The sequence below is a fragment of the Nonomuraea sp. NPDC050383 genome (assembly GCF_044459125.1).
Lineage (GTDB): Bacteria > Actinomycetota > Actinomycetes > Streptosporangiales > Streptosporangiaceae > Nonomuraea.
Genome location: NZ_JBITIP010000006.1, coordinates 245,155 through 358,633, shown reverse-complemented (window position 1 = coordinate 358,633; position 113,479 = coordinate 245,155). Strand labels below are relative to the sequence as shown.

The following is a 113,479-nucleotide window of genomic DNA, read 5'->3' as shown; positions in this document are numbered from 1 at the left end:
GAGGACGCGGCCGTCGGCCAGCACCACCTCCAGGCCCAGCGCGGAGTCGCGCGTCACGCCGTACTTGACGCAGCGCAGCCCGCCCGCGTTGGTCGCCAGGTTCCCGCCGATCGTGGAGATCTCGTACGACGACGGGTCCGGCGCGTACATGAGCCCGTGCTCCCGGGCCGCCCTGTCCAGGTCGGCGGTGATCACGCCGGGCTCCACGACGGCGATCTCGTCGGCGGGGGACAGCTCCCTGATGGCCGTCATGCGCGCCAGCGACAGGACGAGCGCGCCCTCGGTGGCCGTGGCAGCCCCGGCCAGGCCCGAGCCGGCGCCGCGCGGGACGACCGGGACGCGGTGCTCGCCGGCCCAGCGCAGCGTCGGGCCGCCCGCGGGGCGGGGGGGGGGGGGCCCCCCCCCCCCCCGGGGTGGCGGGGCCCCCGCGCGGGCGGCGCGGGCGGGGGGGGCGGGGGGCGGGGGGCGCGGGGGGCCCCAGGGCCCGCTCCTCCCGGCGGGGGCGCGGGGGCCCCCCCCCCCCCACGCCGACGGGCTTGCCGGGCTCGACGAACGTGCGGTCACGGGCGTAGGAGGCGGCCACGTCGGGATCGGTCACGACTCGGCCGGCGGGCAGCGCGTTCACCAAGGCGTCTATGGGTCTCACATGAAGAACCTTACGGTTTGCGTGGATCGAGGCTTGAGGCCAGACTGCCCGGGTGGAAGTGACGTGTCCGGTGTGTTCCCAGGTTGACCAGGTCATCGCAGTCCCGGGAGCGGTGGCGGCGGGGACCACGTACCGGATCGGGCGCGTCCGCCTTCCCGGGGAGCGCGAGATCGCCGACCTGCCGGCCGCCGTGTCGCTGGGCGCCACGAAGCACCTGATGAGCCGTACGCAGCTCGCGGTGTGGATGTCGTTCCCCAGCCGCCAGTACGCGCCCTGGGTGCGCAACCAGGGCTACATCCTGCTCGGCGTGGCCGCCCTCGTGCACCTGGTGGTGTCGCTGGTGATCGCGATGGGCAAGGACTCGAACTGGGGCGAGGTGCTGCTCGCCCCGTTCTGCCTGACCGGCCTGTTCTGGGGGTTCGGCCTGCTCCAGGTGCTCGGCTCGTACGGGGCCCGCAGGCGGGACGAGGCCGAGGCGCCCGCCCGCGAGCAGGCGCTGCAGGTGTGGGAGCGCCTGCGTTACTGCTCCCGCGACAACGTGGTCTTCGAGCCCGGCGTCGGCGTCTCGGTGCACCCGAGCGAGACCCGCGACTACATCTTCGGCTTCAGGCGCGGCGGTCGCGCCTGAAGCCCGCCGGCCGGGCGGACCCGGGGGTCAGGCGCCGTGCTCGTCGGCGACGAGCCGCGCGCACACCGCGAGGCCGGTGATGGCCTGCTCCAGCTCGTCCAGTCCCGGGAAGGTGGGCGCGATGCGGATCACGCGGTCGTCGGGGTCCTGGCCGTACGGGTGGGTGGCGCCGGCCGGGGTGAGCGCGATGCCCGCCGCCTTGGCCTTGGCCACCACCTCGGCGGCGTGCGGCACCTCCAGGCTGACGAAGTAGCCGCCGGTCGGGCTGGTCCAGGTGGCCAGGCCGCCCAGCTCCTTGGTCAGCACCCGGTCGACCAGCTCGAACTTCGGCCACACCAGCTCGGCGTGGCGCCGCATGTGCGCGGCCACGCCCTCGGCGTCGCGCAGGAACTCGACGTGACGCAGCTGGTTGAGCTTGTCGGGGCCGATGGACTGCTTGCCGGTGTTGTGCAGGAACCACTCGACGTTCGCCGGGGAGGAGCCGAAGAACGACACGCCGCTGCCCGCCAGCGTCACCTTGGAGGTGGAGGCGTAGACGAAGACCCGGTCGGCGTTGCCGTGCTCGGCGGCCAGCGCCAGCAGGTCCGCCAGCTCCGCCGGGGTGTCGGTGAGGTGGTGCACCGCGTAGGCGTTGTCCCAGAAGATCCGGAAGTCGGGCGCGGCGGCCGGCATGGCGGCCAGCCTGCGCACCGTCTCGTCGCTGTAGGTGGCGCCGGACGGGTTGCTGTACTTCGGCACGCACCACATGCCCTTGACGCTCGCGTCGGTGGCCACCAGGCGCTCGACCACGTCCATGTCGGGGCCGTCGGCGTTCATCGGGACGGGCACCATCGTGATCCCGAACCGCTCGGTGATCGTGAAGTGCCGGTCGTATCCGGGCACGGGGCACAGGAACGTGACCTTCGGCTCCTCCACCCAGCGGCGCGTGGCGCCCGGCACCGCGTCGAGCAGCGCGAACGCGACCGTGTCGTGCATCAGGGCGAGGCTGGAGTTGCCCCCGACGACGAGCTGGCCGGCGGGCACCTGGACCAGCGGCGCGAACAGCTGGCGCAGCTCGGGCAGGCCCTGGAGGCCGCCGTAGTTGCGGCCGTCGGTCCCGTCGGCCGCGCGGTAGGACGTCGGCAGGCGGAGCATGTCGTTGGAGAGATCCAGCTGGCGCGGGGACGGCTTGCCGCGGGTGAGGTCGAGCGAGAGGCCACGCTGGACGAGTTCGGCGTAGTCGCGCTGAGCGTTCACGAGATCTTCTCCTCCGGATGGGTCGGATACGAAGGATAGAAGACGCGGTTCCGGGAGCAGGAATCGGTTTCGGCATGTGGACGGCCCGCCAGCGACGAATCAGCGCGAACGGCTTCACGCGGAGCGATCGGTGGCGTGCAATGGAGGGGCATCGGGGGGCACCGGGGGACCGGCAAGGCAGGGCACCACTCCGCACAGGAGGGAGCAGTCGTGACGACTGTTCGCGAGACCTCGATCGCCCAGGTCAGGCGGCGCCGTACCGGCACCGTGATCGTCTCCTGGCTGACCACGACCGACCACAAGGTCATCGGCTACCTCTACCTGATCACGTCGTTCGCCTTCTTCCTGGTGGCCGGGGTCATGGCCATGGTGATCAGGGCAGAGCTGGCCCAGCCGGGCATGCAGCTCGTCAGCCAGCACCAGTACAACCAGCTCTTCACGATGCACGGCACCGCGATGCTGCTCATGTTCGCCACGCCGCTGTTCGCCGGGTTCGCCAACGTGGTGATGCCCTTGCAGATCGGCGCGCCGGACGTGGCGTTCCCGCGGCTGAACGCGGTGGCGTACTGGCTGTTCCTGTTCGGCAGCCTCATCGCCGTGGCCGGATTCTTCACGCCGGGCGGCGCGGCCGACTTCGGGTGGTTCGCCTACACGCCGCTGTCCACGGCGACGTACTCGCCGACCATGGGCGGCGACCTGTGGATCATGGGGCTCGCGCTGTCGGGCCTGGGCACGATCCTCGGGTCGGTCAACTTCATCACCACGATCATCGGGATGCGCGCTCCGGGCATGACGATGTTCCGGATGCCGATCTTCACCTGGAACGTCCTGCTGACCAGCATGCTCGTGCTCATGGCGTTCCCCGTGCTGGCCGCCGCGCTGCTCGTGCTGGAGTCGGACCGCAAGCTCGGCACACACGTGTTCGACGGGGCGAACGGCGGCCCCATGATCTGGCAGCACCTGTTCTGGTTCTTCGGCCATCCCGAGGTCTACATCATCGCGCTGCCGTTCTTCGGCATCGTCACCGAGGTCATCCCCGTCTTCAGCCGCAAGCCGCTGTTCGGCTACATGGGCCTGGTGGGGGCGACGATCGCCATCGCGGGCCTGTCGATGACCGTGTGGGCGCACCACATGTTCCCCACCGGCCAGGTGCTGCTGCCGTTCTTCTCGTTCATGACCTTCCTCATCGCCGTGCCGACCGGCGTGAAGTTCTTCAACTGGATCGGCACCATGTGGCGCGGCCACATCAGTTTCCAGACGCCGATGCTGTTCGCGATCGGCTTCCTCGTCACGTTCCTGCTCGGCGGGCTGACCGGCGTCATCCTGGCCTCGCCGCCGCTGGACTTCCACATCAGTGACACCTACTTCGTGGTCGCGCACTTCCACTACGTGGTGTTCGGCACCGTGGTGTTCGCGATGTTCGCCGGCTTCTACTTCTGGTGGCCCAAGATGACCGGCCGCATGCTGAACGACCGGCTCGGCAAGGTGCACTTCTGGACCCTGTTCGTCGGCTTCCACACGACCTTCCTCGTCCAGCACTGGCTGGGCGTGCTCGGCATGCCCCGCCGCTACGCCGACTACGGCGCCGCCGACGGCTTCACCACGCTGAACCAGATCTCGTCACTCGGCGCGTTCCTGCTGGGGCTGTCCACGCTGCCGTTCCTCCACAACGTCTGGAAGACCGCCCGCACCGCGCCGCGCGTGACCGTGGACGACCCGTGGGGCTTCGGCAACTCGCTCGAATGGGCCACCTCGTGCCCGCCGCCGCGGCACAACTTCACCTCCATGCCGCCGATCCGGTCGGAGCGTCCCGCCTTCGACCTGCACTACCCGCACAGGTCTCCTCAGGGAGAGCAGGGCTAGGGCGGTCACGGACCCTTATTCTGAATTGTCCTAAATACATCACATTTCAACAACGCCCTTTACGTCCGCTTTACTCACCCTCTAACGTCCGGCATTGCACACCCCAAGGCCATGCGCCCGGCGATCCCGGGCAGAGAGGGTTCCTGGTGCCCAGCACGAAGCGCCTGTTAACAGCCATGCCGGCGGCGGCCCTGCTCGCTGCCGCGCTCACAGTCCCCGCGGCAACCTCCCAGGCCGCAGCGTCGGCGGCCGTGTACGAGCCGACCGCGGCCGACTACTACATCAACTACGCGCCGCCGCGCGACGAGCCCGAGCCGGGCGACCCGCCGTCCCCGAACAGCAGGCGCGCCCGCGCCCAGTCGCCGGCGCAGAAGGCCGACCGGAAGTACATCGAGGGCAATCCCGCCGCCGCCCGCGTCCTCGCGGCGCGCGAGCAGCAGGCCATCAAGACGGGCCGAAACCCCGCTGAATTCATCTTCAAGAACGCGAAGCAGTCAAAGACCGCCAAGCTCCTCACGCTGCTCGTCGAGTTCAACGAGAACGCCAACGACGACTTCTCCGGCTTCAACCGGCTGGCCACCCCGGACAGCGCCCCCGACGACTGCGTGGTCGAGCCGCCCGGCACCCTGAAGAACGGCCCGCTGCACAACAAGATCCCGGACCCGGCCACGCTGCCGCACCAGGACAACAACTCGTTCTGGGTCAAGGACTTCAGCACCGAGCACTTCAACAAGATGCTCTACACCGACAAGGGCATCACCGAGCGCGTCCGCCCCGACCTGAAGGACCCGCGCGACGGCAAGCCCGGCATCGACATCTCCGGCTTCACGATGAAGAAGATGTACGAGGAGATGTCCAAGGGCGCCTACTCCGTCACCGGCTCCGCCGTCGGCTGGATCAAGGCGCCGCACTCCGAGGCGTGGTACGGCGCGGCGGCCTGCGGCGGCGCGCCCCAGGACATGTCCGGCCACCCCGACAACCCGACCGGGGCCGGCCAGCTCGCCATCGACGCGGTCAACGTCCTCTCCCAGACCCAGCCGAGCTTCCCCTGGGCCGACTACGACGTCGAGGACGTCTCCGACGCCGACGGCGACGGCAACTACGCCGAGCCCGACGGCGTGATCGACCACCTCGTGCTCGTCCACGCCGGCAAGGACAAGTCCTCCGACGGCGGCGCCGAGGGCACGTACGCCATCTGGGCGCACTCCAGCGCGGTCGCCGGCGGCTACCAGGTCCCCGGCACCGACAAGAAGATCTCCAACTACATCGTGCAGCCCGAGGACTCCGGCGTCGGCGTCTTCGCCCACGAGTACGGCCACGACCTCGGCCTGCCCGACCTGTACGACACCAGCGGCGCCGCCAGCTCGGCCGTGGACTTCTGGGACCTCATGTCCAGCGGCTCCCACTCCGGGCCGATCTTCCAGTCGATGCCCACCCACATGGGCCTCTGGGACAAGTGGGTGCTCGGCTGGGCCAACCCGAAGGTGTTCGAGCCGGGCGACGCCGCCAAGCTCGTGACCGTCGGCCAGTCGTCGCGCACGCCGAAGCTCACCGAGGACGGCGTCCGCGTCAACCTCGCCTCCACGCCGCTGAAGATGATCGACCCGCACAGCGGCGCCAACGCGTGGTGGTCCGGCATGGACCAGGAATGGGCCAACGTCCACCTCACCCGTGACGTGCCCGTCCCCGCCGGCACCGACGTCCGCTTCTGGATGTGGAACAACTACGAGATCGAGGAGGACTGGGACTTCGGCTTCGTCGAGGTGTCCACCGACGGCGGCCAGACCTGGGCGCAGCAGAAGGTGTACGACGAGGCGGGCAACGAGGTCACCACCGCCGAGGACTACCCGGACCCGAACAAGAACCTCAAGACGTTCGGCAACAAGAAGTACGGCCTCACCGGCAACACCAACGGCTGGCGGCACGACTACGTCAATCTGACGCCGTTCGCGGGCAAGAGCGTCAAGCTCCGCCTGACATACAACAGCGACGCGGCCTTCACCCCGCGCGGCTGGCACGCCGACGACTTCCAGCTCACCAACGGCGGCACCGCCGTGTGGAGCGACGACGTCGAGAACGGCGACAACGGGTGGAAGGCCACCGGCGGCACCTTCACCAACACCAGCGGCCAGGGCTGGACCATCAACAACGGCTCCCGCGAGGTCTCCCGCTTCTACCTCGCCGAGTGGCGCAACTTCGACGGGTTCGACAAGGGCCTGCAGTTCGCCTACGACAGCACGTACTCGCGTGACGGCGCGTGGAAGGTCCAGAAGGTCAAGTACAACGCGCCCGGCCTGCTGATCTGGTACCGCGACTCCACGTTCACCAACAACTCGATCGCCAACAACCTGGAGCTGTCGCCGAGCATCGGCTCCAAGGGCAGCCTCCTCGTGGTCGACTCCCACTACGACCCGCTGCGCCGCACCGGCACGGCGGCGGCCAAGGACCCGACCCGGCACAAGAACATGGAGGGCCGCTCGCAGTCGTCCAACGCCGCCTTCTCCTTCGGCAAGACGTACCCGTTCAAGGAGTGCCTGGAGGCCGCGGGCGAGCCGTTCAGCGAGTACTGCACGGACGTCCCCGCGCTGAAGGGCGTGCCGGCCTTCACCGACGCCAAGACCTGGTACCCGGGCTTCGAGGTGCAGAACGGCAGCCTGTACTACCGCGACTTCGACGCCTCCACGGTGGTGCCGTCCAAGGGCGACCAGCAGTACAGCACCCGCGTCGTGCACCTCGACGGCACCCCCGCCACCGAGCTGTACGGCACGGACCTCGGCAACGGCCACAAGCTCGGCACCGGCAACCCCGGCGACGAGGGCAAGGCCCTGGGCGTCCAGTTCAAGCTGGTCTCCCCGCTGCCGGGCAACCTGGGCGCCGTCGTCCAGGTGATCCCGCCGAAGAAGTGATTCCCGGCCTGTCCCTGTAGGCCGGATCTGCAGGCCCTGTCCGTAGGGCCGCCGGGGCGACCGGCGGCCCTACGATGGGACACCATGAGCGAACTGCGCACCAAGGCCGAGCACACCGAGGCGATCCGCAAGGACCGTCGCGTTGCGGTGGTGATCAACACTCGCTCGCGCCGTGGCCGGCGCCACTACGTCGAGGTGATCGAGCAGCTCCACGACCTCGGGTTCGAGCCGCTGGCCGAGATCGGCGTCTACAACCCCAAGCGGCTGCGCGAGCTGCTCGACACCGCGCTCGCCACCCGCCCCGACCTGCTCATCGTCGGCGGCGGCGACGGCACGCTCTCCTCCGCCGTCCGCCACGTCGCCCACCGCGACGTCGCCCTCGGCGTACTGCCGCTCGGCACCACCAACAACTTCGCCCGCAGCCTCGGCCTGCCGCTCGACCTGCAGGGCGCGATCCGGGTGTTCGACACGGGCAAGGTCGCCGACATCGACCTGGGCATGGCCGACGACCGGCCGTTCGCCAACCTGGCCAGCTTCGGGGTGTCGGTCGAGGTGGCCGGCAAGGTCAAGCCGTGGCTCAAGCGCATCCTCGGCCGCCCCGCCTACCCGCTCACGGCCCTCACGGTCCTGCCGGGGCACCGGCCCTTCCGGGCCTACATCACGGTCGACGACCAGCGGCACGAGCTGCTCACCCACCAGCTCAACATCGCCAACGGCCGCTTCCACGGCGGCTGGCAGGTCGCCAAGGACATCAGCATCGACAACGGCATGCTCGTGGCCTACCAGCTCGGGTCCGGCAAGAAGCTGCGGCTGCTCGGCGAGACGCTGGCCCGCGCCACGACGGGCCGCTGGCGCAGCCTCGCCGGCGGTCCCTTCGTCGTGGGCCGCGAGATGCTGCTGGAGACCGACCCGCCGATGGCGGCGGACGTGGACGGGGAGGTACGGCTGCGCACCCCGATCCGCCTCCGCGTGGTCCCCAACGGCGTCCGCGTCATGGTCCCCGCCTCCTTCGAGGACCGCTGACCCGCGCGGGGCCGGGCCGGTAAGGCGGCTGGCTCACCGTTCCAGGTGGAGCCGGGACCGTTCTCGGCCGGCTCCTCGAACGTCACTCCTGTTCGGTGCCGAGGTAGGCGAGGGCGGCGACCACCGCGGCCTGGACGCCGGTGTCCAGGGTGGGCTGGATGACGGGTGCGAAGGCGGCGCTGTGGTTGACCGGGATGTCGGTGGCCAGGGTGCCCCTGCGGGCCGCGGCCTCGTAGGCGGCCGGATCCACGCAGCCGATGCCCCAGTAGGTGAACGGCACGCCGAACGCCTTCGGGATCTCGCTGAAGTCCTCGCTGGCCGTCTGCAGGTCCAGCGCCCCGGCCCGGTCCGCGAAGAAGCCGGAGAACGCGGTGGTGATCGTCTCGGTGGTCTTCTCGTCGTTGACGGTGGGCGGGAAGCTGCCGAAGCGGTCGATGCCGGGCGGCCTGGGGGAGTTCGAGGCGGCGGATTCGGCCTTGGCGATGCGGGTGATGGCGTCCGCGATCTGGTGGCGGACGTCGTCACCGTAGGTGCGGACGTTGAGCTGGATCTCGGCCGACTCCGGGATGTTGTTGGGGTTGGTGCCGGCGTGGATGCTGCCCACGGTGAGCACCGCCGGGCTGAGCGGGGCCACCTCGCGGGAGACGACCGTCTGCAGCCGGACCACGAGCATCGAGGCCATCACCACCGGATCGACGCCCTTGTCCGGGGCCGAGCCGTGGGCCGAGCGCCCGTACACGGTGACCCGGTAGTTGTCGGCGGCCGACAGCGTCGGCCCGGGCCGGGTCAGCACCCGCCCGGCGGGATAGGGCAGGACGTGCTGGGCCAGGCACACGTCCGGACGGGGGACACGGTCGGTCAGCCCGTCGGCGATCATGCGGTCGGCGCCGTCACCGGGTTCCTCGGCGGGCTGGAACAGCGCGATGAACGTGCCGCTCCAGGCGTCCTTGACCTGGGCCAGCAGCCGCGCCGCGCCGAGCAGGCAGGTGACGTGCATGTCGTGGCCGCAGGCGTGCATGACCGGCCGGCCGTCGCCGTCGGTGGCCGTGCTCGCGTACGGCAGGCCGGTCCGCTCCTTGATCGGCAGGGCGTCCATGTCGGCGCGGAACAGCACCCCCGGGCCGGTGCCGTTGACCAGCACGCCGACCACGCCCGTGCCGCCGACGTGCTCGTGCACCTCGTACCCGCACGCCCGGAGCCGCCCGGCCACCTTGGCGGAGGTGCGCCTCTCCTGGTGTCCGAGCTCGGGATGGGCGTGCACGTCGCGGTAGCAGTCCTCCAGGTCCGCCCGGATCGTGTCCAGCTCGGCCAGCACCCGGCTCGCGCTCGTCTTCCCGCCTGACATCGGCTGCTCCCCATCCACGCCGTGGGTGACGCTCAGGGATGTTTCCGCCGTGGCCGCTCGATCAGGTCAGGGACCGGCAATGGCTTCGGCAAGGCCGTAGGCGGCCCTGCCGTCCGCGCCGGCCGTGCTCTCTACGCTCCTGCCTGTGCGGATCGAAACGATCACGACCGTGCTGGACCTGATCGGGGTGTTCATCAACGCGTTGCTCGGTGGGTCGGTGGCGCGCAGGCGCGAGCTGGACCTGTTCGGGTACGTGGTGATCGGGACGGTGTCCGGGCTCGGTGGCGGCCTGATCCGCGATGTGCTCCTCCAGCACGGGCCGCCCCTTGCCCTGACCAACCCGCTCTACATCCCCATCGCTCTGGCCGGGGCCGTGGTGGCGTTCCTGCTGGCGTTCACCGAGGAGGACTGGAGCCGCTTCTTCTACGTGCTGGACGCGATCGCGCTGTGCGTGTGGGCCGCCGCGGGGGCGCAGCGCACCCTGGCGACCGGGCTCGCCTGGCTGCCGGCCGTCCTCCTGGGGACCGTCACCGCCGTCGGCGGCGGAGCCACCCGTGACCTGATGGTGCAGCGTGTCCCGGCGGTGTTCGGCGGCAACGGCCTGTACGCCTCGGTCGCCGTCCTGGTCGCCGCGATCCAGGTGGTGTGCTCTGCTCTGGGGGCGCCCACCGTGGTCGGCACCGTGCTGGGCGTCCTGACGGGGTTCGTCCTGCGGCTGATCGCCTACTGGCGGGGCTGGAACCTGCCCGGGGGCCTGGAGTGGCAGCCCCGCGACGTCATGGGCAGGATCGCCCACCCGCCGTTGCCCGGCCGGCGCCGCCGGAGGCAGAAGCCCGACCCCGGCGACCGGACCGATTGAACGCCGCCGTACCCAGAAGTGTCGGCACCGCTGGTTACTGTCCCCGCCATGGATCACTGGGACGAGATCAGGAAGCTGATCGAGAAGCGGCACGCCGACCGGCTCGCCGAGCGGGTCAAGGCACTGGACGACGTGGCCCGCGCGGACGTCGCGGCCCGATTACCGGCACTGCGCAAGGAGCTGCGGGGCTGGTTCGATCAGTGGGACGACGGCCTGGTCCACTACGCGCCAGTGCTGCGGGTGGCGGGCGCCGCCACCTTCGGCGGCGCGGCGGCCGTGGCGTCCTGGCTGTACCGGCGCGACTTCGCGCCGCAATGGGCCGGCCCCGACAACGACGTGGACCTCATCCTCACGGTGATCGCGGACCGGCCCGCCGCCTGGCGTGCCGACCTGGCCGAGCGGCTGGTGCTGCGCATCCGCGCCTCCGACGACCGCGGCATGGCGCTCGCCCTGGCCCTGCTCCGCGAGACCGGCGTCGAGCCGCCGCCGCACGACCCGCTGGTGGCCGGATGGGTGGAGCGCGGGCCGTCGCGACCGGGCGACGACCCGCTGCTCGACCACCTGCTCCCGCGGCTGTTCGAGGCCCAGGGCGTGGGGCGGGTGCTCCAGTGGGAGAAGGACCCTGAAGAGGGCTGGCTCGGCGCTCTGACGGAGCTGGCCGAGGCGGGCCGCGTGAAGCGCGAGGCACTGATCGAAGGCTGCGTGCGCCGCTTCCTGCTCGGTGGCACAGCACGAGACCTGCGGTTCTTCGTCCATCTGCACGAGGCTCTGAGCCCTTCTCCCACCGAGACGGCCTCCCGCGCCCGCGACTATCTGCGCCTGCTGCCCGCATCGCCCGGTCCGGTCGCCGAACTGGCCATGAAGCGCCTGCGCGCCTGCGACGGCCTCGGCGCCGACGATCTCGCCGAGGCGTGGGACTCGCTGCTGTTCCGCTCCGAGCGCAAGCTGGTGCGCGCCGGGCTGTCGTGGCTGGACCGCTCTGTCCGTCACACGCCCGCGCTGGCCGCCATGGTGGCCGCGCCGCTGGCCCGCGCGTTCGGGGCCGACTCCATCGAGCTCCAGGAGACGGCCGTCGGGCTGGCCCTCGCCCACGCGGAGGGCATGAGCGAGGAGGGGCGCGCCACCGTACGGGAGGCGATCGAGCTGCTCGCGCCCGAGCCCGGCCACCGGGCGGCCGCGGTCTTCGGGGGAAGCGTGGCCGAGGCCGAGCCCGCGTTCGTACCGTCGCCGCCCGGCCCGGCCGAACGCGTCCGCGGCGTCGAACCCCCGATCGAGACCGTCGAGGAGTTCGTCCGGTCGAGCGCGGAAGGGACGTACTCGTGGCAGGCGTGGGAGCGGCTGCTGGCCGGGTTCGTCACGCTCGCGTCCCGTGACCGGGCAGGCATGAAGGCGGCGCTACGGCCGCTGATGATCGACGCGTATACCGGGGCGTACCACGGGGAGAGCTGGGAACGGGCCGAGGAGTGGCTCCAGGGCGCGATGCACTCCCTCACCGCGACCGCGCCCGTCCGGGACGCCTGGCGGCGCTTCATGCCGAAGACCCGCCTGCCCGCGCCGCACCGGCTCCTGCTGCACCGCGTGGCCGAGATCCTCCGGGCCGTCGAGCAGGACACCCTCCCCCCGCTGCTGCTCGCCACGCCCACGCACAGCACGGGACACGTGGCGGCGGCCGAGTTGGTCCGGCGGCTGGAGGTCGTCGAGGCGGCCGGGGCCAAGCCGCCGGCCGCCGACCTTCAGCAGGCGCTGCTACGGCTGCCACGCGTCTCCGAGCCCGGGGTGGCGGAGCGGGCGGCTCGCCTGACCTCCGCCGCGGGCCGGATCGTCGCCGGGTGGACGTGCCCGGAGGTCGGGATCAAGCTGGGGTGGACCTGCGGCGACCACGGCGACGACCACGACTGGCACGACCGCGGTCATCACCACACCGCGCGTCCGGTGGTGGAGGCCGGCGTTGAGCCGACCGGCCTGCCGCTGGTGGACCTGATGCTCGGCGTCCCCCGCCACTCGTCCGGGGCACAGCACAGCGACTGGTGGGCCTCCACCCTGCCTTCGCACCGCGAGGTCGCCGCCGCCTACTTGATGCCGTACGTGCTCGCACGCCACTGGGGCGCTCCCTCCGTCGGACCGGAGCAGGCCCGTGCTCTCGTCCGGGCAGACGGGCCGGCCGGTGCGGCGTGCGCGGTGGTGCTCGCCCGCGTCCTGGGCGACCCGCGGATGCCCGAGTCGGTCGACGTCCTGCTGGAGGCCGCCGCGCGGGACGAGCTGCCCGCCTCCGAGATCGGCCGCCAGGCCGGGCTCCTCGTGGCGAGCGGAGAGGTCAGGATGGTCGACATGGTCGCCGCGCTCGACACCGCGGCCAGGCGGGGCGCCCACGCCTCCGTGTGGCGGATCGCCGCCGCGGCGCTGCCCGTGCTGCTGCCCGCTCCCGGCGGGCGCCCGCACAACGGCCTGGCCGAGTTCGTCAGGCTCGCCGTCGTGGCCGCCGAGTGGTGCGGCGCGCACGGCGAGATCCCCGAGGTACGCGACATGGCCGCCCGCAAGGGGAACAGCGGTGTGCTCCGCGAGATCCGCCGGTTGCACGACCGGCTCACCGGCGGCTCCGCCCAGGAAGGACGATCATGATGTCCCATCGCCACAACTGGCCCGCCCGGCCGGACGAGGGCCACCGCACGCGGATGGCGATCGGCGACCTGGCCCGCGCCGCCGCCCCGCCGGGCTGGTCGCGGCTCACCGTCCGCCGTACCCAGGTCGGCGCGCACGCGCTGACCACCCTGATCTGCGACGGCCGCGAGGTCGCCGCCGAGGGCGTCGACGAGCAGTTCCAGCGGCTGCGCGAGCTGTCCTACCGAGCCGATGCCGGCACCTGGTTCACCTGCGAGCTGGAGTTCACAGCCGGGAGCAGGGGCTACACCGGCCATGTCGACTCCTCCGCGCCGCCGTTCGCGGACGTGCCGGCGCGGGCGGCGCTGGCGGAGCTGACCCTGTTTCCCCACGAGGAACCCCCGGCTGGTTGCTCGCCGCGCTCCCCACCGCCGTGCCCATCGCGCTGCCCACCGCGTACGGCGACCGCCGCCACCGCCGGCACCACCACAGCGACCACGAGCCGCCGCCCCCGCCGCCTGCGCCGATCACCGGCGAGCTGGCCTACCGCCCGGCCACGGCCATGACCGCCCACCTCTTCGAGCATCACCAGGAGCCCGACCTGCACGACGTCTACCTGACGGGGGAGGCGGACGAGCCGGAGTGCCTCCTGGTGGGCTGCTCCGCGAACGCCCTCTGGGCGTCGCGCGGGGGCACGCGTGGCACCGGTGGGGGCATGCGCTCCATCACGCTAGACGGCGAGGTGCTCCGGCTGGAGCTGACCCCCGAGGCCGCCGACGCGCTGGAGACCGAGACCGCTTTCGAGGTGCGCCTCGACATGCCGCCCGGGATGACGGCCCGGCTGGCGGCCGTTCTGCCCGGCATGCTGCGGCGCGTCACCGGGGCGCCGGAGCTGATCGGCTTCTGAAGCCTGGTGCCGGGGAGGGAGCCTCGTCGCGCGCGACGCGCCGCGACGAGGTCCTGCGCGCCGGCCGGGCCGTGCTCACTTACGGCGTTCGCCGCGGGAGGGAGCGGTGTACACCTTGGCGGCCGGGGGCGGGGTGATGCGCACGCGGCTGCCCCATCCCGTGTAGCGGGTCTCGACGGCGATGCTGTCCTCTCCCGCCACGGCGGGGACGAGGAAAGCCGTGGCCGGGTACGACGTGACGAGCCGCTCGGGCAGGCCGCCGGATCCCAGCGTGAGCTTGTACTCCAGCGCGTCGTCGCCCTTCTCCTCCACCAGCACGGTGGTCCGGTACCAGGGGGAGATCTTCCACAGCCTGGCGAGGGTGATGTGGCCGGAGTAGGTGCGCCCCGCCCGCCTGCCGCCACTGATCAGCGCCTTGAGCGTCGCGGGCTCGGCGGGATTCACGACCTGGCCGTACCTCCCGCTCATGCCGTTGGTCACCTTCTTCCTGGGGACGAACCAGGTCTTGCCCTTGGGCAGGTCGCCGTAGATGGGAGCGGCGGTGTTGTAGCTCTTCCTGCCGACGGTGATCGTCCGTTCCGGCTCGGCGAGAGCCGTCAGGCCTCCTGGGACGCCGGGTGCTTCGAGGGGCTTCGCGGTGATGTCCGAAGCGACGATCCCGGTCCTGCCGAACTGCAGCGTGCCGGTGCGCCGGAGGTAGGGCGTCCTGCCGTCGAACGCCACGTAGGACGTGACGTCGGTGAACCGCACGCCCTTCCCGGCCACCATCTGACGCTGCAGAGCCTTGACGGGGTCGGCCGCCGCGGCGGCGTGCGCGGGAGGGGACGCGGCGCTGAGGAGGGTGGCGGTCATGGCCACGGTGCTCACGCCGGCGATGAGGTGCTTCACGGGGGGATTCCTCTGTCCGAATGATGATCATTCATTCTGGCGCATCACCGGGACGCGGACATGCGCGTGCGGACGGCCGGCCGCAGGCTTCGGCCGGTGGACATAAAAGAGCACGCACGGTCGTGCTAATATCTCGCCATCGGCCAATGGGACAGGGGAGTCGGCATGGGATCCAGTGTGGCGGTCGTCGGGACCGCGCTCAACGGTGTGTCCAGGGTCTCGGCCCGGCTGGCCGGGGCGGGGGCCTTCGCGCTGTTCCGGGCGCCGCTCGCGCGCGGCAGACTGCGGCCCGGCGAGCGGGAGATTGTCGCCGCCGCGCGCACCGGCTCGCTGGAGGTCAACGGCAAGACCGCCGTCACCTACCTCTGGGGCGACGGCACGCGGCCGGTCCTGTTCGCGCACGGCTGGCAGTCGCGGGGCAGCCGCTGCGCCGATCTCATCCCCGGCCTCCTGCGGCGCGGGCACAGCGTCGTCGCCTTCGACGCGCCCGGCCACGGGGAGGCCACCGGCCGGACCACCACCATCCTCGAATACCGCGACATCATCACCCGGCTGCACGACCGCTACGGCGACTTCGACGCCGTCGTCGCGCACTCCTTGGGCGTGCTGGCCTCGTTCTTCGCGCTGCGGCACGGGGTCCGGGCCGAGCGGGTGGTCGCCCTCGGCGGCGTCGTGGACTTCGCGTACCTCCTCGACGCGTTCTGCGCCAAGCTCGGGCTGTCCGAGCCGGTGAAGGAGGAGCTGCGCGGCCGGATCGAGCGGGACCTCTTCCCCGGTGAGCCGGCCATCTGGACCCGCTTCTCGGTGCTGGACCGCCCCGAGGAGCTGCGCGTCCCGATCCTGGTCCTCCACGACGAGGACGACGACATGGTCACGCCGACCGAGGCGAGCCGCGTCGTCGCCGCGTACGGGGAGCAGGCCCGGCTGATCACCACGCGGGGGCTCGGCCACCGCCGCATGCTCGGCGACCCCGAGGTGGTCCGGACGGTGCTGGACTTCGTGGCCCCCGAGAGGGATCGCCAGCCCGCCCGGTGAGCCCGCCCAGTCAGCCCGGCCAGTCAGCCCGCCCGGTCAGCCCGCCCGGTCAGCCCGCCCGGTGGGCTGGGCCGGAGTCGCTCGGGTCAGGGGGCGGCGGGCAGCGCGGAGGGGTCGGTGGCGACGGCGCGCAGCCGGCTCAGCACGGCCGTGGCGGCGCGGCGGTAGCAGGCCGGGTCGCCGTGCAGCAGCGACAGGCCGTTGGCCGCTTCGAGCAGGGCGATGACCTCGAAGGCGAGCTGGGGCACGTCGGTGTCGCGCTTCGCCTCGCCGAGGTCCAGTGCCTCGGTGATCGTCTGCTCGACGAAGCGGACCCAGTCGGCCTGGGCCCGCGCGATCGCGTCGCGCACCGCGCCCTCGCGCGCGTCGAACTCGGCGGCGACGGCGTAGAAGAAGCAGCCCCCCGGGAAGACGCGCTGCTCGGAGTAGGCCAGCCAGCTCTGGCACAGCCGCCACACCCTGCCCAGCCCGGCCGGCGCCCGCAGGGCCGGGCGGACGACGTGGTCGACGTACACCTCGGCGGCCGCGCGGACCGTCGCGAGCTGGAGCTCCTCCTTGGCGCCGAAGAGCGCGAAGACCCCGCTCTTGCTGAGGCCGAGCTCCCCGGCGAGCCGGCCGAGCGACAGGCCCTCCAGGCCCTCCACCGAAGCCACCTTCGCCGCATGGCCCAGGACCAGCCGGCGGCTCTCGTTGCCCCGCTCGACGCGCCTGTCGACGCGTGTGCCCGCCATCCCCGCTCCTCCCGATCGCCGTGCCCTGCACGTCGTCCCATAATAAGTGGACGATCGTACGGTTTGTGGACGGTCGTACGGTCAAGGCGGGGCATGATCATGGGCCGGTTGTACAGTGAACGTATGAACCCTCCCGGATCGTGGTGTGAGCGGCCCGAGCCGCAGGCTCCCTCGTGCGAGCTCCCGTCCCCGTGGAGCAAGCCGGAGCGTCCGGCCGACTGGTGCGACGTCCCCGAGTCGCCGATCAAGTCGCCGATCGTCTCCGTCATCGGCCACCTCCTGAAGGCCGCCGCCAGGCGCTGAGGGGCCGCTGAGCCGACGGGGCCGCCGTCACGCAGCCGCGGCCCCGTGATCCGCTGCGCCGCGCTCCAGGGCGTGGCCGAACGCCCGTGATAGAAGGGCGATCCGGTGGGTAGGCGCCTTCCTCGTCAGAGGAGGCGAGGACGTGAACGAGACCCACAAACTGGTCAATGATCTGTCCGAGCAGGTCACCCGGCTCGTCAAGGACGAGCTGCGGCTGGCGCGGCTGGAGCTGGCCGAGAAGGGCAGGCACGCCGGGTTCGGCGCGGGCCTGTTCGGTGCGGCGGGAATGCTCGCGTTCTTCGGCGGCGCCGCGCTGGTCGCCGCCGTCGCGCTGCTCCTGGCACTGGTCATGCCCGCGTGGGCGGCCACCGCGGTGGTGGCGGGCGCGCTGTTCGTCATCGCGGCCGTGGTGGGGCTGGTCGGCAAGAAGCAGGTGGAACGGGCCAAGCCTCCGATGCCGAGCGAGGCCATCGAGAGTGTGAAGGCCGACATCGACGTGGTCAAGGAGAAGGTGCGGCGATGAGCGAGACGGATCCCGGATACAGCAGCGGCCAGCACGCCGGGGACGTCGGCGCCCACAGGACGACCGTGGGCATGCCGACCGACGAGGAGTCGATCAACGTGCCCCAGACGCGGGCCGGCGCGGCGGAGAACGCCCTCAAGGCCGAGGAGGACCGGGCGGAGCACGAGACGTTCGACCCCGAGCCGCTGGTGCGTGACGAGCGCACGGACGCCATCGAGGGCCGCGAGGGGGAAGCCCGCTCCCAGGGCCCGCAGCAGGTGACACCGGAAGCCCGGCACGGCTCCGGTACGGGCACGGGCGCGAGCTCAGGGCAGGCGCGCGAGACGACGACGGGACGTCGCGGCCGGGACGGCCGGGACGGCGAGGACGACGACGAGGAGGGACGAGTGCGTAAGCGCATCGAGGAGACCCGCGGACAGCTGGGCCACACCGTGGCCGAGCTGGCGCACAAGGCGGACGTGAAGCACCGCGCCGGTGACGCGGCCGAGACCGCCAAGGCCAAGGCGGGCCAGATGGCGGGCACGGTCACCGGCAAGGCCGGTGAGGTGGCCGGGACGGTCACGGCCAAGGCCGGCGAGGTCGCGGGGACGGTCACGGCCAAGGCCGGTGAGGTCGCGGGGACGGTCACGGGGAAGGCCGGTGAGGTCGCGGGGACGGTCACGACCAAGGTCCGCGAGGTCACGCCCGACCAGGTGAAGGAGGCGGCCGACAAGGTCACCACGCAGGCCCGCAGGCGGCCCGCGCTGCTGGTGGTCGCGGCGGGCGCCATCGCCGTGTTCGTGCTGCGCCGCGTCATGAGGCGCGACCGGCACAGGTGAGCGCTCCCGAACGTCCCACCGACTTCCCGCGCAGAGCCTGGTGGAGCGTGCTGAAGCGCACGTTCATCGAGTTCAAGGACGACAACGTCCAGGACCTCGCCGCCGCGCTCACCTACTACGCGGTGCTGTCGATCTTCCCGGCGATGATCGTGCTGGTGTCGCTGTTCGGCCTGCTCGGCCGCGACGACACCGCGGTGATCGTGGGCAACCTGGCCGTGGTGGCGCCCGCCGAGGTGCGCGACCTGCTCACGCAGGGCGTGGCGGGCGTCCAGCGGGTCGGGTCGGCGAGCGTGTTCGCTCTCGTCGGCCTGGCCGTGGCCCTGTGGTCGGCCTCCGGCTACATCGCGGCCTTCATCCGGGCCTGCAACGCGATCTACGACATCGGGGAGGGCCGGCCGTTCTGGAAGACCACCCCGCTGCGGATCGGCCTCACCGTCCTGGTGACCGTGCTGCTCGCGGTCGGGGCGATCGCGGTCACCCTCACCGGCCGGCTCGCCGACCTGGCGGGGCGCGCGCTGGGACTGGGCGGGGCGGTGGTGACCACCTGGAACATCGTCAAGTGGCCGGTCCTCGCCCTGATCGCGGCCGGCCTCATCATGGTGCTCTACTGGGCGGCGCCCAACGTGCGCCAGCCGGGCGTGCGCTGGATCAGCCCCGGAGGGCTGCTCGCGGTCGTTCTCTGGGTGATGGTCTCGGCCGGGTTCGCGCTCTACGCGAGCCACTTCGGCTCCTACAACAAGACGTACGGCACGCTCGCGGCGGTCGTGGTGTTCCTCATCTGGCTGTGGCTGTCGAACATGGCGCTGCTGTTCGGCGCCGAGTTCGACGCCGAGCTGATCAGGGAGCGCGCCATCGCCGAGGGCAGCCCCGTGGAGCGGGAGCCGTACGCCGAGCCCCGGGACGCGCCCGAGCCCGATACGCTGCCTGAGTGAAGCGTCGGCCGGCCTCAGCCCTGCTCGTGGTGCTGACCGCCGCCGTCGTCGCGGGATGCGGCGGCGGCGCGGCGGTCAGCGACCTCGGCGTGATCTTCAAGGGCGCCAAGGGCGCGACCGTCCCGGTGGAGCTGCATTCGGGGCAGCGGTTCTCGCTGGCGGTGCCCGACGACCCGGCGGCGGGCGACAGCTGGACCCTGGAGGCAGTGCCCGACGCCCGGGTCGCCTCGTACATCAGCAAGGAGCGCCGGCGCGACGGCTCCCCGGGCACCGCCTACTTCGTGTTCAACACCAAACGGCCCGGCACGACGAGCGTCAGGCTGTACGACTGCTGGCGCTGCGGCGGCGCGACGTCGCCCCCCACCGAGGAGAGCCGTCTGCGCTCCGGCGAGGCGGTCTTCGACCTCACCGTCACCCCCCGCTGACCCGTCCGGGGGCGCCCGTGTCCTTGATCCGGAGGCGCGGGTCGGGGAGGCTGCGGGCATGGACAACGGCAGCGACTACGGCAGGGACTTCGTACGGGTGCGCGCCGCCGCGGACGGCGCCGAGACGATCTCCTGGTGGACCGGCGACGTGTACGGCTGGCGGCGCGACGACGGCCCGCACCACCTGTTCGGCTTCGAGGGCCTCAACGTGGCCCGCGCCGAACGCGGCGACGCCGGCTGGCGGCTGCTGACCCGCGAGGCCGCCGCCTACCTCGACCCTGTCACCCGGGACGCCCTGTCCACCTGGGACAACCCGTTCACCGGCGAGAGCGTCGAGGTGCGGCACGTCTTCAACGACCCCGTCAACCAGCCGCTCGGCGACCGCGCGGTGCCGTTCACCCGCGTCGGCGACCAGGTCGTCTACAACGTGGACGTGCGCCTGGCCTACCCGTCGCCGCTCCCGGTCGCCGACTTCCCCGAGCACTCGGCGGGCGACACCTACCGGGCGATGGAGCTGTTCCAGTTCTTCGCCCGCGCCGCCGACCTGGACTCGGGCGTGGCGGACGTCCCCTGCGTGTTCTCGTGGTGCCGGGTGTCGCCGTGGCTGCCGTGGATGGCGATGGGGCAGCGCGAGGGGGCGCTCGTCTACCACTGCCGGGGCGGCAAGGTCACCGAGGTGCCCGGACGGCTGGCCCGCTTCGCCGGCGAGCGCTTCCTGCGCGCCCCGGAGGCGTGGTCGGCGCCGAACATGACGAGCTGGACCGACTTCCGCGACCACCTGCGGGGCGCGGGCCGGCCCCGGCGGGACGCGGCCGGGACCGCCGAGGTGGCCGGCGGGTAGGGTCGGCCGGTGAGCACCGACCTGTTCTGCGAGATCGTCGCGGGGGAGCGGCCCGCGTTCGTCGTGCGCGCCGACGAGGTGGCCGTCTCCTTCCTCGACGCCAGGCCCCTGTTCAAGGGCCACGTGCTCGTGGTGCCCCGGCGGCACGCCGAGACGCTCGCCGACCTGCCGCTGCCCGACGTGGGGCCGTTCTTCGAGCGGGTCCAGGCCGTGGCCCGCGCCGTGGAGGAGGCCATGGAGGCCGCCGGCACGTTCGTCGCGATGAACAACCACGTCAGCCAGAGCGTCCCCCACCTGCACGTCCACGTGGTGCCGCGCAACCGCAAGGACGGCCTGCGCGGCTTCTTCTGGCCGCGCACCAGGTACGACTCCGACGAGGAGGCCCGCTCGTACGCCGACGCCGTCGCCAAGGCTCTCGCCCAGGGCCAGGGCGGGCCCTGGGGGTCTCCCGAGTAGGCTCGCGCGGTGTGGAGTACCTCGTCGCCGTCGCCGTGGCGGCGGCACTCGTGGGCGTGCCGGGGCTGGTCCTGTGGCGCGTCATGCGCGGCCGCCGGGAGCTCGGCACCAGCCCGGCCGAGCGGGCCACGTTCGAGACGCTGCACACCGCCTCCCTCGCCGGCCCGCCGCTGCGCGCCGGGCTGACCGCCGACGGCGCCGAGCGGGCCTCGCGGCACCTGCGCGCGCTGCTCGGCTCCTCCGCCGTGGCCGTCACCGACGGGGAGCGGCTGCTGGTGTACGACGGCGCGGGGGAGCACCACGCCGGGGAGGCGTTCGAGCACGCGCGGGCCACGCTCAAGGACGGCCGGACCCAGGTGCTGGCCGTCGACTGCGACCTGCTGGAGTGCCCGATCCGGCATGCCGTGGTCGTACCTCTCACCACCGACGACCGGGTCGTCGGCGCGCTGGCCGCCTACGGCCCCCAAGCCTCGGCGGGGCTGGTCAAGGCCGCCCAGGAGGTCGCGGGCTGGGTCGACTCGCAGCTGGAGCTGGCCGAGCTGGACCGCTCGCGCACGCTGCTCATGGAGGCCGAGGTGCGGGCGCTGCGCGCGCAGATCTCACCGCACTTCATCTACAACTCGCTCACCACCATCGCCTCGTTCGTCCGCACCGACCCCGAACGGGCCCGCGAGCTGCTGCTGGAGTTCGCCGACTTCACCCGCTACTCCTTCCGCCGGCACGGCGAGTTCACCACGCTGGCCGAGGAGCTGCGCTCGATCGACCGCTACCTCACCCTCGAACGCGCCCGCTTCGGCGACCAGCTCCAGGTGACCCTGCGCATCGCCCCCGAGGTGCTGCCCGTCGCCGTGCCGTTCCTGTGCCTGCAGCCGCTCGTCGAGAACGCCGTACGCCACGGCCTGGAGAGCCGCAACGGCGTCGGCCGCATCGCGATCATCGCCGAGGACGGCGGCGCGGAGTGCCGCATCAGCGTCGAGGACGACGGCCTCGGCATGGACCCCGAGCGGCTGCGCCGCATCCTGGCCGGCGAGGTCGCGCCGGCGGGCGGCGTCGGGCTGGCCAACGTGGACGAGCGGCTGCGCCAGGTGTACGGGGACGAGTACGGGCTCGTCGTCGAGACGGGGGCGGGCGCGGGCACGAAGGTCAACGTCAGGTTGCCGAAGTATCACCCCGGCGTCTCGGCCCGTTGACCGCGTCGGTAGTTGTCGGTTTTATCACTGTCTATGGCGCAACTCAGGGTTCTCGCGGTCGACGACGAGCTGCCCGCGCTGGAGGACCTGTCATACCTGCTGCGCGCCGACCCGCGCATCGGGGAGGTCGCGACCGCCCGTGACGGCGCCGCGGCCCTGCGCCTGCTGGACCGGGCCATCGCCGAGGGCCGGCCGATCGACGCGGTGTTCCTGGACATCAGGATGCGCGGCCTGGACGGCGTCGTGCTGGGCCGGCTGCTGTCGCGCTTCGCCAACCCGCCCCGCGTGGTGTTCGTCACCGCGTACGAGGAGCACGCCATCGAGGCGTTCGAGATCAAGGCGGAGGACTACCTGCTCAAACCGGTGCGCCCCGAGCGGCTGGCCGAGGCGATCCGGCGGGTCGCGGTCTCGGCGGACGTGCCCGCCGAGGGCGGCGAGTCCGACACCATCCCGGTCGAGCTGGGCGGGGTCACCCGGTTCGTCTCCAGCACCGACGTGGTCTACGTGGAGGCGCACGGCGACTACGCCCGCCTGCACACGTCCACCGGCAGCCACCTGGTGCGCATCCCGCTGGCCGTGCTGGAGGAGCGCTGGGCCTCGGCCGGGTTCGTCCGGGTGCACCGCAGCCACCTGGTGGCGGTCAAGCACATCGAGGAGCTGCACATCGACTCCGGGCGCTGCACGGTCAGGGTGGGGGACACGGAGATCCCGGTCAGCCGCCGCCACACCCGCGAGCTGCGCGACCTGCTCGTCCGCCGCGCCCGCAGGGGACGCGCCGAATGAGCCGCGACCCCGAGACCCCGCGCCCGCAGGGGGCCCGCCGGACGGGCCGCGACCCCGAGACCCCGCGCCCGGCCCGGCGCGGCGAGCAGCCGCGCCGGGTGGCCGTGACCAGCCCGCGGACCGCCGCCGCGCGCCGGCCCCGCTACCCGGCGACCCGGGAGATCGACGAGCAGACCCACCTCGGCGAGGTGTACATGCGCTCCCTGCTGCGCACCCAGTTCCGGCTGGCGCTGTTCGTCTGCACGGTCCTGGGCTGCGTGGTGTGCGGCCTGCCGCTGCTGTTCCTGCTCATCCCGCGGCTGCGCGAGGCGGAGCTGCTCGGCGTCCCGCTGCCCTGGGCGGTGCTCGCCGGCCTCATCTACCCGGCCTTCGTCATCGGGGCCTGGCTGTACGTGCGGCAGGCCGAACGCAACGAGCGCCACTTCGCGGACCTGGTCGAACGCCCGTGAGCCTCGCCGCCGTCCTCCTCGTCGTCGTGGCGGCCGTGCTCATCGGCGCGTTCGGCATCCGCGTCTCCCGCACCACCTCCGACTTCTATGTCGCCTCCCGCACGGTCAGCCCCCTCTGGAACGCCTCCGCCATCGGCGGCGAGTACCTGTCGGCCGCCTCGTTCCTGGGCGTGGCCGGGCTGATCCTGTCCTTCGGCGCCGACATGCTGTGGCTGCCGGTCGGCTGGACGGGCGGCTACCTGGTGCTGCTCGTGCTCGTGTCCGCGCCGCTGCGCCGCTCGGGGGCGTACACGCTGCCGGACTTCGCCGAGGCGCGGCTGGAGTCGATGGCCGTGCGCCGCGCCGCGAGCGTGCTCGTCGTCCTCATCGGCTGGCTGTACCTGATGCCGCAGTTCCAGAGCGCCGGCCTGGTGCTGCGGGAGATCACGGGGGCGCCGCGGTGGGCGGGCGGGCTGCTCGTGGCGGCGGTCGTCGCGGTGAACGTGCTGTCCGGCGGCATGCGGTCGATCACGTTCGTGCAGGCGTTCCAGTACTGGCTGAAGCTGACGGCGCTGGCCGTGCCGCTGGTGTTCCTGCTCATGGCGTGGCGGGCGGGCGGCGCGCCGCCGCTGAGCCCGCAGGACGCCGCCACCTGGCAGGTGCCGCTGGCCGGGGGCAAGGAGTACGCGCTGTACTCGACGTACTCGCTGATCCTGGCCACGTTCCTCGGCACCATGGGGCTGCCGCACGTGCTCGTGCGCTTCTACACCAACCCCGACGGGCGGGCCGCCCGCCGCACCACGCTCGTCGTGCTGTCGCTGCTCGGCGCCTTCTACCTGCTGCCCGCCCTGTACGGCTGGCTCGGCCGGCTGTACGCGCCCGACCTCGTCCGCACCGACGCCGTCGTCCTCACCCTGCCCGGCCGGATGGTCGGCGGCACGCTCGGCGAGCTGCTGACGGCGCTGGTCACGGCCGGGGCGTTCGCCGCGTTCCTGTCGACGTCCTCGGGCCTGACCGTGTCGGTGGCGGGGGTGATCGCGCAGGACCTGCTCAAGGGCGGGGTGCGCTCGTTCCGGATCGCGACGCTGATGGCGGTGGCCGTGCCGCTCGCGCTCGCGCTCCAGGCCAGGGCGCTGCCGGTGGCGGACGTGGTGGGGCTGGCGTTCGCGGTGGCCGCCTCCTCGTTCTGCCCGCTGCTGGTGCTCGGCATCTGGTGGCGGCGGCTCAGCACCACGGGCGCGCTGGCGGGCCTGTTCGTGGGCGGCGGGCTGGCCTGCGCGGCGGTGCTCGTCACGATCGTCGGCGGTCCGTACGAGGGGCCGGCGAACGCGCTGCTGGCCCAGCCGGCGGCGTGGACGGTGCCGATCGCGTTCGTGGTGATGGTGGCCGTCTCGTTCCTCACGCCGCACCGGGTGCCGCCGGGCGTGGCCAGGACCATGGTCCGCCTGCACACCCCCGAGGACCTCAACCTGGACCGCGGCGACTGGCGTCCCCGCTCGTCCTGACCCCTGTGCCGCTCACTCGATGGGGACGTCGGCGAAGTAGCCGACGCTGGGGATCTGCACGCCGATCCGGTCGGCGTCCTCGGGAACCCCGGTGAACAGCGAGTAGTAGGGCGCGGTGTCGCCGGGCCGCAGGGGGTTGCCGGTGGGACTGCAGGAGCAGGTGTCGCCCTCGGTCACCGGCCCGTACTTCCTGCCGGTCGCCGGGGCCACCAGCATCACCCCGGCGGTGCTGTTGTACTGCCACTTGCTGCCCGGCTCCGTGCCGAAGGCGGTCCACGGGTTCCAGGCCTTGTCGCCGGCGTTCCGCACCGACCACTGGAGGGTGACGGTACGGCCCTCACGGGTGAGCGAGGCGACCTCGATGTGCAGCTTGACCCCGTCCACCTGGAGATCGCGGCCCACCGTGGCTGCGCCGCCGCCGGGCCGTTCCCGGCCGCCGTACAGCGTGAGGGCCAGCACGGCCGCCGATACGGCCACGGCGGTCACCGCGACCAGCAGCGGCACCAGCCACCGGCGGGGCGGCCGGGCCGTCACGGGACGCGGGACGGGCACGCTCACGTCCCAGCCGGCGGACACCAGCCGGGTCGCGGCCTCCGCCGTCACCCTCTCGCGGCCGAGCAGCCGGTCGAGGAGCTGCTGGGCGGTGGGGCGGCGCGCCGGGTCCTTGTCCAGGGCCTGCTCGACCAGGGGGCGCAGCCGCTCGTCGAGGCCGTCCAGGCGGGGCACGTGGTGGGCGACCCGGTAGAGGATCTCGGCGTCACTCCGGCCGGGGAACGGCGGGCGACCCGTGGCGGCGTAGGTGACCACGCACCCCCACGCGAACACGTCCGCCGCCGCGGTCACCCGCTCGCCGCGGCCCTGCTCGGGCGACATGTACGGCAGTGTGCCGACCACCACGCCGGTGTCGCCCTGCCCGGCGAGGGTGTCGGCGAGCTGGGCGATGCCGAAGTCGATGACCCGCGGTCCCACGGGGCTGAGCAGGATGTTCGACGGCTTGAGGTCGCGGTGCACCACGCCCGCCCCGTGGATGGCCGACAACGCCGTGGCCACCCCGACGGCCAGGGCCTCCAGCGTGGACCCGCTCATCGGGCCCTGCGCCTCCACCACGGCTGACAGGTCGGGGCCGTCGATGTACTCGGTCGCGATGTACGCCTGCGCCCCGCCGGCGCCCGTGTCCAGGCCAACCGTGTTAGGGCCAACCGTGTCAGGGCCGCCCGTGTTAGGGCCGCCCGTGTTCGGGCCGACCGTGTCCAGGCCGACGTCCAGCACGGCCGCGGTGCAGAACCGGGCGACCTGCCGGGCGGCCTCCGCCTCCGCGCGGAAGCGCCGCTGGAACTCCTCGCGCGCGGCCAGCTCCGGCCGCATGACCTTGAGCGCCACGTGCCGCCCGGCGCCGTCGCGCGCCAGGTACACGATGCCCATGCCGCCCTCGCCGAGCCTGCGGTCCAGGACGTACGGGCCGATGGTGCGCCGCTGCGCGCTGGTCGCGTCGGGGGATAGATGCCCATTCATCGCGCCCTATCATGCCGTGCCGCATCTCTCCCCGCAGCCCGCCGCCTTACCCGGACCCCGAGCACGTGGCAGGCCGCGAACGGATCAGCTAGCGGGAGGGCGGGGGGAGCTCGCCGGAGCCGCGGGCGACCAGCTCGACCGGGACCTTGACGCGACGCGGCGTGTCCGAAGGGTCCAGGAGCAGGTCCACCGCGCTGCGCCCGAGCCGGGTCACGTCGTAGCGCACCACCGTCACCCCGGGGTTGAACACGTCCGCCAGCGCGAAGTCGTCGAAGCCCACGTACGCCGGATGTTCGGGCCGTTCGCGCAGCGCCTGGAGGATGCCGATCGCCGCCCGGTTGTTGGTGGCGAAGAAGGCCGTGGGCGGGTCGTCCAGGGACAGCAGCCGCGCCACCTCGTGCCCGGCCCGCCACGGGTCGAAGACGCCCCGCACCACCAGCGACTCGTCCACGGCCACGCCCGCTTCCCCCAGCGCCGCGCGGTAGCCGCAGGCGCGGTCGTGGACCGAGCTGAACGCCTCGTCGTCGGAGATCAGCCCGATGCGCCGGTGCCCGCGGGCCAGCAGGTGCTCCGTCGCCATCCGGCCGCCCCGGACGTCGTCCAGCAGCACCACGTCGGCCTGCTCCAGGCCGTGCGGGACCCGGTCCACGAACACCGTGGTCAGGCCGCCGTGCTCGGCGAGCCAGCCGTGGTCGGCGGCCGACGGCACGATGATCAGCGAGTCGACGCCCCGCGCGTACATCGACTCCACGAGCATCCGCTCCCGCTCCGGCCGTTCCTCGTACGAGCCGAAGACCACGAGCGCCGCGTGGTCGGCCGCCGCCGCCTCGACCGCCTTGGCCAGCCGGGAGTAGAACTCGTTGGAGATGTTCTCCATGATCAGCCCGATGGTCAGCATGGTGGCGCCGCGGGCCAGCCGGGCGGCCGCCTCGTTGCGGCGGAAGCCGAGCACCCCGATCGCCTCCTGCACCCTCCGCTGGAGGACGGGGCTGACGTGCGGTTCCTGGTTCACCACCCGCGACACGGTCTTGAGGCTGACACCCGCCTGACGGGCCACGTCGGCCATAGTGGGTTTGCGGCGCGCTGTCATACTGTGCCCCCATGGACGATGAATGGATCTGTGGCCGGCTGGGCGAGGACGAACCGTGGATGCTCGGCGCGGTCAACCCACCGGTGTTCGAGAACTCGGTGTTCACCTTCGCCACGGCCGGTGAGCTCGGCGAGGCGATCAGGAACGAGGACGAGCGGTACGTCTACTGGCGCGGCACGAACCCGACCGTGGACCTCGTCCAGCGCAAGCTGGCGGCGCTGGAGCGGGCCGAGCGGGCCAAGTGCTTCGCCTCCGGGATGGGCGCCATCTCGGCGACGATCTCGTCGCTGGTGTCGGCCGGCGACCACGTGCTGGTGCTGGGCGCGGTCTACGGGCCGACCACCCAGTTCCTGCGTTACCTCGAGAAGTTCGGCGTCACGCATACGCACGTCGACGATCTCGTCAGCTGTGACAGCGCTATCAGGGAGAGCACGCGTCTACTGTACTTCGAGTCGCCCTCCTACATGCGGTATGAGGTCTTCGACATCCCCGCCGTCACGGCGTGGGCCGCGGAGCGCGGCCTGGTGACGGTCATGGACAACACCTGGTCCACCCCGCTCTTCCAGAAGCCGCTCACCATGGGCGTCGACCTGGTGGTCCACTCGCTGTCGAAGTACGTGGGCGGGCACAGCGACCTGGTCGGCGGCGTGGTGGCCGGCCCGTCGCGGCTGATCCGGCCGCTCGCGCTGACCGAGTACCAGCTCTACGGCGCCGCCATGTCGCCGCACGACGCGGCCAAGGTGATCAAGGGGCTGCGCACGCTGCCCGTGCGGATGGCGGCCCACCAGGAGCGCGGCCTGGCGGTGGCGCAGTTCCTGGACGAGCACCCGGCCGTCCGGCGCGTCAACCATCCGGGGCTGCTCTCCCACTCGGGCCACGCGCTGGCCGCGGGCCAGATGTCCGGCTTCTCCAGCCTGTTCAGCCTGGAGCTCGACACGGAGTCGCGGGAGGAGGTGGCGGGCTTCATCGACCTGCTGCGGCACTTCCGCGTCGGGGTGTCGTGGGGCGGCTTCGAGAGCCTGGTCAACGCCCCCGCCCTGTCCACCGAGGAGAGCGTGCGGGCCACCATGGGCATCCCCGTCGGCCTCGTCAGGCTGTCGGTGGGGCTGGAGCCGGCCGACACGTTGATCAAGGACCTGGGTCTGGCGCTGGAGGGGGTCGGTCGCCTAGCGTGACTGACAGCGCTGTCTGCCGTGTCATCCGGTAGTGCGGCCGGCGGTCCCCGCCGCCGGCCCGACGGCGGACTCCCAGTGCTGTCTTACTCGTGCGGAGGCACCTATGCGAACCCCCCTTCTGTCGGCCTCAGCAGCAGCGATGGCCGCGACGCTCGTCCTCGCCGGCTGCGGCTCCGGCTCGTCCTCGGGTGAGGTCAAGCTACGCATGATCGAGAGCCTGACCAGCCCCGAACGGACCAAGCTGCTCAAGACCCTGATCGAGGGCTTCGAGAAGGCGAACCCGGGCGTGGAGGTGGAGCTCGTCTCGCCCCCGCTGGACAGCGCCGACCAGAAGATCACCCAGATCCTGCAGACGAAGAAGGACCTGGACGTGCTGGAGGTCCGCGACCACACGGCCAAGTCCTTCTCCAACAACGGCTGGCTGGCCGAGCTGCCCACCACCCAGTGGGCCGGCTGGTCCGACCTGACCGAGCTGGCCCAGAAGAAGGCCGTCGAGATCGGCGGCAAGGCGTACCTCATCCCGTACGGCTTCTACCAGCGCACGCTGTTCTACCGCACCGACTGGGGCCTGACACAGCCGCCGAAGACCTGGCAGGAGCTGTACGAGGCGGGCAAGAAGATGACCTCCGGCGACCGGTTCGGCTACTCCTTCCGGGGCGGCAAGGGCGGCGCCGACTACGCGGTCCAGATGATCAGCGCGTACAACGGCGAGGCCCTCGATCCGCAGAAGTCCTTCTACCTCAAGGACAAGCGGACGATCTTCTCGACGCCCGAGGCCGCGCAGGCCCTCGACCTGTACGTGAAGATCTTCAAGGAGGCGTCGCCGCCCGACTCGGTCTCCTGGGGCTACCCGGAGATGGTGCAGGGCTTCACCTCCGGCGTCACCGGCATGCTCATCCAGGACCCCGAGGTCATCAAGACCGTCGAGGAGAGCGGGGTCAAGGCGTGGTCGACGGCCCCGATCCCGAAGGGCCCGTCCGGCTACGCCTTCCAGCCGGTCGGCTACGCGGGCTGGGGCGTCACCTCCTTCAGCGAGCACCAGAAGGAGGCGGTCAAGCTCGTGCAGTACCTGTCGGAGGCCAAGCAGAGCATAGCCTTCGCCAAGGGCAACTCGCTCATCCCGATCTCCCGGCAGGCGCAGAACGACCCGCAGTTCTCGCAGGGCGCGTGGAAGGCGTACCTGGAGGCGCAGCAGGACCCGAAGCAGGTCATCACGGTCCGGCCGGTCGACTACCCGGGCTGGAGCCAGTTCATCGCCGACTCCGACCGTGACGTGCAGGCGCTGATCACCGGCAAGAAGACCGTCGCCGAGGTGCTGACGTCCTGGGACGCGTTCTGGGCGGACCAGGCGAAGAAGGTCTCGTGAGCCAGGTCGCCCGTCCCGCGTTCACGGGGCGCAGGGCCAGGTTCGTCGCGCTGTGCCTGCTGCCCGGCGTGGTGTTCGTGCTGGTGTTCACGTACTACCCGATGATCCGCGGCGCGGTCATCGCCTTCCAGCGCTACAACCTGTTCGACCTGACCTCGACGCCGTTCGTCGGGCTGGAGAACTTCCGGGCGGTGCTGGCGGAGGACCGGTTCTGGACCGCGCTGCGCAACACCGGCACGTGGGTGGCGGTGTCGCTGTTCTTCCAGTTCTTCCTCGGGTTCGGGCTGGCGCTGCTGCTGCGCCGGCACTTCCGGGGCCGCGGCCTCTACCAGGCGTGGGTGTTCTTCCCGTGGGCCATGTCGGGCTTCCTCATCGGGCTGCTGTGGCGGTGGATGTTCAACGGGCAGTTCGGCGTGGTCAACGACCTGCTGCTGAAGGCCGGGATCATCGACGGGCGGATCGGGTTCCTGGCCTCGCCGGGCTGGGCGATGACCTCGGTGATCGTGGCCAACGTCTGGTACGGCGTGACGTTCTTCGCCATCATGATCATGGCGGCGCTCCAGTCGGTGCCGGCGGAGCTGTACGAGGCGGCGTCGGTGGACGGCGCCTCCCGGCTGCGGCAGTTCTGGCACGTGACGCTGCCGCACATCCGCCCGACGCTGGCCCTGATCGTGCTGCTGCGGATCATCTGGATCCTCAACTTCCCCGACCTCATCTACGCCATGACCGGCGGCGGGCCGGCGGGGAGCACCGACATCATCACGACGTTCCTCATCCAGCAGGTCATCGGCGGCGACTACGGCCGGGCCGGCGCGGTCGGGATGCTCATCCTGGGCCTGCTGCTCGCCTTCAGCGTCTTCTACCTGAACGCCACCCGATTCGAGAGGTCCCGATGAGACGCCTGGCCAAGGGGACCGTGCTCGCGGTCTGGCTGGTGATCACGCTGTTCCCGCTGTACTGGATCGCCGTCACCTCGCTCAAGCCCAAGGCGGAGATCTTCTCGATGCCGCTGAGGTACTGGCCGGGCGAGGTGACCTTCGAGCACTACGCGGACCTGTTCTCCTTCGCCGACTTCGGCGCGTACCTGCTCAACAGCCTGCTCGTCTCGCTGGTCGCGGCGGCGGCCGTCACCGTGATCGGGGTGCTCGGCGGCTACACGCTGGCGCGCTTCTCCTTCCCCGGCAGGGGCGCGCTGATGCTGGCGTTCCTGGTCACGCAGATGATCCCGCTGTTCATCGCGCTCGGGCCGCTGTACCTGCTGATGTCCGACCTCGACCTGCTCAACCATCTCGCCGGGCTCATGCTCGTGTACGTGGCGATGCTGGTGCCGTTCTCCACGATCATCATGCGGGGGTTCTACGAGCGGATCCCGGTGGCGCTGGAGGAGGCGGCGCAGGTGGACGGGGCCTCCCGGCTCGCGGCGATGATCCGCGTGGTGATCCCGGTGATGCTGCCGGGCATCGCGGCGACGTTCATCTTCGCGTTCGTGCAGTGCTGGAACGAGCTGTTCCTGGCGATCACGTTCATCGACAGCGAGGACGCCAAGACGATCCCGGTGGCGATGAACTCCTTCATCACCCAGTACGACATCGACTGGGGCTCCATGGCCGCGGCCACCGTGGTGTCGGTGATCCCGACCCTGGTGCTCTTCGCCGCCATCAGGCGCTACATCGTGGAGGGGCTCACCGCGGGCGCAGTCAAGGGGTGAGGGGGGCTTGACAGAGGCAGACATCGGATGGATCTTCTCATTCATCAGCGGTCTCGCCCCCCAATTCCCGCGCTGGAGCCTTTCATGTCCGAAAATTCGCCCTTAACGCCGGAAGTCCTCGGAGGTATGGCCTCACGCCGAGCCGTCATCGGCTCCGCGGGCGGCCTCGCCCTCGCCCTGCTCACCACCGCCGCCACCGCCGGCCCCGCCCGGGCGGGCACGTCCGCCACCGGAGCGTCCGCCGGCGGGGCGGCCGCTCCCGCCTGGCGGCTCCAGCAGCGGATCACCTGGCAGGACTTCATGAAGGACCAGGACCTGCGGTGGGGCCGGATGCCCAAGGCCTGGCACGAGGGCCCGTTCCTCGGGGACGGGCTGCTGGGCAGCATGATCTATCAGGAGCCCGGCCAGAACAAGATCCGCTTCACCGTCCAGCACGGCCGCGTTCAGGACCACCGGCCCGAGTTCGGCAGCGGCTGGGGCACCTGCCGGCTGCCCGTCGGCCACCTCACCCTCGACCCCGTCGGCGCGATCACCGCGGTGGACTGGCGGCTCGACCTCTGGAACGCCGAGTTCACCGGCACCGTCACCACCGACAAGGGCACGCTGACCTGCTCGGCGTTCATCCGGGACGAGATCCTCGTGGCCAAGGCCGCGGCCGCCGGCGGCGAGCAGGTGCGCTGGACCTTCCACCCAGAGGAGGCCGCCAGCCCCCGCGGCGCCAGTGAGGCGCCGCCGTCCGGCTACACCCCCAACCCCGCCTGGACCACGGCGTCCTCCGGCGGCATCGCGCAGGTGATCCAGCCGCTGACCGGCGGCGGCCAGACCGCGACCGCCTACCGGGTGCGCGGCGACACGCTCATGCTGACCGTCGCCCACAGCTTCCCCGCCGCCGACGCCCAGGCCACCGCCGTGGCCCGGATCAAGGGCGCCGAGCCGTACGGCATGCTCCGGCAGCGGCACCGCGACTGGTGGCACGACTTCTACGGCAAGAGCTTCATCTCCCTGCCCGACGAGCGGCTGCAGAGCTTCTACTGGATCCAGCTCTACAAGACGGCCTCGGCCAGCCGCGCCGGCGGGCCCGTCATGGCGACGACCGGCCCCTGGCTGGAGCCGACCCCGTGGCCCGCCGTGTGGTGGAACCTCAACGTGCAGCTGGAGTACTGGCTCATCCACGGCTCCAACCACCTGGAGCTGGACTCGCTCACCTCCACCCTGGACCGCAACCGGGACCAGCTCGTCGCCAACGTCCCCGCCGCCTACCGGTCCGACTCCGCGGGCGTGGGCCGCAGCTCCGACATGTTCGCCACCCGCGGCGTCGGCACTCCCGGCTCCGGCGCCGAGGTCGGCGACCTCACCTGGGCGTTGCACAACGTCTGGCTGTCCTACCGGCACACCATGGACGACGGGCTGCTGCGGGACACGGTCTTCCCGCTGCTGCGCCGGGCCGTCAACTACTACCTGCACTTCCTGGCCCCCGGCGCCGACGGGAAGCTGCACCTGCCGAGCACGCTGTCGCCGGAGTACCCCGTCACGCCGCCGCGCGACACCAACTACGACCTGGCGCTCATCCGCTGGGGGTGCCGGACGCTGCTCGACTCGGCCGCGCGCCTGCGCGTGGACGACCCGCTCAAGGCCCGCTGGCAGGAGGTGCTCGACACCCTGGTGGACTACCCGGCGGACGCCAACGGCTACATGATCGGCGCCGAGACCCCGTACGACCAGTCCCACCGCCACTACTCGCACCTGCTCATGGTGTACCCGCTGTACCAGGTCAACTGGGACCAGCCGGAGCATCGGGAGATCATCGAGAAGTCGGTCGTCCGCTGGCAGTCGCTCACCGGCGCGCACCGCGGCTACAGCTACACCGGCGCCGCCTCCCTGTACGCGATGATGGGCCGCGGCGACACCGCCCTGTCGTACCTGGACAAGTTCTTCGACCCGGCCAGCCGCTTCCCCTGCCGCGCCAACACCCACTACGCCGAGGGCGGCCCGGTCATCGAGACGCCGCTGTCGGCCGCCCAGTCGATCCACGACATGCTCTGCCAGAGCTGGGGCGGCGTCGTCCGGGTCTTCCCGGCCGTCCCGGCCGCCTGGCAGGACGTCACGCTGCACGACTTCCGCACCCAGGGCGCGTTCCTCGTCTCCGCCGTACGGCGGGCCGGCGTGACCCGCTTCATCCGGGTCAGGAGCCTGGCCGGCGAGCCGTTGCGGCTCAGGCACGGCCTGACCGGCAAGATCACCGCGGTGCTGGACGACGGCGCCGCGGCCACGGTCAAGGACCTGGGCGGCGGCGTCGTGGAGATCACCCTGCCCAAGGGCCGGGAGGTCCTGGTCCACACCGGTGCGCGGCCGGACGTGGTCGTCGCGCCCGTGGCGACGGCCAAGCCCGCCGACCCGTGGGGCCTGCCGCCGATCCCCCCGCCGGGACCGACCACCCCGGTGAGCCTGTCGGCGTACTTCGACAACGACGCGGTGTCCTCCCACGAGGCCATGACCGACGGCGACGCCGACGGCTCCGGCTACACCTACCCGGCCGAGGAGCTGCCGCCCGCCGGCCCGCTCGTCCACGAGGGCCTGACCTTCACCTTCCCCGCGTACGGCGACGGCGCCAGGAACAACGTGACCGGGCAGGGCCAGACCATCGCCGTGCCGGCCGGTAGGTACACCAGGGCGCGGCTGCTGGGCGCGGCCACCTCCGGGGCGCTCACGGGCACGCTGACCGCCACCTACGCCGACGGCTCCACCGCCCAGGTGCCGTTCACGATGCCCGACTGGGGCGGCGCGGGGAGCTCGCCGACCACCGAGGTGCTGCGCTGCACCCACCGGCACGGCCGTACCGGCTCCAACACGCTCAAGGTCGGCCTGTTCGAGACGCGGGCGGAGCTGGACCCGGCCAAGGAGCTGCGCTCGCTCACGCTGCCGGCGCTCACCCGCCCGCAGCTCCACCTGTTCGCCCTCTCGCTGGAAGCGCCGGCCCGATGAGCGCGCGCGTTCCGGAGGCGCGCGACGTGCCGGCCGCCGGCCGGGCCGCCCCCTGGGGACCGCCCTGACCGACGCCGGCGGGGCCTACCGTTCGTCGCGCGAATGGGACCTTTCATCGCAAGCGCCGCACGGTTGGCCTCAATGCCGTGGCGGCTCGCCGAACGACCCCCTGTGAGGCCTCCACTACGGATAGGTTGCGCTCCTACGTTGGGCGTGATCCGCATCACAGTGGAGGTCTCGTGACGACTCAAGAACATGACGCATCCGTTTATGAGCAGGTCCAGGAGAGCACCGAGTTCCAGGACCTGAAGCGGCGCTTCCGCCGCTGGACGTTCCCGATGACGGTCGCGTTCCTGACGTGGTACCTGCTCTACGTCATCCTGTCCGGCTTCGCCCGTGACTTCATGGGCATCAAGCTGTTCGGCAACGTGAACGTCGCCCTGGTCTTCGGCCTGCTCCAGTTCGTGTCGACGTTCTGGATCGCCTGGGCGTACGCGCGGCACGCCGAGAAGAAGCTCGACCCCATCGCCGACAAGCTCCGCAACGAGGTCGAGGAGAAGGCCCTGTGAGTTCGACGACCCTCGCGACCACGCTCTTCCTCCTCTTCGTCGCGCTGACGCTGGGGATCACGTTCTGGGCGAGCCGCCAGACGAAGACGGCCGCCGACTACTACGCCGGCGGCCGGTCCTTCAGCGGCGCCCAGAACGGAATGGCCATCGGCGGCGACTACATGTCGGCCGCCTCGTTCCTCGGCATCGCCGGCATCATCGCCCTGTCCGGCTACGACGGGTTCCTGTACTCCATCGGCTTCCTCGTGGCCTGGCTGGTCGCGCTGCTGCTCGTCGCCGAGCTGATGCGCAACTCCGGCAAGTTCACCATGGCCGACGTGCTGGCCTTCCGCATGAGCCCCCGCCCGGTCCGCACCGCCGCGGGCGTCTCCACGATCACGGTCAGCATCTTCTACCTGCTGGCCCAGATGGTCGGCGCGGGCGCCCTCGTCGGCCTGCTGCTCGGCATCACCTCGCCGTCCGGCAAGGCGTGGACGATCGTCGGCGTCGGCGCCCTCATGATCGTGTACGTCGTCTTCGGCGGCATGAAGGGCACCACCTGGGTGCAGATCGTCAAGGCCGTCCTGCTCATGACCGGCGCCGCCCTGATCACGATCCTCGTCCTCGCCCACTACGGCTTCAACCTGTCGTCGCTGCTCGGCGACGCCGCCACGCAGAGCGGCAAGGGCGACAGCTTCCTCATCCCCGGCCTGAAGTACGGCACCGAGGCGCAGGGCCTGGCCGGCAAGATCGACCTGATCAGCCTCGGCCTCGCGCTCGTCCTCGGCACGGCCGGTCTGCCGCACATCCTCATCCGCTTCTACACCGTGCCGACCGCCAAGGACGCCCGCAAGTCCGTGCTGTGGGGCATCGGCATCATCGGCGTGTTCTACCTGCTCACGCTCGTCCTCGGCTTCGGCGCCGCCGCCCTGGTCGGAGGCAAGGCCATCGCGGCCGCCGACAAGGCGGGCAACACGGCAGCGCCGCTGCTCGCCAAGGCCATCGGTGAGACGTTCCTCGGCGACGTGGGCGGCACCATCCTGCTGGCGCTCATCGGCGCCGTCGCCTTCGCCACGATCCTCGCCGTCGTCGCGGGCCTCACGCTCGCCTCGTCCTCCAGCTTCGCCCACGACCTGTACGCGCACGTCTTCAAGCGCGGCAACGTCACCGACCGGGAGGAGGTGCTGGTGGCCCGCATCTCCGCGTTCGTCATCGGCGCCGTCTCGATCGGCCTCGGCATCCTGGCGCAGGGGCAGAACGTGGCGTTCCTGGTGGCGCTGGCCTTCGCGGTCGCCGCCTCCGGCAACCTGCCGGCCATCCTCTACAGCCTGTTCTGGAAGAGGTTCAACACGGCCGGCGCGGTCAGCGCCATCTACGGCGGCCTGGTGTCCGCGCTCATCCTGGTGATCTTCTCGCCGGTGGTGTCCGGGTCGCCGACCGCGCTGTTCAAGGACGCCGACTTCGCCTGGTTCCCGCTCAGCAACCCCGGCATCGTCTCCATCCCGCTCGGCTTCCTGTGCGGATGGCTGGGCACCGTGCTCAGCAAGGAGCGCAACGAGGGCAAGTACGCCGAGATCGAGGTCCGCTCGCTCACCGGCGTCGGCGCCGAGAAGGCCAGCCAGCACTGACGCGCCTCCCGGCACGGCAGGAGGGCCCGGCCACCCGGCCGGGCCCTCCTCGCGTGTACGGGCGATGTTACGTGCTGACGGGCTCGGCGCGCAGCCGGGCCGAGTGCTTCACCAGCGTGATGAGCACCTCCCGGCTGGAGTCGCGCTTGCGCGCGTCGCACATCACGATCGGGATCGCCGGGTCGAGCTGCAACGCCATCCGCACCTCGTCCAGCTCGAACGTCGGTGACCCGTCGAAGCAGTTGACCGCCACCACGAACGGCGTGCCCCGCCGCTCGAAGTAGTCGACCGAGGGGAAGCAGTCGGCCAGGCGCCGGGTGTCGGCCAGGATCACCGCGCCCAGCGACCCCTCGGCCAGCTCGTCCCAGACGAACCAGAACCGCTCCTGACCGGGCGTGCCGAACAGGTACAGGACGTAGTCGTTGGACAGCGTGATGCGGCCGAAGTCCATGGCCACGGTCGTGGTCCGCTTGGCCTCCACCGAGGAGATGTCGTCGACGCCGACGCCCCGGTCGGTGAGGACCTCCTCGGTCCGCAGCGGCCTGGTCTCCGAGACCGCGCCGACCATCGTCGTCTTGCCGGCGCCGAAGCCCCCGGCGATCAGAATCTTGATCGCCGTGGGCAGGCGCGGGCGCTCAGAGCGACCGAAGTCCATCGAGCACCGCCCTGTACATCCTCATGTCACGCATGTCCACCTCGGATTGCGGTTCCTGGGCCGAGACGAGCTCCCTGTCGAACAGGTCGCCGAGCAGCACGCGGATCGTTCCCGCGGGCAGGTTGAGGTGAGCGGCGATCTCCGCCACCGATTTGGGTTCGCGGCAGAGCTGGAGGATCCGGAGATGCTCCGGGTCGAGTCCCGCGTCCGGGCCCGGCGGCGGGCCCACCGCCAGCGCCATCGAGATGAGGTCGAACCGGCCGTGCGCGGGCCGGGTGCGCCCTCGCGTGACGACGTAGGGACGGATGATCTCCGGGTCGACCCAGTGCTCCTCTCCCGGGTCCCCGGTCGGCATCACCGCTCGCTCCCGGCGACGGCCTCGCCGGTGCGGGCCGCCGAGGTCAGGTACTGGCCGACCCGCGCCACCAGCATCGCCATCTCGTACGCCACGAGGCCGATGTCGGCGTTCTGCGCGCACAGGACCGCCAGGCAGGCCCGCTCGCCCGCGTTGGTCACGATGAGGAACTGCGACTTCCACTCGACCACCGTCTGCCTGATCGGGCCGCCCTCCACCCGCTCGGAGACGCCCTTGGCCAGGCTCTGCAGCCCGGACGCCACCGCGGACAGATGCTCGCCGTCGGTCCGCTCCAGCCCCGCCGAGGAGGCCATCAGCAGCCCGTCGGAGGAGAGCACGATGGCGTGCCGGGCCTCGGGGATGCGCCCGATCAGATCGTCGAGAAGCCAGTTGAGATCCGTGCCGGAACTCGGTGTCACGCGTCGCCTCCCGGTCGCCGCTCGCCCATGAGCCGGGCCGCGTCGGTCCTGCCCAGCCGGGTGCCCGACTGCAGCGATCCCATCATCGCCCGGATCTCCTCCGGGGAGCGCTCGTCATCGTCTTCCTCGGCCGCCGCCCCCACGGGCGGCGGCTCCTCCTTCAGAGCGGGCGCCAGGCTGGCCTGGGGCACCCGCAGCGGCAGACCGCCGGGCGTGAACGCCGCCGCGGGCCGCTCCGCCGCCGAGGGCTCCGGCGCCGTCCCCGCCGGCTCTCTCTGGGCCGGCTCTCTGCGGGCCGGCTCTCTGTGCGGCTGCTCCATCTCCGGCCTCCGATGGCTCGGAACCCTGCGTGGACGGCCGAGATCGGCCGGCTCTCTCGGCTCGGGGAGGTCCGTCAGCTCGTCCGGCTCCAGCGCCAGCGCCCTGCGGTTCGAGGCCACCTTCAGCGTGCGGACGTTCTCCCCGTTCACCGGCCTCGGCGCGGTCGCCAGGCCCGTCTGCCTGCGCGGCAGCGACGTCGGCAGGTCCTCGTGCGGCTTCGGCGCGTCGTCCATCTGGACGAGCTCCTGCGGCAGCAGGACCACGACCGTCGTCCCGCCGTACGGGGACGCCTTGAGCACCACCTGGATGCCGTGACGCTCCGCGAGGCGGCTGACCACGTACAGGCCGAGCCGGGCGGTGCCGGTGATGCGGAACTCGGGCGGCTCGGCGATGCGCTCGTTGGCGGCGGCCAGGTCCTCCGGCTTCATGCCCAGGCCGCGGTCCTCGACCTCGATCACGTAACCGTTGGCCACGAGCTGCCCGCTGACCTGCACCGTCGTGTACGGCGGCGAGAACGACACCGCGTTCTCGATCACCTCGGCGAGCAGGTGGATGACGTCGCCGACGGCCCGGCCGACGAGCACCACGTCGCCCATCGGGGTGATGGTGACGCGGGTGTAGTCCTCGACCTCGGCCAGCGCGCCGCGGACCACGTCCACCATCGGCACCGAGCGCCGCCACGTGCGGGCGGGGGAGGAGCCGGACAGGACGATGAGGTTCTCGGCGTTGCGCCGCATGCGGATCGCCAGGTGGTCCAGCCGGAAGAGCTCCTTCAGCTCCTCCGGGTCGGCCTCGCGGCGCTCCATCACGTCGAGGACGGTGAGCTGCCGGTGGACCAGGCCCTGCGTGCGGCGCGCCAGGCTGAGCAGGATGTCGCGGATGCTGCGGCGCAGCTCGGCCTGCTCGGCGGCGACCCGCAGCGCGGTCTGCTGCACCGAGTTGAACGCCTGGCCCACCTGCCCGACCTCGTCGTCGCCGAACCGCAGGGCCGGGGCCTCGACGTCCACGTTGACGCTCTCGCCGCGGCCGATCCGGTCCACGACGGCGGGCAGCCGCTCGTCGGCCAGCTCGTGCGCCGCGTCGCGCAGCTTCTGCAGCTGGGCGAGGAGCTGCCGGGTGGTGGAGATCGACAGGGCGATCGACGCGATGACCGCGATGAGGCCCAGGCCGCCGGCCAGCGCCAGCCGGATGATGACGCCGATGCTGACGGGCGTGGTGCGCTCCACCAGCCGGTCGCCGGCGCCGACGACGAACGCGTTGAACTCGGCCAGCCCGCGCTCCGTGGCCGAGGCCCACTGGTCGGCGCCGAACGGGATGCCCTCGCGGCCCCCGCCGTACTCGGCGACCAGGGTCTCCAGGTTGTGCAGGCGGACGATGCCGTTGCTGATCGTGAGGGCCTCGTACGCGGGCCGCTCGTTGGCGGGCAGGTCGATGGCGGCCTGCTCGGTCATGATGTGCCAGGCGCCGACCGTCTCGGTGAACTTGGTCTTCTCCTCGACGGTCAGCCGGCCCTCGGCGATCGCGCCGGCCAGCAGCGCGTCCTCGCGGGAGAGCATCTCGCGGGCCTTGCTGAGGGTTCCCAGCGTGCGGATGTCCTTGGCGATCGTCTGGTCGTCCACGGTGCCGATGAGGCTGTGCATGCTGTAGAAGGAGTCGATGATCTCGTCGTACGTGGTGGCGGCCTGGGAGCGGGTGAGCTGACCGGCGTCCACGGTCTGGCGGATGGTGTCGAGACCCTCCAGGCGCTTGAACGTCTGGCTCAACCGGGTGCTGCCCTCGTCGTCCAGGGCCCAGTCGACGATCCACTCCTGGGCGGCGGCCGTGAAGGTGGTCCGCGCGCGGTCGGCCGCCTCGCGCTGGGCCTTGAGGTCCTGGCGGGTGCGCGGGGAGGGGTCGCCCAGCCGGATCATCGTCATCCGGCGCTCGCGCTGCAGCTCCACCAGCAGCGGCTGGCTCGGGTCGATGACGCTGGTGTCGATCTGCGACACCCAGAGCAGGTTGACCCCGTCACGCAGCGTGACCCAGGCCGCGAAGACCCACAGCGCCGTCAGGGAAAGGAGCAACGCCGTGACCTTGGTCCGCAGACGTGAATTGCGGGGGCGCATAGTACCTACCCTGCGAAGTCCATGTGAATGGCTGACGACCAGGACATGCCGTGGCATACCAGCGCTGACATCCTCGGGACCTTAGCAAGGGCCTGATCATGGCTCAAGTTACCAAGGTGATTTGAGCCAACATATCCGTTCTTGTCGCGACTTTTAGTCAATTATCCGTGCGAGGGCCGCGTTTCGCGGCCTCACCGGCACGGACCCGGGGCGTCCGCCGGGCTGCGCTCACGCGCCCCCGCCCATCGGCCACGTCCAGTCGTGCGCCGGCCCTCCGCCGATGGCGGGCAGCGGGACGGCCGCCGGCCAGGCGCCGTTCCGGGACTCCTCGTCCCGCCCGCCCGGGAGCAGCCGCAGCAGCGGCGCCTCCCTGGGCCGTACGACGGCTCCCGGAACGGGCGTGAAGCGCTGCGGGTTGGCCAGCTCCGGCTGGTACCTGCCGACCAGGGCGGCCACCACGAGCGCCGCCTGCAGGTGGAACAGGTCCTGCCCCGGGCACCCGTGCGACCCCGCGCCGAACGGGACGTAGGCGTAGGGGTGCCGCCGCTCGTGGCGCTCGGGCGCCCAGCGCTCCGGGTCGAACTCCGCCGGCCGCTTCCAGAACGCCTCCAGCCGGTGCGTCGTGTACGGGCTGACCAGCACCTGCGAGCCCTCCGCGATCGGGACGCCGCCGATCTCCGTGTCCCTCACCGCCTGCCGCGGGATGATCCACGCCGGCGGATGGACGCGCAGCAGCTCCTGGAGCACCATCCGGAGGTACGTCAGCTCCTGCACGTGGCCGGGCCGTACCGGGCCGTCGCCCACGACCCACTCGATCTCGTCACGCAGCCGCGCGTTCACCTCGGGATGGTCGTGCAGCAACGTCCACAGCCAGGTCAGCGCGGTCGCCGTGGTCTCGGCGGCGGCTCCGTAGACGCCGACCAGGTCGTCGCGCACCCGCCCGGGGAGGTCCGCGCCGCCCGCGCCGTCCTCGCTGATCCTGGCCCTGATGAGGCTCGCGACCGCCGCGTCCGGCCGTCCGGGGGCGTCGCCGCCCCGGTGCTCCGCCGCGCGGACCTCCTCGATCAGCGGGCGCACGACGTCGTCGATCCTGCGCGCGGCGTCCAGGAACGTGCTGTCGCCGGGCGCCCGCATCGCGTACGGCACGAACGGGAACGGCAGGCGGACCCCGGCGGTCGTGGCGCAGACGGCGAGATCCGCCAGCAGCCGCTCGCCCGCCTCCCGCTCGCCCGCCCGCGGCGGGACGTGTCCGCCGAACAGCACCCTGACGAGGACCTGGTCGGTGATCGTGGCCATCAGGTGAGCGGCGTCGACCAGCCGGCCGCCGCGCGCGTCCTCGTCCAGCGCGGTGACGCGCCCGGCGACGACGCCGGCGATGTCCTCGGCCGGCGACGCGACCCCGGAGGCGGTGAGCAGCGGCTGGAGGATCTCCCGGCCGGACGCCCAGCCGTCGCCGTCGCCGAGGACGCCCCGCCCGGCGCCGCCGGGCAGCGGGCGCCAGAACACGCCCTCGCGCGCGAAGCCGGCCGCCCGCGTCTCCAGCACCTGCCGGACGTGGTCAGGATGGGACACCAGGTACGGCCGGAACGGGCCGATGTCGAGCCGGACGACCCCGCCCTCGGCTTCCACGCCCATGCGGGTCAGCTCGGTGACGGGGTCCCTGAGAAGCCGCGGGACCACACGGTAGAACGGAAGGACTCGTGGCTTGGACACGGTGGGGTCCGTGGCAAGCGGCATGAGGGCGTTCCCTACGTCGGTCCTGATCTGCGGCTGCGTGCTCGAGCATCCTGCGCTGAGAAGCGCTGTCTCTGACTTCGGCAACGGGCGCGTCAAGTATCACATGATCATTGTTTTTGATCAAGATGAGATAACGACGGCGCCGCCGCCCGCCGGTTCGCGCATGGGCGCTCGGCGCGGCCGGGGTCGCCGGCTCAGGGACGGGAGGCCTCGTCCAGCACGCGCAGCTCGTCGGCGTCCAGCTTGAGCGCGGCGGCCTCCAGCAGCGGCCGGAGCTGCGCCACGTTGCGGGCGCTGGCGATCGGCGCCGCGACCGTGGGCTGCGCGGCGAGCCAGGCCAGCGCCACCGACGCGGGCTCGACGCCGCGCGCCGAGGCCACCCGGACGAGCGCCTCGACGGTGCGCGGCCCCCGCTCCGTGCTCAGGTACTCGCCGGCCCCCTTCGCCCTGGGGCTGTCGACGGTGACCCCGGGGCGGTACTTGCCGGTCAGGAAGCCGCGCGCCAGCGACGACCACGGCGTGCTGGACAGCCCCTCCCGGGCCACCACGTCACGCAGCTCGCCCTCGTAGTCGCGCTCCACCAGGTTGTACTGCTGCTGGAGCGCCACGTAACGGGTCAGGCCCTCGTCGTCGGACACCTTCAGCGCCGCGGCCAGCCGGTCGGCCTGGTAGTTGGAGGCGCCGACGTGCCGGACCTTGCCCTCGCGGACCAGCGCGTCGAACGCGCCGAGCGTCTCGGCGAGCGGCGTGTCCCTGTCGTCCACGTGCGCCCAGTAGAGGTCGATGTAGTCGGTGCGCAGCCGGCGCAGCGACCCCTCGACCGCGGTGCGGATGGTGTCCGGGGCCAGACCCTTGACGCCCTCCAGCATGCCGACCTTGGTCGCCAGCACGACGGACTCGCGGTTGCCGCGGGCCTCCAGCCACTCGCCGATCATGATCTCGGAGGTCGGCTCGCCGGTGGCCCAGTACGGGTAGACGTCGGCGGTGTCGATGAAGTTGCCGCCGCCCTCCACATAGGCGTCGAGGACCGCGAACGCGTCCTCCTTGCCGGCGGTCCAGCCGAAGACGTTGGTGCCCAGGGATATCGGGAAAACGGACAGATCCGTGTCGCCTATCACTCGCATCGCCCCAGTATCCCGTCCGCCTCCACGGCGGCCGGTGGCAGCCCCCCGCCGCCCCCGCCCCGGGTCAGTGGTGGTTTCTGGAGAGGTCGAGGCCGGAGGGGGTGAGGAGCCAGGCGGCCGCCGCCGCGACGATCATCAGCAGCGCCCCGGCCCCGCAGGTCACCGCCAGCGAAGCGGTGAACGCCGCCTTGGCCTGCGCCGCCAGCTCCGCACCCGCCGCGCCGAGCTCCCGCGCCACGTCCAGCGCCCCACCCAGCGACTCCCGCACGACCTCACCCGCCGTCTCGCCGGGCATCCCCTCCGGTACCGGGCCCGCGCTCTCGCCCGGTACCGGGTCCGCGCTCTCGCCCACGACCTCGCTGCCGGTGTCGCCCGGGACCTCGCCCGTGGTCCCGCCCATGGCCTCGGCCGGCAGCTCGGCACGGTACACCGCCGCCGCGACGCTACCCAGGACGGCCACCCCGAGCACCCCGCCCACCTCGTAGGACGTCTCCTCGATGGCCGCCGCGCTGCCCGACTTCTCCGCCGGCGCGCCGGCCATGACGACCGCCGAGGAGATCGCCAGCGCTCCTTGGCCGAAGCCGATCAGCAGCAGCGCCGCCGCGACCGCCGGATAGCCCAGCGGCTGCGGCGCCACGGACACCACCAGGAATCCCGCCCCCGACACGGCCAGCCCGCCCGCCAGCACCGCCCGCGCCCCCGCCACGACCGCCAGCCGGGGGGCCAGAGGCGCGGCGACCAGGGCCGCCAGGGCGGCGGGCAGCAGCCGCACCCCCGACTCCAGCGGCGAGTACCCCTGCACGAGCTGTAACCACTGCGCCAGGAGCAGCAGCGTCCCCGCCATCGCGATCGACGTGGCGAGCGCCGCCGCCACGCCCGCCGAGAACGCCCTGCCCCGGAACAGCCGGATCTCCAGCAGCGGCTCCGGCCGGCGCAGGCAGCGCGCGACGAACCAGCCCAGAGCCACCACCGCGAACCCCGCCGCCGTCAGCGTCGCACCGCCAAGCCCGCCAAGCCCGCCGAGCTCGCCAAGCCCGCCGAGCTCGCCAAGCCCGCCGACCCCGCCCACTCCGCCGGCCCCGCCGGGGCCGCCGCCGTCCGCGCCGGCGTGCCTGACGGCCTGCTTGACGGCGTAGACGAGCGCCACCATGCCGGTGGTCGACAGGACCGCGCCGAGCAGGTCCCAGCGGCCCGGCGCGGGGTTGCGCGACTCGGGCAGCACGAACCACCCGGCGACGACCGCCACGACCATGACCGGCACGTTCACCAGGAACGCCGACCGCCAGCTCAACTGCTCCAGCAGCAGCCCGCCGAGCACCGGGCCCAGCGCGCCGCCCACGGCCGCCATGGCCGTCCAGACGCCGAGCGCGGTGGCGCGCTCGCGCGGGTCGGGGAACAGGTGGCGGATCATGGACAGGGTGGACGGCATGACCATCGCGCCGCCCACGCCCAGCAGCGCCCGAACCGCGATCACCGCCTCCGGGCCGTCAGCGGTGAGCACGGCGGCGGACGCCGCCCCGAAGACGGCGAACCCGCTCAGCAGCAGCCGCTTGCGTCCCCACCGGTCGCCCAGGGCCCCCAGCGTGACCAGCAGACCCGCCAGCACGAGCGCGTAGACGTCCACGATCCACAGCACCTGGATCGCGTCCGGCCGCAGATCCTCGGTCATGGCGGGAAGGGCCACGTTGAGGACGGTCATGTCCATGACGACGACGAGCACGCTGACGGACAGCACCACCAGCCCGGCCCACCGCCGCCGCCCCGAGCCCGGGTGGGCGTCGGACGTCATCGCCCCGCCCGCCGCACGCGCCCGCCGTCACCGTTCCCGAAGGCGGGCCCGCCGTCCGGGTCCCCGCACGTGTCCACGTCCGGGTCCCCGGGGGCGTGCCCGGCGGTGGGGGCGTCGGTGGGAGGGGGATCTTCGGTGGGGCGGGCGGCGGTGCCGTCGAGGAACGTGCCGAGGAGCAGGCGTGGCACCTCACGGCGCGCGATGTCGCCGCGCCTCAGGCTCTCCCGCGCGGCCACCAGCAGGCCGAACACCGCGCTGCTCAGCCAGCGCGCCGGCAGGTCCGCGCGCAGCAGCCCCGCCCGCTGGGCGGCGGTGTAGAGCGCGACCTCGCGCTCTTCCAGCTCCTCGAAACGGCGCAGCAGCTCGGGATGGGTGACCAGGGCGTGGTCGGCGAGGCCGAACCCGTACTCGTCGGCGATGCCGACCAGGGCGGTGAGCAGGGCGTGGAGGGCGCGTTCCAGTCGTGCCGGTTCGCCGGAGGCCACCGCCTCGGTGACGCCGGCGGCCGTCTGGGCGTCGGCCCAGCGCTCCCGCGCCCGGTGGCCGAGCGAGACCATCAGGTCCTCGCGGCTGCTGAAGTGCCTGTGCAGCGTGGCCCGGCTCACCCCGGCGGCCTCGGCGATCTGCGCCATGGAGGCGGCCGGGTCCGCGTTCAGGTGCCGGATGGCCGCGCTCATGATCTGGTCCCGGCTCATGGATCCTCACAACGGATGAGACATCATTGTCGCAAACGATACATGCTTGTCTTACGACAAGGGTCTCCCTCCGGCGGGATGGCGGGGCGAGCGGGCGGGGGCTTAAGGTGCGGCTGTGGTGAGCGGTGACGCGCGCAAGCGCATCCTGGACGCGGCGGAGGAGCTGTTCGCCGGCGGCGGCTACGAGGCCACCCCGACCTCCGTCATCGCCCGGCTGGCCCAGGTGCCGAAGGGACTGGTCTTCCATTACTTCCCGCGCAAGATCGACGTGCTGGTCGCGCTGGTGGACGAGCGGACGATCGTCGAGGAGGGGCGCGACGTCGACGCGGTCCCCGGCGACCCGGCCGGCACGCTGTCCCGGCTGGCGCGCGGGCTGCCGCTGCTGGCCTCACCGGCGATGCGGCGCATCCTGTTCCGCGAGGCCGACACCCACGGCTCCGTACGGGAGCGGCTCGGCCGCCTGAACGGGGAGCTGATCCGGCGCGCCAGGTTCGCGCTGGAGCTGGCGCTGCCGGGCGCGCGCGGCGACGCGGCGCGGCTGGAGGTGGCGGCGGCCACGTTCGCCGCCGTCCTGCTCTACCAGGAGACGCTCTGCCAGCTCACCGGCCACCAGCTCGACCCGGACGCCGTGGCCGAGCTGATCGCCCATTCGCTGGCCTGACCCGGCCCTGGCCCGGCCCCGGCCTGGCCCGGTGCGGGGGCGGGGTGCCGGGTCGCGGTGCGGTGCCGGGCCGTGGGGTCACTCGGCGTCGAGCGCCAGCAGCTCGTCGAGCGCCGCGCGCAGGTGGTCGAGCATGCCCCATACGTCGTCCGCGCGCTCCGGGCAGGCGACGACGCCGAAGTCCAGCATGCCGTCGTACGAGAAGCACGTGATGTTGAGGCCGCCGCTCACGTCGGACACCACCGACAGCGGGTAGTACGACAGCACCCGCCCCCCGCACAGGTACAGCGGGAACTGCGGGCCGGGCACGTTGCTGATGATGATGTTGATGGGCGGGAACGCCACCGACGCCAGCCGGAAGAGCGCCGGCGTCGCCAGGCTCGTGAGCGGGGCGGGCAGCAGCGAGCACAGGTCCGCCGGCCAGGAGGCCGGCGCCTCGGCGAACCGGCGCTTGGCCGCCCGCATCGCGGCCCCCGTCTCGCGCAGCCGGTCGCGGGCGCCGGCGACGTGCGTGGGGAGGGGGGCGACCATCGCCGAGATCTGGTTGCCGACGAGCTGCCGGGCGCCCCCCGTACGGACCGCGACGGGGACGGCGGCGACCAGCGGCTCCGCGGGCAGCGCGTCCCGCTCCACCAGCCACGCGCGCAGCGCCGAGGCGCACAGGGTCATGACGACGTCGTTGACGCTGATGCCGTTGGCCTTGGCGACGCTCTTGACGTCCTTGAGCGGGACCGAGCCGAACGACACGCGCCGCTCGGCGCCGACCGGGCCGTTGAACGGGGTGCGCGGGGCCACCAGACGGGGGACCTCCGGCCGGTGGTGCCGGTCCCGTGCCACGAGCCTGGCCGCCCTGGCGATCAGCCCGGCGCCCGGGACACTGGAGACCAGGGGGATCGCGTCGAGGTCGCCGGCCGCGCGGACGGCGGCCCGCACGGCGCGAACGGGTTGCGTGGCGGAGCGCACGGCGGCGGCGGCGAGCATCCGCGCCAGGCCGGGCTCCTCCCCGCCTTCCTGACCGGCGTTCGACGCTGTGGGGAGGGGGCCCGGGGCCGGGGCGGGCGTCTCGCCGGGCGGAGCGAGGCAGGTCTCCTCGGAGCCGGTCACGGGGACGACGGTGGGGACGGCCCGCAGCGTCGCACCCGACGACGCCGCCCGCGACGCGCCGCCGCTCGCCCGCGCCCCGGTCGTGGCGGACCGTGCCGTACCCCCGGACGAGGCCGTCCGCGACGCGCCGGAAGGCGGGGCGGCGGGGCGGCGGCCGCCTGGGGCGAGGTCGAGGAGGGCGGCGAGCGTCTCCGCGCCCGAGACGCCGTCGATGGCCGCGTGGTGCACCTTCGTGTACACCGCGACCAGCCCACCCGCCAGCCTGTGGATGAGGTGCATCTCCCACAGCGGGTGGGCCCGGTCGAGCCGCCGGGCGTGGATGCGCGCCACCTCGTCGGCGAGCTGCCGCTGGTCGCCCGGATCCGGCAGCGCGGTCTCGAACAGGTGGTTGCCGAGGTCGAACCCGGGATCCGCCGCCCAGTACGGATGGTCGAGGCCGAACGGCACCGGCGCGATCCGGAGGCTGAGGGCGGGGGACAGGTGGACGCGTTCGAGGAGCAGCTCGGCCAGGGCGTCGCGGTTGACCGCGCCGTCCGCCGGATCGAGGATGGCCAGCCCCGCCACGTGCGCGGCGGTGGTCGCGGACTCGACGTTGAGGAACTGGGCGTCGAGTGCGGTCAACTGGCGCATCGTGGCTCCTTATGGTCTCGTGTGGTCAGCGTCACACGGACCGATTTCGGATGGGTTTCCGCGCGAGTCTTTCAGATGAATTCACCGTACCCGGGCAGACCATTCGGGAATGCGCAGCTCAGCATGGATCGGTGACATTTTCCTATCTGCTGACAACATGAATCGGGTGTTGCACGACGGCGTCGAAGTGATAGCCGAAGGGGTGACGCGGAGTGACCAGCGGCTGTGTCGCGCCGGTCTCGTCGGTGGCGCGCGCCATGAGGACGTGCCGCCCGGGGGTACGGGGCGCCCACTGGACGTGCCACGGCAGCCAGGCGCTGACCAGGCGGCGGCCGTGATGCTGGGCCGGGCACCAGCTGCCGCCCCCGTCGAGGCTCACCTCCACGCGGGTGATCCGGCCGCGCCCCGACCATGACCGCCCGTGCAGGGTGTGCGGGACGCCGAGGGGGAGCACGGCGTCCCAGGGGAGTTCGAAAGCGCTCTTGACCGGCTGCGTGGTGATATCGCGGTAGAACAGGGTGTTCCAGGGGGTGAAGATCTCCTCGGTGGCGACCTCCAGATCGCCGAGCCATTTGATGGACGCAATTCCCGCCCATCCCGGGACCACCAGCCGCGCCGGAAATCCGTGATCGGGCGGAAGCGGTTCGCCGTTCATTTCGTAGGCGACTATCACGTCGTCCATGGCCTTGCCGGCGGGCAGCGGCCTGCGTACCCGGCCGTGGTCCTCGAACGGCGCGTCCAGCCCCCGCGCCACCACGTCCACGGCCTCGGGCCGCAGGCCGGCCTCCCGCAGGAGGTACGACAGGGGCACGCCGCGCCAGCGCGCCACCCCGATCGCGCCGAGCCCCCACTGCGCCCCGGGGGCCGGCTCGCGCTGCTGGGTGTCGTAGAGGCTGCGGCCGTTCCCGGCGCACTCGATCGCGGTGTCGATGGTCCGCGAGGGCATGGCGAGCAGTTGCGGATAGGTGTACGAGCCGGGACATCGCACGCCGGGGCCGTGCAGGCGCAGCCGCCACGTGGAGGCGTCGATCAGCGGGGTGACGGTGTGGTTGCGCACGAAGAACCGGTCGGTCGGCGTGTGGTAGCCCGCGCCGGCCATGGCTTCCCAGCGCATCTCCGCGTTGCCGTCGTGCAGCCGGAACAGGTGGTCCGGCAAGGGCTTGACGATCGTTGTCACGGCCTGCTTCACGGGGCCACCACCTCCGTTAATCTTTATTTCCTACTGGAAAACCATGTAATCATATCGACCGGTTCTGATCCACTGGCCGCCCCGTAACGGCTCGGTCGTGGCGAGGGCCGTCAGCGGGCCCTCTCCGGCGGGTCCTCCGTCTGGGATATACCCGTCATGGCGAGGGACAGCAGGCGCCGCGCCAGCTCCGGCCGCCCCGGCGACTGCTCGCCCGCCCACGCCATGCCGGCCGCGATCGCCAGCAGCTCCTCCGTGGTGACGTCGTGCCGTACGCCGCCCCGCGTCTGGGCGCGTTCCAGCAGCTGGGAGCCGGCCGCCCGCATCGCCGCGCACGAGGCGTGCAGCTCCGACTCCTCGTCGCGCAACGCCGCCATGACCGACTCCGGCAGGCCCCGGTACGTCGCCGATCCGGCCGCCACCTCCGCGAGCCAGGTGGCGAGGGCGTCGCGCGGCGACGGCTCGGCGAGCAGGTCGGCGGCCCGCCGGGCCAGACCGTCGAAGCGGTCGCGCATGAGCGCCTGGAGCAGCGCCTCGCGCGTCGGGAAGTGCCGGTAGAGGGTGCCGATCCCCACGCCGGCGCGCCGGGCGATGTCGCGCAGCGACGCCTCCGTGCCGTGCTCGGCGAAGGCCGCGCGGGCGGCGGTCAGGAGCTGGTCGTGGTTGTGGCGGGCGTCCGCGCGAAGCGCCTCGGGCACGGCGGGGGTCTCCTTCGGTGTTGACAACCGGAGCAGTGCTCCGTATGTTCCGGAGCATCGCTCCGCATAATCTACCAAGGAGACACCATGACCGGACGGACCGTGCTCGTCACCGGCGCGACGGGCCAGCAGGGCGGCGCCACCGCACGTGCCCTGCTGGCGAAGGGCTGGCACGTCAGAGCCCTGGTACGCGACCCGGGCGCCCCGGCGGCCCGGCTGCTGGCGAAGGCCGGCGCCGAGCTCGTGCCCGGCGACATGGGCGACCGCGAGTCGCTGGCGGAGGCGGTGCGCGGCGCCTACGGGGTGTTCAGCGTGCAACCGGCCGCCGGCCCGCCGCACGGCGTCGCCGAGGAGGTACGGCTCGGCGTCAACGTGGCCGACGCCGCGCACGAGGCCGGTGTGCGGCACCTCGTCTACACCTCCGTCGGCAGCGCCGACCGGGACACCGGCATCGCCACCTGGAACACCAAGTGGGAGATCGAGCAGCACATCAGGGCGCTCGGCCTGCCGGCCACGATCCTGCGCCCCGTCATGTTCATGGAGAACCACACCCGGCCGGGCTTCGGCGTGACCGGTGAGACCGCGCTCATGCGGATCATCCCGCCCAAGGCGAGGGTCCAGCTCATCGCCGTCGCCGACATCGGCGCGTTCGCCGCGCTGGCCTTCACCGACCCGGACCGCTACCTGGGTGAGGCGCTGGAGCTGGCCGGCGACGAGCTGACCCGCGACGACCTGGCGGCCGCCATCACCCGCGCCACCGGCCATCCCGTCAACACCGACCCCATCCCCGAGGAACGGCGCGCGGCACTCGGGCTCGGGGCGTCCCACCTGGAGACGGAGTCGTTCGGGGCCTGGGCCGCGGACATCCCGGCGCTGCGGGCCCTGCACCCGGGGCTGATGAGCTTCGAGACGTGGCTGGACCGCGAGGGCAAGGCGCTGTTCGCCGCCCTGCTCGCCGGCTCCTGACCCTCGTACGGCCGGACCGGGCTTCCCGCCGGGAGCAGGCGGGACGGCGGTGGCCGAGGGCGGCGGCGGGCGCCGGGCCGGGCCCCTCGCGTGGGCTACGACGGATGGCCGAGGGCGCGGCGGGCGGCGCGGGTCAGGGCGGGCAGGGTCGGGCCGGTGAGGACGGCGGCGATGTGGGCGTCCGGACGGATCAGCCACGCCTCGCCCGGCCTCGCCCCCAGCGCCTCACGCACGTCGCCGCCCGGGTCGATCTCGTCCAGGGCCAGCACCGTGACCGGCGCCCGGACCGCGCGGACCACCGCCGTGCCGAGCGCCTCACGGTCGAGCCCCTCGGCGAGCAGCACGAGCAACCCGTCACGGCACACCTGCCGCAACCTGGTCACCTCCGGCCGTCCCCGGACGGACACGGGCGCGTCGGGCACGATCCCGCCGGGGACCGGCGAGGCGGACTCGCCCCTCGCCGGCCGTCCGGTGAACGTCCGCCCGGGAGCGGGCGTCGTCAGCGGCGAGTCGAGATACCAGAACGGCTCCGCGAACCGTCCCGAGTCCACCGCCGAGACCCTCTCCGGGGAGCGGGCCGAGGCGGCACGATCGAGGATCTCGCGGCGGCGTGCCCACCCGGCCTCGGTGCGCGGCGCGAGGAAGCGCATCGTCGCCGCCGTCACCTCCAGGTTCTCCAGCGCCGCCGCACGCCGCTCCGTCTCGTACGTCCCCAGCAGCTCCTCCGGCGCCCACCCGTGCCGTACGAAGGCGATCTTCCACGCGGCGTTCTCCGCGTCCGGCACCCCGGAGTTCAGCCCGCGTGCGCCGAACGGCGCCACCAGGTGAGCGCAGTCGCCCGCCAGCAGCACCCGCCCCGCCCGCATCCGGTCCGCCACCCGCGAGTGGAACCGGTACACGGTCCGCCACACCAGCTCGTACGGCCGCTCGCCCACGACCTGCCTGATCCGCCGGTCCAGCCCGCCCGACGCCTCCTCGGCCGCGAGATCGAAGTCCGGCGGCACCTGCCAGTCGATGCGGTACGTCGATCCCGGGCACGGATGGACGAGGACCTGGCGGCCGGGGTTCCAGGCGGGGTCGAAGTGGAAGCGGCGCTCCCGCTCCCAGCCGGGCAGCTCGGCGCGGACGTCGCAGATGAGGAACCGCTCGTCGAACGTCTCCCCGTCGAACGACACCCCCAGCGCGGCCCGTACGAGCCCGCCGTGGGCTCCGGCGCAGGCGACCGCGTGCGAGCCCCGCACCTCGGCGCCGTTCGCGCACCGCGCGGTCACCCCGTCCGCGTCGGGCGGGAAGGCGACCACCTCGTGCCCCCATCGCACGTCGATCAGCGGCGTGGCGGCGATCCGCTCGTCCAGCAGCTCCTCGGTGCGGGCCTGTGAGATGTTCACGAACGGCGGCAGCGGCGAGCGGCCCGGGTCGAAACTCCAGGCGAACAGCTCCCGGCCCTGGTAGTAGGTGCGCGCGGTGGTCCAGGTCAGCCCCTCGGCGGTGATGGCGCCGCAGTCGGCCGCCTCCCACACGTCGAGCACGTCCCGCTGCTGGCAGATCGACCTCGACCCGGCCGGATCGCGGCCGGGACGCCGGTCCAGGACGACGACGGGCAGCCCCCAGCGGGCCAGCAGCAGCGCCGCCGTCTGCCCCACCGGCCCTGCCCCGATCACGACCACGGGAAGCGGCCCGGCCGGCGGCGGGGGGCCGGGGAACGGGTCCGGCGGCATCGTCGCTCAGCCCTGGAGGAGGGCCCAGACCTCGCGGTCGCGGGCCGCCGTCCAGACGCGCGGGCGCTCGACGCCGGACAGCTCGTCCCACAGCCGCGACACGTCGAACGGCAGGCAGTGCTCGAAGATCGGCCACCCGCCGAACCGGGGCGCGAGCCGCTCGCGCACCGCCTCGAACGCCTGCCTGAGCGTCCCGCCCGCGTCGCGCACGGCGCCCACCTCGCGGATCATGACCTCCAGGAACATCCGGGTCTGCGCGATGGCCGCGTCCACCGCCTCCCGGCCCCAGGCCACCGCGCCGCGCCCGCCGACCAGCGTCTCGGCGCCCAGCCCGGCGATCCGGTCGAGCGTGCCGGTGGCCCAGTCGCGGTGGAAGGCGTCGCCGGTGTAGAGGGCGGCCTGGGCCTCCACCAGGTCGCCGGCGAACAGGATGCGCCGCTCGGGCAGCCAGGCCACCAGGTCGCCCTCGGTGTGGCCGCGCCCGCAGTGCCACAGCACCAGGTCGCCCCGCCCGCCGCCGAGGTCGATCGTGAGCCGGTCGGAGAAGGTCAGCGTCGGCCACGTCAGCCCGGGGATGCTGTCAGGCTCCTTGAACAGGCGCGGCATCCGCCCGAGCTCTGACTCCCAGTCCTCCTTGCCGCGCTCGGCGACCAGCTCCCGCGTCTTGTCGTGCGCCACGACGACGTCGGCGCCGAACGCGCTCGCGCCCAGCACCCGCACGGCGTGGTAGTGCGACAGCACGAGGTAGCGCACCGGCTTGTCGGTGTGCTCGCGCAGCCGGGTCAGCCACTCACGCGCCGCCACGGGTGTCGCCAGCGCCTCGAAGCAGACGAGGAAGTCCTCGCCCTCGATCGCGCCGGCGTTGGGGTCGCCCTCGGCGGTGAACGCGTACACGCCGTCCGCGAGCACGTCCAGGGTCTGCCGCTGGTCGGCCAGGTCGGCCGACGAGGCGAACGCCTTCGCCGTCATGAGCCCCCCACACGCCGCGAGGACAGGGTCGTTCCCACCTTACGCCGGGAGCCCCGGGAAACCCGGGAAGGCGTCAGGGCCGCAGGAAGGCCCGGAGCCGCTCCAGCGGCCAGGTGTTGATGACGTCGTCGGTGGTGAGCCAGGCCCGCTGCGCGATGCCGACGCCGAACCGCTGGTGGGCCAGGTGCGGGATGGCGTGGGAGTCGCTGTCGATGGAGAACTTCACCCCGTGGTGCTTGGCCAGCCGCACCAGGTCGGACGGAAGGTCGGAGCGGTCGGGGTAGGAGTCGATCTCCATGGCCGTGCCCGTGCGGGCGGCGGCGCGGAAGATCGCGTCCCAGTCGGCGTCGACCGGGTCACGCTTGCCGATCTTGCGGGTGGTGGGGTGGCCGATGATGTCGACGTACGGGTTCTCGCAGGCGGCGATGAAGCGGCGGGTCATCTCGTCGCGCGGCATGCCGAAGTGGGAGTGCACGGAGGCCACGCACACGTCGAACTCCCGCAGCACCTCGGCGGGCCAGTCGACCGAGCCGTCGGGCGCGATGTTGAGCTCGCTGCCGTGCAGCAGCCGCATGCCCGGGTGCCGCTCCTGCAGCTTGGCCAGCCGCTCGCGCTGCTCCAGCGCCTTGTCGAGCGTCATGCGCTGCATGGCCAGGTCGGGCGCGTGGTCGGTGACCGCGTAGTAGGAGTAGCCGCGCGCCTCGGCGGCGGCCACCATGTCCTCCAGCGAGGCGATGCCGTCGGTCAGGTCGGTGTGGGTGTGCAGGTCGCCGCGCAGGTCCGCCAGCCGCACCAGCTCGGGCAGCTCGCCGCGCAGCGCCGCCCGCACCTCGCCGCCGTCCTCGCGCATGGGCGGCGGGACGTACTGCATGCCGAGCGCGGCGTAGATGTCCTCCTCGGACTCGGCGGCGATCACCCGCTCGCCCTCGAACAGGCCGTACTCCGACAGCTTCCAGCCCTTCTTGACCGCCATCTCGCGGATCGCGACGTTGTGCTCCTTGGAGCCGGTGAAGTACTGCAGGGCGGCGCCCCACGAGGCCGCGGGCACCACCCGCAGGTCGACCTGCACGCCGGAGGTGGTGCGGATCGACGTCTTCTTGTCGCCGGCCGCGATCACCTCCGCGACGTACGGCTGCGCCCGGAACTCCTCCATGATCGATTCGGGTGCCACGGCGAGGATGTCGATGTCGCCGATCGTGTCCTTCATGCGGCGCAGCGATCCGGCGTAGGCGACGCGCTCGGCCGTCAGGGAGGCCATCACCTGCTCGGCCAGCGACATGGCGACGCCGATGTGGACCCGGCGGCCCGCCTGCTCGATCTGCTCGACGCCCTTGGCGAGGTTGGCCAGGGTCTTGGCGCCGAGGCCCTTGACGCCGTCGAGCCGGCCCGCCGCGATCGCCTCGCCCAGCGCGGCGGGGGAGTCGATGCCGTAGTCCTCGAACAGCATGATCGCGGTCTTCGGTCCCAGCGACGGCACCCGCGTCAGCCGCCGGACCCCTTCGGGCACCCGCCCGCGCAGGTCGTCGAGCTGCCGGAAGCTCCCGCGCAGCAGGAACTCCTCCATCTTCTTCGCGATCGCCTCGCCGACGCCCGGGACGCCGCGCACGTCGGTCGCCGAGATGTCCTCGGGGAAGCCGGCGATGGCCTTGGCGGCCTTCTGGTAGCTGCGCACCCGGAAGGCGTCACCGCCGGTCAGCGCGAACAGCTCGGCGTACTCCTGCAGCGCCGCCGCCGCTTCCTCGTTAGCACGTGCCATGGCCAAAGCTTAGAAGCCGCCACCGACACTTCCGGCCCCGCCCGGCCGCTCCCGGCGGACGCCGCCAGGAGCGGGTGACGACCGTCAGAAGCGGACCACGCGCGGCCGGTACGGCTCGGTGAGGAAGGTGAGCTCCTCCTCCGTCAGCCGGACGTCCACCGCGGCGACCGCGTCGTCCACGTGCCGCTCCTTGGTGGCGCCCACGATCGGGGCCGTCACCGCCGGCTGCTGGAGCACCCAGGCGAGCGCGACCTGCGCGGGAGGCAGGTCCCGCTCCTTGGCGATCCGCGCCACCCGGTCGATGACGATCTGGTCGTCGTCCGGCTCGTACAGGGAGCCGATGCGCGGGTCGGAGCCGGCCCGCGCGGTGGCGGCGTCCTGGCCGGCACGGGCGAGCACGCCGCGCGCCAGCGGGCTCCACGGGATGACGCCCACGCCCTGGTCGGCGCAGAGCGGCAGCATCTCGCGCTCCTCCTCGCGGTAGAGGAGGTTGTAGTGCGGCTGCATCGACACGAACCGGGTCCACCCGTTGACCTCGGCGACGTGCTGCGCCTTGGCGAACTGCCACGCCCACATCGTGGAGGCGCCGATGTAGCGGGCCTTGCCGGCCTTGACCACGTCGTGCAGCGCCTCCATCGTCTCCTCGATGGGCGTCTCGTCGTCCCAGCGGTGGATCTGGTAGAGGTCCACGTGATCGGTGCCGAGCCGCCGCAGGGAGTCGTCGATCGAGGCGTGGATGTGCTTGCGCGACAGGCCGCGGTCGTTGCGCCCCTCGCCCATGGGGAAGTAGACCTTGGTCGCCAGCACGTAGTCCTCCCGCCGGGGGAAGATCTTGCGCAGCAGGTTGCCGGTGACGACCTCGCTCTCGCCGGCGCTGTAGACGTCCGCCGTGTCGAAGAACGTCACACCGGCGTCGGCCGCGCGGCGCACCAGCGGCTCCGCCTGCTCCTCGGTGAGGGTCCACTCCATCTTGGCGGGGTCGCCGTAGCTCATCATGCCCAGGCAGATACGGGAGACTTTCAGGCCAGTGGTGCCGAGTCGCGTGTATTCCATGGGGTCAACCCTATGACTGGCATGTTTGCCCCGGCTTACGGCCTGAAGGTGTCCGAACCAGGCCATCCGCTTTACAGGCGTCGGCCGATCGGGTCGATTAGAGGGAGGCGTGGACCGGGCGGCAGGCGGGGGGCGGGTGTACTGCACGGGGAACGGGTTCGCGGCCCGCTTGCGCTCGGTGGTCGTCACCCCCATGTCCCCGTTGTGGCTCGGCCGGGTCGCCGTGACGGCCGGACTGGCGGCTCTGACGGTCCCCGTCCAGGCCGCTCTGACGGTCCCCGCCGGGTCCGCTCTGACGGTCCCTGTCGGGGCGGTGGTGCTGATGGCGCTGCTGGCCGTGCACGCGCGGTTCGTCCTGGGGGTGCTGGCGCGCCGGGAGGGCGGCTGGTGGCTGGTCGGGGCGCAGGCGTGGCTGACGTACCTGCCGATGCCGTGGTTCGGGGCGGCGTGGACGCCGGTGTGCGGGCTGCTGTCGGGCGCGCTGCTCGTGACCGCGTACCGCGTCCGGTCGGCGGTGCTGGTGGCCCTCGCCGCGGCCTGCGGCCCGGTGCTGCTGTGGGCGCCGCCGGGCGCGCTGGCCCACACGGGCTGGGCGGTGGGCGCGCCGGTGCTGGGGCTGGCGGAGTACGCCGTGGTGACGCTCGCGGGGCGGGCGCACTGGCTGGCGGCCGCCCGTAACGACGTCATCGGCCGGGCCGTCGCCCTGGAGCGCCGGCGCTTCACCCGCGACCTGCACGACCTGGTGGGGCACCGGCTGACCGCCCTGGTGCTGAAGGCGCAGCTCGTCGAGCGGCTGGTCCGCGAGGGCGACCCCAAGGCGGAGTTCGAGGTGGGGGAGACCCTGGTGCTGCTGCGCGCCCTCGCCTCCGACGTGCGCTCCGTCGCCCACGGCGGGAGCCACGCGTCGCTGGAGAGCGAGGTGGCGTCGGCGCGCGCCCTGCTGGAGTCGGTGGGGGTGCGCTGCGACGTACGGGTGTCGTGCCGTGACTTCCCGGGGGAGGTGGCCGAGGCGCTGGTCCACGTCCTGCGTGAGGGCGTGACCAACATCCTGCGGCACGCCGCCGCGCGGAGGTGCGTGATCCGGCTGGACGAGCAGGACCGGCTGATAACCCTGTCGATCAGGAACGACGGCGCCCGCCCGGTGCGGCGTCACGGGAGCGGGCACCACCTCGGGCCGCACGGGGGCGGTCCTCACGGTGAAGGTCCTCACACCGGCGGGTCTCACAGCGGCGGGTCTCACAGCGGCGGGTCTCACACCGGCGGGTCTCACAGCGGCGGGTCTCACACCGGCGGGTCTCACAGCGGCGGGTCTCACGGCGGCGGGCACGGGCTCGGGAACATGACGGAGCGGCTCGCGGGGCTCGGCGGCTGGCTGGAGACGGACGCTCGCGGGGGCGAATTCGCCTTCTCGGCCTTCATTCCCCGGGCCAATGGTGACCGTATAACCGGCCAATGATGAAAAACGCACAAATGCAATTATATTTGTACCAATTTAGCGGTGCCGTGTGTTACTAGCCGCAAACCCACCCGGAACGTCAGTCTTACTCCAGACCGCACCGGGAGGGAGCGCCGGATGGACCAGTACGAGCTGTACTGCCTGGCGGACAGCCGTTTCTACGACACCCTCGGCCACACCGACGCCGAGGAGGCCGGCTTCTCCCTGCTGCGCAGGCCGCTCCCCGAGGGCTGGGTCCACATGGTCACCGGAACCTGGTGCTACTACGCCGCCACCGGTCAGCCTCCACTGCCCCGGCAGGGCTGGAAGATCCACGTCTCCGCCCGCCTCGACGACGCCGAGCGCGCCATCGCCGCCGTATGGGATTACTGCGTTCCCCGCGGAATGGCGTTCAAATTCCTGCGCGGCCCGGCCGTGCACGTGATGGTCAATTCCAAGGCCGCCTCCCGCGCCTCCAGCGGGAAACTCGTGACCATCTACCCGCGTGACGAGGCGCAACTCGAACTCGCCCTCAAGGAGCTGCACGAACTGCTGCGCGGCGTCCGGGGTCCGTACGTCCTCAGCGACCTCAGGTACGGCGAGGGCCCGCTCTACGTGCGCTACGGCGGGTTCGCCGAGCGGCACTGCCTGTCCGGCGGCGGCGAGCGGGTGCCGGCGGTCGAGGACGGCGACGGCCGGCTCGTGCCGGACGTGCGCGGGGCCACGTTCACCGTGCCGCTGTGGACGACCCTGCCCGCCTTCCTGGAGCCCCACCTGGCCGCCCGCAACGCGGTCACCACGACCGGCCTGCCGTACGAGATCGAGCAGGTCCTGCACTTCTCCAACGGCGGCGGCGTCTACCTGGCCCGCCACCGCCCCACCGGCGAGCGGCTGGTGCTGAAGGAGGCGCGCCCGCACGCCGGCCTCGACGCCGCCGGGCGCGACGCCGTCACCCGGCTCGCGCACGAGCGCGACATGCTCGAACGCCTGTCGGGCCTCGACGCGGCGCCCGCGCTGCGCGACCACTTCACGCTCGGCGAGCACCACTTCATCGCGATGGAGTTCGTCGACGGCACGCCGCTCCAGCGCCGCCTCGTCCACCGCTACCCGCTCACCCGCGCCACCTGCCGGGCCGAGGACGTCGCCGAGTACACCCGCTGGGCGCTCGCCACGCTGGACCGGGTCGAGGCCGCCATCGAGGCGCTGCACGCCCGCGGCGTCGTCTTCGGAGACCTGCACCCGGACAACGTGCTGCTCACGGAGGACGGGCGCGTGGTGCTGATCGACTACGAGGTCGCCACGCTCGCCGACGACGGCGCGCGGGCCGCGCTGGCCCACCCCGCGTTCGCCGCGCCGCCGGACCGGCAGGGCGTGGACGTCGACAGGTACGCGATGGCGTGCCTCAGGTTCGCCCTGTTCGCCCCGCAGTGCACCATCATGCTGCCGCTGCACCGGCCGAAGATCCTCCAGGTCGCGGAGATGGTCGCGGAGAGCTTCCCGGGGACGGCGGACATGGTCGGCGCCGCCGCGGCCACCATCCTCGGCGACACCCCGCCCGTCTCCCGCGACGCCGCGCCCGCCGCTCCTGGGCCGGACCGCACGCCCATGCCGGGACGCGCGCCCTGGCCCGAGCTGCGCGACGCGATGTGCCGGGCCATCACCGCCTCCGCCACCCCGGAGAGGGACGACCGGCTGTTCCCCGGCGACGTGGCCCAGTTCCGCCCCGGCGGCGGCCTCAACCTCGCCCACGGCGCCGCAGGCGTCCTGTACGCGCTCGCGGCGACCGGCGCCGGCCGGTACCCCGCCTACGAGGAGTGGCTGCGCGAGCGCGCGCTGCGGCCCGCCCAGGGTTCGGGGCTCGGCCTGTACGACGGCCTGCACGGCGTCGCGTACGCCCTCGACCGGCTCGGCCGCCGCCAGGACGCCCTCGACCTGGCCGGCGTCTGCTTACGCGAGAAGTGGGACGACCTCGAATCCGCCCTCTCCTCCGGCCTTTCCGGTATCGGGCTGAACCTCCTCCACCTCGGACGCCGCCATGACGAGCCCGAACTGACCCGGGCCGCCCTGCGCGCCGTCGACATCTGCGCCGACCGGCTCGGCGGCCCGGGCGACGTCCCCGAGACCAGCGGCGGCGACCACCCGAGAGCCGGCCTCATGCACGGCTCCAGCGGCCCCGCCCTGCTGTTCCTGCACGCCTACGAGCACACCGGCGACACGGCGCTGCTCGACCTGGCCGACACCGCGCTCCGGCAGGACCTCCGCCGCTGCGCCACCTCCCAGGACGGCTCGCTCCAGGTGAACCAGGGCTGGCGGCTCCTGCCGTACCTCGACGAGGGGTCGGCCGGCATCGCCCTCGTACTCGCCCGCCACCTCGGCCACCGTGACGACCCCGGCCTCGCCGACGCGCTGTCCCGCCTGCGGGCCGCCGGCCGCGCCGGCTACTACGTCCAGCCGGGGCTGTTCACCGGCCGGGCCGGGATCATCGCCGCGCTCCCGGACCGCGACCCGTTCGCCGGCCGGCTGGTCGAGGGGCTGCGGTGGCACGCGCTGCCGTTCGCCGGCGGCCTCGCCTTCCCCGGCGACCGGCTGCTGCGGCTCTCGATGGACTTCGCGACGGGCACCGCCGGTGTCCTGTTCGCGCTCGGTTCGGTGCTGGGCGAGCAGCCCGTGCACCTGCCCTTCCTGGAGCCGGCCCCGCAGGGGCGGCCCCGTCACCCCGACCCCTGGAAGGAGGTGTAAACCATGGTTCTCCTCGACCTGCAGGGCCTCGAGTCCCCGGCGAGCAGCGACGTCGCCAGCGGCGGCTCCACGCTCACCGTGCTGGGCTGCCACTCCCACGCGCCCAGCAACCTGAGTGTCGCGGTCTGCCACTGACCGGCGGCAATCCGAGATCCCCGCGCCGCCGTCTCGTCGGCGTGGGGATTCACCTGTGCATGACCTGTGAGACCGCATGACTTGTGAGACCGCATGACCTGTGAGAAGCGGAGGTAGGGGTGCGGGCCGGAGACCGGCTGGTGATGGACGCGGTACGGCGCGGCGGGCCCTGGCCCGTGGTGCTGGCCGTCACGGCCGTCGCCGGAGCGGCCGGGGAGCTGGCCCTGCCGTACGCGGCGGGCAGGACCGTCGACGCCTTCACCGCCTCCCTCACCGGCGGCGGCCGGCAGCCGTTCACCTCGGGCGCCGGCGGCTGGCTCGCCGCCTGCGCCGCGCTCGCCGCCTGCGCCGCGCTCGTCGCCTGCGTCATGCTCTGCGAGAGCATCGGCGTGTGGGCGCGCGGTGCGAGCGGCGCCCGCGCCGCGGCCGGGCTCCGCCTCCAGATCCTGCGCCACGTGCTGGGCGCCGGGCCCGTCGCGACCCGCCGCTTCCCGGAGGGGGAGCTGGTCACCCGCGCCGGACTCAACGCCGAGGAGGCGGGCCGCGCCCCCGAGACGATCACCGGCGCGCTCGCGCTGCTCGTGCCGACGGCGGGCGCCCTCGTGGCGCTCACGCTCATCCATCCCGTCCTGACCGCCGCCCTGGCCGCCGGGATCGTCCTCGTCCTGCTGGTGTTACGCGCGTTCCTCCGTACGACCACGGCTCTCGCGGGCGGCTACCAGGAGGCGCAGGGCGAGATCGCCGCCCGGCTCGTCGGCGCGCTGGACGGCGCCCGCACCATCGCGGCGGCCGGCACCGCCGACCGTGAGGCCGCCCGTGTCCTCGCCCCGCTGGAGGCGCTGCGCCGGCACGGCCTGGCCCTGTGGCGCGCCAACGCCTCGGCCGGGGTGCGCGCCGGACTCGTCGTGCCGCTGGCGGAGGTGGCGGTGCTGGCGGCGGGCGGCCTGCTGCTCGCATCGGGAGAGCTGACCGTGGGCGAGCTGTACGCGGCGGCGAGGTACGCGGTGCTGGGCTCGGCGCTGAGCACGGGGCTGGGGCTGATCGGCGCCCTGGCCAGGGCTCGATCGGCGGGCGCCCGCCTGGCCGCCCTGCTCACCGTCCCCCGCCCCGCCCACGGCACCCGCGCGCTGCCCGCCACCGGCCATGGACCCCGCACCGGCGCTCGCCTGCTTCCCGCCGACGGCCTCGGGCCCCGCACCGGCGCTCGCCTGCTTCCCGCCGACGGCCTCGGACCCCGCACCCGAGCTCGCCCGCTTCCCGCCGACGGCGTCGGCGCCCCGGAGGGCACGCTGGAGTTCCGTGGCGTGGCCGCGGACGGGCTGACCGTGGGCGACCTCGTCGTGCCCGGCGGCTCCGTGACGGCCGTCGTGGGCCGCTCGGGATCGGGCAAGTCGCTCCTCGCCGCCCTCGCGGCCCGCCTGACCGACCCGGAACGCGGGACGATCCTGCTGGACGGCGTGCCGCTGCCCGAGCTGACCCGCGACGAGCTGCGGCGCGCGATCGGCTGCGCCTTCGACCGCCCCGTCCTGGTCGGCGACACGATGGGGGACGCGATCGCCCTCGGCCTCCCCGCCGCCTCCCCGGAACGCCCCGCGTCGGGCGCCGTCGTCGCGGCGGCCGTGGCGGCCAGGGCCGACGGCTTCGTCAGGCGGCTGCCCCAGGGGTACGCCACCCCGCTCCCCGAGGCGCCCCTGTCCGGCGGCGAGCGGCAGCGGATCGGCCTGGCCCGCGCCTTCGCCCAGGCCGGGCGCGTGCTCGTCCTGGACGACGCCACCAGCAGCCTCGACACCGTCACCGAGCGGCAGGTCGGCCGGGCCCTCACCGGCGACCCCGCCGGCCGTACCCGGCTCGTCGCCGCCCACCGGCTCGCCACCGCCGCCGGCGCCGACCAGGTCGTCTGGCTGGAGGGCGGCGCCGTGCGCGCCGTGGGAACCCACGCCGGTCTCTGGCAGGACCCCGCCTACCGCGCCGTCTTCCAGGAGGCCGCCCCATGACACCGCGCACGGCCGGCCGCGAGGGGACGGCGGGGTGGCTGCTCCGGCGGGCGCTGCGGCGGGAGCCGTACCAGCTGGCGCGCATCGGCGGCTGGTCGGTGCTGGAGGCCGCGCCCGCGTTCCTCATCGGGCACGCCATCGCCCGCGCCATCGAGGACGGCTTCGCGGCGGGCCGCCCCGGCACCGGTTTCCTGTGGCTCGCCGCGCTCGGGGTGGCGTGGCTGGTCGCCGCCGTGGCCGCGCGCCAGATCGTGCTTGCCGTCGCCGCCGTCGCCGAGCCGTTCCGCGACGACCTGCTGGCCCGCGTCGTCCACGGCGCGGTACGGCGGGCCGCCGCCACCGCGGGGGCGCGGCGGGACAGCGCCGCGGTCACCCGGGCCGGACTCCAGGTGGAGCTGGCCAGGGACGCGTTCGCCGCGGTGGTGACGACCGTGCGGGGGTTCGCGTTCACCGTGCTCAGCGTCGTGCTCGGGTTGCTCACGCTGGCGCCGGGCGCGGCGGCGCTGGTGCTGCCGCCGTTCGGGGCGGGGCTGGGGCTGTTCCTGGTGTCGTTGCCGGCGCTGGCCCGCAGGCAGCGGGCGTTCCTGGTCGCCGACGAGCGGCTGGCCGAGGCGATGACGGCGACGATGGGCGGGCTGCGCGACATCACCGCCTGCGGAGCGGAGGAGCGGGAGGGCGACCGGCTGGCGGTGCGCGTCGCGGAGCAGGCCGGCGCCGCCCGCGCCCTGGCCCGCGTCACCGCCGTCCGCACGGCCGCGCTGGCGGTCGGCGGCTGGCTGCCCGTCCTGCTGGTCCTCGCCGGCACGCCGTGGCTGCTGCGCGACGGGGCCGGCGCGGGCGTCGTCGTGGGGGCGCTGGCGTACGTGACCCAGTCGCTCGCGCCCGCCCTCGGCGGGCTCGTGCAGGGCCTCGGCGTGAGCGGCGTGCGGCTGGCGGCGACGCTGGAGCGCATCGCCGGCGCCGCCCCGGCCGAGCGGCCCGCCGCCCCGCTCCTGCGGCCCGCGAGTGCCGAGGTCCGGCTGCGCGGCGTCACCTTCGCGTACGGCCCGCACTCGGCGCCCGTCGTGGCCGGCCTCGACCTGCGCGTGCCGGAGGGGGAGCACCTGGCGGTCGTCGGGCCCAGTGGGGCGGGCAAGTCCACGCTGGCGGCCCTGATCAGCGGCCTGCTGCGGCCGGACGAGGGGGAGGCGCTGGTCGGCGGGGTGCCGGCCGTGTCCCTGGACCCGTCCGCCCGGGTCCTGATCCCCCAGGAGGCGTACGTCTTCCGCGGCACCCTGCGCGAGAACCTCACGTACCTCCGTCCCGGCGCCGCAGCGGACGGGCTGGACGAGGCCGTGGCGGCGCTCGGGGCGGAGGACCTCGTCCGGGCGGCCGGCGGGTACGACGCCCCGCTCGACCCCGCCGCCCTGTCCGCCGGCGGGCGCCAGCTCGTCGCCCTGGTACGCGCCTACCTGTCGCCCGCCCGCCTCGTCGTCCTGGACGAGGCCACGGCGCACCTGGACCCCGCCGCCGAGGCGCGGGTGGAGCGGGCGTTCGCCCGGCGCGGCGGCACGCTCGTCGTCGTCGCGCACCGCATCACCTCCGCGCGGCGCGCCCGCCGCGTCCTGCTCATGGACGGGCCGGACGTGCGCTCCGGCTCCCACGACGAGCTCGTCCGCACCGCCCCCCTGTACGCCGACCTGGTCGGCCACTGGCAACCGGAGCCCGTGTCATGAAATACCCGCAAGCACGGCGTCTGTCCCTCGTCGACCACCTCCACGGCCACCCCGTCCCCGACCCGTACCGCTGGCTGGAGGACCCCGCCGCCCCCGAGACCCGCGCGTGGCAGCAGGCCCAGGACCGGCTGTGGCGCGAGCACGCCGCCACGCTGCCGCTGCGCGACCGGTTCGAGGCGCGCCTGGTGGAGCTGAGCGCCGTCGGCATGGTGACGCCGCCGCTGTGGCGCGGCGAGCGCCGCTTCCACCTGTCGCAGTCCGCCGGCCAGGAGCACCCGGTGCTGCACCTCGACGACAGGCCGGTGCTCGACCCCGCCCGCCTGGACCCGTCCGGGCTCACCACGCTCGACGGCTGGCAGCCGGACCACGACGGCCGCCTGGTGGCGTACCAGCTCTCGCGGCGCGGCGACGAGCGCGCGGAGCTGTACGTCCTCGACCTGGCCACCGGCGAGCCGGTGGACGGGCCGATCGGCGGCTGCCGCTACTCGCCCGTCGCCTGGCTCCCCGGCGGCGCCGGCTTCTACTACGTCCGCTTCCGGCAGGGCGTCTACCTGCACCGCCTCGGCGACCCGGCCGACGTGGAGGTGTTCAGCCGCGGCCCCGTCGCGTACGGCCTGCAGGCCAGCGGCGACGGCCGGTGGCTGACGATCACCGCGGGCACCCGGGCCGGCAACGGCGCCTGGCTGGCCGACCTGTCCGCCGGCGACCCGGCGCGGCTCGGCCCGCGCGCCGTCCACGAGGAAGGCCGCGAACGGGACGCCCGTACGGAGGCGGCCGTCGGCCCCGACGGCCGCCTGTACGTCCTCACCGACCAGGACGCCCCGCGCCGCAGGCTGTGCGTCGCCGGCACGGAGGAGCCGTCCGCCTGGAAGGAGCTCGTCCCGGAGGACGGCGGGGCGGTCCTCGGCGCGTTCACCGTCCTGGACGGCGGCCGGCTGCTCGTCGCGCGCACCCGCCACGCCGTCGGCGAGATCGGCGTCCACGACGCCGCCACGGGGGAGTGGCTGGCGGAGGTGCCCCTGCCCGGCAGCGGCACGGTCACGGCGTTGACGTCCCGGCCGGACGGCGGGCACGAGGCGTGGTTCGGCTACACCGACGCCGTCACGCCCGGCGAGGTCTGGCGTTACGACGCCCGCGACGGCGTGGTGACCCGCTGGGCGACCGCGCCGGGGCACGTGCCGTTCACGGAGGTGGAGAGCCACCACGTCGAGTACGCATCCGCCGACGGCACGCGCGTGCGCATGGTCGTCTCCGCCCTGCCCGGACGTGCCGGGCCACGGCCGGCGATCCTGACGGGGTACGGGGGGTTCGGCGTGCCGCTGACGCCGGCGTACGCCGCCGACTCGCGCGCCTGGGTGGAGGCGGGCGGGGTCCTCGCCGTCGCGCACCTGCGCGGCGGCGGCGAGGAGGGGGAGTCCTGGCACCGCGACGGGATGCTCGACCGCAAACCGAACGTCTTCGCCGACTTCGAGGCCGCCGCCGGCAAGCTCGTCGCCGACGGCTGGACGGAGCCGGGCCGCCTGGCGGCCTGGGGCGAGTCGAACGGCGGCCTGCTCGTCGGCGCGGTCCTGACGCGCCGCCCCGATCTGTTCGCCGCCGTGGTGTGCTCGGCGGGCCTGCTCGACATGGTCCGCTACGAACGCTCCGGCCTCGGGCCCTCCTGGGCGCCGGAGTACGGCTCGGCCGCCGACCCGGAGCAGCTCGCCTGGCTGCTCGGCTACTCGCCCTACCACCACGTACGCGAAGGGACGGCGTACCCCGCGACGCTGTTCACCGTCTCGGGCGGCGACTCGCGGGTGGACCCGATGCACGCCCGCAAGATGTGCGCCGCGCTGCAGAGGGCGACCTCGGCGGAGGGGCCGGTGCTGCTGCGCCACGAGCCGGACGTCGGCCACGGCGCCCGCGCGGTGAGCCGCTCCATCACCCTGGCCGCGGACGTCCTCGCCTTCGCCGCCGCCCACACCGGCCTGACGGGACCCTGATCCCCGGCCGCCCGGGGATCGGACCGCCGGGAGGCGAGAGCCGCTCGCGGCTGCGTCGAGCTGGACGCGCTAGAAGCGGTTGAGCCGCCAGATCCTGGGCGCGATCGCCGAGTTCACCTGGAACAGGACGATCAGCACGATGCTCACGTACGTATTGATCACCGAGAGCACCGCGGCCACCGCGTACAGCCCCTGGTAGATGACGATCCGGCGCCGGTGCGCCAGCCGCATGTCGTGGTCGACGTCCGCCTTCAGCAGGCCGGCCCGGTGCCCGTACGTGACGCTGGCCAGCAGCATCGCACCGAGCAGCAGCAGGTTCACCCAGTAGACGGCCACGGCGAGCCGGAAGCCGATGTACTCGCCGAGCACCGCCGTGGAGAACGGCATGAGCGAGACCGAGGCCAGGAACGCCAGGTGGATCCACGTCAGATGGCGGTTGGCCCGCTCGAACTGGTTGAGCTGCGTCTGCTGCCCCACCCAGAAGATGCCGAGCGTCAGGAAGCTCATGAAGTAGGTGAGCAGCTTCGGCGCGAGCAGCACCAGCGCGTGCCACAGCCCCTGCTCGGAGTCGAGGGCGCCGCTCTCCCAGAGGGGGCGCTGGTGGTGCACGGCCTCCAGCACCGGCGCGTGCAGCTCCAGGACCAGCAGGGTCATGGCGATGGCGAACACGCCGTCGCTCAGTGCGGCGAGCCTGCCGATGTTGCTGCCGGAGAAGCGGGAGTAGAGAGCGGGCATCAGGTGGGCTGGCCGGTCGGGCGTACGACGACCGTGTTCACGTCCACGCCCGCGGGCTGGGCCAGCGCCCAGGCGATGGCGTCGGCGATGTTCTGCGCGCTGAGCAGCGGCCCGGCGGGGCGGCCGTCCGGCCAGAACGCGGTGTCCACGCGGCCGGGCGCGATCAGCGTCACGCCGACGCCGTCGCCGGTCACGAGCATGCGGGTGTTCTCGGCGAGCGCGGTCACCGCCCACTTCGTCACCGAGTACATGTTGCCCGGCGAGTGGATGAACCCGGCCACGCTGCCGACCAGCACGATCCGGCCACGGGTCTCGCGCAGCGCGGGCAACGCGGCCTTCACCAGCAGGGCGGGGCCGAGCACGTTGGTGAGGACCATGTCGCGCAGCCGGTCCGGTTCGGTCTCGGTGAGCGGGCCGTGGGTGGAGAATCCGGCGTTGGCGACGACGTGGTCGAGTCTGCCGTACTCCTTGACGGTCGCCGCCACGGCGTCCTGTACGGCGTCGTAGTCGGTGGCGTCGCCGGGCAGGCGTAACACGCCGGGCACCTGGGCGAGCTTCGTCTCGTCCCGGCCGGTGACGGCGACCGCCTGCCCGTCGGCGACCAGCCGCTTCGCCAGCGCGAGCCCGATGCCACTGGCTCCGCCTGTGATCAACGTTGTCTTCACGGGGTCACACAGTACGGGTGCGGCCCATCAGCGACCAATAAATTCGTCTATGGCTGGTCATACGGAAGCTGATCAGTGACCGGGCGCTCAGCCGATGGGGGTCGCCTTCTCGGCCGTCCTGCGGAACTTGGCGCCGTTCCACGTGTAGGTCTGGCTGACGATCAGATCGGGGCAGCAGTTGGGGGCCCGGCCGCTGACCACCTTGCCGCGCAGCTGCACCCGCCCGTCGCGGATCGTGACCTTCAGGGACTTGAAGGAGCGGTTCGCGCCGAGCCTCGCGAGGAGGTGGGGGGCCGCCGGGCGCTTGGAGGCCCCGTCGTAGACGAAGGCGAACAGGGGGTTGCTCGACGTCGGGCTCGGGCACGACGACACGACGACGGTCTCGCGCTTCCCGTCGCGCGTGAGGTCGCCGACGGCCGCGACGCGGGCGCGTATGACGTACCAGGTGGCGTTCGGCTCCGGCTGGAGGCAGTGCAGCGCCGGCTCCACCACGGCAGCCCAGTCCACCCCGTCGGCGGCCTGGCCGCCGTTCCGCCCGGTGGCCGCCTGGGCGGCGCCCGCGTCCAGGATCGTCACCAGTGAGGCGGCGAGGGCGGCGGTGCCCATCCAGACGCGGAATCGGCGGGGCCTCGGGCTGCTCGTGTGCTCGGTACGTGCGTTCATGAGCGATTGGACGCGCCGTGGCCCGGATATGTTGCGAGATCGCGGGGCGGCTTCAGGTGCCGGGCAGGCGTAACAGGTCAAGGAGGCGGCGCATGTGGTCCGGCGTGTTGACCAGGCGGGCGCGGCCGTCGCGGCACAGGCCGGTCAGCAGGCGTGTCCCGCCGACGTCGGCGAAGCCGAGTTTCTCGACGTCGATGAGCAGCACGTCGGCGTCGCGGCCGGCGCGGCGGGCGCGCCGCAGCGTTTCGATCACGACAGAGGTGTTGACCGCGTCGAGTTCACCGATCAGGCGGACGACGGCGGGGCCCGGGTGGGAGCTGCGGACGACGCGGAGCTGACCGTCGAGGTACAGCACGGCATCGACGCCGGCGGCGGGGGAGGCCGTGCCGACGGAGGTGGATTCGTGGCCGGTCACGGCGCGCGCCTGCATGATGGGCGTCGTCACGCGCGGTGATGGACGGTGCGCCGCTGTCGCGCACGATGCCGGCCGGGGCTCTGGTACCGATGACGGATGGTGAGCATGTGACCCCCTTGACGCGGCATTGCCGTACATAGTGGATATAAGACGCTATAGGAGAATCTACTTACCCGAAAGATGATTCGTCTATCATGGGGCGGTGCTTCTGTGTCAAACCCGCGAACACCGGGCCCGGAGCCGGGCCCGAGAGATGCGAAGTGCCTCGTGAGCAGTTCCGATGAGCGTTCGTCGTGGACCTTCCTGACCCATCACGCCCGGGTCCTGCTGGAGATCGCCCGCGATCCGCGGGTACGACTGCGCGACATCGCCGCCAGCATCGGCATCACCGAACGCGCCGTCCAGGGGATCGTCTCCGACCTGCACCAGGCCGGCTATGTGACCCGCGACAGGATAGGCCGCCGCAACCACTACGCGATCGACCCCCAGCGGCACTTCCGGTATCCGACCGAGGCCGACCTGCCCATCGGCCTGCTGATCGACATGTTCACCCGGCACGACCTGCCGCGCGCCGAGGCCGGCCTTGAGCAGCCGCCGCCGGCGTTCGGGGAGCCGCGGACGGCCGCCGGCGCGCCGGATGCTCCCGCCGCCGACCACGGCACGCTGTCCATGGCCTGAGGCCGCCGTCCGGCCGGCGGTCAGATCCAGCCGGACTCGCGGGCGATGCGGATGGCGTCGATGCGGCTGCGGGCGCCCAGCTTGGCGGTGGTGCGGTGCAGGTAGTTGCGGACCGTTCCCTCCGAGAGGAACAGCGACGCGGCGATCTCCGACACCGGCGCACCCTCGGCCGCCGCGCCGATGACGTCGAGCTCCCGGGGCGTCAGCGGCGCGTCGGGAGGGGACATGGCGGCGATGGCGATCTCCGAGTCGATGACCCGCTCGCCGGCGGCGACCCGGCGGATGGCGTCGGCGAGCTGGTGGGGCGGCGCGTCCTTGGCCATGAAACCGCGCACGTGCACGTCCAGCGCCCGCCGCAGCAGGCCGGGCGTGCCGACGCCGGTGAGGATGAGGACGCCGCAGTGCGGCAGCTCCTCGTGCAGCTCCCCGGCCGCCTCCAGGCCGTCCTTGCCGGGCAGCGAGACGTCGATGACGGCCACGTCGGCCTCGGAGGCACGGGCGGCTTTGACGATCCGGTCTCCCCGGTCCACCTCGGCGACGATCTCGATGTCCTCCTCGTAGGCCAGCAAGGCCACGATCGCGCCACGTACCAGATGCATGTCCTCAGCCAGCAACGTTCGGATCACTGTTGTCCTCGCGGTCGGCCAGCAAGACCTTTCCGGTTCTGAAGGCAGCCGTGACTGCTCCCGGGGGGAGGGGCCAGAGCGCCGTCACCGGGAGTCTCTGCCCAGTTACGGCGGAAGCATGCTAGAGGGCCGCAAATTACGGGAATCTGGCTTCCGAGGTGGGCGGGGAGAGGGCCCCCGCCGAGAGGGGCTCCTCCCCGGGGCGTCCGTGAGCGATGCTGGCGGTCATGGAACCTCGCGTGCACCCCCTCCCGCCCGAGCAGTGGGACGACTTCCAGCGGGACCACCCCCAGAACGTCTTCACCACGCTCGGCCGCCACCCCGAGCTCTACCGGGCATGGCTCCGGTTCGGCAGCGCCCTGCTGTACGGCACGCTGCCCGCCCGCGACCGCGAGCTGGCCATCTTGCGCACCGCCCACCACCACGGCAGCGCCTACGAGTGGGCCCACCACGCGCGCATCGGCCGCGAAGCCGGTCTGACGGCCGAGGAGATCGACGCCGTACGGCGGGACGGCCCGGCCGAGCCCGCGGACTGGGCGCCCACGGACCTGCTGGTGCTGCGGGCGGCGGACGAGCTCCACGCGGACGGCGACCTCAGTGACGCCACGTGGGCCGCCCTGTGCGAGCGTTACGACGAGGCCCGGCGGATCGAGCTGGTGATGCTCGTCACCCACTACGGCATGCTGGCCGTCGTGCTCAGGACGCTGCGGGTTCCCCTGGAGGACGGCTGACCTCCCGGCCGGTCGTCAGCTCCCCGGGACGATCATCGTCACGCCCGGCACCGACCCGATCGAGGCCAGCGCCTTGCCCGCGTCGGCGAGCCCGATGGTGCGGGTGACGAGCTGATCCGGGTGCAGGAGCCCGGCCCTGATCATCTCCAGCATGGGCGGGTAGGCGTGCGCCGCCATGCCGTGGCTGCCCAGCAGTCGCAGCTCCTGTCCGACGACCCGGCTCATCGGCACCGGCGTCGTCTCGTCCGGCAGCAGGCCCACCTGCACGTGCCGGCCGCGGCGGCGCAGGCTCTCGATCGAGGCGGCGCAGGTGCGCGGGCTGCCCAGCGCGTCGATCGACACGTGCGCGCCGCCTCGCGTCAGCTCCCGCACCTGGGCGCCCGCGTCGCCGGCCGACCCGTCGACGAAGTGGGTCGCGCCCGCCCGCTCGGCCAGGTGCAGGGCGTCGGAGCTGATGTCGACGGCCACCACCCGCGCCCCTGCCGCCGAGGCGATCATGACCGCGGACAGTCCCACGCCGCCGCAGCCGTGGACGGCCACCCACTCGCCCGGCCGCACCTCGCCCACCTGCGCGACGGCCCGGAACGCGGTGGCGAAGCGGCAGCCGAGCCCGGCGGCCGTCGGGTAGGCCATCTCCTCGGGCAGCGCGATGAGGTTGACGTCGGCGTGGTCGATGGCGACGTACTCGGCGAACGACCCCCAGTGGGTGAAGCCCGGCTGCGTCTGCCGCTCGCACACCTGCTGCTCGCCGGCCGCGCAGGCGGCGCAGGTGCCGCAGGCGCACACGAACGGGACGGTGACCCGCGCCCCCGGCAGCCACCCGCGCACGTCGGAGCCGACCGCCTCGACCACGCCCGCCAGCTCGTGGCCGGGCACGTGCGGCAGCGCGCGGATGTCGGGGTCGTGCCCCTGCCAGCCGTGCCAGTCGCTGCGGCACAGGCCGGTGGCCCGTACCCGGATCACCGCCCCGTGCGGCGCGGGGGTGGGGTCGGGCAGGTCGCGGAGGTCGAGGTCTCCGCCGAACAGGTCAAACGCAACGGCTCGCATCTCATGAGCTTAGGACGACGCGCCGGAGCTCGCGCATGGCCCGGTGGGAGGGGGAGCCGGGCTCGGTGGTGTAGATGACCAGGCGCAGGTCGTCGCGGTCGGGCACGGGCAGCACCTGGCAGGTCATGTGGATGTCGCCCACGACCGGATGGTGGATGACCTTGCGCTGGTCCCTGCGGACCTCGACCTCGTGCCGGTCCCACATCTCGGCGAACTCCGGGCTGAGCGCGAGCATCTCGGCGACCAGCGCCTGGATGCCCGGATCGCCGGGATAGCGGCCCGCGGCGGCGCGCAGGTCGGCGACCGCGGCTCGGGCGAAGCGGCTCGTCTCCTCGTTGCCGAGGCGCTCGGCGATGTCGGGGGAGCTGAACACCCACCGGATGGCGTTCTGCTCCTGCGGCGACTGCTCGTCGAGGTTCTGCAGGACGACGCCGGCCAGCGGGTTCCAGGCGAGGACGTCGTACTTGGCGTCGAGCACGTACGCCGGCACCTCCTCCAGGGACGCGACGAGGTGCAGGATGCCCTCCGGCACGTCGCCCCTGCGCCGGCCCGTGCCGCCCGGCTGCTCCAGTGCCTGCCCTGCCAGGTGGAACAGGTGCGCCCGCTCGTCCTGGCTCAGCATCAGCGCCCGGGACAGCGCGTTCAGCACCTGGCGCGACGGGTGCGGGCCGCGGGCCTGCTCCAGCCGGATGTAGTAGTCGATCGACATGCCGGCGAGCTGCGCGACCTCCTGCCGCCGCAGGCCCGGCGTGCGCCGCCGCTCGCCGGAGGGCAGGCCGGCCTCGCGCGGGGTGAGGCGGGCGCGGCGGGAGCGGAGGAAGTCAGCGAGCAGGTCGCGGTTCATCCCCCCATCATCCTCGATGTGCGGTTCGCGTGGGTGGTACCGCCGATCCCAGCCTCGGGAGGTCTCTCCCGCCTCGTCCCGCGGCCCGCGACCGTGGAGGCATGACGACGACAGCCCTCATCACGGGTGCCAACAAGGGAATCGGTTTCGAGATCGCGCGGCAGCTCGCCGAGCACGGCGTCACCGCCGTCATCGGAGCGCGCGACGAGGAGCGCGGGCGGGCCGCCGCCGAGCGGCTCGGCCAGCCGTACGTGCGGCTCGACGTGACGGACGAGGAGAGCGTCCAGGCCGCCGCCAAGTGGATCGAGACGGAGTACGGTCGGCTGGACGTCCTCGTGAACAACGCCGCGATCGCCGGCGGGGCGGCCGAGCCCAGCCGCACACCGGCGGCGGAGCTGCGCGAGGTGTACGAGACCAACGTCTTCGGCGTGGTCACGGTGACCAACGCGATGCTGCCGCTGCTGCGCAGGTCGCAGGCGGGCCGGATCGTGAACATGTCGAGCGAGCTGGGCTCGCTCAGCATGGCGCTCGACCCCGGCACCCCGTTCTGGGAGACCAACCTGCTGGCCTACAACTCCTCCAAGACCGCGCTCAACATGGTGACCGTCGCGTACTCCAAGGAGCTGCGCGACACCCCGATCAAGGTCAACGCCGTCACCCCCGGCTACTGCGCGACCGACCTCAACGGCCACAGCGGCTACCGCACGCCCGAGCAGGGCGCGGTGATCGCGGTGCGCCTCGCCCTGGCCGGCGCCGACGGCCCGACCGGTGCGTATCAGGACGAGAACGGCCCTATCCCCTGGTAGGTGTGGGCGTGCCCTGCCCGGACAGTAAGGGGGGCATGGGACAGGATCTGGACAAGGAGCGCTTCACCGAGGAGGAGTACGTCCGCTTCGGTGAGCGGCTCCAGGAGCAGCTGGGCACGTTGCGCGGGCTGCTGGACACGCCGGGATTCGGCCAGGGGCCCACGACCATCGGCGCGGAGCTGGAGCTGGTCCTGGTCGACGAGGCGGGCCGGCCGCTGCCGCGCAACGAGGAGACGCTGCGCACGCTCGGCGACCCGCGCGTGGTGATGGAGCTCGGCCGGTACAACCTGGAGGTCAACCTCTCGCCGGTGCCGCTGGAGGGCCGGCCGTTCGAGCGGCTCGGCGGGGAGGTCCAGGAGGCGCTGGGCAAGGTGGACGCGGCGGTGGGCGCCACGGCGCCCGGTGCGGGGGCGGTGCCCATCGGCATCCTGCCCACGCTCGGCACGGAGGACTTCACCCGGGAGGCGATGAGCGACCAGAAGCGGTACCGCGCCATGAGCAGCGGCTTTCGCCGGCTGCGGCTCGAACCGTTCATCGTGAAGATCGACGATCTGGAGCTGGCGGTCGCCGACGTGCTCCTGGAGGCGGCCAACACCTCCTGGCAGGTGCACGTCCGCACCCCGCCCGAGCGGTTCGCCCGGGTGTTCAACGCCGCCCAGCTCGCGATCGGGCCGGTCCTGGCGGCGTGCGGCAACTCGCCGTCGTTCCTGGGCAGGCAGCTGTGGGAGGAGACGCGCATCCCGCTCATGGAGGAGGCGGTCGACGACCGCGACATCGAGCGCCGCGAGCGCAGGGACGGCCGCGTCACGTTCGGGTCGGACTGGGTGCATGAGGGCGCGTACGAGCTGTTCGAGAGGTACGTCCGCGACTACGCGCCGATCATGCCCGAGCTGCGCGACTCCGACGACCCGCTGGACGTGCCCGAGCTGCGGCTGCACCAGGGCACGGTCTGGCAGTGGAACCGCCCCGTCTACGACCCGGCCGGCGGCGGCCACCTGCGGGTCGAGATGCGCGCACTGCCCGCCGGCCCGTCGTGCGCGGACATGACGGCCAACGCGGCGTTCCTGATCGGGCTCACGCTGGCGCAGGCCGAGCGCGACCTGACCGGCTACCGCTTCGCCGAGACGTACCAGAACTTCTACCGCGCGGCCATGCGCGGCCTGGACGCGAAGCTGTCGTGGCCGGGCAGGGACGGCGAGCTGGACGCGGCCGACCTGGTGCTGAGCCTGCTGCCCGAGGCTCGCGCGGCGCTGCTGGCCGCCGGGGTGGTGCCGGACGACGTGGACGGGGCGCTCGGCGTCATCGAGCAGCGGACCCGGCTGCGCCGTACCGGCTCGGCCTGGCAGCGGGAGGCGCTGGCCCGGCTCGGCGGCGACCGGGAACGGCTCGTCCAGGAGTACCGCCGGAATGCACTGTCGGGGCTTCCCGTGCATCTGTGGCGATGAGGCTTCTGCGGCGACAAGGCATCTGTGGCGATAAGGCTTCTGTGGCGATAAGCGCAACAATCAGAGCTCTCCACCCGTCAGACTGATCACACGGACGGAATGGGGAGAGGGCGACATGGCGGGCACGGGGATGGTTCCGGCGGACGCGGCGCCGTACACGTTACGACGGGTGACCGGCACGCTGGCGGAGGCGGCCGGGAAGCTGGCGGGGGAGATCGGCGCGGTCACGGTGGCGACCGTGCTCGCCCGGGCCAACCGCACGGCGACCCGCAGGGGAGCGGCGGCCGCCATGGGCACGATGCAGCCCAGGCCGGCCGACTGGTACGCCTTCGACGCCAAGGACCAGGACACGCCCGACTGGTACCCGCAGGGCCTGACCTGCGGCGAGGACTCCGGCTCGGCCGGCGCGTCCGTGCTGGTCGCGAGCTGGTACTTCAAGCCGGAGCCGCCGGTCCCCGAGCGCGGGATCCGGCTCACCTTCCTCAGCCCGCAGACGCTCAAGTACCAGCACGCGCTGCTGGTCGAGCCCCGGACCGACGGCTCGTACGTCCCGATCGACATCCACGCGGGCGGGGTGGCCTGGCACGGCGGCCTGATGTACGTGGCCGACACCGTCCGGGGCCTGCGCGTCTTCGACACGCGCAACGTGCTGGACCTGCGCACGGCGCAGAGCGACCTCGGCGACCCCACGAAGGTGGGCCGGCGCGACGGGAGGTTCCACGCGTTCGGCTACCGCTACGTGATCCCGCAGACCGACTTCTGGCGCGTCGCCCAGTCCGGGCCGCTCTTCTCGTTCGTGTCGGTGGACCGCAGCACCACCCCGCACACGCTGATCAGCGGCGAGTACGACGAGGACGGGCCCGGCGGGCGGGTGGTCCGCTGGAGCCTCGACCCGGATCTGGCCGACGGCACGCCGCGCGACGCCTTCGTCATGGGCCACGCCAAGATCCAGGGGGCGGTGTCCTGCGGCGGGGCCTGGTACCTGAGCCAGGCGGCCGACGGGCGCACCAACGGCAAGCTGCTCGTGTACCGCGACGGCAAGCTGACGGTCCGGCCCTTCCCGATCGGCCCGGAGGACCTCACCGTGCGGGACGGGCGGCTGTGGAGCATCACCGAGTTCAGGAACAAGCGGGTGATCTTCGGCGTCCCCCTCTGACAGGTGCCCGGCGTCAGCCGGTGAGGTGCCGCTGCAGCACCTCCCGGTAGCGGCGGTCGAAGGCGTCGTAGCGGGCGCGCAGCTCGCCGCCCGGCCACCCGGCGGGCAGCAGCTCCGCGGGCAGGAGCGGGTCGGCCAGCAGGTGACGCAGCACGGCCGCCGACACGAGGAATCCCTCCGCCAGCCCCTCGGCCCGCTCCAGGCGCCGCTCCAGCTCGCGCGCCTCGGCGGCCCAGCCGTCGAGGTCCCACAGCAGCGGCGTGGGGTCGGTGTGCGGCCGGCCGCCGATGAGCGTGCACTGCTCGGTGACGGTCGCGGGCCAGGCGCGCAGCAGGTTGGCCGGGCGCATCCAGGTGCCCTCGCGCAGCTCGGCCATCCGCAGCGCCGTCATCGCGTGGCGCAGCGCGGCCCGGTCGGCGGGCGCGCGCCGCTCGGCGGTGACGACGGCGATCTCCCACGTCCCGTCCCATGGCCGGGGGTGGGGGTCGCGGCTCTCGTCCTGGCGGGCCTGCCGCTCGACCAGCCGCTCCGACAGCCGGTAGCGGCCCTCCTCCTGGAGGAGGTCGCCGGCGGCGACCATGCGCGACAACGCCACCCGGACGGCCCCTTCGGCGATGCCGAACAGCGCGCCGACCTTCACCAGGTGGCGGGCGGGCAGGCTCGGCGGGTGGCTGCCGAGCAGCGCGCTCAGCAGGGCGGACCGCGCGCTCAGGCCATTACGCTCTTCCATCGCGTGTCGAGTATATGTAACACTCGCGGGCATGGGGCGCTATCTCATCGAACCGTTCGACAGCAGCGACCGCTACGCGACCGAGCGCTACCAGGGCGCCGCCGGCCGCAACTGGTGGACCTGCGACCCGACGCTGCGGCTGCTCGTGCGGCGGCACCTCGGCGACGGCCTGGCCTGGGCCGAGCCGCATCTGGACCGGCTGGGCGCGCTCATGGGCGGCCCCGTCGCGGCGTGGGCGGAGGAGACCGACCGTAACCCGCCCCGGCTGGAGAAGTACGACAAGTGGGGCAGGGACGTCAGCCAGGTCGTCATGCCGCCGTCCTTCCACGCCGCCCGGGACGCCCTCATGGCGGACAACTTCACCTCCCCGGCCTTCGCGGCCGAGGCCCGCGCCCACGGCGCCGACCCGGCGGCGCTCGCCGCCGTCTGGACGTACCTGCTCGACCAGGCCGACATCGGCATGGGCTGCGCCCTCGGCACCGGCGGCGACATGGTCGTCTCCCTGGCCGAGCGGCACGCGCCCCCCGACGTGCGTGACCGCGTCCGGGCCGTCTTCGCCAACGGCTTCTACTCCGGCGAGGCCGCCCAGATGCTCACGGAGCGGACCGGCGGCTCGGATCTGGCCGCGCTGGAGGCCACGGCCGTGCCCGACGGCGACGCGTGGCGGCTGACGGGCCTGAAGTGGTTCGCCTCGAACGCCAACGGGTCGGCGTTCGTCGTCCTCGCCCGGGCCGCGCGGCCGGAAGGGGCGGAGGGGGACGTCATCGCGCCGTTCCTCGTGCTCTGGGAGCGGCGGGACGGCTCCCGCAACGGGGTACGGATCAGGCGGCTCAAGGACAAGCTGGGCACCCGGTCGGTGGCGTCGGCGGAGGTCGAGTTCGCGGACGCCGAGGCGTTCCTGCTCGCGCCCCGGAGCGGGACGGGCCAGGGGTCCGGCTCCGGGCTCGGCACGATGATGAAGCTCACCAACGCCTCGCGGCTCGGCGTGGCGATGATGGGCGTCGGCGTGGCCCGCCGCGCGCTCGTCGAGTCGCTGTGTTACGCCCGCGCCCGCGAGGCGTTCGGCCGCCCGCTCATCGACCAGCCGCTCATGCGCCGCAAGCTGGCCGAGCTGATCGTCGAGGTCGAGGCCGCGCAGGCGCTCGTCTTCGACGGCCACCTCGGCCCCCGGCTGCGCCTCGCGCCGGCCCTGGTCAAGCTGCGTGCCACGCGCCTCGGCCTGACGGCGGCCAGCGACGCCGTCGAGATCCACGGCGGCAACGGCTACATCGAGCAGTGGCCGGTCGCCCGCCTTCTGCGCGACGCCCAGGTCAACCCGATCTGGGAGGGCGGCGACAACATCCTCTGCCTGGACGTCCGGCGCGCCATCGTGCGCGAGAACGCCCACGAGCCGTTCCTGGAGCGGCTGGAGGCCGCCGTCTCGTCGGTCGAAGGCCCCACCGCCGATCTCGTCCGCACGCGGATCGACGACGTCGCCAAGGCGATCACCTTGTGGTCGTCGCTCGCCCCCGAGGTGGCCGAGGCCAGGCTCTTCCCGCTGGCCCAGCTCATGGCCGACGTCTATGCGGCGGCCCTGCTGCTGGAGCAGGCGGGCTGGGAGGAGCGCAACGGGCACGGCGACCGGAAGGCATTGGTGGCGCGGCTCTACGCCGACGCCCACCTCGAGGACCACGGTCCGCTGCGCGGGATCGACCGTCCGGCGGAGGGCCTGGAGCGCTTCGACGATCTCGTGTCGGGCGCGCTGGCGCTCTGACCGGGATCACGGATTCCGGGGCTGGGCCCGCCCTGGTTCGATCGTGGAGGGTCGGGCGGGCTCTCCGAGTTCGGCGGTCGGCACGCGGTAGGTCTCGCGGGCGGTGGCGACGGCGATCGCGCTGATGGCGCAGAGGATCGCGGTGAAGACGGCCACCCCGGTCCAGCCCTGCAGGCCCAGCCAGCCTTCGGGGGTGACGATGCCGGCGGCGGAGGCGACGGCGAATCCGGCGATGGCGAAGCCGATCTGGGTCCCGATGGCCATGCCCGACAGCCGGACGCGGGTGCTGAACATCTCGCCGTAGAGGGAGGGCCAGATGCCGTTGGAGGCGCTGTAGACGACGCCGAGGGTGAGGATGCCGGTCAGGAAGATCAGCGGGTAGCTCTTGGCGTTGATGGCCGCGAGGTAGAGGAAGATCATGATCGGGCTGCCGACGGCGCCGATGAGGAAGACGGGCTTGCGGCCGATCCGGTCCGACAGGTGCGCCCACAGCGGGAGGGCGACGAGGGCGACGGCGTTGGCCGCGATGCTGACCCACAGCATGGTCGCCTTGTCGAGGCCGACGGCGTCGCTGGTGGCGTAGTTGAGCGCCCAGACGGTGAAGATGGTCGAAACGGTGGCGATGAGGGCGGCGCAGACGACACGGAGCACGCCGGCCCAGTGCTCGCGGAACAGGACGGCGAGCGGCATGCGGGGGACGGTGCCCCGGGCGACTTCGGCCTCGAACGCGGGGGTCTCGTCGAGCCTGCGGCGGATGATCCAGCCGGCCACCGCGACCGCGACGCTGAGCCAGAAGGGCACCCGCCAGCCCCAGGTGAGCAGGTGCTCCTCGGGCAGCGCCGCGACGGGGATGAAGACGAAGGTGGCCAGGATCTGGCCGAACTGCGTGCCGTTCAGGGTGAAGCTGGTGTAGAAGCCGCGGCGGTCCTGCGGGGCGTGTTCGAGGGTCATGGAGTTGGCGCTGGCCTGCTCTCCGGCGGCCGACAGGCCCTGCAGGATCCGCATGAGCACCAGCAGCACGGGAGCCAAACCGCCGACCTGGTCGCGGGTGGGCAGGCAGCCGATGAGGAAGGTGGACAGGCCCATCAGGATGAGCGTGAAGACCATGATCCGCTTGCGGCCGAACCGGTCGCCGACGTGGCCGAGTAAGAAGGCGCCGACCGGGCGGGCGGCGTAGGCGACGCCGAAGCTGGCCAGCGACTGCAACGTGGCCGTGGCGGGGTCGGAGGCGTCGAAGAAGACCTTGGAGAAGATGAGCGCGGCGGCGCTGCCGTAGATGAAGAAGTCGTAGTACTCCAGGGCGCTGCCGATCCAGGCGGCGACGGCGGCCTTGCGCGGGGTTCCCCGATGGGTGGCTGGCGGAGAGTCGGTCACGGTGGCTCCTTGCGGCAGAGGCCGGCCACCCCCAGGCCGGGACCATGTTACGTACCAGATAGTTAATTAACGTGGCTGCAATGGTGCGGGTGGCCTGAGTCACATGTCAAGGCCTCTTCACGGACGGCGGGCGATGGCGTACAACTAACTCACCGGTTCGTACATTTGAGATGAGATCATGGAATGGCGCCTGCTGGAGGTGAAGGGCCGATGAAGTCGTCCTGTCTGATCGGGTTGATCGGTTCCGGTATCACCACGTCGCTGAGCCCCGCCCTGCACGAGAGCGAAGCCCTCCACCATGGGCTCCCGTACGTGTATCGGCTGCTGGACACCGACGTCCTGGGCGAGGATGTGGGCAGGCTGGTCGCGACGGCCCGCGCCATGGGCTACGACGGGCTGAACATCACCCATCCCTGCAAGCAGGCCGTCATCGCGCACCTTGACGAGCTGTCGGACGACGCCGCCAGGCTCGGGGCGGTCAACACCGTGGTCTTCGACGGCGCGCGGGCCGTCGGCCACAACACCGACTGGACCGGATTCGCCGAGTCCTTCGCCCGCGGCCTGCCCGGCGCGCCGGTGCGCCGGGTGGTGCAGCTCGGCGCGGGCGGCGCCGGCGCGGCGATCGCCCACGCGCTGCTCACCCTGGGAGCCGATCGGCTGACCGTGGTCGACGTCGAGCCGGAGCGGGCCGCGGCGCTCGCCGACGAGCTGGCCGTTCGATTCGGCGCGGAGCGGGCCGGCCGCGGCACCCGGGACGACCTTCCCGGGCTCCTCGCGGAGGCCGACGGCCTGGCCAACGCGACGCCCGTCGGCATGGCCCACCATCCCGGCATGCCGCTGGCGGCCGAGCTGCTCCACCCGGAGCTGTGGGTGGCCGACATCGTCTACCGCCCGCTGGAGACGGAGCTGCTCCGGCAGGCGCGGGCACGCGGCTGCCGGACCCTCGACGGCGGAGGCATGGCCGTCTTCCAGGCCGCGCACGCCTTCCGCCTGTTCACCGGCCGTACCCCCGACGCTGAGCGCATGCTCAAGCACCTGAAGGAGCTGGCCCATGCGTAGATCCATCGCCACCGTGTCGGTGAGCGGCACCCTGACCGAGAAACTGGACGCCATCGCCGCCGCCGGCTTCGACGGGGTCGAGATCTTCGAGAACGACCTGCTGGCGTGCCCCCTCCGGCCGGAGGAGGTACGGCGGCGCACAGCCGGCCTCGGCCTGACGATCGACCTCTACCAGCCCTTCCGCGACTTCGAGGCCATGCCGGAGCCCGACCTGCGCCGGGCCGAGCGGAAGTTCCGGCTCATGGAGCGGCTCGGCGCCGACCTCCTGCTGGTCTGCTCCAACGTCTCGCCGCACGCGATCGACGACGACGAGCTTGCCGCCGAGCAGCTGCGCCTCCTGGCCCAGCGGGCAGCCGAGCACGGCATCCGCATCGCCTACGAGGCACTGGCCTGGGGCCGCCACGTCAACGAGTACCTGCACGCGTGGCGCATCGTGCGCATGGCCGACCACCCGAACCTGGGCGTCTGCCTGGACAGCTTCCACATCATGTCGCGCGGCTCCGACCCCATCGGCATCGAGGCGATCCCCGGTGAGAAGATCTTCTTCCTCCAGCTCGCCGACGCCCCGCTCCTGGCCATGGACGTGCTGCAGTGGAGCCGCCACTACCGCTGCTTCCCCGGCCAGGGCAGCTTCGACATGCCCGGATTCCTGACCCACGTCCGCAACGCGGGCTACGCCGGCCCGCTGTCCCTGGAAGTCTTCAACGACCACTTCCGCCAGGCCGACACGCACCGGACCGCCGTGGACGCGATGCGCTCCCTCATCGCGCTGGAAGCCCTCGCTCCGCAGGCCCGCACCCCCACCGGGTTCGCGTTCGCCGAGCTGATCGCCGGCGACCTCGAAGGCCCGCGCGCCGTGCTCACCGCTCTCGGGTTCGCCCGGTCGGGGCTCCACCCGACCAAACCCGTGGAGCTGTGGGAGCAGGGCCGCGCCCGCATCCTGCTGAACCGCTCCGCCGAAGGACCGGCGCTGGGCGCGATCGGCCTGGAGAGCCCCGACCCCGCCGCCGCCGTCGAACGAGCGGAGTCGCTGCTCGCCCCCGTGTTGCCGCGTGAGCGGGCGGAAGGGGAGGCGTCCCTGGCGGCCATCGCCGCGCCCGACGGCACGCAGCTGTTCTTCTGCCGTACGGCGGAGCCGTACAGCTGGAGAGCTGACTTCACCCGGAGTGAGCCCGCGGGAGGAGCGATCACCCACATCGACCACATCGCGCTCACCCAGCCCTGGCACTACTTCGACGAGGCCGAGCTGTTCTACCGCAGCGTGCTGGGCTTGACCCCGCAGGAGAGCCTGGAGTTCCCCGACCCCTACGGCCTGCTCCGCAGCAAGGCGATGACCTCGTCGGACGGCGGCCTGCGCATGGTGCTCAACATCGCCCCCGAGCAGGTGCCCGCCCTCCAGCACGTCGCCCTGGCCTGCGACGATCTGCTCGCCGCGGCGCGCCGGCTGCGCGCCCGGCACCCGGAGCTGCTGCTGCCGATCCCGGACAACTACTACGACGACCTGGAGGCCCGTCACGAGATCGACCCCGAGCTGCGCGAGCTCGGCGTCCTCCACGACCGGGACGAGAACGGCGCGTTCCTGCACCTGTACACGATCACCGTGGGGCGGGTCTTCTTCGAGCTGGTCCAGCGCGTGGACGGTTACCAGGGGTACGGCGCCGTCAACGCCCCCATCCGGCGCGCCGTGCAGCACTCGCGCGCTCACTAAGATGGGCGGATGACCGCCCAGCCCGCCGCAGAACGCCGGCGCGACGCCGAGCGCACCAAGGCGGAGATCCTCGAGGTCGCCCAGCGCGAGTTCGCCCGGCGCGGCTACACCGGGGCGCGGGTGGACGAGATCGCCGAGCTGATGCGCACCACCAAACGCATGATCTACTACTACTACGGCAGCAAGGAGCAGCTCTACATCGCGGTCCTGGAGAAGGCCTACACCGAGGTGCGCTCCGTGGAGCGCACGGTGGACGTGGCGCACCTGGCGCCCGTCGAGGCCATCCGCACGCTCGCCGAGCTGACCTTCGACCACCACGACGCCCACCGCGAGTTCATCAAGCTGGTCGCGATCGAGAACATCCACCACGCGGAGCACATCAGGAAGTCAGTGGTCCTCGCCAACCTCGGCACTCCGGCGCTCGACCTCATCGAGCGCATCCTGGACGCCGGGCTGGCCAGTGGCGACTTCGTCACCGAGGCCGACGCCATCGACGTCCACATGATGATCAGCTCGTTCTGCGTCTTCCGCGTGGCCAACCAGCACACCTTCGGCGCGCTGTTCGGGCGCGACATGACGGCCCCCGAGCATCGCGCGAGACTGCGCCGGATGGTGGGCGAGATGGTGGTCGCCTATCTTCGCGGCGCCGGCTCTCCGGCCTGAGGCTCCGGCGCCCCGGCCACGGCAGGGTGATCACCATCCGGTCCGGCCTTGATCCCGTGGTGGGCCGGTTGCCTCTCCCTCGGGGAACGGAGATGCTGGGGCTCCCGGCGCCCCGGCGCCGCGTTCGCGGAGGTGGACATGACCGTACGGATCGAACGCGACGGGCCCGTCACGACCGTCGTGCTCAGCCGTCCCGAGGCGCGCAACGCGGTCGACCGCAAGACCGCCGCCGCGCTCGCCGACGCGTTCCGGGAGTTCGACGTGTCCGACGCCTCCGTCGCCGTGCTGTGGGGCGAGGGCGGGACGTTCTGCGCCGGCGCCGACCTGAAGGCGCTGGACAACCACGTCGGCGAGGACGGCGACGGACCCATGGGCCCGACCCGGATGCGCCTGTCCAAGCCGGTCGTCGCCGCCGTCGCCGGGCACGCCGTGGCGGGCGGGCTGGAGCTCGCGCTCTGGTGCGACCTGCGGGTGGCCGAGGAGGACGCCGTGTTCGGGGTGTTCTGCCGCCGCTGGGGCGTGCCGCTCGTCGACGGCGGCACCGTGCGGCTGCCGCGCCTCGTCGGCACCTCCCGCGCCATGGACATGATCCTCACCGGCCGGCCCGTCGGCGCGGGGGAGGCGTACGAGATGGGGCTGGCCAACCGGGTCGTGCCCACCGGGACCGCCCGGCGGCACGCCGAGGCGCTGGCCCGCGAGCTGGCCGCGTTCCCGCAGGCGTGCCTGCGCGGCGACCGCATGTCGCTGCTGGAGCAGGAGGGCCTGACGGAGGCGGAGGCGATCACGAACGAGCTGCGCCACGGCCTGCTGTCGCTGCCGGACGCGGCGGCCGGCGCGGCCCGCTTCGCCTCCGGAGAGGGCCGCCACGGACGGTTCTGAGCGTGCGCCCGCTCGCGCCGGCGTGATGGGCGGGGCGGCGCGACACGGCCCGACCGCCCCGGCTGCTACCGAGCCCGGCGGGCGAGGGCGAGATCGGTGGTGAACGTCATGTCCACGCCGTCGCCCAGCAGGCCGGCGACCTCCCGCAACAGGGCGTCGCGGGTGCCGGGGGCCAGGATGGCGTAGGAGGAGATGGAGCGGACCAGGTTCAGGTAGCGGTCGGCTTCGTACCAGCCGGTGCGCGTGTAGTGGCGCTCGTCCAGGTCGGTGAAGCGCGGGTCGTCCGCGAGCTGGTGCGCGCTCGCCCCGGCCGAGACCGGGCTGTTGTGGTGCAGGGTCGAGCCGGTGAGCCCGTAGCGGTCGTCCACCGCGGCCAGGGCGGCCCGCAGGCCGGGGTCGGTGACGGCGTAGCGGTTCCAGAAGACCGCCACCGCTCCCGAAGGCGCCAGGGCCGCGTGGGCCAGGTCCCAGCGTCTCTCCCTGTCGACCCAGTGCCAGGCCTGGGCGCAGTAGAGCAGGGCGAACGCCCTGTCGGGGACGTAGTCCTCGAAGAGCCCGATCTCGACCCGGGCATCCGGGCACTTCGCCGTCAGCGCGGCCGCCATCCGGGGGTCGGGCTCGACGCAGGTCAGCTCCACTCCGCGGGCGGCGAAACCCGCGGTGGCCTTGCCCGTTCCGGCACCCACCTCCAGCGCCGGACCGGGAGGCGCGTAGGCCAGCACGTCGGTGATGAGCTGGGCGGGGTAGTCCGCTCTGGCCGCTTCGTACTGCTCCACCGTCTCCCCGAACACCACACTTCGCGCGCGGTCCACCGTCATCGCTTCCTCCTGACGCTCGGGTTTCTGCCGGATCTTCGAGCCAGATGGATCGACTCTATAGGGGGTCTGTGCGGCCGTGGCCTCGCGCGCGAACGGCGACATCGCCGTTCCGTGCACCGGCGAAGCGGTGGTCCCTTCGCCGGCTGACCCGCGTCCCGCTGCTCCGGGGGATTGTCGGGGGTGTTGCGTAGGGTTGGCCCATGCCCGACATCGAGGTCGCGGGGCGGCGGGTCACCGTCACGAGCCCCGACAAGGTGATCTTCCCGAAGAGCGGCCACACGAAGCTCGACCTGGTGCGCTACTACCAGGCCGTGGCCGAGGGGGCGCTGCGCGGGGTGGCCGGTCGCCCCATGATCCTCAAGCGGTTCGTGCACGGCATCGAGGAGGAGGCGTTCTTCCAGAAGCGGGCTCCCGCCAAGCGGCCTCCCTGGATCGAGGTGGCCGAGCTGCGCTACCGGTCCGGGCTGAGCGCCGAGGAGGTCGTGGTCGGCGATCTGGCCCAGCTCCTCTGGGTGGTCAATCTCGGCTGCGTCGACCTCAACCCGCACCCCGTCCGCGCGGACGACCTCGCCCACCCCGACGAGCTGCGCATCGACCTCGACCCCGTGCCCGGGGTCCCATGGGACGACGTGCTGGCCACCGCCCAGGTCGCCCGGGAGGTGCTGGCCGACCACGGCCTGACCGCCTGGCCCAAGACGTCCGGCTCGCGCGGCTTCCACGTCTACACCCGCATCGAGCCGCGGTGGACGTTCGCCGAGGTGCGCCGGGCGGCCGAGGCCGTGGCCCGCGAGGTCGAGCGGCGGGCTCCCGACGTGGCCACGAGCCGCTGGTGGAAGGAGGAGCGGCACGGCGTCTTCGTCGACTTCAACCAGAACGCCTACGACCGCACCGTCGCCTCCGCCTACTCCGTTCGCGCCGTACAGGACGCCCGCGTGTCCACGCCGCTGACCTGGGACGAGGTGCCGGGGTGCCGTCCGGAGCTGTTCACCGTCGAGACCGTGCCGCGGCGGCTGGCCGAGCAGGGCGATCCGTGGGCCGGCATGGACCTCCACCCGGGCTCGCTCGACGGGCTGCTGGAGCTGGCCGAGTCGCTCGGTCCCGCTCCCAAGCCCCCCAAGGGCACGGGCCGCAGGCGCCAGGTCGTCCCGGTCATCGAGATCGCCAAGGCCCAGCACAAGGACGAGGCCCTGGCGGGGTTCGAGCGGTGGAAGTCCCGCCACCCGGAGGCGGCGGCCCGGCTGGAGCCCGCCGACATCCTGGTCGACGGCATGCGGGGGCGCAGCAGCGTGTGGTATCGCGTCCGGGTCAACCTCCAGCACGTCCCGGAGCCGGAGCGGCCACCCCAGGAGCCCTTGGAGGTCGACTACGACCCGTGGCACTGACCTGACCGGAATGGCCGGACCGCGCCGGAACGAGGTTATCGGGCCGCCCGGAAAGCGGCCGGCCGTAGGAAACCGCAGGTAGGGGGCCGCCCGACATTCACCGGCATTTGCGCGGGTGGTGAAAAAGGGCCGGGCACAAAAGATGATGTTGATGTCCTTGACGCAGTGATCATGCCGGGCTTACGCTCACTGAAACGTTGGGGTCATGCACTTATGCGGGCAGTGAAGAGTGCTCACTCAGCGGCACACGGGGATGTTCGTGCGGCGTGACCGCACTTAAAAAATAACCAGGGAAGTCTACTTGTCGTGCCATTTACCTGCCTGTCTTGAGCAAGCCGGCGGCTCTCCATGAGCCGCCCCGTCGTCGCCATCACCGGCGGAGCCGGATTTCTCGGGTCACACTTATGTGAACGCTTTCTCGGCGAGGGCTACCACGTCATCTGCGTGGACAATTTCCTGACCGGGTCGGTGGGCAACATCGAGCACCTCATGGCAGAGGACCGCTTCCGGCTGGTCAGGACCGACGTGTCGGAGCACCTCATCATCCCCGGGGCAGTGGACGCCGTGCTGCACTTCGCCTCGCCGGCCTCACCGGTGGATTACCTCCGGCTGCCGATCGACACGCTCCGGGTCGGCTCCAACGGCACGTTCAACGCGCTTGAGCTGGCTCAGGACAAAGGGGCGCGGTTCGTTCTCGCCTCGACTTCCGAGACCTACGGCGATCCGCTGGTCCACCCACAGCCGGAAAGCTACTGGGGCAATGTGAACGCGGTCGGCCCCCGCGGTGTTTATGACGAGGCGAAACGCTTCGCCGAGGCCACCACCACGGCCTACCGGCGGGCCCGCGGCGTCAATGCCGCGATTCTGCGGATCTTCAACACCTTCGGCCCCAGAATGCGGCCGTTCGACGGGCGGGCCATTCCCACGTTCATCAGGCAGGCGCTGCTGGGCGAGCCGATCACGGTGTCCGGCGACGGCCGCCAGACCAGATCCGTCTGCTACGTGGACGACCTGGTCGAAGGCATCGTCCGGTTGTTCAACTCGGATCTGGACGGCCCGGTCAACATCGGCAACCCGCATGAGCTGTCCATGCTCGCGCTCGCCGAGTGGATCAAGGTGCTGACCGGTTCGGCGTCGGAGATCACGTTCGTACCCCGGCCGCAGGACGACCCGTCGGTGCGCCGTCCGGACATAACGCTCGCCAGAGACCGGCTGGGCTGGGAGCCGCAGGTTCCCGTCGAGGAAGGGCTGCGGCGGACCATCGCCTGGTTCCAGGAGCATCCGCACCTGTGGAACCGGATGAAGGCGGTTCGGCTGTGACGCGGTCCCGCAGCGCGGAGCCGGCGCGGCCCGGTGACCATCTCACACAGGGGACGGAGCGATGGACTTCGCACAGGCACTCGCCGGCCATCTGAAGGCGATCGACACACGCGACCTCGACGGGTTCCTGGCGACCGTCCATCCGGACGCGTCGGTGATCCTGCCGAACGGCACCCTGCTCGACGGCAAGCAGGCCATCGCCGACTTCCACGCCGCCTGGTTCGACGACTCCGACTGGTCGATCAGGACCGAGACCGTCAGGGCCGAGACCATGGGCGACGCCGCGTTCGCCGTGCTGTCGGTGGTCTACGACGACCTCGACCCCGAGGGCACGCCGTACCAGAAGAAGTACTACCTGACGTTGTACTTCACCCGCCGCGACGAGCGCTGGCTGCTCGTTCACGACCAGAACACCTTCGTCTGAGATGACGACGGGGGGAGCCTTGTGAGCCGGTTGCGATCCACGATCAACCTGGCGCCGGTCGCCTATCACCTGGCCGCCGTCCGGCGGCGCGAGCGCCTGAGCCACGCCGAGCAGCGCGACATCCAGTCCCGGCTGCTCCGCGCCCTCGTACGGCACGCCTACCAGGACGTCCCCCACTACCGGCGCGTCTTCGACGCCGCGCTGGTCGAGGGCCTGCGGAGCGCCGAGGACCTGTCCGCGTTCCCCGTGCTCAGGCGCGAGGACCTGCGTGAGCTGCCGCCGGGCGAGCTGCTCGCGGCCGGTTTCACCCCGGAGAACACCCGCGCGGCCACCACCAGCGGCTCCTCCGGAATCCCCATCACGATCCGCAACTCGGAGCGGGACCTCGGCTACCTCCGCGCCACCTATCTGCAGGACATGCTCGGCGGCGGGGTGCGCCTGACCGACCGCGTCGCCTACTTCCGGGTCCGCCCGTTCCTGCGGCATCCCCTGGAACGCTTCGGGTTGCTGCGCAACTTCCACGTTCCGACCGACCGGACGCTGGACGAGCAGGTGACGGCCTTCCTGGCGGCCCGGCCGACGTTCCTGATCGGCTTCCCCAATGTCATCGGCAGCGTCGTCGAGGAGCTGCGGCGGCGCGGCGTCCGGTACGACGGCGTGCGGACGGTGCTGTTCGGCGGTGAGCGGCTGACCCCGACCGCGCAGGCGCAGATCCTCGACCATCTCGGAGCGGCCCACCAGGAGGTGTACGCCTCGGTCGAGGTCTTCACCATCGCCCGCACCTGCCCGGAGGGGCGGTTGCACCTGCGGTCGGCCGACCTGGTCGTCGAGGTGGAGCACGCGGACGGGACCGTCTCGGTCGAGGACGGGGAGGGCGAGATCCTCGTCACCCGGTTGCACAGCGAGGCCATGCCGCTGATCAGGTACCGGCTGGGCGACCGGGTGCGGATCACCCCGAACGACTGCTCGTGCGGCGTGGCTCGCACGCCGATCGTGCGGGAGGTGATCGGCCGCAGCGAGGACCGGCTCGTGGACGCCGACGGCCGGCGCTTCTACGGCGACTTCATCACCTTCGCGGTTCAGGACTTCCCCGAGGTGAGCCGGCTGCAGGTGGTCCAGACCCGGCCGGGGGCGATCGAGATCCGGACGGTGCTGGCTCCCGGCGCCCGCGCCGACGTGACCGCCGACATCGCGGCCGCGGTCCGGCGCGTGCTGCCCGACCAGGCGGTCACCGTACGGCGGACGTCGTACATCGCCCCGGAGCCCAACGGGAAAATCAAGATCGTCAAGGTGCTCGACCCCGCCCGTGAAGACGCGACAGAGAAGGGTCGTGCGGCAGATGTCTGACTCCGCGCCGAACACCCGGTCCGGCATCACCGCGATGGTCCCGTGCTACAACGAGATCGCCTGCATCGAGCGCGCCTACCGGGAGATCCGGGCCGAGCTGCGGCGCTACGACGACGTCGAGCTGCTCTTCGTCGACGACGGGAGCACCGACGGCACCCTGGACGCCATCAAACGGTTCGCGGCCGAAGACCCCGCGGTGAAGTACATCTCCTTCGCCCGCAACTTCGGGCTCGAGGCGGCGTTCTCGGCCGGGTTCACGTATGCCTCCAAGCGGTGGACCGTTCAGTTCGACGCCGATCTGCAGTCCCCTCCCAAGGAGATGCACCGCCTGCTGGAGAAGGCGCTCGAAGGGTACGACGCGGTCTTCGCGGTCCGTGAGAACCGGCAGGATCCCTGGTATCGGCGGCTCGGCACCTGGGCCCATCAGACGATCGCCCGCAGGTGGCTCGGCATCGAGCTGCCGCCCGGCGCGTCCGTGTTCCGCGTCGTCCGGACCAGCGTCGCGCGCAAGGTCGTGGACAGCCGTCTGTCCACGCCGTACTTCATGGCCACCGCTCCGCTGCTCGGCGCCCGCTACACCACGCTGCCCACCGCGCATCAACCGCGCCTGGAGGGGCGCGGCAAGTGGAACCTGCGCAAGCTCTTCGCGCACGCCATCGAGCTCTTCGTCGGGTTCTCGTACCGGCCGCTGACCTGGCTGATGGGGCTGTCCCTCGTGGGGCTCGCGGGCGGGGCGACGGTCCTGTCCCTGGCGTTGACGCATCACCTCGGCTACCTCGACCTCGCCGAGGCCAGCCTGGTCGTCGCGATGGTCGCGCTCGCCATGCTCGCGCTGATCGCCCGTTATCTCGTGCGGATGATGCGGGTGCAGGCGATCAGCATGCCTCGCTACCAGATCCGCGAGGCCAACATCTCCATCCGGGCGGACGAGGCCCTCTACGGCTACGAGACGCCCTTCGCCGTCGCCGACATCTGGGAGAACGCCAGTTGAGAAACCTCATCGTGCTCGGCGGTGGCGAGGACCAGATCCCCGCCTACCGGGAGGGGCGCCGACTCGGCTACCGGGTGATCGGCGTGGACCAGCGCCCGGACGCGCTCGGCGCCGCGGAGGCCGACCAGTTCCTCTGCATGACCAGCAGGGACCCGGAGGGCATCGCTCGGGTCCTGGGCCCGATCGACGTCGCGGCCGTCATCTCCCCGGCCAGCGACGCGGCCCAGGAGGCGGTCGCCGAGCTGAGCCGGATCTACCGGACGGCCCATCAGCCCGCGCCCGGCGCGCTGCGCTGCTCGGTGGACAAGGGGTTCTTCAGGGAGGTCATCGACCGGCTCGGGCTGCCCGCGTACCGCCACGTCCAACACGACAGCCTGGAGCGGCTCACCGAGGCCGCCGCGGGCATCGGCTATCCCCTGATCGTCAAGCCCGCCGACTCCTCGGGCAGCAAGGGGATCACCGTGCTCGACGGACCCGGCAGGCTGCCGGAGGCGATCGAGTACGCCCGGAAGCACTCCTTCACCGGGCACGTGATCATCGAGGAGCTGGTGGCCGGTCGGCACTACGCGGTGGAGTCGTTCTTCGCCGACGGCCGGTTGGCCTTCATGGCGGTGACCGACCGCACCATCACCGGGCCACCGGCGATGATCAGTCTCTCCCATGTGGTGCCCGCCGACCTCGACGAAACCGTGCACACCCGGCTCGGCCAGGCCGTCACGGCGATCTGCGCCGAGATCGGCCACACGCGCGGTCCCGTCAACTTCGACTTCGTGCTGACGCCCGGCGGCGACATCTGCTTCATCGAGATGGGCGCCAGGCTCGGCGGCAACGGCATGCCGCTGCTGGTCCAGCACGCGTTCGGGCTGAACACCGTCGAGGCCGCCATCCGGCTGGCCCTGGGAGAGCCCCTGGACATCGCCACCGTCACGCAGCGCAGGATCGCGGCGTTACGCATCCTGGCCGCCGAGGCCGACGGAGCGCTCACCGCGATCGAGGGGCTGGACGCGCTCAAGCGGATGCCCGAGGTCGTGGAGGTGCAGGTGTTCAAAGAAGTGGGCGGCCATGTCCGTGCCTACACGCAGGCCGGTCACAAGCTCGGCTACCTGATCATGGTCGCCGATACGCGCATGCGGCTCGAATCCGCTCTCGACGAGGCCCTGCGGACCCTCCGTTTCGTGATCGAGCCCGACTCGAAAGGTTCTGAATGATTCCCCGAAAGCCCCTCGGCTTCCTGATCTTCGCGGCGCTCGCCGTGGCGGCGGCCGCCTTCGTCTGGTTCGGGCTGCCGCACGACCGGGAAGTGAAGTCGCTGGGCATCTTCCTGTTGAAGCTGCTGCCCTTCGTCTTCGCCGCCGAGGCCCTCGCGCGGCTCGACGTGGAGTGGGCCAAGCGGATGCGGCTGGTGCTGTGGCTGGTCCCGATCACGTTCCTGGTGTACTTCCTGTACTTCGTCCCGAAGATCTTCTACTTCGGCGGCGTGGTCAACGGGAGCAGGGAGGCCTACTACGGCCTGTATTACCACGTCCTGACGGTCACACCGCTGATCATCATCTCTCTGGTGCTGGCCTACCGGCTGGGCGGCGGCACGCCGGCTGTCGTGCGCAGGCTCGCGTACGGCATGCTGCTGCTGATGCTGTCGGGCCTGGAGGACCTGGCCTTCCTCACGGTCAACGATCACACGGATCCGCAGTGGGCGACCATCCCCGCGGTGTGGGACTGGGCCTCGCACATGACCGTGTTCATCGGGCACCCGCCCACCAAGTACGAGGCGTACGCGTTCATCGCCGTCCACGTGCTGCTGGCGCTGGCGGTGTTCTTCAGCCCGCAGCGCTGGTGGGACGGCCTGCGCGCGCGCTCGATGGCGCGTTTCGGCAAGCCGGCCGGCGTCGGTTCGGAGAGCGTGTAGGCGATGCTCGTCCGCGAAGCGTGCTACGTCCCGCTCGGCATCGCCCGGCAGTACGGCGATGCCGAGAGGCTGCGCCGGCACCAGCTCCGCTGGATCAACCGGCTGCTGGGCCTGGCCCGTACGCGGGTGCCGTACTACCGGGACGATCCGCGCTACGCGCGCGGCCCCCTGCGCAGCCTCGCCGAGCTGGCCGAGCTGCCCGTGGTGGACAAGCAGGTGCTCCGCGAGCAACCGCTGGAGCGCCTGCTGGCCGAGGACGTGGACCCGGACCGCTGCCTGTCCTTCCAGACCAGCGGCAGCACGGGCCGCCGGGTCCGCGTCCTGCACGACCAGGACAGTCACGACTACCACATGGCCGCCTGCGTGCGCCGTTTCCTGGCCACGGGACGCTACCTGCCCACGGACCGGCTCAGTCACATCCGCCCGTTCGCGCCCCCTGGCCGGATGTTCGAGAAGCTCAAGCTGTTCCGCCGCCACGTGATCCTCTCGCATCGCCCGATGCGTGAGATCAAGGCCGAGCTCCTGGCCAACCGCCCCAAGGTGCTCATCGGCTATCCCGTTCACCTGCGGGCCCTGCTCCGCGAGCTCACCCCCGCCGAGTTGGCACGACTGAAGCGGACGCTCCGCCTCGTCATGACCGAATCGGAGTTGCTGCTCCCGGAGCACCGGACGATGTTCGAGGAGCGCTTCGGCGCCCCCGTCTTCGACGAGTACTCGGCCTTCGAGGTGCTCAACATCGCCTACGACTGCCGATACGGCCGTGCCCACCTGGGTGAGGACCGCGTCTACTGCGAGATCGTCGACGACCAGGGCCGGCCGCTGCCCGACGGTGAGCCGGGGCAGGTGGTGGTCACCGCCTTCATGGAGCGCGCCATGCCCCTCCTGCGCTACAGCCTCGGGGACATCGGCATGATCGAACCCGGCCGGTGCCGCTGCGGCCGGAGATTCCGCACGCTCAGGCTCACCGCCGGGCGCAGCAACGACTACGTCACGCTCCCGTCGGGGGAACGCCTCTACCCCGACGCCTTCCTGCACCTGGCCGCCGTCCACCCGGGCATCAGCGAGTGCTTCGTCCATCAGGACGCGGACGGACTGGTGCGCCTGCACATCGTCCCCAGCGGCGGCGACGGGCAGGAGGTGTTCGAGACGGTCCGGGCGAAGCTCTTCGGCCTGGCCGGAGGAGACTTCCCGCTGGAGGTGGTCGCCGCCGAGTCCGTCCGGATCAGCGCGGGCGGCAAAGGCAGATTCGTCACCTCCGACTACGCCGCGCCGCCCGCATGAGGAGCCCGGCCTTCGTCCTGCCGTTCCACCCGCATGGCCCGCGCGCGAGCGGGCCGACATCATCAGCGCGCCGGCCCTGGTCTGCCGGTGGGAAGGAGTCTGCGTCATGACGTACACGTCACTGGTGACCGGGGGCGCCGGTTTCATCGGCTCCCACGTCGCCGCCGCCCTGCTGCGGGCCGGTCATCGCGTCGTGGTGCTGGACGACCTGTCGGGAGGCGACGCGGCGAACGTGCCCGAGGGCGCCCACTTCCACCACGGCAGCGTCTGCGACGCCGGGGTGGTGGACGCGCTCTTCGCCGAGTGGCGTTTCGACTACGTGTTCCATCTGGCCGCCTACGCCGCCGAAGGGCTGAGCCACTTCATCAAGCGCTACAACTACACCAACAACGTGATCGGCAGCGTCAACCTCATCAACGCGTCGGTCAACGCGCAGACGGTGCGGTGCTTCGTGTTCACCTCCTCCATCGCCGTGTACGGCCACGCCGAACCCCCGATGACCGAGGACATGCCGCCCGCCCCCGTGGACCCGTACGGGATCGCCAAGTACGCGGTCGAGCAGGAGCTGAAGGTCACGCACGAGATGTTCGGCCTGCCGTACGTGATCTTCCGCCCGCACAACGTGTACGGCGAGCGGCAGAACATCGGTGACCGCTACCGCAACGTCATCGGCATCTTCATGAACCAGATCCTGCGCGGCGAGCCGTGCACCGTCTTCGGCGACGGCGAGCAGACCAGGGCGTTCAGCCACATCGACGACGTGGCCATTCCGATCGCCCGCTCGATCGAGAACCCGGACGCGTACGGGGAGACGTTCAACATCGGCGGCGACACGCCCTATTCGGTGAACGAGCTGGCCGCGGCCGTGGCGACGGCCATGGACGCGCCCCTGCGGGTCCAGCACCTGCCGGCGCGGCACGAGGTGGTCCACGCCTACTCCTCCCATCAGAAGGCGCGGGACGTGCTCGGGGTGGGGTCCGGCTCCGTGCCGCTCGCCGACGGGCTGGCCCAGATGGCCGCCTGGGCGAAGAAGCACGGGCCGCAGGAGCCGTCGGTGTTCTCGGGGATCGAGGTGAGCCGGAACATGCCGCCGTCATGGCAGGCGCTCGTCGTACCGTCCTGATGGTTGTGCCATGAAAGCGATCACGTGCGCCTGGAACTCCTCGACCCCCGCCACGACCCCGAGCCGCCTGGCTGGGAGAAGCTGCGCCGTACCGCGGGCCAGTACGTGACCTGGCGTTACGACCTGCTGCGGGCCTACGCGTGGGCCGCGCAGGCGCCGGTGCTCCTCGCCGTGCTCAGCGAAGGGGGCGTCGCGGTCGGCGCCGTGTCGGCGTCCTTGCGCGGCGTCCGCCCGCGCCGCGGCTCGTACGCCTCCGGCCGCGACGTCGCGGGCGTCGTGGACGTGCACGCGCCCGGCAACCGCTCCCTGAAGGGCTGGTGGTTCACCGGCGTCCCTGAGCCGGAGCGTCGCCGCGAGCTCCTGCGCGCCTACGTGCGCGGCGTCCGGCAGGCGCTGGGCCCCGGCTGGCGCGGCGTCCTGTGGCGCGAGGTGTCGCCCGGCGAGGCCGCCGAGCTGCCCGGCGTGGTCAAGGCCCGGCTGCCGACCGCACCCCTGGCCCGGCTCGCCACCCCGTCCGGCATCGACGAGTGGTACGCCCGGCTGCACGGGACCCGCGGGGCCTCGCTCAGGAGCTGGGCGCGGCGCCTCGCCGCCGATTCGCGTCTGTCGATCCGCGTCGGCCCGGCCCGCGACCTGGTGACGGGAGCGGAGGCCTGCGCCCTGCGTGCGCGGAACGACCTGAAGTACCGCAACCGGCTCTTCCCGCTCGCGCCGCTGCCGCTGCCGTACTTCGAGGGACTGGTCGGCAGCGACGAGGTCGTGGCGGTCGCCTACCGCGACGGCGGGCGGCTGGTCGGGCTCTGCCTGACACTGGACCACCGCGCCTGGCCCATCTGCCTGAGCTGGGGCGGGCTGCAGCCGGAGCACGGCGGGCGCAAGCACCTGTACTTCGACTTCTACGTCCGGATGGTCGAATGGGCCGTCGAGACGGGCAAGGCCGGACTGGTCCTCGGCAAGGGGAAGGCGGACATCAAGCGCTCCCTCGGCGCGGACCTGGTTCCCTCATCGGCGATCGCCGTACCCTTCTGACCCGTGGACGCCCCCATGACCTGCGTGCAGTGCGGCCACCCGGACCCCGTGCCGATCACCAGACGCCCGCGCCGGACCCGCTACTCCTGCCTGTCCTGCGGCGCCCTCTTCTCGGAGGCCCTCTTCCCGCGAGGTCTCTTCGAGGACGCGATCGTCGATCGGGAACCGCCCGCGCCGGCCGGCCCGGACCCCCTGTCGGCCTTCATGCCCGAGCGCATGGTCCGCTGGGTGCGCGAGCGCGATCCCGCCACCGACGCGCCGGACCGGGTCACGCTCGCCCGCTGGTACAAGGACTTCGACGCCCTCGTCGCGGCGGCCAGGAGCTCTCCGCAGGCCCGGGCCACCGTCGAACGGGTCAGCGAGATCCCCCTCGACCGGCTGCCCGCCAGGATCCCCGCGTTCTCCCAGGTGTGCGGTGCGTTACGCGCCACGTGCTACGACGCCGGGCTCGCCGCCGCCAGGCTGGGCGGCGCGGACTTCGTCCTCGAACGGGTGGGCCACGTGCGGCGCTGGCTCGCCACGGCGGGCCGGTCCACCACCTGGCTGGCAGCGCCCCCCGCCCCGCCACCGGCCCGCGAGGAGGTCGAGGCCCTCCTCGCGTCGCGGGACTGGCACACCACGGACCAGGTCAAGACCCTCTTCCGCGCCCTGTTCGGGGTGGACAAGGGGCCATCCGTGACAGGCGTGCGCGAGCGGTTCGGCGACGAACGCGTCCGCCAGGCGCTGCTCGCCTGTCTGGAGACCGGCGCCCGCCCGCTGCGCGAGGCCGTGGCGGCCGATCTGGACGCGGCGTGACCGGCCGGTCCACCGCGGCCGCGGCGCACCGCATCGGCCCGCGCCGCCTCCTCACGCTGCTGACCGGCCGCGCCGCCTTCCGCCTCCTGATGTACGGCTCCGCCGGCGTGCTGGTCGCGGCGTGGAGCCGGGAGGACTTCAACCGGTACGCGGCCGCCGTGGGCGCGGCGGGATGGCTGGGCATGCTGGCCCAGTCGGGCCCGGAGAAGGCGGCGCTCACGCTCCTCCCGCGGGCCGGCCGCACCCGCGGGCACCTCGTCGGCATGCTGCGCGCGGTCGTCGCGTACGTCCCGCTGCCCTTCACCGTGGCCGCCGCCGTCGCCCTCCTGCTCGCCCCCGGCTCCCAGCCCGCGGTCTACCTGACGGCCGCCGCCTACTACGTCGCCCTGGGCTGCGGGATGCTCGGCGTGGCCGTCCACCGCGCCCTCGGCAGGTACACCAGGGACACGGTGAACTCCGCACTGCTGGGCCTCGGGATGATCGGCATGGCCTGGCTGGCGTTCGCCGTGCCGCTGCCGCCCGCCGGTTACCTGGCAGGGCTGCTCGCCCTGGTCATCACCCTGAACCTGGCGCTGGTGCGCGGCTTGCCGCGCGGGAGCGGAGCGCCACGCCCGGCGCTGCGCGTCATCCTGGCCCGTACGGCGGCGCTCATGGGCGCGGCCGACGTGATGGCCAGCGCGATGATCGGCACACTCTTCGTGGAGCTGTCCCTCACCCCGTACGCGAGCCAGAGCGGCGACCTCTACCTGATGACCATCGGGTGGGGGTTCGTCACCTCCGTGGTCTACACGCTGCAGCGCATCTACCAACCTCGGCTGGTGGTGCACCTGGGCCCGGACGGACGCTCCGACGACGCCGCCAGGGTACGAGAACTCGTCCGGCGCGTCGCGCGGGCGTCGGTCTGGGTGAGCGGCCTCTGGCTGGTGCTCGCGGGGGCGGCGCTGGCGGGCGGGCTGGCCGGGACCCGATCGCTGGTCGCGCTGGGCGTCCTGCTGGCATCGCTGCTGCCCGCCAACGCGCTGGCGAGCGTGGGGATGTTCGTGCTGGAGAACACCGGGGAGGCCGGACTGCGCGACAGCGCGAAGGCCGTGGTGCTCACCTGGGCCGCGATGACCGCGCTGGGTGCGGTGGTGATCCCCTTCGCGGGAGCCGCCGGAGCGGTGTACACCCTCGGAGCGCAGGGGTTCGTTCTGGGACTCGTCCTGAGAAGGCGCATGTGACGGGCTGACGTCAGGGGCAGCGAGTGACTGACCCGTCGACGGCGGCGGGGCGGGTCATCCGGAGGGCGAGGCCAGGCCGGCCTCGTAGGCGAGGATGACGAGCTGGACCCGGTCCCGGGCGGCCAGCTTGGACAGCAGGCGCGTCACGTACGCCTTGACGGTCGCGACGCTGATGACCAGCTCGGCCGCGATCTCGGTGTTGGACAGGCCGCGCGCGACCAGGGTCAGCACCTCGCGCTCCCGGTCGGTGATGCCCTCCAAGGAGCGCGGCGCCGGGGCAGGCTCGGGCCGGTCGGCGAACGCCTCGATCAGGCGGCGGGTCACGCTGGGCGCGATCAGCGCGTCCCCCGCGGCGACGACGCGGACGGCCGCGAGGATGTCGTCCAGGGCCATGTCCTTGACGAGGAACCCGGAGGCGCCGGCGCGCAGTGCGCCGTAGACGTAGTCGTCGTCGTCGAAGGTGGTCAGCACGACGACCCGCGCCCCGCTGGTGCCGGCCGTGATCAGCCGGGTGGCCTGGATGCCGTCCATGCCCGGCATGCGGATGTCCATCACCACCACCTCGGGGCGCAGGTCCTCGGCCAGCCGGACCGCCTCGGCGCCGGTCCCGGCCTCTCCGGCGACGTCGAGGTCGGGGGCGTCGGCGATGACCATCCGGAGGGCGGCGCGGATCAGCGGCTGGTCGTCGGCCAGGACGACGCGGACGGTCATCGCACTCCTGCCGGGATCGGCAGGCGGGCCGCCACCCGGAACCCGCCTTCGGGACGCGGCCCGGCGGAGAGCTCCCCGTTCAGCATGCCGACCCGCTCGCGCATCCCGGCCAGCCCGTGGCCGCCCCCTCCCATGCGGCCCCTCGCCGCGTTGCCCTCTCGTGCCCGGCCCTCTCCCGCCCGGTTCTGATCCGTGCGGTCTTCTCCCGCCTGGTTCTGATCCGTGCGGTCTTCTCCCGCCCGGTTCTGATCCGTGCGGCCAGCTCCTGTGCGGTGCTCTTCCGTGTGGTTCTCTTCTGACGAGCTCTTCCTCTCGGGCCACCGTCTCTCGCGGTCCAGTCCCGGGCCGGAGTCGAGGACCTCGATCGACAGCTCGGCCGGGCGGTACCCGACGGACACCTGGCACGAGGGGACGCCCGCGTGGCGGACCACGTTGGTGACCGCCTCCTGGACGATGCGGTAGGCGGCGACGTCGAGGTCGGCGGGCAACGATCGCCGTTCGCCCAGCCAGCGCACCTCGACGCGGACCCCGGCGTCCGTCGTCGTCGCGGCCAGCCGTTCGAGATCCGCCAGACCCGGCCTCGGCCGGTTCGCCGGCTGAACCGCGGCGTGAGAGGCGTGCGGCGCCGTCCGGCCGGTGGCATGCGGGGTGTCCGGTCCTGGCTCGGCCCGGGTGCGCGGATCGTTCGCCGCCGCACGGGCCGCGGCGTGGGGTGTCGGCTGGTCGGTGGAGGGCGGGGGGTGGGGGGATGGCTGTGGCGGGTCGTCCGGTTGGGGGCGGCGGAGGGTGCCGACCATGCGGCGCAGCCCCGACAGCGTCTCCCGGCCGACATTCTCGATCTCGCCCAGCGCCTGCCGGGCCCGCTCGGGCTGCGTGTCGATGACCCGCCGCGCCGCCCCCGCCTGGAGGGCGATGACGCCGATGCTGTGCGCGACCATGTCGTGCAGCTCACGGGAGATGCGCAGCCGCTCGTCGGTGACCGCGCGGGCCGCCGCCTGGGCGGTGAGCGCCGCGGCGTGCTCGCGGACCTGGTGCGTCGAGCGGCCGACCAGCCAGGCGATGACGGCCGTCATGGCCACGGCCAGCTCCGCCGACGTGCCCACGGCCCAGCCGAGCAGCAGCCGGGTGGCCAGGTAGCCGGCGAGCAGGCCGAGGGCTGCGGCGAGAGCGGCGGCCCCGGTGCGTCGCGGCCGGGTGGCGGCGATGACGTACAGCGCCACGTCCACCGCGAGGTACTGGGCCAACGGGATCTCGGCCACGCCCAGCGGGACGCAGGCGAGGACGGGCGCGGCCAGCAGCAGCGTCAGGGCCGCCAGCGGACGGCGGCCCAGCAGGCCCCCGCCGGACAGCGCGAGGGCGGTGGCGACCGCCAGGAACATCAGACCGTCCCACCGGTAGATCAGGCTGCCGGGGCTCACGGCGGGTGACCACTCGCCGGGCAGCCGGACCCGTACGAGGAACGTGAACACCATGCCCGCGCACCAGGCAAGGGCCGTCCACACCCCCGGAGGAACCCGCTTGAGCAGCGGCGGTGTCGTGACCTGCATGCGCAGATCGTAACGGGGAGCCAGGGGGCCGGTCATCGGACCAGGGTCGTACGACCCGGGTCTACCGGCGCGGGTGCGAATGCCACCGGTGGTCCGATGTGGCGCGGGCGCCCCCTGCGACACCGTCGGTCACGTGATCCATGTTGACGCCCCCCGCACGCGCCGGGCCCTGCTCGCCGCTCTCGTCGCCGCCTCGGTGGCGGTGCCCGTCTCCGGAGCGGCACGCCCGGGAGCCGTTCCCGCACCCGTCCCCGTCCCCCTGCCCGCGCTGCGGGCCGCTCCGGAGGCCCTGGCCGGTCGATACGCGGCAGCTCGGAGTGGCATCCTGGCGGCCGAGCGGGCGGCCGACCGGCACGGCGACCGGTGGCGGGCCGCGATGCTGCGCGCCATGGCGGACCCCGCGCGGCGGTTCCTGGCGTTCGACGGCCGTGACGGCGGCCGCGCCATCGAGGTCTTCGGCGACCTGCCGTCGGCCGGGCGGATCGCCGTGGTAGTCCCCGGCTCCGACACGAACCTCGACAAGTACGGGCTCCTGCGCGGCGGCTCCCTGCGGCTGCTCGGGGAGCTCGGCGACAGGTCGGCCGTCATCGCCTGGCTCGGCTACCGGACGCCCGCGACCGTGAGCCTGTCGGTGCTGACCTCCGGTCTCGCCGAGCGGGGCGCCCGTGACCTGCGCGCGTTCGTACGGGAGCTGCGCGCGGCCCGGCCCGGCGCCCGGATCTCCCTGCTGTGTCACTCGTACGGCGGCGCGGTCTGCGGCCTGGCCGCGCCCGGCCTGGACGTCTCCGCGGTCGTGCTGGTGGGAAGCCCGGGCGTGACCGTGGACCATGCCGCCGAGATGCGCACCCGGGCGACGGTCTGGGCCGGGCGCGGCGCCGGCGACTGGATCGCCCGCGTGCCGCACGGCCGGATCGGCCTGCCCTCCGGCGTCCTCGGGCTCGGCGCCGACCCGGTCTTCCCGGCGTTCGGCGCCCGTGTCTTCCCGGCGGGCGGCGGCGGGCACAGCGACTACCTGAGAGCCGGCTCCCTCCCGCTGCGGAACATCGCCCGCATCGTCTCGGGCCTGCCCCCCGTCCGGGCGGTGGACGGTGCGTGACCTCGTCCGGCGTGTCGCCGCGGGGACGCCCGCCGGACGCGACCGCGGCATCGACGGGCTGCGGGCCCTGGCCATCCTGGGCGTGGTGCTCGGTCACTGGCTGGTGACGGCTCCGGTGATCGACAGCGGCACCATTCGCGTCACCAGCCCGCTGCGGCACATGCCATGGCTCGCCCCTGCCTCCTGGATCTTCCAGACCATGGCGGTCTTCTTCCTCGTGGGCGGGTGGACGGCCGCGGGGAGCCACGCGTCCGCCCTCGCCCGCGGCCGCTCGTACGGGGAGTGGCTCGGTGGCCGTATGGCGCGCCTGTTCAGGCCGGTCGTCACCGTGGTGGTGGTCTGGGGCGTGGTGGCGGTCGCGATGCTCGCCGCCGGGGCCGACGTCGGGACGGTGCGGGCGCTGGCCAAGCTGGTGTGGTCACCGCTGTGGTTCCTGCTGGTCTTCGCCGGGCTGACGGCGGCCACCCCGCTGGCGGTCAGGCTGCGTCCGGGATGGCCGCTGGCGGTCGTCGCGCTCGCTGACCTGGGCCGGTTCGCCCTGGGCGGGCCCTCCTGGATCGGCTGGATCAACGTGGCCGCCGGGTGGCTGGTGCCGTACTGCCTGGGCGCGTCGTGGGCGCGCGGCGGCGGGGAGCCGACCTGGGGCCGCCGGGCGGGATGGGGGTTGGCGGCCGGCGGTGCCGCCGCCACCGCCGCGCTCGTCCTGTGGGCCGGTTACCCGGCCTCCATGGTCGGGGTGCCCGGCGCCCCCGTCTCCAACCAGTCACCGCCCACTCTCGCGGCCGTGACGTTCGGGCTCGCCCAGTGCGGGGCGGCCCTGCTGCTGCTCGGGCCGTTGCGGCGGGCACTGCGCCGCCCCGCCGTCTGGGCGGTCGTGGCGCTCGCCAACCTCTCCGCGATGACCGTGTTCCTCTGGCACCAGACCGCCATGATCGCGGTCACCGGGCTCGGCACGCTCGCGGGCAGGCCCCTGACGGGCCTGCACACCGTGCCCCTCGGCCCCGCCTGGCTGGTCGCCCGGCTGGCCTGGCTGCCGGTGTTCGGGCTGGTCCTGCTGGCCTGCCTGGCCGCGTTCCGGTCGGCCGAAGGCGGGCTGAGCGGCGGCCGGTCAGCCGAAGACCGTGTCGCGGGCCAGGTCGAGGGCTGTCAGGACGGCGCCCTGGAGCACCGCGTTGCCTGCCACGGTGCTCGGCCGCACCTCCACCGGGGCGGGTGAGAGCGCTCTCGTACGCTCGGACACCAGGGCGGCCAGCGCGTCGCCGCCCGCGCGGCCCGTCCTGCCGCCCAGCACCACCAGCCCCGGGTCCAGGATCGAGACCAGCGCGGCCGCCCCCTTGGCCACCCGCTCGGCCAGCACCTCGGGGGCGAGGCCGTCCGCCGTCCCGGCGGCCACCTGGTCGCAGTACGGCCTGCCGTCCACCTCCAGGAAGCCGATCTCGCCCGCGCCGCCCGAGACGCCCCGGCGCAGCCGGCCGCCCAGCACCGTCGCCGCGCCGATCCCGTCGTCCAGCCACAGCAGCACGAAGTCCTCACGGCCCGTCGCCGAGCCGGTCCGCCACTCGGCGACGGCGGCGAGGTTCACCTCGTTCTCCAGGGTCACCGGGACTCCGAGGCGCCGGCGCACCGCCTCCGAGAGGCCCGGCCGCCAGCCGGGCACGTCGTTCGGCGCGACCAGGTCGCCGCTGCGCGGGTCCACCAGGCCGGGCGCCCCGATGACGACGGTCTCCAGAGCCCGCCCCGCCGCCGCCTCCACGACCGCCTCCGCGACCAGGCCGGGCAGGTCGGAGGGCAGGTCGCCGGCGCCGGGGGCCGGCGTGCCGGGTGCTTGCGGCGCCGAGACCGGGACGATCTCGCGGGTGGACGAGCCGACGACGCGCCCCGTGATGTCCACGACCGTGACGTGCAGGGCGGAGCGGCGGACGTCCACGCCCGCCACGTGGGCCCGCTCCGCCACGAGCCCGTACAGGCGGGCGTTGGGTCCGCGCCGGTCCTCGCCGTACTCGCCCGTGACCTGGATGAGGCCGCTCTCCATGAGCCGCTCGATCAGGTCCGACACCGTCGGCCGTGACAGCCCGGTGAGGTCGCGGAGCTGGGGCGCGGTCAGCGGCCCGTGCTGGAGCAGCAGGTCGAGGGCCAGTCGGTCGTTGATGGCCCGGGCCAGGGACGGGGTGGCGCTCTTCACGGCATCGATATTAGTCAGGGTTCCTGCCTGATAGGTATTTCCATCAGGGAGCCTGCCTGATAATTTCCCGACCATGAGCCATCACCGCTCCATCGCCGGGGTGTTCGCCGTGCACGGCGCCGTCGCCGGCAGCCTGGCCACCCGTCTGCCCTGGATCCAGGACCACCTCCACCTCGATCCGCGCACCCTCGGGCTCGCCCTGCTGTGCCCGCCGATCGGCGCGGTCGTCGGCATGCCGCTGGCCGGCCGCCTGGCGCACCGCGTCGGCGGGCGCACGGCCACCCGGCTCCTGCTCGGCCTCTGGTGCGCGGGGCTCGCGCTGCCCGCGCTGACGCCCGCGCCCGTGTGGCTGTTCGCGGCGTTCCTCGTGTACGGCGCGGCGGCCGGGACGTGCGACGTGACCATGAACGCCCAGGCCGTGGTCCTGGAACGCCGCGTGGGACGCTCGATCATGTCCGGGTTGCACGGGATGTGGGGCGTGGGCAGCCTGGTGGGCGGCGCGGCGGGCGCCCTGGCCGCGCAGGCGGGGATCGACGCCCGGCTGCACCTGGCGGGCGCCGCGCTCGTGCTGCTCGGCGCCGGGATCGCGGCCGGCCGCGACCTCCTGCCCGACGAGGCGGGGGAGGCGGCCGAGACCGGCAGGCGCATCGGCGAGGGGGCGGGGCGGCGGTTCGCGCTGCCCTCGGGGGTGCTGGTGGTGATCGGGCTCGTCGGGTTCTGCGCCACCTTCGCGGAGGGGGCCAGCGCGAACTGGGCGGCCGTCTACCTCACCGAGGTCACCGGCGCGGGTCCCGGCCCGGCCGCCGCCGGCTACACGATCTTCATGTTCTGCCTGGCGGGAGCCAGGCTGGTCGGCGACCGGGTGGTCCGCCGGGTGGGGCCCGTGGCGGCGGTCCGGGCGGGCGGTGTCCTGACTGTCGTGGGAGGGGCCGTCGTGGTGGCCTCCCGTACGCCGTTGCCGGGCGTGGCCGGGTTCGCCGCCATGGGGCTGGGGGTGGCGGTCATCGTGCCGCTGGTCATCGCCGCGGCGGGCAACGCGGGGACGACGCCCGGGGCCGGGATCGCGGGGGTCGCGACGATCACGTACATGTCGGGGCTGGTCGCGCCGGCGGTCACCGGCTGGATCGCGGGCGGCGTGTCCTATCCGGCGGCCTTCGCGGTGATCACCGCGGTGGTGGTGCCGGTGACGTTCCTCGCCCCGGTCCTGCGCCGGGACCGGCCGGTACGCCGGCCGGCCGTCGCCGTCCCCGCGCGCCGGGAATGACCTCCCGCGGGAAGGAAGGGACGCGGAACGCGGAGAGGCGACGCGGGATGCGGGGAGGCGATGCGGGACGCGGTAAGGCGAGGCGGGGAAGAGAGACGGGAAGAGGGGTCGCGGGGCCCGGGGCAGGACCGGGCCCCGCGGGTCAGCGGCCGGAGATGAGATCCGCGACGCGGGCGTAAGCCGACGTCGTGGTGCCCCGGTCGTTCTCGTGGCGGTCGGCGGCGCGGTACAGCGCGTAGATGAGCTGCACGCCCGTCCACCGCAGCGGCTCCGGCTCCCACTGACGCACCTGCCGTCCCACCCACGGCAGCGCCGTCAGCTCCGTGTCGCGCCGCAGTACCAGGTCCCGCAGCGTACGGCCGGCCAGGTTGGTCGTGGTCACGCCGCTGCCGACGTAGCCGCCCGCCCAGCCCAGGCCCGTGGCGTGGTCGAGATGGACGGTCGAGCACCAGTCACGCGGCACGCCGAGCACCCCGCACCACGAGTGCTGGACCCGGGCGTCGGCCGCCGCCGGGAACAGCTTGACCAGCATCCGCCACAGCAGCGCCACCGTGGACGACTGGGTGGCGCCGCGGTCGTCGGTGCGCGAGCCGTACCGGTAGGGCACGCCGCGCCCGCCGATGGCGATGCGGTCGTCGGCCGTGCGCTGGGCGTAGATGTAGGCGTGGGCCTGGTCGCCCAGCAGCTCGCTGCCCGACCAGCCGATGTGCTTCCACACCTCGGCCGGCAGCGGCTCGGTGACGATCATGGAGCTGTTCATCGGCAGCCACTGCCGGTGCTGTCCGTCGAGGCTGGCGGTGAAGCCCTCGGTGGCGCGGATGACGTAGTCGGCCTGGACCGTGCCCCGGGTGGTGACCGCCGCGGGCCTGCCGCTCCCGCGGCGGGGCACGATCGCGGTGACGGTCGTGTCCTCGAACAGGTCCACGCCCAGCTCCGCGACGACGCGGGCCAGGCCGACGGCGAGCTTGGCGGGCTGGATGCGGGCGCAGTGCGGCGAGTACATGGCCTCCAGCGTCCCGGCCACCTGGAGCCGCTCCCGCTGCTCGTCCCGGTCGAGCAGCCGGACGTCGTCCTCCCCGTACCCCCAGGCACGCAGGTCGGCGGTCTCGGCGCGCAGCCGCCGGCGCTGCGCCGGGTTGGTCGCGACGTGCATGACGCCGCCCTTGTGGACGTCGGCGTCGATCCCCTCGGCGCGGGTCACGTCGATGACCTCGTCCACCGTCCGGAACATCTCGCGCTGCAGGTCGATCATCGCCTGCCGGCCGCGCGCCTTGGCGTGCCGCTTGCGCGACCCGGCGAACTCGGCCGACAGCCAGCCGCCGTTGCGCCCCGAGGCGCCGAACCCGGCGAACTCCTTCTCCAGGACCGCCACGCGCAGCCCGGGGTCGGCCTTCTTCAGGTAGTACGCGGTCCACAGGCCGGTGTAGCCGCCGCCGACGATCGCCACGTCGTAGTCACGGGACCCGGGCAGCGGGGCCCGCCGCGCGGGCGCGCCGATCTGCCGGAACCAGAAGGAGACGCCGCCGTTGGCGAAGTCGGCGGTCAGCGGAACGCCGGGCTTCACGGGGCGCTCACGGCGCCGGCGCGCCGCCCCTCGGTCCGGGACGGGCGGGTGGAACAGCGGGTCACTCTGGTCTCCTGGTCGGGTCGGTCATGTCGGTGGGGTCGCATCGGTTCCCGCTTTCCTCTTCGGCCGCCGCCGACCGGTGAGACGCCGGGCGGCGGCGGGCCGGAGCGGCACCGGCGCAGGCCGGCGCATGTCGTCTCCGGGTGGTGCAGGTTCATGTCCCCATGGTGGCGGACGGTTCACGGTGGTCAGGTGGCCGGGGTGAGAGGGCTCACGGTGGTCGGACGGCCGGGGTGAGAGGGCTCAGGTGGCCGGGGTGGGCGGGCTCACCACCCACAGGACCTCGGCGGTGAGCTCGCCGTCGTTGGCCACGCGGTGCGGGACCGACGTGCGGTACTCCATGCTGTCCCCAGGGCCGAGGACGTGCCGGGCGGCCTCGTCCGGCGGACCTAGCCAGAGCGTGACCTCGCCGCGGATCACGAGCAGGATCTCCTGGGAGTCCCCGTGCGTGTACGGCTCCGCCCCGGTGGAGGCGCCCGGGTCGAACTCCCCGGCGTACATCTCCAGGTTGCGCAGCGGACGCTGGGAGATCAGGTACTTGCGCGCGCCCGGCCCGGCCGGCAGCTCCGGACGCCCGGATCGGGGCACGACCCGGTGCCCCACCTCGTCGTCCTCGCTGAACAGGTCGGCGACGGTGACGCCGAGGGCCAGCGCGATCCGCCGCAGCATGCCGACGCTCGCGCCGGCCTGGCCGCGTTCGAGCTGGCTGATGAAGCTCGGGCTGGCGCCCGCCTCGCCGGCCAGCCCGCGCACGGTCATCTGACGCATGGCGCGGTACGCGCGGACCCGGGCGCCCAGGCGCGCCGTCTCCGACTCGGTCATCGAACCCCTCGGCCGGCTGTACTGAACAGGTTGTTAAGTGGCAACGAAAGGACCGTACAGAGGCCGGAGAAAGCCCAGCAAGAGGCCACGGCATAACGACTCGGCAACACGACCCCGGCCGCGGCGCGGTGAAGGCGTCTGCCAGGGCCCCGAACGGGGTAGGGGCCGCGCCATGGCTCGCATCGCATCGGAATCCCTGGTCGAACGGCTCGCCGAGTGGGGGGTCGACACCGTCTTCGGCATGCCGGGCGACGGCATCAACGGCATCATGGAGGGCCTGCGTCGCCACCGGGAGAAGGTGCGCTTCGTCCTCGTCCACCACGAGGAGGCGGCGGCCTTCATGGCCGCCGGCTACGCCAAGGCCACCGGGCGGATCGGCGTGTGCCTGGCCACCTCCGGCCCCGGCGGCATTCACCTGCTCAACGGCCTGTACGACGCCAAGCTCGACCACGCGCCCGTGCTCGCCATCACCGGCATGCAGGAGACCGCCGTGCTCGGCACCGGCTACCAGCAGGAGGTCCACCTGGACCGCGTCTTCGAGGACGTCGCCGAGTACAACATGATGGTCACCAACCCGGAGCAGCTCCCGGCCCTGGTGGACATCGCGGTCCGCAGCGCCTACGCCCGGCGCGGCGTCGCCCACCTGACGATCCCCAACGACGTCCAGGTGGCCGAGGCGGGGGAGGGGCCGTTCGAGCACGTCGGGCCGGTGCGCGCGCCGCAGTCCACCGCCCTGTACCTGCGCCCGCCGGGCGTCCCGCGCCAGGAGGACCTCGACGCGGCGGCCGAGGTGCTCAACAACGCCGAACGGCCCGCCCTGCTCGTCGGCGCCGGGGCTCTGCACGCGCGCGAGGAGGTGCTGGCGGTCGCCGAGCTGCTCGGCGCCCCGGTGGTCAAGACGCTGCCCGGCAAGGCGGTCGTCCCGGACGACTCGCCGTACACGACCGGCGGCATCGGCCTGCTCGGCACCCGCCCGAGCGAGGAGCTCATGGACGACGCCGACGCGCTGCTCATGGTCGGCACCAACTACCCGTACACCAAGTACCTGCCCCGGCCGGAGAAGGTGCGGGTGGTGCAGATCGAGGCCGACCCGGTCCGTGCCGGCGCGCGCATGCCCACCGACGTGCCCATGGTCGGCGACGCCCGCGACGGGCTGAGGGCGCTGCTGCCCCTGCTGCGCCCGCGGGAGGACTTCTCCCACCTGCGGACATACCAGACGAAGATGGCCTCCTGGCGCTCCGACATGGAGGCGCTGGAGAGCGCCGGCCGTGACCCGATCGCCCCGCAGTACGTGGTGTCCGTGCTGGACGACCTGGCCGCCGACGACGCGATCATGACGTGTGACAGCGGCACGATCGCCACCTGGGCCGCCCGTCACTGGACGATCCGCGGCGGGCGGGAGTTCTACCTGTCCGGCAACCTCGCCTCGATGGCGCCCGGCCTGCCGTACGCGATCGCCATGCGGCACGCCTTCCCGGGGCGCCAGGTGATCGCGTACGTGGGCGACGGCGGCTTCGCCATGCTCATGGCCGAGTTCCTGACGGCCGCCCGCCACGGGTTGCCGGTGAAGGTCGTGATCAACAACAACAACTCGCTCGGCCAGATCCTGTGGGAGCAGATGGTGCTGGGGTACCCCGAGCACGGGGTGCGCTTCCCTGAGCCCGAGGCCGATTTCTCCGCCTGGGCCCTCTCCTGCGGCGGGTTCGGCGCCAAGGTGACGAAGCCGGAGGACGTCCGTCCCGCGATCGGCGCGGCCCTGGAGTACGACGGGCCCGCGCTGGTCGACGTGGCCGTGAACCCGAACGAGCCGCCCATGCCCGGCAAGGTCACCTACGAGCAGGCCAAGAAGTTCGCCCAGGCGTTCCTCAAGGGGCAGCCGCACCGGGCGGCCATCGCGACCACGCTCTTCAAGGACCGGATCGACAGGTTCGGGGACTGACCGCCCCGGCGAGGGTCACCATCGGCCCCCGGGATGCGGTCGAGTCAGGAGGGCCGCCAGCCCGGGACGTCGCCGTGCAGGGCGCGGTAGAAGGGGTCGCCGGGGCCGATCTCGCCCGCGCTGACCGTGGCCCCGGTCAGCGCCGCCTTGTACAGGGCGGTCACCAGCTCCAGGGACCGCCGCCCGTCGTGTCCGCTGCCCCGGGGTCGCCGGCCGGCCCGCAGGTCCTCCAGCAGGCCCAGGAACTGGGCCCGGTGGGAGCTGGGCTCGTCCTGCGGCGGCGGCCACGGGATCCCGGCGGCGCCCTCGGCCGGGGTGTAGGTCCAGTCCGCGTTGGCGTAGCCGTACAGGTGGGTCAGCTCCAGTGTGCCGCCGGCCAGGTCGAGGCGCAGGTGGCTGACCTGGCGCGGCGAAAGGGCGCTGTTGACGACGGTGGCCAGCGCGCCCGACTCGAACCGGACCAGGGCGGTGGTGACGTCGTCGGTCTGCACGTCGCGCGCCAGCCGGGCGGCCATCGCCCGCACCTCGCTCCAGTCGCCGAGCAGTTCGAGCAGCAGGTCCATCTGGTGGATGCCGAGGCCCATCGCGGGCCCGCCGCCCTCGGTCTCCCAGCGTCCCCGCCAGGGCACGGCGTAGTAGGCGTCGTCGCGGAACCAGGTGGTCTGGCAGTGCGCGACGTACGGGGCGCCGAGCGCGCCGTCGGCGATCAGCCGCCGCAGGTGCTGGGAGCTGGAGCCGAACCGCTGCTGGAACACGATCGCCGCGTACGGCCCGCCCTCGCGCTCGGCGTCGATCATGGCGTCGTACTCGGCCAGCGACAGGCACGGCGGCTTCTCGCACCACACCCACGCGCCCGCCCGCAGCGCGGCGACCGCCTGCGCGCTGTGCAGGGCGGGCGGGCTGGTGATGACGACGAGGTCCGGGCGGGTGTCGGCGAGCGTCCTTTCGAGGTCGGCCGAGGCGTACGGCAGGCCGAACTCGCCGGCGAAGGCGCGGGCGAGCGCGTCGGTGGCGTCCACGACGGCGACCACCTCCACCTCCTCCGGCAGCTCGCGGAACAGGGGCAGGTGGGCATGTCTCGCGATCTGGCCGCCGCCGACGACGGCGACGCGGAGGGGGGACGGCACGGGGATGGCCTCCTTGGGAAAGCGCTTGCCGAGGCACGGTAGCACGGAGCGGGCTCACAGCGAGCGGCCTCACCCCGAGCGGCCTCACCCGGGGCGGGCCGTCGCGGCGTACGCCCGCGCGATCCCGTCCGCCGCCGCGCGCAGCGGCTCGACCAGCCGGTGCAGCTCGCGGGCGCGCCGTGACGACAGCACGATGCCCACCGCCGCCACGGCCCGGCCCTCCACCAGGACCGGCGCCGCCGCCGAGCACGAGCCCAGCGTCATCTCCTCGAACGTCAGCGCGTAGCCCTGCGCCCGCACGGCCGCCAGCTCCCGCGCCAGCCGCCCCGGCTCGGTGATCGTGTGCGGCGTGGGCCGCTCCAGCTCGCGGGCCAGGTACGCGTGCACGAACCACTCGGGCTCGTACGCGAGCAGCGCCTTGCCCACGCCGGTCGGGTGCATCGGCAGCCGGCCGCCGGTCCTGGAGACGATCCGCACGGCCCTCCTGCCGTGGACCTTGTCGAGGTACAGCGCCTCGACGCCGTCGCGCACGGCCAGGTGCACGTTCTCGCCGGTGCCGGCGAACAGCTCCAGCAGCCACGGGTGCGCCACCTCCTGCAGGTCGCCGGCGGCGAGCCGGCCGAGCTCCCACAGCCGCAGCCCGATCCGCAGCCGCCCGTCGGGCCCGCGGCTCAGCACACGGCCGCCCTCCAGCTCGGCGGCCAGCCGGTGGACGGTGCTCAGCGGGAGCCCGCTGCGCCGGGCCAGGTCGGTGAGCGTGAGCCGCGGGTACGCCGCGTCGAACGCCCCGAGGATGGCGAGCACCTTGGACGTCACCGTGCGCCCCGCCTCGCGGGAGTGGCCTGCCATGCGGGAATCTTGCCGAATCCTTCCACTGGACGGAAGGGACGGCTCGGCGCGGCCACCTCCCGGGCACGATGCTTCCCTCTATGCGAACTCAGGTCGGGATCATCGGGGCCGGGCCGGCGGGATTGCTCCTGTCGCACCTGCTCCACCTGCGCGGCGTCTCCTCCGTGGTGCTGGAGAGGCGCAGCCGCGCGTACGTGGAGGGGCGCGTGCGCGCCGGCGTGCTGGAGCAGGGCACGGTCGAGACGCTGGTGGAGGCCGGTGTCGGCGAGCGGCTGCGCCGCGAGGGCCTGCCGCACCACGGCATCGAGCTCAGGTACGGCGGGCGGGGCCACCGCATCGCGTTCGAGGAGCTGGTGCCCGGCCGGACAATCACCGTGTACGGGCAGCAGGAGGTGGTCAAGGATCTGATCGCGGCCCGGCTGGAGGCGGGCGGCGACGTGCGCTTCGAGGTGGAGGACGTGGCCCTGCACGACCTCGACGGGGAGCCGTACCTGACCTTCGGCGGGGAGCGGCTCGACTGCGACGTCATCGCCGGCTGCGACGGCTTCCACGGCGTGTCGAGGCCGTCGGTGCCGGAGGGCGTGCTGACCTTCCACGAACGCGACTACCCGTTCGCCTGGCTGGGCGTCCTGGCGCGCGTCGCCCCGTCGTCCGACGAGCTGATCTACAGCCGCACGGAACGCGGCTTCGCCCTGCACAGCATGCGCACGCCCGAGATCAGCCGTTTCTACCTCCAGGTGCCGCCCGACGCCACGGCCGGGGAGTGGCCGGACGAGCGCGTCTGGGCGGAGCTGAAGGCCCGCCTGGAGACCGTGCCCGGCTTCACGCTGGCCACCGGCGAGATCCTGGAGAAGGCCGTCACGCCCATGCGCGGCTTCGTCACCGAGCCGATGCAGTACGGCCGGCTCTACCTCGCGGGCGACGCCGCGCACATCGTGCCGCCGACCGGCGCCAAGGGGCTCAACCTGGCGGTGGCCGACGTGCGGGTGCTGACGGAGGCGCTGGACCGGTTCTTCTCGACGGGCTCGGCCGACCTGCTGGACGGCTACTCGGCGGCGTGCCTGCGGCGGGTGTGGCGGGCGCAGCACTTCTCGTGGTGGATGACGACCCTGCTGCACACGTTCGACTCCGACGACGCGTACGGCCGGCGGTTGCAGCTGTCGTACCTCGACTACGTCACCTCCTCACGGGCGGCCGCGACGACGCTGGCGGAGAACTACGTCGGCCTGCCCTGACGGTTCTTGACGCGGGTTGTTGACGCAGTCCCGGGCACGGGCTACCGTCGTCTCAAATCTAAAGGAAACTTTCCTATTAGTTTCCTTCAGATCCCCTCCCATCCCACCCCCCAGACACCGGATGTCGGAGAATCCATGAGACACAGAGCCCTCAGTAAGGTCCTCGCGGTCGCGGCGGCGTTCCTGCTGCCGCTGACCGCCGCCGTCGCCACCCCGCCGGGCGCCCAAGCCGCCCTCACCCCCTCTTCCCGGACCGCCTCTTCCCAGACAGCCTCTGCCGGGACCGTCGCCTTCCTGGCCGACTGGGCGCCGAACGTCGCGTACACGGCAGGGACGCGCGTCACCTACAACGGCGTCACGTACGAGTGCGTCCAGAGCCACACCTCCCAGACCGGCTGGGAGCCGCCCAACGTCCCCGCCCTGTGGAAGATCGTCACCGGAGGCGGCGACACGCAGGCGCCGAGCGTGCCGGGAGGTCTGCGTTCGACCGGTGTGACATCGAGCAGTGTGTCGCTGGCGTGGAGCGCCTCGACGGACAACGTCGGGGTGTCGGGGTATGACGTGTACCGGGGGAGTGCCCGGGTGGCGACCGTGACGGGGACGTCGTACACGGACTCGGGGCTCAGCGCGAGCACGGCGTACACGTAC

At 72.8% G+C, this 113,479-nt stretch carries 102 protein-coding genes (1 of these 102 cut by a window edge); 63 read left to right on the top strand and 39 right to left on the bottom strand.

Annotation, left to right across the window (positions count from 1 at the left end):
* On the bottom strand, positions 1–564 hold the 5' end (the start) of the coding sequence (locus ACIBG4_RS18370) for an FAD-binding oxidoreductase (RefSeq protein ID WP_397202756.1). 840 nt of this gene lie to the left of the window's left edge; only the first 564 of its 1,404 coding nucleotides appear in the window; the start codon lies at positions 562–564; its stop codon lies beyond the left edge, outside the window.
* A 152-nt stretch (positions 565–716) separates the two neighbouring features.
* Here ACIBG4_RS18370 and ACIBG4_RS18365 point away from each other — a divergent pair, with 152 nt between their 5' ends.
* The gene (locus ACIBG4_RS18365; protein ID WP_310711191.1) at positions 717–1,274 is read left to right on the top strand and encodes a hypothetical protein; all 558 of its coding nucleotides are present in this window, start codon (positions 717–719) and stop codon (positions 1,272–1,274) included.
* A 27-nt stretch (positions 1,275–1,301) separates the two neighbouring features.
* On the opposite strand, the gene ACIBG4_RS18360 is transcribed toward ACIBG4_RS18365, so the two are convergent.
* Complete coding sequence (locus tag ACIBG4_RS18360; protein WP_397202755.1) at positions 1,302–2,510, bottom strand: aminotransferase class I/II-fold pyridoxal phosphate-dependent enzyme; 1,209 nt, start codon at positions 2,508–2,510, stop codon at positions 1,302–1,304.
* A gap of 210 nt (positions 2,511–2,720) precedes the next feature.
* Between ACIBG4_RS18360 and ctaD the strand changes: the two genes are divergently transcribed.
* The 3 genes from ctaD (at position 2,721) to ACIBG4_RS18345 (ending at position 8,302) form a co-directional block, all read left to right on the top strand.
* Positions 2,721–4,373: a cytochrome c oxidase subunit I gene (ctaD, locus tag ACIBG4_RS18355; protein WP_397202754.1), complete on the top strand. Its 1,653-nt coding sequence runs from the start codon at positions 2,721–2,723 to the stop codon at positions 4,371–4,373.
* A 251-nt stretch (positions 4,374–4,624) separates the two neighbouring features.
* Positions 4,625–7,279, top strand: coding sequence for an immune inhibitor A domain-containing protein (locus ACIBG4_RS18350; RefSeq protein ID WP_397202753.1), 2,655 nt, complete (start codon positions 4,625–4,627; stop codon positions 7,277–7,279).
* 84 nt (positions 7,280–7,363) lie between these two features.
* Positions 7,364–8,302, top strand: coding sequence for a diacylglycerol kinase family protein (locus ACIBG4_RS18345; RefSeq protein WP_310711187.1), 939 nt, complete (start codon positions 7,364–7,366; stop codon positions 8,300–8,302).
* Positions 8,303–8,384: 82 nt separating this feature from the next.
* On the opposite strand, the gene ACIBG4_RS18340 is transcribed toward ACIBG4_RS18345, so the two are convergent.
* The gene (locus ACIBG4_RS18340; protein WP_397202752.1) at positions 8,385–9,647 is read right to left on the bottom strand and encodes an amidohydrolase; all 1,263 of its coding nucleotides are present in this window, start codon (positions 9,645–9,647) and stop codon (positions 8,385–8,387) included.
* Between the two features lie 145 nt (positions 9,648–9,792).
* On the opposite strand from ACIBG4_RS18340, the gene ACIBG4_RS18335 reads away from it, so the two are divergent.
* From ACIBG4_RS18335 to ACIBG4_RS18320, 4 genes are read left to right on the top strand one after another with little or no spacing between them, the layout of a single operon-like run.
* Positions 9,793–10,506: a trimeric intracellular cation channel family protein gene (locus tag ACIBG4_RS18335; RefSeq protein ID WP_397202751.1), complete on the top strand. Its 714-nt coding sequence runs from the start codon at positions 9,793–9,795 to the stop codon at positions 10,504–10,506.
* 48 nt (positions 10,507–10,554) lie between these two features.
* Entirely contained in the window at positions 10,555–13,125 is a 2,571-nt protein-coding gene (locus ACIBG4_RS18330; RefSeq protein WP_397202750.1) for a DUF6493 family protein, read from the top strand.
* A complete protein-coding gene (locus ACIBG4_RS18325) occupies positions 13,122–13,670 on the top strand; it encodes a hypothetical protein (protein WP_397202749.1) in 549 nt (182 codons plus the stop codon). Before ACIBG4_RS18330 ends, ACIBG4_RS18325 begins: the two co-directional genes overlap by 4 nt.
* On the top strand, positions 13,667–14,011 hold the full coding sequence (locus ACIBG4_RS18320) for a hypothetical protein (RefSeq protein WP_397202748.1): 345 nt from the start codon (positions 13,667–13,669) through the stop codon (positions 14,009–14,011). The genes ACIBG4_RS18325 and ACIBG4_RS18320 overlap by 4 nt, the downstream gene beginning before the upstream one ends.
* Before the next feature lie 75 nt (positions 14,012–14,086).
* Here ACIBG4_RS18320 and ACIBG4_RS18315 read toward each other — a convergent pair whose 3' ends face one another.
* Complete coding sequence (locus tag ACIBG4_RS18315) at positions 14,087–14,899, bottom strand: hypothetical protein (RefSeq protein ID WP_397202747.1); 813 nt, start codon at positions 14,897–14,899, stop codon at positions 14,087–14,089.
* Between the two features lie 165 nt (positions 14,900–15,064).
* Between ACIBG4_RS18315 and ACIBG4_RS18310 the strand changes: the two genes are divergently transcribed.
* Positions 15,065–15,934, top strand: coding sequence for an alpha/beta fold hydrolase (locus ACIBG4_RS18310; RefSeq protein ID WP_397202746.1), 870 nt, complete (start codon positions 15,065–15,067; stop codon positions 15,932–15,934).
* A gap of 86 nt (positions 15,935–16,020) precedes the next feature.
* Here the strand turns inward: ACIBG4_RS18310 and ACIBG4_RS18305 are convergent, their stop codons facing one another.
* On the bottom strand, positions 16,021–16,665 hold the full coding sequence (locus ACIBG4_RS18305; RefSeq protein WP_397202745.1) for a TetR/AcrR family transcriptional regulator: 645 nt from the start codon (positions 16,663–16,665) through the stop codon (positions 16,021–16,023).
* 123 nt (positions 16,666–16,788) lie between these two features.
* Here ACIBG4_RS18305 and ACIBG4_RS18300 point away from each other — a divergent pair, with 123 nt between their 5' ends.
* The 11 genes from ACIBG4_RS18300 (at position 16,789) to ACIBG4_RS18250 (ending at position 24,869) form a co-directional block, all read left to right on the top strand.
* On the top strand, positions 16,789–16,968 hold the full coding sequence (locus tag ACIBG4_RS18300; RefSeq protein WP_397202744.1) for a hypothetical protein: 180 nt from the start codon (positions 16,789–16,791) through the stop codon (positions 16,966–16,968).
* A gap of 142 nt (positions 16,969–17,110) precedes the next feature.
* Positions 17,111–17,491 carry a phage holin family protein gene (locus tag ACIBG4_RS18295; RefSeq protein WP_310711175.1) on the top strand — a complete coding sequence of 127 codons (381 nt, stop codon included), beginning with the start codon at positions 17,111–17,113 and terminating at the stop codon, positions 17,489–17,491.
* Complete coding sequence (locus ACIBG4_RS18290; RefSeq protein WP_397202743.1) at positions 17,488–18,309, top strand: DUF3618 domain-containing protein; 822 nt, start codon at positions 17,488–17,490, stop codon at positions 18,307–18,309. Before ACIBG4_RS18295 ends, ACIBG4_RS18290 begins: the two co-directional genes overlap by 4 nt.
* Positions 18,306–19,241 (top strand): YihY/virulence factor BrkB family protein, encoded by a 936-nt coding sequence (locus tag ACIBG4_RS18285; protein ID WP_397202742.1) that lies wholly within the window; start codon positions 18,306–18,308, stop codon positions 19,239–19,241. The genes ACIBG4_RS18290 and ACIBG4_RS18285 overlap by 4 nt, the downstream gene beginning before the upstream one ends.
* Positions 19,238–19,666 carry a protease inhibitor I42 family protein gene (locus ACIBG4_RS18280; protein ID WP_310711172.1) on the top strand — a complete coding sequence of 143 codons (429 nt, stop codon included), beginning with the start codon at positions 19,238–19,240 and terminating at the stop codon, positions 19,664–19,666. The genes ACIBG4_RS18285 and ACIBG4_RS18280 overlap by 4 nt, the downstream gene beginning before the upstream one ends.
* 58 nt (positions 19,667–19,724) lie before the next feature.
* A complete protein-coding gene (locus ACIBG4_RS18275) occupies positions 19,725–20,507 on the top strand; it encodes a DUF1838 family protein (RefSeq protein WP_397202741.1) in 783 nt (260 codons plus the stop codon).
* Positions 20,508–20,516: 9 nt separating this feature from the next.
* The gene (locus ACIBG4_RS18270; protein WP_397202740.1) at positions 20,517–20,963 is read left to right on the top strand and encodes an HIT family protein; all 447 of its coding nucleotides are present in this window, start codon (positions 20,517–20,519) and stop codon (positions 20,961–20,963) included.
* An 11-nt stretch (positions 20,964–20,974) separates the two neighbouring features.
* Positions 20,975–22,153 (top strand): sensor histidine kinase, encoded by a 1,179-nt coding sequence (locus ACIBG4_RS18265; protein WP_397202739.1) that lies wholly within the window; start codon positions 20,975–20,977, stop codon positions 22,151–22,153.
* Between the two features lie 33 nt (positions 22,154–22,186).
* Entirely contained in the window at positions 22,187–22,936 is a 750-nt protein-coding gene (locus ACIBG4_RS18260) for a LytR/AlgR family response regulator transcription factor (protein ID WP_397202738.1), read from the top strand.
* Entirely contained in the window at positions 22,933–23,385 is a 453-nt protein-coding gene (locus ACIBG4_RS18255) for a hypothetical protein (RefSeq protein ID WP_310711166.1), read from the top strand. Before ACIBG4_RS18260 ends, ACIBG4_RS18255 begins: the two co-directional genes overlap by 4 nt.
* Positions 23,382–24,869, top strand: coding sequence for a cation acetate symporter (locus ACIBG4_RS18250; RefSeq protein ID WP_397202737.1), 1,488 nt, complete (start codon positions 23,382–23,384; stop codon positions 24,867–24,869). Before ACIBG4_RS18255 ends, ACIBG4_RS18250 begins: the two co-directional genes overlap by 4 nt.
* A gap of 12 nt (positions 24,870–24,881) precedes the next feature.
* Here ACIBG4_RS18250 and ACIBG4_RS18245 read toward each other — a convergent pair whose 3' ends face one another.
* Both ACIBG4_RS18245 and ACIBG4_RS18240 read right to left on the bottom strand, forming a co-directional pair.
* Positions 24,882–26,381 carry a serine/threonine-protein kinase gene (locus ACIBG4_RS18245; RefSeq protein ID WP_397202736.1) on the bottom strand — a complete coding sequence of 500 codons (1,500 nt, stop codon included), beginning with the start codon at positions 26,379–26,381 and terminating at the stop codon, positions 24,882–24,884.
* A gap of 88 nt (positions 26,382–26,469) precedes the next feature.
* The gene (locus ACIBG4_RS18240) at positions 26,470–27,438 is read right to left on the bottom strand and encodes a LacI family DNA-binding transcriptional regulator (RefSeq protein WP_397202735.1); all 969 of its coding nucleotides are present in this window, start codon (positions 27,436–27,438) and stop codon (positions 26,470–26,472) included.
* A 44-nt stretch (positions 27,439–27,482) separates the two neighbouring features.
* Here ACIBG4_RS18240 and ACIBG4_RS18235 point away from each other — a divergent pair, with 44 nt between their 5' ends.
* The 7 genes from ACIBG4_RS18235 to ACIBG4_RS18205 all read left to right on the top strand — a co-directional run bounded on the left by ACIBG4_RS18235 (position 27,483) and on the right by ACIBG4_RS18205 (position 36,878).
* Complete coding sequence (locus ACIBG4_RS18235) at positions 27,483–28,646, top strand: trans-sulfuration enzyme family protein (protein WP_397202734.1); 1,164 nt, start codon at positions 27,483–27,485, stop codon at positions 28,644–28,646.
* Between the two features lie 103 nt (positions 28,647–28,749).
* Positions 28,750–30,012, top strand: a complete 1,263-nt coding sequence (locus ACIBG4_RS18230) for an ABC transporter substrate-binding protein (RefSeq protein ID WP_397202733.1) — start codon at positions 28,750–28,752, stop codon at positions 30,010–30,012.
* Entirely contained in the window at positions 30,009–30,908 is a 900-nt protein-coding gene (locus tag ACIBG4_RS18225; protein ID WP_310711161.1) for a sugar ABC transporter permease, read from the top strand. The genes ACIBG4_RS18230 and ACIBG4_RS18225 overlap by 4 nt, the downstream gene beginning before the upstream one ends.
* Positions 30,905–31,720, top strand: coding sequence for a carbohydrate ABC transporter permease (locus ACIBG4_RS18220; RefSeq protein ID WP_397202732.1), 816 nt, complete (start codon positions 30,905–30,907; stop codon positions 31,718–31,720). Before ACIBG4_RS18225 ends, ACIBG4_RS18220 begins: the two co-directional genes overlap by 4 nt.
* 126 nt (positions 31,721–31,846) lie before the next feature.
* Positions 31,847–34,702, top strand: coding sequence for a glycosyl hydrolase family 95 catalytic domain-containing protein (locus ACIBG4_RS18215; protein ID WP_397202731.1), 2,856 nt, complete (start codon positions 31,847–31,849; stop codon positions 34,700–34,702).
* Positions 34,703–34,941: 239 nt separating this feature from the next.
* Positions 34,942–35,271, top strand: coding sequence for a DUF485 domain-containing protein (locus tag ACIBG4_RS18210; protein ID WP_355449056.1), 330 nt, complete (start codon positions 34,942–34,944; stop codon positions 35,269–35,271).
* Entirely contained in the window at positions 35,268–36,878 is a 1,611-nt protein-coding gene (locus tag ACIBG4_RS18205) for a cation acetate symporter (protein ID WP_310711157.1), read from the top strand. Before ACIBG4_RS18210 ends, ACIBG4_RS18205 begins: the two co-directional genes overlap by 4 nt.
* 67 nt (positions 36,879–36,945) lie before the next feature.
* On the opposite strand, the gene ACIBG4_RS18200 is transcribed toward ACIBG4_RS18205, so the two are convergent.
* The 8 genes from ACIBG4_RS18200 to ACIBG4_RS18165 form a co-directional block, all read right to left on the bottom strand.
* Positions 36,946–37,533, bottom strand: coding sequence for a GTP-binding protein (locus ACIBG4_RS18200; RefSeq protein ID WP_397202730.1), 588 nt, complete (start codon positions 37,531–37,533; stop codon positions 36,946–36,948).
* Positions 37,514–37,888, bottom strand: coding sequence for a DUF742 domain-containing protein (locus ACIBG4_RS18195; protein ID WP_310711155.1), 375 nt, complete (start codon positions 37,886–37,888; stop codon positions 37,514–37,516). Before ACIBG4_RS18195 ends, ACIBG4_RS18200 begins: the two co-directional genes overlap by 20 nt.
* Positions 37,888–38,307, bottom strand: coding sequence for a roadblock/LC7 domain-containing protein (locus tag ACIBG4_RS18190; RefSeq protein ID WP_397202729.1), 420 nt, complete (start codon positions 38,305–38,307; stop codon positions 37,888–37,890). The genes ACIBG4_RS18195 and ACIBG4_RS18190 overlap by 1 nt, the downstream gene beginning before the upstream one ends.
* Positions 38,304–40,691 carry a nitrate- and nitrite sensing domain-containing protein gene (locus tag ACIBG4_RS18185; RefSeq protein WP_397202728.1) on the bottom strand — a complete coding sequence of 796 codons (2,388 nt, stop codon included), beginning with the start codon at positions 40,689–40,691 and terminating at the stop codon, positions 38,304–38,306. Before ACIBG4_RS18185 ends, ACIBG4_RS18190 begins: the two co-directional genes overlap by 4 nt.
* Positions 40,692–40,961: 270 nt before the next feature.
* The gene (locus ACIBG4_RS18180; RefSeq protein ID WP_397202727.1) at positions 40,962–42,470 is read right to left on the bottom strand and encodes a cytochrome P450; all 1,509 of its coding nucleotides are present in this window, start codon (positions 42,468–42,470) and stop codon (positions 40,962–40,964) included.
* A 194-nt stretch (positions 42,471–42,664) separates the two neighbouring features.
* Entirely contained in the window at positions 42,665–43,594 is a 930-nt protein-coding gene (locus ACIBG4_RS18175; protein WP_310711151.1) for an aldo/keto reductase, read from the bottom strand.
* A gap of 64 nt (positions 43,595–43,658) precedes the next feature.
* Positions 43,659–45,383 (bottom strand): MFS transporter, encoded by a 1,725-nt coding sequence (locus tag ACIBG4_RS18170; protein WP_397202726.1) that lies wholly within the window; start codon positions 45,381–45,383, stop codon positions 43,659–43,661.
* Positions 45,380–46,078 carry a TetR/AcrR family transcriptional regulator gene (locus ACIBG4_RS18165; protein ID WP_397202725.1) on the bottom strand — a complete coding sequence of 233 codons (699 nt, stop codon included), beginning with the start codon at positions 46,076–46,078 and terminating at the stop codon, positions 45,380–45,382. The genes ACIBG4_RS18170 and ACIBG4_RS18165 overlap by 4 nt, the downstream gene beginning before the upstream one ends.
* Before the next feature lie 118 nt (positions 46,079–46,196).
* On the opposite strand from ACIBG4_RS18165, the gene ACIBG4_RS18160 reads away from it, so the two are divergent.
* Positions 46,197–46,739 carry a TetR/AcrR family transcriptional regulator gene (locus ACIBG4_RS18160; protein ID WP_397202724.1) on the top strand — a complete coding sequence of 181 codons (543 nt, stop codon included), beginning with the start codon at positions 46,197–46,199 and terminating at the stop codon, positions 46,737–46,739.
* 78 nt (positions 46,740–46,817) lie between these two features.
* On the opposite strand, the gene ACIBG4_RS18155 is transcribed toward ACIBG4_RS18160, so the two are convergent.
* The 3 genes from ACIBG4_RS18155 to ACIBG4_RS18145 all read right to left on the bottom strand — a co-directional run bounded on the left by ACIBG4_RS18155 (position 46,818) and on the right by ACIBG4_RS18145 (position 50,357).
* A complete protein-coding gene (locus tag ACIBG4_RS18155) occupies positions 46,818–48,473 on the bottom strand; it encodes a wax ester/triacylglycerol synthase domain-containing protein (RefSeq protein WP_397202722.1) in 1,656 nt (551 codons plus the stop codon).
* Positions 48,474–48,615: 142 nt separating this feature from the next.
* Positions 48,616–49,650: a sulfite oxidase gene (locus ACIBG4_RS18150; RefSeq protein WP_397202720.1), complete on the bottom strand. Its 1,035-nt coding sequence runs from the start codon at positions 49,648–49,650 to the stop codon at positions 48,616–48,618.
* Positions 49,651–49,772: 122 nt separating this feature from the next.
* Positions 49,773–50,357 carry a helix-turn-helix domain-containing protein gene (locus ACIBG4_RS18145; protein ID WP_310711145.1) on the bottom strand — a complete coding sequence of 195 codons (585 nt, stop codon included), beginning with the start codon at positions 50,355–50,357 and terminating at the stop codon, positions 49,773–49,775.
* An 87-nt stretch (positions 50,358–50,444) separates the two neighbouring features.
* Here ACIBG4_RS18145 and ACIBG4_RS18140 point away from each other — a divergent pair, with 87 nt between their 5' ends.
* Positions 50,445–51,323, top strand: coding sequence for an NmrA/HSCARG family protein (locus tag ACIBG4_RS18140; RefSeq protein WP_397202719.1), 879 nt, complete (start codon positions 50,445–50,447; stop codon positions 51,321–51,323).
* Between the two features lie 95 nt (positions 51,324–51,418).
* Here ACIBG4_RS18140 and ACIBG4_RS18135 read toward each other — a convergent pair whose 3' ends face one another.
* From ACIBG4_RS18135 to ACIBG4_RS18120, 4 genes are all read right to left on the bottom strand, one after another.
* The gene (locus ACIBG4_RS18135; RefSeq protein ID WP_397202718.1) at positions 51,419–53,041 is read right to left on the bottom strand and encodes an FAD-dependent monooxygenase; all 1,623 of its coding nucleotides are present in this window, start codon (positions 53,039–53,041) and stop codon (positions 51,419–51,421) included.
* A 6-nt stretch (positions 53,042–53,047) separates the two neighbouring features.
* Complete coding sequence (locus ACIBG4_RS18130) at positions 53,048–54,010, bottom strand: MBL fold metallo-hydrolase (RefSeq protein WP_397202717.1); 963 nt, start codon at positions 54,008–54,010, stop codon at positions 53,048–53,050.
* A 73-nt stretch (positions 54,011–54,083) separates the two neighbouring features.
* Positions 54,084–55,766 carry a DNA polymerase/3'-5' exonuclease PolX gene (gene polX / locus ACIBG4_RS18125; RefSeq protein WP_397202716.1) on the bottom strand — a complete coding sequence of 561 codons (1,683 nt, stop codon included), beginning with the start codon at positions 55,764–55,766 and terminating at the stop codon, positions 54,084–54,086.
* A gap of 84 nt (positions 55,767–55,850) precedes the next feature.
* Positions 55,851–56,819 carry an aldo/keto reductase gene (locus ACIBG4_RS18120; RefSeq protein WP_310711140.1) on the bottom strand — a complete coding sequence of 323 codons (969 nt, stop codon included), beginning with the start codon at positions 56,817–56,819 and terminating at the stop codon, positions 55,851–55,853.
* A gap of 109 nt (positions 56,820–56,928) precedes the next feature.
* On the opposite strand from ACIBG4_RS18120, the gene ACIBG4_RS18115 reads away from it, so the two are divergent.
* From ACIBG4_RS18115 to ACIBG4_RS18090, 6 genes are all read left to right on the top strand, one after another.
* Complete coding sequence (locus ACIBG4_RS18115) at positions 56,929–58,275, top strand: sensor histidine kinase (RefSeq protein ID WP_397202715.1); 1,347 nt, start codon at positions 56,929–56,931, stop codon at positions 58,273–58,275.
* A gap of 117 nt (positions 58,276–58,392) precedes the next feature.
* Positions 58,393–60,993, top strand: coding sequence for a class III lanthionine synthetase LanKC (gene lanKC, locus ACIBG4_RS18110; protein WP_397202714.1), 2,601 nt, complete (start codon positions 58,393–58,395; stop codon positions 60,991–60,993).
* Positions 60,994–60,996: 3 nt separating this feature from the next.
* Positions 60,997–61,128 (top strand): SapB/AmfS family lanthipeptide, encoded by a 132-nt coding sequence (locus ACIBG4_RS18105; protein ID WP_355442966.1) that lies wholly within the window; start codon positions 60,997–60,999, stop codon positions 61,126–61,128.
* A 119-nt stretch (positions 61,129–61,247) separates the two neighbouring features.
* On the top strand, positions 61,248–63,122 hold the full coding sequence (locus ACIBG4_RS18100; RefSeq protein WP_397202713.1) for an ATP-binding cassette domain-containing protein: 1,875 nt from the start codon (positions 61,248–61,250) through the stop codon (positions 63,120–63,122).
* Complete coding sequence (locus tag ACIBG4_RS18095; protein WP_397202711.1) at positions 63,119–64,837, top strand: ATP-binding cassette domain-containing protein; 1,719 nt, start codon at positions 63,119–63,121, stop codon at positions 64,835–64,837. The genes ACIBG4_RS18100 and ACIBG4_RS18095 overlap by 4 nt, the downstream gene beginning before the upstream one ends.
* A complete protein-coding gene (locus ACIBG4_RS18090) occupies positions 64,834–66,819 on the top strand; it encodes a prolyl oligopeptidase family protein (protein WP_397202710.1) in 1,986 nt (661 codons plus the stop codon). Before ACIBG4_RS18095 ends, ACIBG4_RS18090 begins: the two co-directional genes overlap by 4 nt.
* 69 nt (positions 66,820–66,888) lie before the next feature.
* On the opposite strand, the gene ACIBG4_RS18085 is transcribed toward ACIBG4_RS18090, so the two are convergent.
* From ACIBG4_RS18085 to ACIBG4_RS18070, 4 genes are all read right to left on the bottom strand, one after another.
* Positions 66,889–67,554 carry a TMEM175 family protein gene (locus ACIBG4_RS18085; protein ID WP_397202709.1) on the bottom strand — a complete coding sequence of 222 codons (666 nt, stop codon included), beginning with the start codon at positions 67,552–67,554 and terminating at the stop codon, positions 66,889–66,891.
* Positions 67,554–68,219: an SDR family oxidoreductase gene (locus ACIBG4_RS18080; protein WP_397202708.1), complete on the bottom strand. Its 666-nt coding sequence runs from the start codon at positions 68,217–68,219 to the stop codon at positions 67,554–67,556. Before ACIBG4_RS18080 ends, ACIBG4_RS18085 begins: the two co-directional genes overlap by 1 nt.
* 87 nt (positions 68,220–68,306) lie before the next feature.
* Positions 68,307–68,882 carry a hypothetical protein gene (locus tag ACIBG4_RS18075; protein ID WP_397202707.1) on the bottom strand — a complete coding sequence of 192 codons (576 nt, stop codon included), beginning with the start codon at positions 68,880–68,882 and terminating at the stop codon, positions 68,307–68,309.
* A 52-nt stretch (positions 68,883–68,934) separates the two neighbouring features.
* Entirely contained in the window at positions 68,935–69,327 is a 393-nt protein-coding gene (locus ACIBG4_RS18070) for an STAS domain-containing protein (protein WP_397202706.1), read from the bottom strand.
* 237 nt (positions 69,328–69,564) lie between these two features.
* On the opposite strand from ACIBG4_RS18070, the gene ACIBG4_RS18065 reads away from it, so the two are divergent.
* Positions 69,565–69,975 (top strand): helix-turn-helix transcriptional regulator, encoded by a 411-nt coding sequence (locus ACIBG4_RS18065; protein ID WP_397202705.1) that lies wholly within the window; start codon positions 69,565–69,567, stop codon positions 69,973–69,975.
* A 20-nt stretch (positions 69,976–69,995) separates the two neighbouring features.
* Here ACIBG4_RS18065 and ACIBG4_RS18060 read toward each other — a convergent pair whose 3' ends face one another.
* Entirely contained in the window at positions 69,996–70,601 is a 606-nt protein-coding gene (locus ACIBG4_RS18060) for a DNA-binding response regulator (protein WP_397202704.1), read from the bottom strand.
* A gap of 227 nt (positions 70,602–70,828) precedes the next feature.
* Between ACIBG4_RS18060 and ACIBG4_RS18055 the strand changes: the two genes are divergently transcribed.
* Positions 70,829–71,332, top strand: coding sequence for a carboxymuconolactone decarboxylase family protein (locus tag ACIBG4_RS18055; RefSeq protein ID WP_310711126.1), 504 nt, complete (start codon positions 70,829–70,831; stop codon positions 71,330–71,332).
* Between the two features lie 15 nt (positions 71,333–71,347).
* On the opposite strand, the gene ACIBG4_RS18050 is transcribed toward ACIBG4_RS18055, so the two are convergent.
* Positions 71,348–72,379: a zinc-dependent alcohol dehydrogenase family protein gene (locus ACIBG4_RS18050; protein ID WP_397202703.1), complete on the bottom strand. Its 1,032-nt coding sequence runs from the start codon at positions 72,377–72,379 to the stop codon at positions 71,348–71,350.
* Between the two features lies 1 nt (position 72,380).
* Positions 72,381–73,223 carry a helix-turn-helix transcriptional regulator gene (locus tag ACIBG4_RS18045; protein WP_397202702.1) on the bottom strand — a complete coding sequence of 281 codons (843 nt, stop codon included), beginning with the start codon at positions 73,221–73,223 and terminating at the stop codon, positions 72,381–72,383.
* Between the two features lie 101 nt (positions 73,224–73,324).
* Between ACIBG4_RS18045 and ACIBG4_RS18040 the strand changes: the two genes are divergently transcribed.
* From ACIBG4_RS18040 to ACIBG4_RS18030, 3 genes are all read left to right on the top strand, one after another.
* Positions 73,325–74,029, top strand: coding sequence for an SDR family oxidoreductase (locus tag ACIBG4_RS18040; protein WP_397202701.1), 705 nt, complete (start codon positions 73,325–73,327; stop codon positions 74,027–74,029).
* A gap of 35 nt (positions 74,030–74,064) precedes the next feature.
* Complete coding sequence (locus ACIBG4_RS18035) at positions 74,065–75,474, top strand: glutamate--cysteine ligase (protein ID WP_397202700.1); 1,410 nt, start codon at positions 74,065–74,067, stop codon at positions 75,472–75,474.
* A gap of 115 nt (positions 75,475–75,589) precedes the next feature.
* Positions 75,590–76,630 (top strand): hypothetical protein, encoded by a 1,041-nt coding sequence (locus ACIBG4_RS18030; protein ID WP_397202699.1) that lies wholly within the window; start codon positions 75,590–75,592, stop codon positions 76,628–76,630.
* Positions 76,631–76,643: 13 nt separating this feature from the next.
* On the opposite strand, the gene ACIBG4_RS18025 is transcribed toward ACIBG4_RS18030, so the two are convergent.
* A complete protein-coding gene (locus ACIBG4_RS18025; RefSeq protein WP_397202698.1) occupies positions 76,644–77,360 on the bottom strand; it encodes a PaaX family transcriptional regulator C-terminal domain-containing protein in 717 nt (238 codons plus the stop codon).
* A 31-nt stretch (positions 77,361–77,391) separates the two neighbouring features.
* Here ACIBG4_RS18025 and ACIBG4_RS18020 point away from each other — a divergent pair, with 31 nt between their 5' ends.
* Positions 77,392–79,113: an acyl-CoA dehydrogenase family protein gene (locus tag ACIBG4_RS18020; RefSeq protein ID WP_397202697.1), complete on the top strand. Its 1,722-nt coding sequence runs from the start codon at positions 77,392–77,394 to the stop codon at positions 79,111–79,113.
* A gap of 6 nt (positions 79,114–79,119) precedes the next feature.
* Here ACIBG4_RS18020 and ACIBG4_RS18015 read toward each other — a convergent pair whose 3' ends face one another.
* Entirely contained in the window at positions 79,120–80,487 is a 1,368-nt protein-coding gene (locus tag ACIBG4_RS18015) for an MFS transporter (protein ID WP_397202696.1), read from the bottom strand.
* 210 nt (positions 80,488–80,697) lie between these two features.
* Here ACIBG4_RS18015 and ACIBG4_RS18010 point away from each other — a divergent pair, with 210 nt between their 5' ends.
* From ACIBG4_RS18010 to ACIBG4_RS17995, 4 genes are all read left to right on the top strand, one after another.
* Positions 80,698–81,546 carry a shikimate dehydrogenase gene (locus ACIBG4_RS18010; protein ID WP_397202695.1) on the top strand — a complete coding sequence of 283 codons (849 nt, stop codon included), beginning with the start codon at positions 80,698–80,700 and terminating at the stop codon, positions 81,544–81,546.
* Positions 81,539–83,254, top strand: a complete 1,716-nt coding sequence (locus ACIBG4_RS18005; protein ID WP_397202694.1) for a bifunctional sugar phosphate isomerase/epimerase/4-hydroxyphenylpyruvate dioxygenase family protein — start codon at positions 81,539–81,541, stop codon at positions 83,252–83,254. Before ACIBG4_RS18010 ends, ACIBG4_RS18005 begins: the two co-directional genes overlap by 8 nt.
* A gap of 9 nt (positions 83,255–83,263) precedes the next feature.
* Positions 83,264–83,917 (top strand): TetR family transcriptional regulator, encoded by a 654-nt coding sequence (locus tag ACIBG4_RS18000; protein WP_397202693.1) that lies wholly within the window; start codon positions 83,264–83,266, stop codon positions 83,915–83,917.
* 138 nt (positions 83,918–84,055) lie between these two features.
* Positions 84,056–84,796: a crotonase/enoyl-CoA hydratase family protein gene (locus ACIBG4_RS17995; RefSeq protein WP_355443028.1), complete on the top strand. Its 741-nt coding sequence runs from the start codon at positions 84,056–84,058 to the stop codon at positions 84,794–84,796.
* 65 nt (positions 84,797–84,861) lie between these two features.
* Here ACIBG4_RS17995 and ACIBG4_RS17990 read toward each other — a convergent pair whose 3' ends face one another.
* On the bottom strand, positions 84,862–85,614 hold the full coding sequence (locus ACIBG4_RS17990; RefSeq protein ID WP_397202692.1) for a class I SAM-dependent methyltransferase: 753 nt from the start codon (positions 85,612–85,614) through the stop codon (positions 84,862–84,864).
* Between the two features lie 200 nt (positions 85,615–85,814).
* On the opposite strand from ACIBG4_RS17990, the gene ligD reads away from it, so the two are divergent.
* From ligD to ACIBG4_RS17930, 12 genes are all read left to right on the top strand, one after another.
* Positions 85,815–86,996 carry a non-homologous end-joining DNA ligase gene (gene ligD / locus ACIBG4_RS17985; RefSeq protein ID WP_310711110.1) on the top strand — a complete coding sequence of 394 codons (1,182 nt, stop codon included), beginning with the start codon at positions 85,815–85,817 and terminating at the stop codon, positions 86,994–86,996.
* Positions 86,997–87,344: 348 nt separating this feature from the next.
* Positions 87,345–88,316 carry a UDP-glucuronic acid decarboxylase family protein gene (locus ACIBG4_RS17980; protein WP_397202691.1) on the top strand — a complete coding sequence of 324 codons (972 nt, stop codon included), beginning with the start codon at positions 87,345–87,347 and terminating at the stop codon, positions 88,314–88,316.
* Between the two features lie 61 nt (positions 88,317–88,377).
* Positions 88,378–88,740, top strand: coding sequence for a YybH family protein (locus ACIBG4_RS17975; RefSeq protein WP_397202690.1), 363 nt, complete (start codon positions 88,378–88,380; stop codon positions 88,738–88,740).
* Between the two features lie 21 nt (positions 88,741–88,761).
* Positions 88,762–90,087 (top strand): phenylacetate--CoA ligase family protein, encoded by a 1,326-nt coding sequence (locus ACIBG4_RS17970; RefSeq protein WP_397202689.1) that lies wholly within the window; start codon positions 88,762–88,764, stop codon positions 90,085–90,087.
* Positions 90,080–91,078 carry a glycosyltransferase family 2 protein gene (locus tag ACIBG4_RS17965; RefSeq protein WP_397202688.1) on the top strand — a complete coding sequence of 333 codons (999 nt, stop codon included), beginning with the start codon at positions 90,080–90,082 and terminating at the stop codon, positions 91,076–91,078. Before ACIBG4_RS17970 ends, ACIBG4_RS17965 begins: the two co-directional genes overlap by 8 nt.
* Positions 91,075–92,286 (top strand): ATP-grasp domain-containing protein, encoded by a 1,212-nt coding sequence (locus tag ACIBG4_RS17960; protein ID WP_397202687.1) that lies wholly within the window; start codon positions 91,075–91,077, stop codon positions 92,284–92,286. The genes ACIBG4_RS17965 and ACIBG4_RS17960 overlap by 4 nt, the downstream gene beginning before the upstream one ends.
* On the top strand, positions 92,283–92,984 hold the full coding sequence (locus tag ACIBG4_RS17955; protein ID WP_397202686.1) for a hypothetical protein: 702 nt from the start codon (positions 92,283–92,285) through the stop codon (positions 92,982–92,984). The genes ACIBG4_RS17960 and ACIBG4_RS17955 overlap by 4 nt, the downstream gene beginning before the upstream one ends.
* A gap of 3 nt (positions 92,985–92,987) precedes the next feature.
* Complete coding sequence (locus ACIBG4_RS17950; protein WP_397202685.1) at positions 92,988–94,265, top strand: phenylacetate--CoA ligase family protein; 1,278 nt, start codon at positions 92,988–92,990, stop codon at positions 94,263–94,265.
* Between the two features lie 106 nt (positions 94,266–94,371).
* Complete coding sequence (locus tag ACIBG4_RS17945) at positions 94,372–95,388, top strand: NAD-dependent epimerase/dehydratase family protein (RefSeq protein ID WP_310711102.1); 1,017 nt, start codon at positions 94,372–94,374, stop codon at positions 95,386–95,388.
* Between the two features lie 24 nt (positions 95,389–95,412).
* Complete coding sequence (locus tag ACIBG4_RS17940; protein ID WP_397202684.1) at positions 95,413–96,417, top strand: hypothetical protein; 1,005 nt, start codon at positions 95,413–95,415, stop codon at positions 96,415–96,417.
* A gap of 3 nt (positions 96,418–96,420) precedes the next feature.
* Positions 96,421–97,212, top strand: coding sequence for a hypothetical protein (locus ACIBG4_RS17935; RefSeq protein ID WP_397202683.1), 792 nt, complete (start codon positions 96,421–96,423; stop codon positions 97,210–97,212).
* The gene (locus ACIBG4_RS17930) at positions 97,209–98,432 is read left to right on the top strand and encodes a hypothetical protein (RefSeq protein WP_397202682.1); all 1,224 of its coding nucleotides are present in this window, start codon (positions 97,209–97,211) and stop codon (positions 98,430–98,432) included. Before ACIBG4_RS17935 ends, ACIBG4_RS17930 begins: the two co-directional genes overlap by 4 nt.
* Positions 98,433–98,486: 54 nt before the next feature.
* On the opposite strand, the gene ACIBG4_RS17925 is transcribed toward ACIBG4_RS17930, so the two are convergent.
* A complete protein-coding gene (locus ACIBG4_RS17925; protein WP_397202681.1) occupies positions 98,487–99,143 on the bottom strand; it encodes a response regulator in 657 nt (218 codons plus the stop codon).
* Positions 99,140–100,690 carry a sensor histidine kinase gene (locus ACIBG4_RS17920; protein ID WP_397202680.1) on the bottom strand — a complete coding sequence of 517 codons (1,551 nt, stop codon included), beginning with the start codon at positions 100,688–100,690 and terminating at the stop codon, positions 99,140–99,142. The genes ACIBG4_RS17925 and ACIBG4_RS17920 overlap by 4 nt, the downstream gene beginning before the upstream one ends.
* A gap of 133 nt (positions 100,691–100,823) precedes the next feature.
* Here ACIBG4_RS17920 and ACIBG4_RS17915 point away from each other — a divergent pair, with 133 nt between their 5' ends.
* Together ACIBG4_RS17915 and ACIBG4_RS17910 are read left to right on the top strand one after the other, a co-directional pair.
* A complete protein-coding gene (locus ACIBG4_RS17915; RefSeq protein ID WP_397202679.1) occupies positions 100,824–101,786 on the top strand; it encodes an alpha/beta hydrolase in 963 nt (320 codons plus the stop codon).
* On the top strand, positions 101,779–103,002 hold the full coding sequence (locus ACIBG4_RS17910; protein ID WP_397202678.1) for an acyltransferase: 1,224 nt from the start codon (positions 101,779–101,781) through the stop codon (positions 103,000–103,002). The genes ACIBG4_RS17915 and ACIBG4_RS17910 overlap by 8 nt, the downstream gene beginning before the upstream one ends.
* Here the strand turns inward: ACIBG4_RS17910 and ACIBG4_RS17905 are convergent.
* The gene (locus ACIBG4_RS17905; protein ID WP_397202677.1) at positions 102,895–103,968 is read right to left on the bottom strand and encodes an ROK family transcriptional regulator; all 1,074 of its coding nucleotides are present in this window, start codon (positions 103,966–103,968) and stop codon (positions 102,895–102,897) included. The genes ACIBG4_RS17910 and ACIBG4_RS17905 overlap by 108 nt on opposite strands.
* 73 nt (positions 103,969–104,041) lie before the next feature.
* On the opposite strand from ACIBG4_RS17905, the gene ACIBG4_RS17900 reads away from it, so the two are divergent.
* Positions 104,042–105,232, top strand: coding sequence for an MFS transporter (locus ACIBG4_RS17900; protein ID WP_397202676.1), 1,191 nt, complete (start codon positions 104,042–104,044; stop codon positions 105,230–105,232).
* Positions 105,233–105,374: 142 nt separating this feature from the next.
* Here ACIBG4_RS17900 and ACIBG4_RS17895 read toward each other — a convergent pair whose 3' ends face one another.
* Both ACIBG4_RS17895 and ACIBG4_RS17890 read right to left on the bottom strand, forming a co-directional pair.
* Positions 105,375–106,796 (bottom strand): FAD-binding oxidoreductase, encoded by a 1,422-nt coding sequence (locus ACIBG4_RS17895; protein ID WP_310711090.1) that lies wholly within the window; start codon positions 106,794–106,796, stop codon positions 105,375–105,377.
* A 306-nt stretch (positions 106,797–107,102) separates the two neighbouring features.
* The gene (locus ACIBG4_RS17890; protein WP_397202675.1) at positions 107,103–107,681 is read right to left on the bottom strand and encodes a helix-turn-helix domain-containing protein; all 579 of its coding nucleotides are present in this window, start codon (positions 107,679–107,681) and stop codon (positions 107,103–107,105) included.
* Between the two features lie 172 nt (positions 107,682–107,853).
* Between ACIBG4_RS17890 and ACIBG4_RS17885 the strand changes: the two genes are divergently transcribed.
* Complete coding sequence (locus tag ACIBG4_RS17885; RefSeq protein ID WP_397202674.1) at positions 107,854–109,620, top strand: thiamine pyrophosphate-dependent enzyme; 1,767 nt, start codon at positions 107,854–107,856, stop codon at positions 109,618–109,620.
* A gap of 44 nt (positions 109,621–109,664) precedes the next feature.
* Here ACIBG4_RS17885 and ACIBG4_RS17880 read toward each other — a convergent pair whose 3' ends face one another.
* Both ACIBG4_RS17880 and ACIBG4_RS17875 read right to left on the bottom strand, forming a co-directional pair.
* Positions 109,665–110,747: a Gfo/Idh/MocA family oxidoreductase gene (locus ACIBG4_RS17880; RefSeq protein ID WP_310711086.1), complete on the bottom strand. Its 1,083-nt coding sequence runs from the start codon at positions 110,745–110,747 to the stop codon at positions 109,665–109,667.
* 84 nt (positions 110,748–110,831) lie between these two features.
* Positions 110,832–111,596, bottom strand: a complete 765-nt coding sequence (locus tag ACIBG4_RS17875) for an IclR family transcriptional regulator (protein ID WP_397202673.1) — start codon at positions 111,594–111,596, stop codon at positions 110,832–110,834.
* An 80-nt stretch (positions 111,597–111,676) separates the two neighbouring features.
* On the opposite strand from ACIBG4_RS17875, the gene ACIBG4_RS17870 reads away from it, so the two are divergent.
* Positions 111,677–112,831, top strand: a complete 1,155-nt coding sequence (locus tag ACIBG4_RS17870) for a 4-hydroxybenzoate 3-monooxygenase (RefSeq protein WP_310711084.1) — start codon at positions 111,677–111,679, stop codon at positions 112,829–112,831.
* A gap of 135 nt (positions 112,832–112,966) precedes the next feature.
* Positions 112,967–113,479, top strand: a 513-nt coding sequence (locus ACIBG4_RS17865) for a carbohydrate-binding protein (protein ID WP_397202672.1), incomplete at its 3' end; no start/stop codon positions are given.

What these genes read in the sequence shown, in the direction of transcription:
- ligD (WP_310711110.1), top strand. Translation starts at nt 85,815, where the DNA reads ATGCCCGACATCGAGGTCGCGGGGCGGCGGGTCACCGTCACGAGCCCC.
- ACIBG4_RS18105 (WP_355442966.1), top strand. Translation starts at nt 60,997, where the DNA reads ATGGTTCTCCTCGACCTGCAGGGCCTCGAGTCCCCGGCGAGCAGCGAC.
- ACIBG4_RS18200 (WP_397202730.1), bottom strand. Translation starts at nt 37,533, where the DNA reads ATGGACTTCGGTCGCTCTGAGCGCCCGCGCCTGCCCACGGCGATCAAG.
- ACIBG4_RS18035 (WP_397202700.1), top strand. Translation starts at nt 74,065, where the DNA reads ATGGGACAGGATCTGGACAAGGAGCGCTTCACCGAGGAGGAGTACGTC.
- ACIBG4_RS18130 (WP_397202717.1), bottom strand. Translation starts at nt 54,010, where the DNA reads ATGACGGCGAAGGCGTTCGCCTCGTCGGCCGACCTGGCCGACCAGCGG.
- ACIBG4_RS18045 (WP_397202702.1), bottom strand. Translation starts at nt 73,223, where the DNA reads ATGAACCGCGACCTGCTCGCTGACTTCCTCCGCTCCCGCCGCGCCCGC.
- ACIBG4_RS17955 (WP_397202686.1), top strand. Translation starts at nt 92,283, where the DNA reads ATGATTCCCCGAAAGCCCCTCGGCTTCCTGATCTTCGCGGCGCTCGCC.
- ACIBG4_RS17950 (WP_397202685.1), top strand. Translation starts at nt 92,988, where the DNA reads ATGCTCGTCCGCGAAGCGTGCTACGTCCCGCTCGGCATCGCCCGGCAG.
- ACIBG4_RS18010 (WP_397202695.1), top strand. Translation starts at nt 80,698, where the DNA reads ATGAAGTCGTCCTGTCTGATCGGGTTGATCGGTTCCGGTATCACCACG.
- ACIBG4_RS18290 (WP_397202743.1), top strand. Translation starts at nt 17,488, where the DNA reads ATGAGCGAGACGGATCCCGGATACAGCAGCGGCCAGCACGCCGGGGAC.
- ACIBG4_RS18255 (WP_310711166.1), top strand. Translation starts at nt 22,933, where the DNA reads ATGAGCCGCGACCCCGAGACCCCGCGCCCGCAGGGGGCCCGCCGGACG.
- ACIBG4_RS17965 (WP_397202688.1), top strand. Translation starts at nt 90,080, where the DNA reads ATGTCTGACTCCGCGCCGAACACCCGGTCCGGCATCACCGCGATGGTC.
- ACIBG4_RS18040 (WP_397202701.1), top strand. Translation starts at nt 73,325, where the DNA reads ATGACGACGACAGCCCTCATCACGGGTGCCAACAAGGGAATCGGTTTC.
- ACIBG4_RS18155 (WP_397202722.1), bottom strand. Translation starts at nt 48,473, where the DNA reads ATGCGCCAGTTGACCGCACTCGACGCCCAGTTCCTCAACGTCGAGTCC.
- ACIBG4_RS18340 (WP_397202752.1), bottom strand. Translation starts at nt 9,647, where the DNA reads ATGTCAGGCGGGAAGACGAGCGCGAGCCGGGTGCTGGCCGAGCTGGAC.
- ACIBG4_RS18055 (WP_310711126.1), top strand. Translation starts at nt 70,829, where the DNA reads ATGGAACCTCGCGTGCACCCCCTCCCGCCCGAGCAGTGGGACGACTTC.
- ACIBG4_RS18075 (WP_397202707.1), bottom strand. Translation starts at nt 68,882, where the DNA reads ATGAACGCACGTACCGAGCACACGAGCAGCCCGAGGCCCCGCCGATTC.
- ACIBG4_RS18005 (WP_397202694.1), top strand. Translation starts at nt 81,539, where the DNA reads ATGCGTAGATCCATCGCCACCGTGTCGGTGAGCGGCACCCTGACCGAG.
- ACIBG4_RS17980 (WP_397202691.1), top strand. Translation starts at nt 87,345, where the DNA reads ATGAGCCGCCCCGTCGTCGCCATCACCGGCGGAGCCGGATTTCTCGGG.
- ACIBG4_RS17875 (WP_397202673.1), bottom strand. Translation starts at nt 111,596, where the DNA reads ATGGCAGGCCACTCCCGCGAGGCGGGGCGCACGGTGACGTCCAAGGTG.
- ACIBG4_RS18120 (WP_310711140.1), bottom strand. Translation starts at nt 56,819, where the DNA reads ATGGAATACACGCGACTCGGCACCACTGGCCTGAAAGTCTCCCGTATC.
- ACIBG4_RS18230 (WP_397202733.1), top strand. Translation starts at nt 28,750, where the DNA reads ATGCGAACCCCCCTTCTGTCGGCCTCAGCAGCAGCGATGGCCGCGACG.
- ACIBG4_RS18320 (WP_397202748.1), top strand. Translation starts at nt 13,667, where the DNA reads ATGACCGCCCACCTCTTCGAGCATCACCAGGAGCCCGACCTGCACGAC.
- ACIBG4_RS17925 (WP_397202681.1), bottom strand. Translation starts at nt 99,143, where the DNA reads ATGACCGTCCGCGTCGTCCTGGCCGACGACCAGCCGCTGATCCGCGCC.
- ACIBG4_RS18030 (WP_397202699.1), top strand. Translation starts at nt 75,590, where the DNA reads ATGGCGGGCACGGGGATGGTTCCGGCGGACGCGGCGCCGTACACGTTA.
- ACIBG4_RS18050 (WP_397202703.1), bottom strand. Translation starts at nt 72,379, where the DNA reads ATGCGAGCCGTTGCGTTTGACCTGTTCGGCGGAGACCTCGACCTCCGC.
- ACIBG4_RS17870 (WP_310711084.1), top strand. Translation starts at nt 111,677, where the DNA reads ATGCGAACTCAGGTCGGGATCATCGGGGCCGGGCCGGCGGGATTGCTC.
- ACIBG4_RS18175 (WP_310711151.1), bottom strand. Translation starts at nt 43,594, where the DNA reads ATGCGAGTGATAGGCGACACGGATCTGTCCGTTTTCCCGATATCCCTG.
- lanKC (WP_397202714.1), top strand. Translation starts at nt 58,393, where the DNA reads ATGGACCAGTACGAGCTGTACTGCCTGGCGGACAGCCGTTTCTACGAC.
- ACIBG4_RS18325 (WP_397202749.1), top strand. Translation starts at nt 13,122, where the DNA reads ATGATGTCCCATCGCCACAACTGGCCCGCCCGGCCGGACGAGGGCCAC.
- ACIBG4_RS18000 (WP_397202693.1), top strand. Translation starts at nt 83,264, where the DNA reads ATGACCGCCCAGCCCGCCGCAGAACGCCGGCGCGACGCCGAGCGCACC.
- ACIBG4_RS17995 (WP_355443028.1), top strand. Translation starts at nt 84,056, where the DNA reads ATGACCGTACGGATCGAACGCGACGGGCCCGTCACGACCGTCGTGCTC.
- ACIBG4_RS18235 (WP_397202734.1), top strand. Translation starts at nt 27,483, where the DNA reads ATGGACGATGAATGGATCTGTGGCCGGCTGGGCGAGGACGAACCGTGG.
- ACIBG4_RS17885 (WP_397202674.1), top strand. Translation starts at nt 107,854, where the DNA reads ATGGCTCGCATCGCATCGGAATCCCTGGTCGAACGGCTCGCCGAGTGG.
- ACIBG4_RS18170 (WP_397202726.1), bottom strand. Translation starts at nt 45,383, where the DNA reads ATGACGTCCGACGCCCACCCGGGCTCGGGGCGGCGGCGGTGGGCCGGG.
- ACIBG4_RS17975 (WP_397202690.1), top strand. Translation starts at nt 88,378, where the DNA reads ATGGACTTCGCACAGGCACTCGCCGGCCATCTGAAGGCGATCGACACA.
- ACIBG4_RS17900 (WP_397202676.1), top strand. Translation starts at nt 104,042, where the DNA reads ATGAGCCATCACCGCTCCATCGCCGGGGTGTTCGCCGTGCACGGCGCC.
- ACIBG4_RS18140 (WP_397202719.1), top strand. Translation starts at nt 50,445, where the DNA reads ATGACCGGACGGACCGTGCTCGTCACCGGCGCGACGGGCCAGCAGGGC.
- ACIBG4_RS17945 (WP_310711102.1), top strand. Translation starts at nt 94,372, where the DNA reads ATGACGTACACGTCACTGGTGACCGGGGGCGCCGGTTTCATCGGCTCC.
- ACIBG4_RS18135 (WP_397202718.1), bottom strand. Translation starts at nt 53,041, where the DNA reads ATGCCGCCGGACCCGTTCCCCGGCCCCCCGCCGCCGGCCGGGCCGCTT.
- ACIBG4_RS18345 (WP_310711187.1), top strand. Translation starts at nt 7,364, where the DNA reads ATGAGCGAACTGCGCACCAAGGCCGAGCACACCGAGGCGATCCGCAAG.
- ACIBG4_RS17990 (WP_397202692.1), bottom strand. Translation starts at nt 85,614, where the DNA reads ATGACGGTGGACCGCGCGCGAAGTGTGGTGTTCGGGGAGACGGTGGAG.
- ACIBG4_RS18215 (WP_397202731.1), top strand. Translation starts at nt 31,847, where the DNA reads ATGGCCTCACGCCGAGCCGTCATCGGCTCCGCGGGCGGCCTCGCCCTC.
- ACIBG4_RS18330 (WP_397202750.1), top strand. Translation starts at nt 10,555, where the DNA reads ATGGATCACTGGGACGAGATCAGGAAGCTGATCGAGAAGCGGCACGCC.
- ACIBG4_RS18165 (WP_397202725.1), bottom strand. Translation starts at nt 46,078, where the DNA reads ATGAGCCGGGACCAGATCATGAGCGCGGCCATCCGGCACCTGAACGCG.
- ACIBG4_RS18090 (WP_397202710.1), top strand. Translation starts at nt 64,834, where the DNA reads ATGAAATACCCGCAAGCACGGCGTCTGTCCCTCGTCGACCACCTCCAC.
- ACIBG4_RS18260 (WP_397202738.1), top strand. Translation starts at nt 22,187, where the DNA reads ATGGCGCAACTCAGGGTTCTCGCGGTCGACGACGAGCTGCCCGCGCTG.
- ACIBG4_RS18220 (WP_397202732.1), top strand. Translation starts at nt 30,905, where the DNA reads ATGAGACGCCTGGCCAAGGGGACCGTGCTCGCGGTCTGGCTGGTGATC.
- ACIBG4_RS18095 (WP_397202711.1), top strand. Translation starts at nt 63,119, where the DNA reads ATGACACCGCGCACGGCCGGCCGCGAGGGGACGGCGGGGTGGCTGCTC.
- ACIBG4_RS18020 (WP_397202697.1), top strand. Translation starts at nt 77,392, where the DNA reads ATGGGGCGCTATCTCATCGAACCGTTCGACAGCAGCGACCGCTACGCG.
- ACIBG4_RS17920 (WP_397202680.1), bottom strand. Translation starts at nt 100,690, where the DNA reads ATGCAGGTCACGACACCGCCGCTGCTCAAGCGGGTTCCTCCGGGGGTG.
- ACIBG4_RS18245 (WP_397202736.1), bottom strand. Translation starts at nt 26,381, where the DNA reads ATGAATGGGCATCTATCCCCCGACGCGACCAGCGCGCAGCGGCGCACC.
- ACIBG4_RS18195 (WP_310711155.1), bottom strand. Translation starts at nt 37,888, where the DNA reads ATGCCGACCGGGGACCCGGGAGAGGAGCACTGGGTCGACCCGGAGATC.
- ACIBG4_RS18085 (WP_397202709.1), bottom strand. Translation starts at nt 67,554, where the DNA reads ATGCCCGCTCTCTACTCCCGCTTCTCCGGCAGCAACATCGGCAGGCTC.
- ACIBG4_RS18305 (WP_397202745.1), bottom strand. Translation starts at nt 16,665, where the DNA reads ATGGCGGGCACACGCGTCGACAGGCGCGTCGAGCGGGGCAACGAGAGC.
- ACIBG4_RS17890 (WP_397202675.1), bottom strand. Translation starts at nt 107,681, where the DNA reads ATGACCGAGTCGGAGACGGCGCGCCTGGGCGCCCGGGTCCGCGCGTAC.
- polX (WP_397202716.1), bottom strand. Translation starts at nt 55,766, where the DNA reads ATGGCACGTGCTAACGAGGAAGCGGCGGCGGCGCTGCAGGAGTACGCC.
- ACIBG4_RS18300 (WP_397202744.1), top strand. Translation starts at nt 16,789, where the DNA reads ATGAACCCTCCCGGATCGTGGTGTGAGCGGCCCGAGCCGCAGGCTCCC.
- ACIBG4_RS18025 (WP_397202698.1), bottom strand. Translation starts at nt 77,360, where the DNA reads ATGGAAGAGCGTAATGGCCTGAGCGCGCGGTCCGCCCTGCTGAGCGCG.
- ACIBG4_RS18275 (WP_397202741.1), top strand. Translation starts at nt 19,725, where the DNA reads ATGGACAACGGCAGCGACTACGGCAGGGACTTCGTACGGGTGCGCGCC.
- ACIBG4_RS18180 (WP_397202727.1), bottom strand. Translation starts at nt 42,470, where the DNA reads ATGCCGCTTGCCACGGACCCCACCGTGTCCAAGCCACGAGTCCTTCCG.
- ACIBG4_RS18310 (WP_397202746.1), top strand. Translation starts at nt 15,065, where the DNA reads ATGGGATCCAGTGTGGCGGTCGTCGGGACCGCGCTCAACGGTGTGTCC.